General features: G+C 69.7%; 69 protein-coding genes and 9 pseudogenes (1 of these 78 only partly in view). 33 read left to right on the forward strand and 45 right to left on the reverse strand.

From position 1 onward, the window contains the following. A protein-coding gene (locus tag ADL12_RS23565; RefSeq protein ID WP_062704824.1) for a vWA domain-containing protein crosses the window boundary here: on the forward strand, positions 1 to 186 show its 3' portion. Its footprint begins 873 nt before the window's first position; only the last 186 of its 1,059 coding nucleotides appear in the window; its start codon lies beyond the left edge, outside the window; it ends in the stop codon at positions 184 to 186. Between the two features lie 243 nt (positions 187 to 429). On the opposite strand, the gene ADL12_RS23570 is transcribed toward ADL12_RS23565, so the two are convergent. Both ADL12_RS23570 and ADL12_RS23575 read right to left on the reverse strand, forming a co-directional pair. Next, a complete protein-coding gene (locus ADL12_RS23570) occupies positions 430 to 1,278 on the reverse strand; it encodes an ABC transporter permease (protein ID WP_062704826.1) in 849 nt (282 codons plus the stop codon). Between the two features lie 42 nt (positions 1,279 to 1,320). Continuing rightward, positions 1,321 to 2,346, reverse strand: coding sequence for an ABC transporter substrate-binding protein (locus ADL12_RS23575; protein WP_062704832.1), 1,026 nt, complete (start codon positions 2,344 to 2,346; stop codon positions 1,321 to 1,323). 292 nt (positions 2,347 to 2,638) lie between these two features. Between ADL12_RS23575 and ADL12_RS23580 the strand changes: the two genes are divergently transcribed. From ADL12_RS23580 to ADL12_RS23595, 5 genes are all read left to right on the forward strand, one after another. After that, positions 2,639 to 3,424 carry an ABC transporter ATP-binding protein gene (locus ADL12_RS23580; protein ID WP_062704833.1) on the forward strand — a complete coding sequence of 262 codons (786 nt, stop codon included), beginning with the start codon at positions 2,639 to 2,641 and terminating at the stop codon, positions 3,422 to 3,424. Beyond that, positions 3,421 to 4,365, forward strand: a complete 945-nt coding sequence (locus tag ADL12_RS23585; protein WP_208614601.1) for an LLM class F420-dependent oxidoreductase — start codon at positions 3,421 to 3,423, stop codon at positions 4,363 to 4,365. Before ADL12_RS23580 ends, ADL12_RS23585 begins: the two co-directional genes overlap by 4 nt. Before the next feature lie 424 nt (positions 4,366 to 4,789). Then, entirely contained in the window at positions 4,790 to 6,001 is a 1,212-nt protein-coding gene (locus ADL12_RS23590; protein ID WP_062704834.1) for a S8 family peptidase, read from the forward strand. Positions 6,002 to 6,528: 527 nt separating this feature from the next. Continuing rightward, on the forward strand, positions 6,529 to 6,774 hold the full coding sequence (locus ADL12_RS58565; RefSeq protein ID WP_079052228.1) for an outer membrane protein assembly factor BamB family protein: 246 nt from the start codon (positions 6,529 to 6,531) through the stop codon (positions 6,772 to 6,774). Positions 6,775 to 7,276: 502 nt separating this feature from the next. Then, entirely contained in the window at positions 7,277 to 7,825 is a 549-nt protein-coding gene (locus ADL12_RS23595) for a GNAT family N-acetyltransferase (protein WP_062704835.1), read from the forward strand. A gap of 85 nt (positions 7,826 to 7,910) precedes the next feature. Here ADL12_RS23595 and ADL12_RS54190 read toward each other — a convergent pair whose 3' ends face one another. After that, a complete protein-coding gene (locus tag ADL12_RS54190; protein ID WP_159053260.1) occupies positions 7,911 to 8,396 on the reverse strand; it encodes a hypothetical protein in 486 nt (161 codons plus the stop codon). Positions 8,397 to 8,669: 273 nt separating this feature from the next. On the opposite strand from ADL12_RS54190, the gene ADL12_RS54195 reads away from it, so the two are divergent. The 3 genes from ADL12_RS54195 to ADL12_RS23605 all read left to right on the forward strand — a co-directional run bounded on the left by ADL12_RS54195 (position 8,670) and on the right by ADL12_RS23605 (position 11,513). Continuing rightward, a complete protein-coding gene (locus ADL12_RS54195) occupies positions 8,670 to 8,993 on the forward strand; it encodes a hypothetical protein (RefSeq protein WP_159053261.1) in 324 nt (107 codons plus the stop codon). 155 nt (positions 8,994 to 9,148) lie between these two features. Beyond that, entirely contained in the window at positions 9,149 to 9,715 is a 567-nt protein-coding gene (locus ADL12_RS23600) for a PadR family transcriptional regulator (RefSeq protein WP_062704836.1), read from the forward strand. 79 nt (positions 9,716 to 9,794) lie between these two features. Further along, positions 9,795 to 11,513 carry an acyl-CoA dehydrogenase family protein gene (locus tag ADL12_RS23605; protein WP_062704837.1) on the forward strand — a complete coding sequence of 573 codons (1,719 nt, stop codon included), beginning with the start codon at positions 9,795 to 9,797 and terminating at the stop codon, positions 11,511 to 11,513. 269 nt (positions 11,514 to 11,782) lie between these two features. On the opposite strand, the gene ADL12_RS23610 is transcribed toward ADL12_RS23605, so the two are convergent. Both ADL12_RS23610 and ADL12_RS23615 read right to left on the reverse strand, forming a co-directional pair. Continuing rightward, complete coding sequence (locus ADL12_RS23610) at positions 11,783 to 12,445, reverse strand: pyridoxamine 5'-phosphate oxidase family protein (RefSeq protein ID WP_062704841.1); 663 nt, start codon at positions 12,443 to 12,445, stop codon at positions 11,783 to 11,785. Positions 12,446 to 12,554: 109 nt separating this feature from the next. Continuing rightward, positions 12,555 to 12,884 (reverse strand): annotated as a pseudogene (locus ADL12_RS23615) (PucR family transcriptional regulator); the annotation flags it as partial. Between the two features lie 85 nt (positions 12,885 to 12,969). Here ADL12_RS23615 and ADL12_RS54200 point away from each other — a divergent pair. After that, a complete protein-coding gene (locus ADL12_RS54200; protein WP_159053262.1) occupies positions 12,970 to 13,152 on the forward strand; it encodes a hypothetical protein in 183 nt (60 codons plus the stop codon). Positions 13,153 to 13,335: 183 nt separating this feature from the next. Next, positions 13,336 to 13,773 (forward strand): hypothetical protein, encoded by a 438-nt coding sequence (locus tag ADL12_RS23620; RefSeq protein ID WP_208614602.1) that lies wholly within the window; start codon positions 13,336 to 13,338, stop codon positions 13,771 to 13,773. Positions 13,774 to 13,890: 117 nt separating this feature from the next. Here the strand turns inward: ADL12_RS23620 and cysC are convergent, their stop codons facing one another. From cysC to ADL12_RS23665, 9 genes are all read right to left on the reverse strand, one after another. Next, positions 13,891 to 14,451, reverse strand: a complete 561-nt coding sequence (cysC, locus tag ADL12_RS23625) for an adenylyl-sulfate kinase (RefSeq protein ID WP_062704847.1) — start codon at positions 14,449 to 14,451, stop codon at positions 13,891 to 13,893. Next, positions 14,426 to 15,673: a GNAT family N-acetyltransferase gene (locus tag ADL12_RS23630; protein ID WP_062704849.1), complete on the reverse strand. Its 1,248-nt coding sequence runs from the start codon at positions 15,671 to 15,673 to the stop codon at positions 14,426 to 14,428. Before ADL12_RS23630 ends, cysC begins: the two co-directional genes overlap by 26 nt. 3 nt (positions 15,674 to 15,676) lie before the next feature. Next, on the reverse strand, positions 15,677 to 15,973 hold the full coding sequence (locus tag ADL12_RS23635; protein WP_062704852.1) for a hypothetical protein: 297 nt from the start codon (positions 15,971 to 15,973) through the stop codon (positions 15,677 to 15,679). Continuing rightward, positions 15,970 to 17,010 (reverse strand): MFS transporter, encoded by a 1,041-nt coding sequence (locus ADL12_RS23640; RefSeq protein ID WP_062704853.1) that lies wholly within the window; start codon positions 17,008 to 17,010, stop codon positions 15,970 to 15,972. Before ADL12_RS23640 ends, ADL12_RS23635 begins: the two co-directional genes overlap by 4 nt. A gap of 78 nt (positions 17,011 to 17,088) precedes the next feature. Beyond that, the gene (locus ADL12_RS23645) at positions 17,089 to 17,349 is read right to left on the reverse strand and encodes a YciI family protein (protein WP_062704854.1); all 261 of its coding nucleotides are present in this window, start codon (positions 17,347 to 17,349) and stop codon (positions 17,089 to 17,091) included. A gap of 60 nt (positions 17,350 to 17,409) precedes the next feature. Continuing rightward, on the reverse strand, positions 17,410 to 18,765 hold the full coding sequence (locus ADL12_RS23650) for an ATP-grasp domain-containing protein (RefSeq protein WP_062704856.1): 1,356 nt from the start codon (positions 18,763 to 18,765) through the stop codon (positions 17,410 to 17,412). Then, positions 18,765 to 19,214, reverse strand: a complete 450-nt coding sequence (locus tag ADL12_RS23655) for a sulfotransferase family protein (RefSeq protein WP_062704857.1) — start codon at positions 19,212 to 19,214, stop codon at positions 18,765 to 18,767. The genes ADL12_RS23650 and ADL12_RS23655 overlap by 1 nt, the downstream gene beginning before the upstream one ends. Positions 19,215 to 19,619: 405 nt before the next feature. After that, positions 19,620 to 21,335, reverse strand: a complete 1,716-nt coding sequence (locus ADL12_RS23660; RefSeq protein WP_062704858.1) for a carbamoyltransferase N-terminal domain-containing protein — start codon at positions 21,333 to 21,335, stop codon at positions 19,620 to 19,622. Between the two features lie 28 nt (positions 21,336 to 21,363). After that, positions 21,364 to 21,657 carry a hypothetical protein gene (locus tag ADL12_RS23665; RefSeq protein WP_063806719.1) on the reverse strand — a complete coding sequence of 98 codons (294 nt, stop codon included), beginning with the start codon at positions 21,655 to 21,657 and terminating at the stop codon, positions 21,364 to 21,366. A 625-nt stretch (positions 21,658 to 22,282) separates the two neighbouring features. Here ADL12_RS23665 and ADL12_RS58570 point away from each other — a divergent pair. Beyond that, entirely contained in the window at positions 22,283 to 22,627 is a 345-nt protein-coding gene (locus ADL12_RS58570) for a LuxR C-terminal-related transcriptional regulator (RefSeq protein WP_079052230.1), read from the forward strand. 104 nt (positions 22,628 to 22,731) lie between these two features. Here the strand turns inward: ADL12_RS58570 and ADL12_RS23670 are convergent, their stop codons facing one another. From ADL12_RS23670 to ADL12_RS23680, 3 genes are all read right to left on the reverse strand, one after another. Continuing rightward, positions 22,732 to 25,161, reverse strand: coding sequence for a SpoIIE family protein phosphatase (locus tag ADL12_RS23670; RefSeq protein ID WP_062704980.1), 2,430 nt, complete (start codon positions 25,159 to 25,161; stop codon positions 22,732 to 22,734). A gap of 202 nt (positions 25,162 to 25,363) precedes the next feature. Further along, complete coding sequence (locus ADL12_RS50895; protein ID WP_079052232.1) at positions 25,364 to 26,917, reverse strand: RICIN domain-containing protein; 1,554 nt, start codon at positions 26,915 to 26,917, stop codon at positions 25,364 to 25,366. Positions 26,918 to 26,973: 56 nt separating this feature from the next. Continuing rightward, entirely contained in the window at positions 26,974 to 29,205 is a 2,232-nt protein-coding gene (locus ADL12_RS23680; protein ID WP_062704861.1) for an alpha-L-fucosidase, read from the reverse strand. Positions 29,206 to 29,448: 243 nt separating this feature from the next. Here ADL12_RS23680 and ADL12_RS23685 point away from each other — a divergent pair. The 3 pseudogenes from ADL12_RS23685 to ADL12_RS50905 form a co-directional block, all read left to right on the forward strand. Next, a pseudogene (locus ADL12_RS23685) lies at positions 29,449 to 30,272 on the forward strand (enolase C-terminal domain-like protein); the annotation flags it as partial. Positions 30,273 to 30,326: 54 nt separating this feature from the next. Continuing rightward, positions 30,327 to 30,914, forward strand: a pseudogene (locus ADL12_RS50900) (amidohydrolase family protein); the annotation flags it as partial. A 146-nt stretch (positions 30,915 to 31,060) separates the two neighbouring features. Then, positions 31,061 to 31,607, forward strand: a pseudogene (locus tag ADL12_RS50905) (FadR/GntR family transcriptional regulator). Positions 31,608 to 31,712: 105 nt separating this feature from the next. Here ADL12_RS50905 and ADL12_RS23695 read toward each other — a convergent pair. Together ADL12_RS23695 and ADL12_RS23700 are read right to left on the reverse strand one after the other, a co-directional pair. Then, entirely contained in the window at positions 31,713 to 33,200 is a 1,488-nt protein-coding gene (locus ADL12_RS23695; protein WP_079052233.1) for an APC family permease, read from the reverse strand. A gap of 83 nt (positions 33,201 to 33,283) precedes the next feature. After that, positions 33,284 to 34,939: an amidohydrolase gene (locus ADL12_RS23700; protein ID WP_062704869.1), complete on the reverse strand. Its 1,656-nt coding sequence runs from the start codon at positions 34,937 to 34,939 to the stop codon at positions 33,284 to 33,286. A 179-nt stretch (positions 34,940 to 35,118) separates the two neighbouring features. On the opposite strand from ADL12_RS23700, the gene ADL12_RS23705 reads away from it, so the two are divergent. Further along, positions 35,119 to 35,733 carry a TetR/AcrR family transcriptional regulator gene (locus ADL12_RS23705; RefSeq protein WP_062704871.1) on the forward strand — a complete coding sequence of 205 codons (615 nt, stop codon included), beginning with the start codon at positions 35,119 to 35,121 and terminating at the stop codon, positions 35,731 to 35,733. A gap of 44 nt (positions 35,734 to 35,777) precedes the next feature. Further along, positions 35,778 to 36,341: an MBL fold metallo-hydrolase gene (locus ADL12_RS23710; RefSeq protein ID WP_062704872.1), complete on the forward strand. Its 564-nt coding sequence runs from the start codon at positions 35,778 to 35,780 to the stop codon at positions 36,339 to 36,341. 70 nt (positions 36,342 to 36,411) lie between these two features. On the opposite strand, the gene ADL12_RS23715 is transcribed toward ADL12_RS23710, so the two are convergent. After that, on the reverse strand, positions 36,412 to 37,203 hold the full coding sequence (locus ADL12_RS23715; RefSeq protein WP_062704874.1) for an IclR family transcriptional regulator: 792 nt from the start codon (positions 37,201 to 37,203) through the stop codon (positions 36,412 to 36,414). Between the two features lie 137 nt (positions 37,204 to 37,340). Between ADL12_RS23715 and ADL12_RS23720 the strand changes: the two genes are divergently transcribed. Next, positions 37,341 to 38,279, forward strand: coding sequence for a helix-turn-helix transcriptional regulator (locus tag ADL12_RS23720; protein ID WP_062704875.1), 939 nt, complete (start codon positions 37,341 to 37,343; stop codon positions 38,277 to 38,279). 188 nt (positions 38,280 to 38,467) lie between these two features. Here the strand turns inward: ADL12_RS23720 and ADL12_RS23725 are convergent, their stop codons facing one another. The 5 genes from ADL12_RS23725 to ADL12_RS23745 all read right to left on the reverse strand — a co-directional run bounded on the left by ADL12_RS23725 (position 38,468) and on the right by ADL12_RS23745 (position 44,359). Next, positions 38,468 to 39,730: a beta-ketoacyl-[acyl-carrier-protein] synthase family protein gene (locus ADL12_RS23725; protein WP_062704877.1), complete on the reverse strand. Its 1,263-nt coding sequence runs from the start codon at positions 39,728 to 39,730 to the stop codon at positions 38,468 to 38,470. A 19-nt stretch (positions 39,731 to 39,749) separates the two neighbouring features. Beyond that, positions 39,750 to 40,052 carry an acyl carrier protein gene (locus ADL12_RS23730; protein WP_279617161.1) on the reverse strand — a complete coding sequence of 101 codons (303 nt, stop codon included), beginning with the start codon at positions 40,050 to 40,052 and terminating at the stop codon, positions 39,750 to 39,752. 63 nt (positions 40,053 to 40,115) lie between these two features. Continuing rightward, entirely contained in the window at positions 40,116 to 40,925 is an 810-nt protein-coding gene (locus tag ADL12_RS23735) for an IclR family transcriptional regulator (RefSeq protein WP_159053263.1), read from the reverse strand. 156 nt (positions 40,926 to 41,081) lie between these two features. Further along, positions 41,082 to 42,104: a nitroreductase family protein gene (locus tag ADL12_RS23740; RefSeq protein WP_062704881.1), complete on the reverse strand. Its 1,023-nt coding sequence runs from the start codon at positions 42,102 to 42,104 to the stop codon at positions 41,082 to 41,084. Continuing rightward, on the reverse strand, positions 42,101 to 44,359 hold the full coding sequence (locus ADL12_RS23745; protein WP_062704883.1) for an MMPL family transporter: 2,259 nt from the start codon (positions 44,357 to 44,359) through the stop codon (positions 42,101 to 42,103). The genes ADL12_RS23740 and ADL12_RS23745 overlap by 4 nt, the downstream gene beginning before the upstream one ends. 332 nt (positions 44,360 to 44,691) lie before the next feature. Between ADL12_RS23745 and ADL12_RS23750 the strand changes: the two genes are divergently transcribed. From ADL12_RS23750 to ADL12_RS23780, 7 genes are all read left to right on the forward strand, one after another. Further along, positions 44,692 to 45,417: a TetR/AcrR family transcriptional regulator gene (locus tag ADL12_RS23750; RefSeq protein ID WP_062704986.1), complete on the forward strand. Its 726-nt coding sequence runs from the start codon at positions 44,692 to 44,694 to the stop codon at positions 45,415 to 45,417. A gap of 257 nt (positions 45,418 to 45,674) precedes the next feature. After that, positions 45,675 to 50,384, forward strand: coding sequence for a type I polyketide synthase (locus tag ADL12_RS23755; protein ID WP_244188027.1), 4,710 nt, complete (start codon positions 45,675 to 45,677; stop codon positions 50,382 to 50,384). Between the two features lie 104 nt (positions 50,385 to 50,488). After that, on the forward strand, positions 50,489 to 51,607 hold the full coding sequence (locus ADL12_RS23760) for a Gfo/Idh/MocA family protein (RefSeq protein WP_062704888.1): 1,119 nt from the start codon (positions 50,489 to 50,491) through the stop codon (positions 51,605 to 51,607). Position 51,608: 1 nt separating this feature from the next. Continuing rightward, positions 51,609 to 53,312, forward strand: coding sequence for an acyl-CoA dehydrogenase family protein (locus ADL12_RS23765; protein ID WP_062704895.1), 1,704 nt, complete (start codon positions 51,609 to 51,611; stop codon positions 53,310 to 53,312). Between the two features lie 198 nt (positions 53,313 to 53,510). After that, positions 53,511 to 54,545: an AvrD family protein gene (locus tag ADL12_RS23770; RefSeq protein WP_062704987.1), complete on the forward strand. Its 1,035-nt coding sequence runs from the start codon at positions 53,511 to 53,513 to the stop codon at positions 54,543 to 54,545. After that, the gene (locus ADL12_RS23775) at positions 54,542 to 55,285 is read left to right on the forward strand and encodes an AAA family ATPase (protein WP_062704896.1); all 744 of its coding nucleotides are present in this window, start codon (positions 54,542 to 54,544) and stop codon (positions 55,283 to 55,285) included. The genes ADL12_RS23770 and ADL12_RS23775 overlap by 4 nt, the downstream gene beginning before the upstream one ends. Positions 55,286 to 55,532: 247 nt before the next feature. Beyond that, positions 55,533 to 56,663, forward strand: coding sequence for an NADH:flavin oxidoreductase (locus ADL12_RS23780; protein WP_062704897.1), 1,131 nt, complete (start codon positions 55,533 to 55,535; stop codon positions 56,661 to 56,663). A gap of 354 nt (positions 56,664 to 57,017) precedes the next feature. On the opposite strand, the gene ADL12_RS50910 is transcribed toward ADL12_RS23780, so the two are convergent. Continuing rightward, a complete protein-coding gene (locus ADL12_RS50910) occupies positions 57,018 to 57,809 on the reverse strand; it encodes a GNAT family N-acetyltransferase (RefSeq protein WP_079052236.1) in 792 nt (263 codons plus the stop codon). A gap of 206 nt (positions 57,810 to 58,015) precedes the next feature. On the opposite strand from ADL12_RS50910, the pseudogene ADL12_RS23790 reads away from it, so the two are divergent. After that, positions 58,016 to 58,362, forward strand: a pseudogene (locus tag ADL12_RS23790) (substrate-binding domain-containing protein); the annotation flags it as partial. Between the two features lie 62 nt (positions 58,363 to 58,424). Here ADL12_RS23790 and ADL12_RS23795 read toward each other — a convergent pair. The 6 genes and pseudogenes from ADL12_RS23795 to ADL12_RS23820 form a co-directional block, all read right to left on the reverse strand. Next, positions 58,425 to 60,197, reverse strand: coding sequence for a cellulase family glycosylhydrolase (locus ADL12_RS23795; RefSeq protein ID WP_062704900.1), 1,773 nt, complete (start codon positions 60,195 to 60,197; stop codon positions 58,425 to 58,427). 253 nt (positions 60,198 to 60,450) lie between these two features. After that, positions 60,451 to 61,962, reverse strand: coding sequence for a glycoside hydrolase family 43 protein (locus tag ADL12_RS23800; RefSeq protein ID WP_062704906.1), 1,512 nt, complete (start codon positions 61,960 to 61,962; stop codon positions 60,451 to 60,453). Between the two features lie 44 nt (positions 61,963 to 62,006). Continuing rightward, positions 62,007 to 64,142, reverse strand: a complete 2,136-nt coding sequence (locus ADL12_RS23805) for an alpha-galactosidase (RefSeq protein WP_062704908.1) — start codon at positions 64,140 to 64,142, stop codon at positions 62,007 to 62,009. A 303-nt stretch (positions 64,143 to 64,445) separates the two neighbouring features. Then, positions 64,446 to 65,206: pseudogene (locus ADL12_RS23810) on the reverse strand (hypothetical protein). A 218-nt stretch (positions 65,207 to 65,424) separates the two neighbouring features. After that, entirely contained in the window at positions 65,425 to 66,531 is a 1,107-nt protein-coding gene (locus ADL12_RS23815) for an SGNH/GDSL hydrolase family protein (protein WP_062704912.1), read from the reverse strand. Positions 66,532 to 66,974: 443 nt separating this feature from the next. Further along, a complete protein-coding gene (locus tag ADL12_RS23820) occupies positions 66,975 to 68,603 on the reverse strand; it encodes a PucR family transcriptional regulator (RefSeq protein ID WP_062704914.1) in 1,629 nt (542 codons plus the stop codon). A 280-nt stretch (positions 68,604 to 68,883) separates the two neighbouring features. On the opposite strand from ADL12_RS23820, the gene ADL12_RS23825 reads away from it, so the two are divergent. From ADL12_RS23825 to ADL12_RS56730, 3 genes and pseudogenes are all read left to right on the forward strand, one after another. Next, positions 68,884 to 70,152 carry an aspartate aminotransferase family protein gene (locus ADL12_RS23825; protein ID WP_062704988.1) on the forward strand — a complete coding sequence of 423 codons (1,269 nt, stop codon included), beginning with the start codon at positions 68,884 to 68,886 and terminating at the stop codon, positions 70,150 to 70,152. Beyond that, positions 70,149 to 71,205 (forward strand): annotated as a pseudogene (locus tag ADL12_RS56725) (FAD-binding oxidoreductase); the annotation flags it as partial. The gene ADL12_RS23825 and the pseudogene ADL12_RS56725, both read left to right, overlap by 4 nt. A gap of 193 nt (positions 71,206 to 71,398) precedes the next feature. Next, positions 71,399 to 71,852: pseudogene (locus ADL12_RS56730) on the forward strand (Rossmann-fold NAD(P)-binding domain-containing protein); the annotation flags it as partial. A gap of 367 nt (positions 71,853 to 72,219) precedes the next feature. Here ADL12_RS56730 and ADL12_RS23845 read toward each other — a convergent pair. From ADL12_RS23845 to solA, 10 genes are all read right to left on the reverse strand, one after another. Next, positions 72,220 to 73,203: a D-2-hydroxyacid dehydrogenase gene (locus ADL12_RS23845; protein WP_062704923.1), complete on the reverse strand. Its 984-nt coding sequence runs from the start codon at positions 73,201 to 73,203 to the stop codon at positions 72,220 to 72,222. A gap of 1 nt (position 73,204) precedes the next feature. After that, positions 73,205 to 74,695, reverse strand: coding sequence for an NAD-dependent succinate-semialdehyde dehydrogenase (locus tag ADL12_RS23850; protein WP_062704925.1), 1,491 nt, complete (start codon positions 74,693 to 74,695; stop codon positions 73,205 to 73,207). 41 nt (positions 74,696 to 74,736) lie between these two features. Next, on the reverse strand, positions 74,737 to 76,017 hold the full coding sequence (locus ADL12_RS23855) for an NAD(P)/FAD-dependent oxidoreductase (protein WP_062704927.1): 1,281 nt from the start codon (positions 76,015 to 76,017) through the stop codon (positions 74,737 to 74,739). 156 nt (positions 76,018 to 76,173) lie between these two features. Continuing rightward, the gene (locus ADL12_RS23860; RefSeq protein WP_062704929.1) at positions 76,174 to 77,040 is read right to left on the reverse strand and encodes an ABC transporter permease; all 867 of its coding nucleotides are present in this window, start codon (positions 77,038 to 77,040) and stop codon (positions 76,174 to 76,176) included. Continuing rightward, positions 77,037 to 77,930: an ABC transporter permease gene (locus ADL12_RS23865; protein WP_062704931.1), complete on the reverse strand. Its 894-nt coding sequence runs from the start codon at positions 77,928 to 77,930 to the stop codon at positions 77,037 to 77,039. Before ADL12_RS23865 ends, ADL12_RS23860 begins: the two co-directional genes overlap by 4 nt. Positions 77,931 to 77,933: 3 nt before the next feature. Beyond that, complete coding sequence (locus ADL12_RS23870; RefSeq protein WP_062704933.1) at positions 77,934 to 79,073, reverse strand: ABC transporter ATP-binding protein; 1,140 nt, start codon at positions 79,071 to 79,073, stop codon at positions 77,934 to 77,936. Then, positions 79,066 to 80,175 (reverse strand): ABC transporter substrate-binding protein, encoded by a 1,110-nt coding sequence (locus ADL12_RS23875; protein ID WP_062704934.1) that lies wholly within the window; start codon positions 80,173 to 80,175, stop codon positions 79,066 to 79,068. Before ADL12_RS23875 ends, ADL12_RS23870 begins: the two co-directional genes overlap by 8 nt. A gap of 52 nt (positions 80,176 to 80,227) precedes the next feature. Next, positions 80,228 to 80,365, reverse strand: a complete 138-nt coding sequence (locus ADL12_RS55660; protein WP_208614603.1) for a hypothetical protein — start codon at positions 80,363 to 80,365, stop codon at positions 80,228 to 80,230. A gap of 180 nt (positions 80,366 to 80,545) precedes the next feature. Then, positions 80,546 to 81,226: a haloacid dehalogenase type II gene (locus ADL12_RS23880; protein WP_062704936.1), complete on the reverse strand. Its 681-nt coding sequence runs from the start codon at positions 81,224 to 81,226 to the stop codon at positions 80,546 to 80,548. Positions 81,227 to 81,338: 112 nt separating this feature from the next. Next, on the reverse strand, positions 81,339 to 82,475 hold the full coding sequence (solA, locus tag ADL12_RS23885; RefSeq protein WP_062704938.1) for an N-methyl-L-tryptophan oxidase: 1,137 nt from the start codon (positions 82,473 to 82,475) through the stop codon (positions 81,339 to 81,341). Positions 82,476 to 82,801: 326 nt separating this feature from the next. Between solA and ADL12_RS23890 the strand changes: the two genes are divergently transcribed. The 4 genes from ADL12_RS23890 (at position 82,802) to trpC (ending at position 89,236) form a co-directional block, all read left to right on the forward strand. Next, positions 82,802 to 84,376: a PucR family transcriptional regulator gene (locus ADL12_RS23890; protein ID WP_482262351.1), complete on the forward strand. Its 1,575-nt coding sequence runs from the start codon at positions 82,802 to 82,804 to the stop codon at positions 84,374 to 84,376. A 459-nt stretch (positions 84,377 to 84,835) separates the two neighbouring features. Then, positions 84,836 to 86,359 (forward strand): ABC transporter substrate-binding protein, encoded by a 1,524-nt coding sequence (locus tag ADL12_RS23895; protein ID WP_062704942.1) that lies wholly within the window; start codon positions 84,836 to 84,838, stop codon positions 86,357 to 86,359. 6 nt (positions 86,360 to 86,365) lie between these two features. After that, positions 86,366 to 88,207, forward strand: a complete 1,842-nt coding sequence (locus ADL12_RS23900; protein ID WP_079052237.1) for an ABC transporter permease subunit — start codon at positions 86,366 to 86,368, stop codon at positions 88,205 to 88,207. Between the two features lie 243 nt (positions 88,208 to 88,450). Next, the gene (trpC, locus tag ADL12_RS23905; protein ID WP_062704945.1) at positions 88,451 to 89,236 is read left to right on the forward strand and encodes an indole-3-glycerol phosphate synthase TrpC; all 786 of its coding nucleotides are present in this window, start codon (positions 88,451 to 88,453) and stop codon (positions 89,234 to 89,236) included. A gap of 163 nt (positions 89,237 to 89,399) precedes the next feature. On the opposite strand, the gene ADL12_RS23910 is transcribed toward trpC, so the two are convergent. The 3 genes and pseudogenes from ADL12_RS23910 to ADL12_RS23920 all read right to left on the reverse strand — a co-directional run bounded on the left by ADL12_RS23910 (position 89,400) and on the right by ADL12_RS23920 (position 94,714). Beyond that, complete coding sequence (locus tag ADL12_RS23910) at positions 89,400 to 90,131, reverse strand: FadR/GntR family transcriptional regulator (protein ID WP_062704947.1); 732 nt, start codon at positions 90,129 to 90,131, stop codon at positions 89,400 to 89,402. A 585-nt stretch (positions 90,132 to 90,716) separates the two neighbouring features. Continuing rightward, positions 90,717 to 92,858: a beta-galactosidase gene (locus ADL12_RS23915; protein WP_062704949.1), complete on the reverse strand. Its 2,142-nt coding sequence runs from the start codon at positions 92,856 to 92,858 to the stop codon at positions 90,717 to 90,719. 100 nt (positions 92,859 to 92,958) lie between these two features. Continuing rightward, a pseudogene (locus ADL12_RS23920) lies at positions 92,959 to 94,714 on the reverse strand (cellulase family glycosylhydrolase). Positions 94,715 to 94,806: the final 92 nt, after the last annotated feature.

Consider the following 94,806-nt stretch of genomic DNA (forward strand, 5'->3'; position numbering starts at 1 on the left):
GTGGTCGAAAAGGACACCGACCGAGCCTATACGGGCGACGCGGCACGCAGCCTTCTTTTCGGTACGGACATCCAGGGGACCGTCTCCGTGAAAGCGGGGAACAACCCCAAGCTGGAGGTATACGTACAGAGTCGTTCGGTGAACAGGAAGCTCAAGCCGAATACACGTCTGCTCATCATGCTCTGAAACCAATCTCTGAAATCAATCTCTGAAATCATTGAGTGAAGAGCAGGGTGGACCGGGAGCAGCTCACTCCCGTTGCTGGAACCCGCCGTGAGCAACAGAGGTTCGCCCCGTGCGGTCACCGACCGCACGGGGCGGCACGAAAGCATGGTGTCCGCCTCTTTCGGGCGTCGATGTCCGCGAGTGGACTCCGATGGCCGGCGTGCCATCTCTCCCGAGATGGACCCAGCCACGAGCCCAGCCGGTTCAGCCGCGCGAGGTGGTGTCCCTGACCCAGGGCAGCGCGAACCGTTCCAACAACACCAAAGCGAAGTAGAGCAGGATGCTCATCAATCCGATCAGGATGATCGCGGCCCAGGCGGTGGCGGTGTCGCCGACCCCACCCGCCTGCACGATCAGATAGCCCAGCCCGGACTCACCTGCCTGGAACTCGCCGATGACAGCGCCGATCGCAGCGAGAGGCATGGCCACCTTCAGACCGACGAAGATCTGCGGCAGTGCGGCGGGCAACCGTACCTTCCGGAACGCCTGCCAGCGCGAGGCGTCCAGCGAGCGCGCCAACTCCGCCAGGTCGGCCGGGGTCGACGTGAGGCCGGTCGCGGTGGACAGCACGATCGGGAAGAAGCAGAGCAGGAAGACCATGGTCAGGACCGGCTTCGGCCCCCAGCCGAGCGCTCCCACCAACAGCGGCCCGAGCGCGATCTTCGGAACCGCGTTGACGGCGACCAGCAGCGGCGTGAACATTCGCTCCAGTACCCGCGAGCCCGCCAGTGACAGTCCGATCAGAACACCGCAGGCGCTGGAGAGGACGAACCCGACAACCGTCTCCACCGTGGTGTCGCCGGCATGGTCCAGGAACCGGACCGGGGCTGCGGCGAACGCCGAGAGCACGGCACCTGGCGGAGGCAGCACAGCCGGGTGGATCACCTCCAGCACGGAGGTGAGAAGCCACCACACGCCGAGCGCGATCAGCAGCCCGGCCAAGGGCGGCAGCGCGACACCGAGGCCCGTCCTGCGCCGTGGACCGACTCGCGGCCCGGGCACCGGCTCCGGGCCCGCCGCCGAGCCCTGCTGCGGCTTCGACAGTTCGGTCATCCCGTCCTTCTCCCAGCGCGGTCCTTCTCCAGCGCGGCGCGATCAGGCTTTCGGCACCAGGTCGAAGTCGATGATCTGCTCAGGGGTCATTCCTGGCCGCAGCGCGCCCGCTCGCTCCAGGATCGCGATGCTCCTCGCGACACGCGCGGAGTCCAGCGTCCCGATCGCCGTGCCGGAACCGCCCGGCGTGACGTACTCGGCCATCAACTCCAACTCGGCGGCCGCGGCGGTCGGGTTCGTGGCGTCCACGTTCCGCTCAAGGATCTCGGCGGCTTCCTTCGAGTTGGCGAGGCTGTACTCCAAGCCCTTGAGCAGCGCATTGGTGAACCGCTTCACCATCTCCGGATCCTGTTCGGCGATCTTCTTCGACGTGATCAGCACGTTTCCGTAGAGGTCGGGTATCACGTCGCTGTACGGCAGCAGGACGGCCTTCTTCTTGGTCACGGCCTCGATGGTCGGCTTACCCACCACGAACTGGCCGATGCCGTCCACCGAGCCGCCGGCGAGCGTGCCCATCAGGGTCTGTGCCTCGCCGTTGACCCAGGTCACCTTGTCGGCGTCCACTCCGGCCAGTCGGGCGTACGTCGGGAAAAGGTTGCGTACGACCGAGCCGGGCGTGTCGGCGAGTCGTTTGCCCTCGAGGTCCTTCGGAGTGGCGATGCCGTTGCCCTCGGTGGTGGCGATCGCGGCCATGGTGCGCTGCTGGATGGCAGCCACCGCGACGAAGTCCTTCGCCTGACCGCTGCCCATGTGCAGCAGACCTCCCGTCAGGTCGATCGGGCCGAACTGCGCCTGGCCACTCACGACGGCCGGAATCACGCCGCCGGTGCCCTGGCCCGGCTTGATCTCTACGTCGAAGCCGGCCTCTTCGAAGAACCCCTTGTCCTTCGCGACCCAGGCGTACGCGTCCCGCCCGAAGTTGCCGAACGAGGTCAGGTAAGTCACCTTCTTCAGTGCCTTGCCGTCTTCACCGGCCCCTGCGTCGGAATCCGAGCCGCCACATCCCGCCACCAGCGCCAGCGCTGTGGTCAGGGCTACCGCGGCGACCGTACGGGCGAACCTGATCATGCGCACAGTGTTGTCCTTTCCGACCGCCGACTGTGCCGGCGGAGGGGCGTCGAGACAGACGAGACAGACGAGACCGAACGGCGTGACTGAACCGCCGCGAGCATGACACTTAGTGCGGGGCAACAGCGTACGAGGGGAGGGTAGTTGTGGGCCAGGCGTGGGCCAGATGTGGGGCATCGGAGCATGCGCCGACAGAACGACAGGTACCGCCGAGCGCCCTGCTGCGGGTAGCCTGACTGGGCGTTACGAACCGGCCGACATGGCGATCACCAGTGGATGGGGAGACCGCCGGATGATCAGACTCACCGGCGTGTCCCGGAGTTTCACCAGCCGGTCCGGTTCCACGGTGGCGCTCCAGGACATCGGCCTTCACATCGCCGAGGGCGAGTTCGTGGCGGTGGTGGGCCGGTCCGGTTGCGGCAAGTCCACACTGCTCCGGCTGATCGCCGGGCTACTGCCGGTCACCGAGGGCGAGATCGCCATCGGCGGCGAGCGAGTGACCGGAGCCCGGCGGGATGTCGCCATGCTGTTCCAGCGGCCGGCGCTGCTGCCTTGGCGGTCCGTCCTCGACAACGTCCTGCTTCCCGTGGAGATCTTCGGCTGGAACAAGGCCGAGTACCGCGACCGGGCGAAGCGGTTGCTGGAGACGGCCGGCCTGGGCGGCTTCGAGAAGCACCCACCGCACGAGCTCTCCGGCGGTATGCAGCAACGTGTCGCACTGTGCCGGTCCCTGATAGGCGAGCCACGGGTACTGCTCATGGACGAACCGTTCTCCGCACTCGACGCGCTGACCCGCGCGGACCTCGCGGTGGAGCTGCAGCGTATCCACATCGAAAACTCGTCAACAGTCGTCTTCGTCACCCACTCGATAGACGAGGCCGTGGTGCTCGCCGACCGGGTGGTGGTGCTCAGCCCGCGCCCGGGCCGGATCCGCAAGATCGTCGACGTCGCCATTCCCCGGCCGAGGACGCTGGGCCGAACCGCGTACCTGGGCGAAGTTGCCCGGTGCAGCGCCGATCTGCACGAGCTGCTGATGGAACGGGACACATCCACGTCGGCTGAAACGGAGGGGCGATGAGCCTGCGGATCTGCGTCTTCACCGAGCCGCACCGCGGCGCCGAGTACGAGGATCAGCTGCGCTTCGCGCGACTCGTCGAAGCCGGCGGGTTCGAGGGCTTCTTCCGGGCCGACCACTTCCGGACGATGGGCGCCGATCCCGGGCTGCCAGGCCCTACCGACGCGTGGCTCACGTTGGGCGCGCTCGCCCGGGAGACCTCCCGGATCCGGCTGGGCACCCTGGTCACCTCGGCCACCTTCAGGTTGCCGGGCCCGCTTGCCGTGATGGTGGCTCAGGTCGACCGGATGAGCGGAGGGCGGGTCGAGCTGGGCCTCGGCGCGGGCTGGTACGAACGGGAACACACCTCGTACGGCATCCCGTTCCCACCCGCCCCGGAGCGGTTCGACCGGCTGGAGGAGCAGTTGGCGGTGATCACCGGCCTGTGGCGGACACCGGTCGGTGAGAGCTTCAGCTATCGCGGTGACCACTACCAGCTGGTCGACGCGCCTGCCCTGCCGAAGCCCGTGCAGGTGCCGGCGCCGCCGATCATCGTCGGGGGCCGCGGCCCCAAGCGCACCCCGGAGCTGGCCGCTCGGTATGCGGACGAATTCAACATGCCCTTCAAGTCGGTGGCGGAGACTGCCCGGGCGTACCAGCGGGTTGCAGAGGCGTGCGACCGGACCGGACGGGCCGGCGCCGGTCAGCCACCGCTGCTGCTCTCGGCCGGGGTCGTGGTCGCCATCGGCCGTACCGAGGCGGAGGCGCAACGGCGGGCCGCCCCGCTGCATGTCAAGAGCGCGCTGCCGCCGGAGGATCCGGTGGTCGGATCCCCGGCCCAGCTCGTGGAGCGGCTCGGCGAGTTCGCCGCGATCGGCGCAAGCCGTATCCATCTGCGACTGATCGACTTTCACGACCTCGACCACCTGGAACTCATCGCCGGTGAGGTGCTTCCGCAGCTGTAGGGCGTGCTGTTGTGGATCCGCGTACACGGGGCTGGTGAATGCCTGCAGGTCAGGCGCACGTGTTGGGGGGCAACATAGTTCGGCGATCGTCTGTGGGTACGACAACCATGCCGCCTCTGCTCTTACCCGCGACACTGCGCGCACTGTGCAAGGTGACGCTCAGCCCCACCGAACGTGAGCAGACGGTGGAGCAATCGGCACAGATAATCCTGGACCGTTCCTTGGTGATTCAACCAGCGTTCAGCGCTGCACATTTGCGCTCGGGTTGCTTCGAATGTGCGTGAATCCCGTGGAGGTCGACCATTCGCCGGACGTCGGGGTCGCATCGAGAGATTGATCTGCTCGCGACAAGTCGGCACTCTCCTGAGCACGCGCAGCGCTGCCGTTCGAACGCAAATCCCCCCACTTCACGAGGAGACCCCTCTTGACGGCGCATCACAAACGCTCAGGCAAGGCCAAGATCGTCACCGCGATCGCGGCCGTCGCAACCGTCGTCGGCACCGGACTTTACGTGTCCCCCATTGCTCAGGCGGGACAGCCCGCGGAGGGCACGGTCTACGGTCTGAACGCCGAAGGAGCCGTGGCCGGCAGCTACATCGTCCTTCTGGACCAGAAGGCGTCCACGGCCGAGAAGCGGGATCTGGCCGCCGAGTACGGTGGCAAGATCAGCCGGACCTACGGCTCGGCGGTCAACGGCTTCTCCGCCGGCAGTCTGACCGAGACGGAGGCCAAGCGCCTCGCGGCCGACCCCGCGGTGTCCAAGGTGGTCCAGAACAAGAAGTTCCACATCAGTGCCACCCAGGACAACCCACCGTCCTGGGGCCTGGACCGCATAGACCAGCAGGACACGGCCGCCGATGGCAAGTACACCTACCCGGACAAGGCCGGGGAAGGAGTGACCGCGTACGTCATCGACACCGGCGTACGCATCAGCCACAAGGACTTCGAGGGCCGCGCCGCCTCCGGCTTCGACGCAGTCGACAACGACGACACGGCCGACGACGGCAACGGCCACGGCACCCATGTGGCGGGAACCATCGCCGGCGCCTCCCATGGTGTGGCCAAGAAGGCCAAGATCGTCGCGGTTCGCGTGCTCGACGACAACGGCTCGGGCACCACCGAACAGGTCGTCGCCGGCATCGACTGGGTGACCCAGAACCACCAGGGCCCCTCGGTGGCCAACATGAGCCTCGGCGGCGGCGCGGACCCCGCTCTCGACGAGGCGGTCAAGAAGGCCATCGCCTCCGGCGTCACTTTCACGGTCGCCGCCGGCAACGAGTCGGCGGACGCGGGGCAGAGTTCACCGGCCCGAGTCTCCGAGGCCATAACGGTGGCGTCCAGCACCAAGGAGGACGCCCAGTCGGACTTCTCCAACTTCGGCTCGATCGTGGACCTGTACGCGCCGGGCTCGGACATCACCTCCGACTGGAACGACAGTGACCAGGGGACCAAGACGATCTCCGGCACCTCCATGGCCGCCCCCCACGTCACGGGAGCCGCCGCCGTCTACCTGGCCGGTCACCCGGACGCCACTCCCGCCGAGGTCGCCACCGCGCTCACCGGCGCGGCAACCGGCGACAAGATCACCGACCCGAGCAGCGGAACGCCCAACAAGCTGCTGAAGGTGACCGAGTAGATCCACAGTAGATCTGCACAGGACACCGGGCCCGGCGGTGCCGCCAGCGCGTGCGCAGAGGCATCGCCGGGCCGTGTCGTGGCAAGGGGCGGTGCCCTGCCCGACAACTGGCGGCGCCGCGTTCCACCTGGCGTGACGGAGTTTCGCCTTGGGAGCGGGGTCAACACCGGGGCGTAAACCGTGCCCGCTGGCTGGCCGGGGACCGGGTCTCGGTGTCGCGATGGCGGACAGTGCGCACCGGTGATGCAGGGGCACGCCGAGGCATCCGCGTTGTGGCCATCCACCATCACGGTGGTCGCGGTCACGGTTCATCGCCCCGCTCGCGGACGGCCTGCCCGCGTAGGCTCAACATCGTTGAACCGCGAGGGGCTTGGAAGGCGGGATCATGTGGCGTGAGGAGCTGATCCGGCCGCCGCCGGAGCTGCTGAAGGAGCACGCCTGGCTGGCGGCGCAGCGGGTCGCCTAGGCCACATTCAGCGGTGTTCCGCGTACGACGAAGTCGTTTACCGCGCCACCGGCAACGGCGCATGCCGGCCCTCCTCGGGACACAGCTGGTCTACCCCACCCGCTTCGGAGAGGTGTTCGCCGTGGACACTCGTACCGGCGATCAACTCTGGCGGACCCACCCGCGTGCCGCCTCTCTCAAACGCCCAGGGAGTTCGCTGAGCCCTGTCATGGCCGTCAACGGCAGGCTGTATGCCGTCTCCGCCCGCAATAGCGTCTTCGCAGTCGACGCGAGCCCTGCCCCGCCCACCCCTGATTCGCAAATGTGATCCCCGCGCCTGCCGGGTCTGTGACAAGTGGCCCCGCTCCTGACACGAAGGAAGGAGAAGGTCGAGGTTCCCTCCGAACGGGAACATGAGCCGGCACTGCGACTCAACGAACCGCGCCTGCCCTCAAGTTCGCCCGCGACAGCCCTTCGGAAATGCTAAGGACGGGCATTCCTGCCGGTTCGGCTATCTCCCTTTCGAGGCGGTCGAGGTGGGCGTAGACCGCGGCCGGTTCCCAACCGGTGTCGGAGATTCCGTCGCAAGTTCGCGATTTCTGAAGGCGCAGGGCAGTGAACTTGCGGGTGTGCGGGCGGGATATCGGGGGTCGGGGACGTGGGTTCGAGCGCATGAGCGCAGGGTGGGGCAAGGAGGGGAAACCAATCGGTGAGGATGGATGTTTGGCTTGTCGGGCCCGGCTCCGTTGGTGAGGGTGAGGCCCGGGCCGGCGGGTTGATCGGTCGGCGAATCTTGATCGCTTCTGAGCCTGCTGGCTAGGTTGGCTGGCATGACCGACCCCAGAGCCCTCGCCTGGCCACCTGCCCCGATCAAGACCGAGCGGCTCGTACTCCGCGAGTCCGAGGCCCGGGACCGTGCGGCGGTCATCGAGCTGAACGCCTCGCCGGAGGTGGGCACCTACCTCGGTGGCCCTCGACCGCGCGCCGAGCTCGAACGCACGGTGCCCGAGGTGCCCGGGCAGCGCCCTGGCTTCTTCGTGGTCGAGCTCGACGGAGCGACGATCGGCACAATCCAGCTCGACCCGCACGACCCCTCGCCTTCGGGTAACCGCCGTCTGGAGGCCGGGGAGACCGAACTCGGCTACTTGTTCCTGCCGGAGGCATGGGGATACGGGTACGCCACCGAGGCGTGCTCAGCTGCACTCGACTGGTTCGCCGGCGCGCTGCACGATGAGCCGGTGGTGCTTTACACCCAGACCGCCAACGCCCGCTCGATGCGCCTCGCGGCGAAGCTCGGGTTCACCGAGCTGGAGCGATTCGAGGCGTACGACGCCGAGCAGTGGTTCGGCGTGTGGTCTTCGGTCACGCCGCCCGCTTGAGCTCGTGCTCGACAGCGAGGATCCACTGACCATCGAGCGGTGGTCGGCCTCGGCGTGGACAACAATCGTGTGCGCCTTACTTGGGCTACTGCTCAAGCGGTGTTGCGAGGAAGGCTCTGGCGGCGTCGGTGGCGGCGTAGCGCATCGCAGCGCGTTCGCTGATGCCGAAGACGGCGGCCAGGTGGAGGGCGTCGGGCCCGTGAGTGAGGGCCTCTTCGAGCTGCCGGTCCATCCGGATCTGGTTGAGCGTGACGCCGGTTTCGCGGAACTGATCACCGAGCCGGTGAGGACTGACGGGCTTCTCGTTCTGGGCGGTGTGCTCGTTGACGATGAGGTGGGGGTTGATGGTGTGCGGCCATCGCCGGTGGCGGTAGAAGAGGTACTGCGTGATGGTCCGTGCGGTGAGCGCGAGGATGAGCCGGCGCAGGGTGTGATGGCGTGGTCGACGAGGGCTTCGAGTTGTTCGGGTCGGAGCGGGGTCGGCAGGTTGGGGGTGGTGCTGCCGGTGCTGATGCGGGTGGTGGGGTCCCGGAAGAGGCGTCCCGTTCCTTTGGGGAGCTGGAAGATCCACCGGAGTCCGACGAGTGCCCGCTTGCGTTTGAGTCCGGTCAGGCCGGCGGTGGCGTCCTTGATGTCTTGGCGGGTGACCTCGCGCAGGTGCTGGCGCGGGTGGACCAGTCGATCAGGGCTGGGAGGGCGGCGTCGAGGTGGTTGTGGATGGTGTCGGTGGATCGCTGCTGGGTGCGCGGGCCGCCGTCGCGCAAGGCGGTAGCCCATAGCAGCGTGAGCAGGCCCGAGGAGATCTCCTACTACATTGAGGAATGCTTCCAGATCGCTAAGCAGGATGAGCCTCAACCAGCAGATCGTCGAGTTCGACAAGGGCATCCGGATGGACGGCGAGACACTCATCGGTATCGCACCCGACACCCACCCCGGTAGGGGCGGTGATAGGAACTCTGGCCACTGCGAGGTGTGTTGCGGGCGCTACCCAGGTCGCCCCACCGGCCGTCCCGTCACCCTGTCAACCGGAGCCCACCACGCTTCCGCCAAACCCAGCACACCGCCACCTGCGTGGGGCAGTGGTGCACTGGTGCACTGGTGCGAGGAGGACCACCTGTCGCTGAAGGCCATCGCGGACCGGGAAGGAACGCGTGCGCCGTGGGTGTGATGGCGGGCGGTCGGACCTGGCGGTGAGGTGGTCGCGGGGAAGGCTGATCCAGGCGAGCGCGGTGAGCGAGCCGTCCACCGCCGCCCCGCGTGAGCCCTGTCTCACCTGGGCAGCGCCACTTGGCTATGCAACGAGTTGCATAGAAGGATCGGGGTATGGCGCTTGAGCACGCGATCCTCGTCTCTCTGCTGGAGAAGCCGGGCTCCGGCTATGAGCTGGCCCGGCGGTTCGATCGGTCCATCGGATACTTCTGGACCGCCACGCACCAGCAGATCTACCGCGTTCTCAAGCGCATGGAGAGCGATGGCCTGCTTGCCGTCCGTGAGATGCCGCAGCAGAGCCGACCGGACAAGAAGGAGTACTGCGTCGTAGGCCCCGGCCGCGCCGCCCTCTCTCAGTGGCTGCACGAATCGATCCAACCCGAGAGCATCCGGCACGAACTCGCCGTGAAGATCCGCGGCGCAGCCTTCGACGACCCGTCCGTGCTGATCCGTGAGGTCGAACGGCACCGCCAGGTGCACAGCGACCGGCTCGCGCACTATCTGGCGGGGGAGCTGCGCGACTTCACCGGCCCGGCGGCCCCGACCCTGCTCGACGCCGGTCAGGAGCTGCAGTATGTCGTGCTGCGCGGCGGCATCGCGTACGAACGGATGACCATCGCCTGGCTCGACGACGTACTCGCCACCCTCCGTCGGCTCGGCACGTCACACCCGCAAGCCTGAACGGCCGGCCACCGCCGCCTGCGCTCCGCGACCTTCAGCACTGCACCCTCAACCCTCAACCCTCGGAAGGTGGACCTCCATGGCCGACCCCCTCCTCTTCAACCCCCGCACGTACGACCCGGCGCAGTTTGACCCCGAGACCCGCAGGTTGCTGCGTGCCACCGTCGACTGGTTCGAGGACCGCGGCAAGCGCAGGCTCATCGAGGACTACCGTTCCCGTGCATGGCTGGCTGACTTCCTCGCGTTCGCAGCCAAGGAAGGACTGTTCGCCACCTTCCTCACCCCGTCGAGCGCCGCCGGACACAAGGACCAGCGCTGGGACACGGGCCGGATCGCCGCCCTCAACGAGATCTTCGGGTTCTACGGTCTCGACTACTGGTACGCATGGCAGGTGACCATCCTCGGTCTCGGCCCGGTCTGGCAGAGCGACAACACCGCGGCTCGCACCCGCGCGGCGGAACTCCTCACGCAGGGTGAGGTGTTCGCCTTCGGCCTTTCCGAGAAGACCCATGGCGCCGACATCTACTCAACCGACATGCTGCTGACGCCGGACGGCAATGGCGGCTTCAGGGCGGAGGGCTCCAAGTACTATATCGGCAACGGCAACGCCGCCGGGCTCGTCTCCGTCTTCGGCCGGCGCACCGACATCGAGGGCCCCGACGGCTACGTCTTCTTCGCCGCCGACAGCCGCCACCCGGCCTATCACCTCGTGAAGAACGTCGTCGACTCCTCTAAGTACGTCAGCGAGTTCCGCCTCGAGGACTACCCGGTGAGCCCGGACGACGTCCTGCACACGGGCCGTGCCGCCTTTGACGCCGCCCTCAACACCGTCAACGTCGGCAAGTTCAATCTCTGCACCGCCTCGATCGGCATCTGCGAGCACGCGATGTACGAGGCAGTGACCCACGCGCACCATCGGATCCTGTACGGGCGCCCCGTCACGGCCTTCCCGCACGTGCGCCGCGAGTTGGCCGACGCGTACGTCCGCCTTGTCGGCATGAAGCTGTTCAGCGACCGCGCCGTCGACTACTTCCGCTCCGCCTCTTCGGACGACCGCCGCTATCTGCTGTTCAATCCGATGACGAAGATGAAGGTGACCACGGAGGGCGAGAAGGTCATCGACCTGATGTGGGACGTGATCGCCGCCAAGGGCTTTGAGAAGGACACCTACTTCGCACAAGCCGCCGTCGAGATCCGAGGACTGCCGAAGCTCGAAGGCACGGTGCACGTCAACCTCGCGTTGATCCTCAAGTTCATGCGCAACCATCTCCTGCACCCGGCCGAGTTCGCGGCCGTGCCGACCCGCCTCGACGCGGCGGACGACACGTTCCTCTTCGAGCAGGGACCGGCCCGTGGCCTTGGCTCCGTGCGCTTCCACGACTGGCGCCCCGCCTACGACGCATACGCCGGGGTGCCGAACGTCGCCCGCTTCCGTGAGCAGGCCGACGCCCTGTGCGAGTTCGTCGCCACCGCGGCTCCCGACGAGGAGCAGAGCCGCGACCTCGATCTTCTTCTCGCCGTCGGCCAGCTGTTCGCGCTGGTGGTGCACGGCCAGCTGATCCTGGAGCAGGCCCGCCTGACGGACCTTGACGAGGACGTGCTCGACGAGCTGTTCTCCGTCCTCGTCCGCGACTTCTCCGCCTTCGCCGTCGAGTTGCACGGCAAGGACTCCGCGACTGCGGATCAGCAGCGCTGGGCGGTCGGTGCTGTTCGTCGTCCCGTCGTCGACGCAGCGCGTTCGGGGCGCGTCTGGGAGCGTGTGGAGGCACTGTCCGGGGCCTACGAGATGGCGCCGTGACAGCGCACCCAGGGGGCTCGTCGACACAAGACAGCCCGGGTTCCCGGGAGCAGTGACGCTCGTACCCTGGCCTTTCCGGGGCGACCTGCCGCGCGAAGGGCCGAGGTACGTTGTGCCGCCGCGTACTTGCCGTAGCAGTAGCCACGGCGGGTACCGTCGGGCGGCACGTCTGTCGGCTCGGCAAGGCACGCCAGACCGGCCCCCGTTCATGGTCCACGTGTCCCGCAGCAGCCCCGGTATTTCTGACGGGCGCCCAGGTCAACGCCGGGTCATCCCCTGCCCGGCAGCGGTCCGGTGCGTGTTTCCGAAGTCTGCATGCCCTCGTAAGGCGGGGACTGGTGCTCGGGGCGGGGGGCGAAGTAATCGGCATCCTTTGGCCGAGAGGCCTCCGGGCGCGGACGCGGGGCCGGCTCGAGATGGGGGATGTGCTTTGAGCAGTGCACATACGCCTCCTCGACCGTGATGTGCACCCAGAATTCGGGCCTGCGTCCAGGAGCGGCGTCCACGGGAAGGCAGGGGTAGGCCCGCCGCTGCTCCTCGTCCCGGCGGAGCCGAGCTGCGCCATTGACGTGCAAGCCGATGTGGTCATGCGTGAAGTCGACGAAAAGCAGGCCGATATGCGGGTTCTCGGTGATGTTTCCCGCGCTGGCGAGGACCCCGTTCCCACGGTACTCGGGGTAGGTGAGGGTGCCGTCATCCAGCACAGTGACGAAACCCGGGGGACCGGCACGGAGTGTGACGTCGCAGGCTCCATCGGCGTCCGATGTGGACAGGAACGTCATGGTTTGCCGACCTATGAAGTCCGCCATCTGCGGCGTGAGACAGGTCTGCACCTGGCGGTCGTAGAAGGTGGCGGCCTGTTCGGCCGTGCCGAGAAGGTGTTGCAGGCGGCGCTCGCCGACGGAGCCAGTGGATTCGTGGGGAGGGTTCACGGAACGCGCCGCCTTCCTGTGGCCTTCAGCTGGGCGTGGGGAGCGACGGCACTCTAACGCTGCCTGGAGCACGCTGTCGCGGTTCGAACGAACAAGCGACTTGCGATCTCTCGATGAACTCGCGGCGGGAGGCCTCCTCTTGGCGTACGGCGAGGCGCTGGGCGTGTTCGTAGCCCTCGGCGAAGGTGTCGATTACCTGCTGTACGGCGGCGAGTGTGCTGTCGGCCGAGTCGGGTGTGTGGGGCCAGGCCGCCCGGGCGGCGGAAAGGTGCGCGTTGACGAGGGCGCGCAGTCCGAAGCCTGCCTCCGCGGCCTGTTCTCCCGGGGCGCGCCGGGATGCGATCTCGTCCCGGGTGAGGCGCCGGCCCGTGGCCGAGACCTCGGCCAGGATGTGGGCGTAGCCGTCGAGATACTGCTCGGGTATCTCCCGGTCCGTCACGGGGGCCAGGTGCCCTCGTGCAGCATGACGTCCGGGGGAGCCGTGCGCCATTGACGCGTGTCCTGTATGGGAGAGGGGCTGGGACGTGCGGGCGTTTGTGGAGGCCGACACAGGCCTGCCCACGATCCTGTTCACCACTGCCCTCACCGTGGCGACGGTGCTGCTGGGCGCATTCGCTCCCGCGGGGATCGCGGTCGGGGCGCTGGTCGCCGCTTCGCTGCTGACCCGTTCATTGGTACGGCCGCTGCACCGCCTCCATCCCCCATGAACCCGAGCTGCCTAGGCGCGCCGAGATCATCGGCGGCGACCTGACCGGTCCGGCAAGCATCCTCCGCGACGAGGCCGACAAGGCCGACGAGGCCGACGAGCCGTTCCGTCGCGTGCCGCGCACCGTGCCCGAGGGCTTGTTCCAGACGCGCGACCGCGCTGCCTGACCAGTCAGGGGGGACTTGTGGACTGGAATGAAGATGAGCTTCTTGCCGACGAACTTGCAGCACTGGCGGGAATGGTAGGGGCCAACGAACGCGTCATGCGGCTGGTGGCCAAAGCGATGAGGAAGAACTCCCACGAGGTCGACATGGTCGTCCCGCTACCCGCCGAGGAAGCCCTCGATCATGTCGTACGGGTCCTGGGGCGAGCGGGGAGGCACGTCGAATCCGCCCTCGCGGAAGACCTTGCCGATTGGTCGACGGTCCGGGTGGTGGCGAGTTCGGGGACCGGTGGGCTGAACTCTGTCGTGGTCACAGCCTTGGTGGCGAAGAGCGGAGAGACAGAGACGGAAGTCAGGTTGCGGGCAGCGACTCTGGAGGGCTTGATCAAGCAGCGTGCGGGTGAGCGGACCGCGGTGCACCTGGCCGCCGTGCACCTGGCCGCCGCGCTGGGCAAGTAGCCGTGGTGTTGACGGCGAGCTGGTGCACTATCGCCGCGCAGATTACGGATCGGTGTTCCAGCCATCCCGTGCCAGGCGGCCGAGTTCGTCGTGTAATCCGCCGCGGTTCCGTGGCGGTCATGCAACGAACCGCTTCTCTATGAACAGGCCCATGAGAGCCGAGGCCGACTCGACGGCCGACTGCCGGTCCGCCGGGATGACGAGGTCTGGTTCCCCGGGTGTCTCGTAGGGGTCGTCGACCCCGGTGAGCCCCTTGAGCTCGCCGGCCCGACGCTTGGCGTAAAGGCCCTTCACGTCCCGTTGTGCGCAGACCTCGACAGGGGTGGCCACGTGGACTTCGAGGAAGTGCGTACCGCTCTTGACGTGCCGTTGGCGCACGGCGTCGCGGCTGTCGGCGTACGGTGCGACGACCGGCACGAGGACGATCACCCCGTTGCGGGCGAGGACTTTGGCCATCAAGCCGATCCGCTGTACGTTCTCGTACCGGTCTTCGCGGCTGAAACCGAGACCTGCCGAGAGGGTTTTCCTCATCGCGTCACCGTCCAGCACTTCGACGCGGTATCCGTCATCGCGCAGCCGCTCAGCGACGAGGTCTGCAATCGTCGACTTGCCCGCGCTGGGAAGACCGGTCAGCAGGACGGTCACACCGCAGTCACATGGGCCGGGGCGCACCACCATGGTCGGGTTCAACCTCTTTCTCGGTCAGTGCTGCTGACCGGTGAGACGTTCCAGGTGTGTTGACGTACGGGCGGCGAGGAACTCCATCACCTGGTGCAGCGCGGAAAGTCGGCCGGTATCGGAGCCTGGCGCCACGCCGCAGTTTGGCGCTGTACGCCTCGAAGCCGAGGCGTACGGTGCGCAGTCCATGCCGCGCCGCGTGGCGCAGCGGTTCGTAGAAGGTCAGGCACGGGTAGACGGGCACTCCCTCCGAGACGGACGCGTCCGCGCCGTACATGAGGATGCAGTAGTTCTGGCCGTCGGTCATGTGGATGCCGCACGCCGCCGGTTCACCCGTTTCGTCGAGTGCCACGGGGACACGGATCCGGTCGCCGAGCAGGGCGGCCATGGTGGTGCGCGCCGCGACCAGCGCTTGTGGGTTGGGCTGTCCGCCGTGCTTGGCGATGTTGCGGGCCTCCAGCGCCGCGATCCGGTTCACGTGGCCGGCCAGCGACCAGGAGTCCAGCCGCAGCCCCGAGTCGGTCAGGGCCTGTTCCTCCTTGCGGTGCAGGCGGCGGCGCCGGCTGGGGAGGCCGGCCAGGTATTCCTCGTACGAGGAGACGCCCCGCAGGTCGAACGCGGTGACGGCGGTCAGGACCGCGCCTCGGAAGCCGCAGCGGGCCAGGGCGGTACGCAGGGTCTCGTCGTCGGCGCGTACGAAAGGCACACAGATGGCACCGGCCGCCCCGTCCCGAACGGCTTGCTGGGCGTGTTTGAGCAGAGCGCGCAGGGCATGCTGCCGCTCTTGGCCGTCGAGGTCGGCCCGCAGCCCGGCTTCGCTGGAGTCGAAACTCCGGAACACCATGGCCTCACCGAGCACGGCGGTCAGCGCGGCCGCGTCCGGTACGGATCCGTCGGTTCCGCCCGTTACCGCGCGCAGCGCATCGGCGTGGTCCTCGCCGACCCGCTCGGCGTCGCCCTCCTCGGGGCGGCGCAACTGTTCGGAGGTGAGCAGCTTCCACGGGTGGCTGAACAGCCCGGACGCCGGCGTGGTGAGCGCACCGTGCAGTGCCAGGCAGACGCCGCTGTCGTCCGCCGCGGTCAGCAGAAGCGGATCGCCGGGCTTCATGTGTTCCCGGAGCCGCGCGTAACCAAGACTCAGGTCGGCGCGGTCGGCGCCGTACAGCTCTTGCCACTGCCCGCCTGTGAGGGCCTGGGCGCCGGAGTGCAGGCAAGTGTCCACCGCTCAGCCCTCGCGTTCTTCGAGCGGTGCCGGAAGCCGCCCGACGGCAATGAAGGCGCGCAGATCGTCGTCCGCGTTCTCGACGCGGCGTACCCGCTTGATCGGCGAGGCGAGCAGCGGCAGGGCCGAGGCCGTCAGGGATGCACCGATGAGCAGCAGCGCGTCCTTGGCGCCGAGCGCGTCGGCGAGTGCCCCGCCGATCAGCGCGCCCAGCGGACTGGGGCCCAGAGCGACCAACCGGTAGCTGGCAGTCACCGAGCCGAGGAACTCGCGCGGCGGAATGGTCTGCCGCAGGCTCATGACGTAGACGTTGTACGCCCCCAGGGACAGACCGTTGCATAGGAACGCCAGTCCGAACGCCACGAGTGGTTCACCAGCAGGGCAAACAGCGGGCCGAGGAGCAGGGAGCCCGAGGCGAGCAGGAGGCCGGCCGTCAGGACAGGGCCGGCGGGCAGCCGGGCGGCGAGCCGCCCCACACCCACCGAGCCGACCAGCGCGCCGACACTCGCCACGCCGATGAGCAGGCCGACGGTGCCGGACGACAAACCGGCCTGCCGGACCCCGTAGATCATGAACGCGGTGAGAAAGGCCTGTTCGTGCAGGTTGAAGAGACCTGACTGGACGCACAGGTCCCGTATCGGCCGGCAGGTCCAGGTGAACTTCAGGCCCTCGAGCAGTGCGGGGCCCCCGGGGCGGCCCGGGGCGAGGGCCGCGTCCTCGGGGATCTTCAGCGACCAAAACGCGATACCCGCCCCCGCGAACAGCGCGAAAGTCATGGTCACGGCGAACGGCAGCCCGGCCAGCTGGACGAAGAGACCCGCCAGCGCGGGCCCGGCCATCTGTGTCGCCGAGTTGCTCGCTTGCAGGATCCCGTTGCACTGGGCCAGTTCCTCGGGCCGCAGCACTTTGGGGACGGCCGACTGGTAGCCGATGTCGTAGAAGACCGTCGCCGACCCGACCACGAAGGCGATCACGAGCAGCATCCACAGGCTCAGGCCGAGGAGCGCATACCCCACGCCGAGCAAGGCGAGGGCCGCGCCGCGTATGACCGTGCAGACCACGATGACCGTGCGAGTGGGGGAGCGGTCGGCGAAGATTCCGGCGACGAGGGACAGGGCAACCACGGGGAGGAACTGTGTGGCCGACACCAGTCCTGTCTGCGCCCCGCTGCTGTCCAGTTCGACCACGGCCAGCAGCGGAAACAGGAAAAGGGCGACTTGGTAGCCCAGCCGAGAGACCGCGTCGCCGACCCACAGGCGGCGGAAGACGCCCAGCCGCATCAGCGCACGTGACGTCTCGGCGCCGGGCCTCGCAGCGTCCCGCGGACGCCGGCTCATGGTGCCCTCCTTTGCTTACGGATCGTCCGAGTTCGTCGTCAGCGTTTTCCTCAGTCCTCAGTCCTCAGTCCTCAGTCCTCAGCGGATGAACGGCTGCCACTCGCGCAGCCGCTCGACCCGCACGCCCTTGGTGCTGAAGTACGGGTCCTCGGCCAGCAGTTGGTCGAGGGCGGCCCGATCCGGTACGTCGAAGACGAGTACCGCGCCCGAGTCGTCGGCGAGCGGCCCGGCCATCCGGACAACTCCCTTCTCGTGCAGGTCCGTCAGTTTCTCCCGGTGCGCGGGGCGCGCGGCGAGCCTCTCGGGGGCGTCGGTGAAGGAGAGTTCGACGATCCACATGGGTGGCTGTTCCTTTCGTAGAGCAGAGTGAGCAACTGGTCCGACGATCGAATCCGGCGTCTAGTCTGCCGTGATCGATACCTCGATGGCCGCGGTCATCTCTGCTTCCAGCCGGTCGAGTTCGGCCGGCGACGGTGCGTCGATCAGGAACGTGACCGCCCTGTCCCCGGATTCGGTGAGCGGGCCGATCCGGGCGCCGTGCGGCTTGAGCACGAGGACCGCACGCACCGCCGCCGGCTCGTTCGGAGTGCCGGGTCCGATCTCCGGCCACGGTTCGCCGTTCGCCGTCCAGACGACGGCTGGTGCCTGCGGATGGCGCACCGTGACATCGCGCAGAACGCCGTGCTCTGTCTGGACGTACACCTGCCGGGCATGACGCACCGGCTCGGGCGGGGTTACCGGCTCGCCCAGAGCGATACGCAGGATGTCCGGTTCCATGGGGCGGCCGGTGGTGAGGTGGTAGAGCGGAAGCAGCCCGTCGCCCGGCGTGCGCACGGCCAGCTCCTTCAGCACCGGGCTGCCGCCGGTGGGCAGGCGTAGTTCGGTGTGGACGATGGCGTTTTCCACCGCCAGCCGCTCGATGATGTCCCGGTTGGCGGCCAGGAGCCGGTCGTTGTCCGGGGACGGAGGGGCCGGGACGGTGTGCGCCAGTTCCACGAAGTAGGCGCCCGACTCCTCGTTGGTGCGTTTGTGCGTCACCGACTCGAAGACGATCTTTCCGTCCTGTACCAGGGCCTCGACGGAGTACTCCTGGCCGCGTACCTGCTCCTCGACGAGCAAGGTCTCATCCGGCAGGTACGCGTCCGAGGAGACCAGTTCCGCGAGTTGCGCGCGGTCCTCGACCACGCGGACGCCCGAGCTCTCCCGGCGCCCCGAGGGTTTGAGCACTGCGGGGAATGTGACGTCGTCGTACGGCAGGGTGTCACGCTCGCCAGGAGGGACGATCACGGCGCGCGGGCTCCATTCGGCGAGGTAGGCGCGCTGGAGGTACTTGTTGCGGCAGACCCGTGTGGCGCGCAGTCCGGGCGCCGGCAGGCCGAGCATGTCCGCCACGATTCCCGTCTGCTCGACCAGCATCTCCCCTGCGGCGAAGACGCCGACGATGTCATAGCGCTCCCGCCACTCCATGACCGCGGCGACGACACCGGCCGTGAAGCCCCCTTCCGTTCCCACGATGCCGGAGACGAACCGGGCTTCTGCGATGAGTGATCCGGGGCGCGTGGCGGACGCCATCTGCCGCAGACATTCCGCACGCCACTGCTGAGAAGTGACGACGAGAGGGACGACGCCGCGCTCCTCCAGCTCGTGCAGGTACCGCCAGTTGCGCAGGATGACCTTGAGGCCGCCGAGCAGTACGAAGGCGCGGGGCGCGTCGGATCCGCGCGGCCCGTGAGGGCCGCGAAGGGGGGCTGTCATCACTCGTATCCGTACTGCTCGAGGATGTCGCCGAACTGCTCATCGAAGCGGGCGATGTTCTTGTCGGTGAAGTGTTCGCGCCAGGAGCCCGACCGCCCCTTGAAGAAGCTCCACGAGTTCTCGTTGTAGATCCGGTCCGCGACGTCCTCAGGATCCTCCGGCGAGCCGATCTGGGCGAACAGCCGGGCCAGGCTCTCCACCTGCCTCTCCCGGGAGCCGCCACCCTTCGGCCCGATCAGGTCCTCGAAACGCACCTTGCAGACGTCAGGGTGCCGCAACGGCCACATCGACCGCTCGAACTGGTCGCGGCCCAGGAACGAGGGGTCCCGCAGGGCGTAGTCGATCTTCTCCTCCCACGTCGGCAGGGACTTGAGGATCTTGTGGAAGATATCGAACTCGTAGAAGTTCCCGTATCCGGCGGAGGTGCGCCCCTCCAGGAAGCCCAGCACAGTCCGCGCGGCGTGTCGGCGAACTTCGAGTACGAGATGTGCTCGTTGCTGATGACGCCCTCGGCGAAGTCGAAACGGGTCTGGCCGTAGCGGTTGACGACCCGCTGCCCCAGCCTGCGCTGCCAGTGCCAGCCGAGGGCCGCCCAGTCGTCCCGGGTCGCCTTGCGCAGCTGCTGCGGGGACAGCGCGAGCAGCTCCTCGTACTCGGCGAGGGACCGGGTGATCGCGGCGATGTCGAGCAACTGGGCATCATCGAACTCGGGGATGTTGTCGGGGTCGGGACGGGGCACGCCTGCCATCTTGTAGCCGAGCTTGACCATCAGTCCCTGCATGAGATGAGTGCCGGCCTTCTGCAGGGATACCACCATGGTGCGGGGTGCCTGGGGCATGCCATTCCTCCTCTTCCTACTGCTCGTTGCCAAGCGCCCGGCGATACAGGACGCCCTCGGACCACACCATGTCGACCTGACCCCACTCGACCGCGGAGGCGACGTCGGGGAAGAAGCTGCGGCCGTTGTAGTTGGCGCTGGTGTTGCAGAGCACGGGGACGCCGCTCCACTTCTGGTACTCGCGAAGGATCTGGTACAGCGTCGAGTCGTCCTCGGCGCTGACCGTCTGCAGCCGCGCGGTGCCATCAAGGTGCATGATCGCGGGGACCCGGTCGACCCACTCGGGGCGCAGTCGGTGCTCGAAGAGCATGTACGGGTCGGGGGTGCCCGGGTCGAAGATCTCCGGGGCATGCTCGACCAGACAGATCGGCGCGACCGGGCGGAAGTGCTCGCGTTTCTTGGCGTCGTTGAGCCGGTCCTTCATTTTCGGGTCGGTGGCCGGCGCGATGATGCTGCGTCCGCCGAGGGCCCGGGGCCCGAGTTCGGCCGGGCCGTTGAGCACGACGACCGGCTCGCCGGTCCGGTGGATGATGCGGGCCAGTTCCTCCGGGCGGCACGGCACCACCGTCCAGCCCTGCGGCACATGCGGGGTCCGTACGAGGCCCGGCCCCTGGCGCACGCCCCACTCCAGAGGCCGAAGTCCCTTGCCGTCGGCGGCGCGTAGGCACGCCGTGCCGATCGCCGAGCCCGAGTCGTCGGGGAACGGTGGTACCCACATCGCCTTGATGATCGGTTGGGCGCGCAGCGCGCTGTTCCACTTGATGTTCAGGGCACAACCGCCCGCGAAGCACAGGTTCCAGGGCTCATCGCCCTTCCAGGCCCGGATTTTGGCCGCGACCCGCTCCAGAAGCAGGCCCTCGATGAAGGTGTGCACACTCGCGAGTACGTCCTCGTCACTGACCCCGAACTCCTTCACGCGCGCGGCGGCGTCGTCGAGGAAGGCATGGACGTATCCATGCGAGGGCTCGCCCGTGGACCCGCAGCCGATGATCTTCTCGCGGTACTCCCGCCCCCTCGGTGTGTCCGCCTCGAAGTGCTCGTGGAACAACTCCCTGAAGACGGCCTCGATTTCGGGCCTGGGGGTCCCGAGGGCGATGTAGGCCATCATCTTTCCGGCCACCGCGAGGTCGTCCACGTTGGTGGACTTGTTCCTGCGCGCGTACGGGCCCCAGTGCTGCGAGGCCATGGGGTAGGTGTGCCCGATCAAGGCGAAGACCTCGCCGCCGGGCTCCACCCGGCCCTGCGCGTCCACGCAGTACAGCCTCGGGAAGCAGCCGCCGTCCCAGACCATCACCATGGCAGGCTCGCCCCGGCGGGCGAACGGACTCGTGCAGTACGCGGCAGCCATATGGCTGGCCACGTGCACATAGCTCTGGTACTCCAGGTTGCGCCCACCGATGGTCAGTCGCCCGGCGTGACCGGGCAGGGCCGGGTCGGGCACCTTGTCGGTCTCCCGGTAGGGCGCGACCAGGAGGTCCAACGGTGTGCCGGCGGACAGTGTCGAGACGTGGCCGTTGAGGGCACCGTCCCAGCCGTCGATCACCAACTGGCCGATGTTCCGCACGCCGTAGCCGTAGGTGTCGAGGATCTTGACGATGTCGTCGAGTTCGTCGACGTTGCTGTACCGACGGCCGCTGTCCAGTTTCTGCATCTCGACGTTGAACACCAGCTTGTCGCCCTCGAGCAGAGCGATACCGCCACTCTGAGTGAGCTTCAGTCCCGCCGTTATCATCTCTGACCCTTCACATCTCAAGTCGAGTTCACGCCGACGTGGCCTTCCCGCGATCATGGGTGTGGCGTACCGCGCAGGTCGCGGCAACCACTGCGGACCGGGCCGATCCCAGCGCTTCGCGTGCGGTTTCCAGGCCCTCGTTTTCGGCCGACAAATGCGAGACGTCGACGGCGCAGTCGATCAGATGCAGCGCGACGCGCGTGATGTGGCCGACCTGAGGACTTTCCTTGCCCAGGATCTCGCGAGCCTGAGTCAACAATCCGAGCACTTCCTGCAGCGATGGCGGCGGACCGGCTCTCGTGTCACTCAATGCCGCACTCATAACCTTCCATCGCGAACGAATGAATTTCGTGTCATGAGTCGCTGCTCTACGCAGCCGATGATGTTGGCAAATTTGGACTCACTGCTGCGAATTGATACTGTCCCACCCCCTATCGCGCATCAAGGTTTGAATGCATCATGATCTTGCACTGCCGAAACAAGAAACGGGGATGGATGAGTATCAGCAACACAGAAGCGGACATAAGCGGCTGTAGCGCGGTTTGTGGACGTGGACTGGATCACTGTCGGGCGGCGCTGCGCACCGGGGAGGTCACGGGGAAGGTTCCTCAGTGCCTCATCAACCTCAGGCTCTTACACAGGCTGGAAGTCGATGCCCTGGAAGCGGCTGACACCGTGGACCGATACGTGCCCGTGCCACCGGCCGTAGCCGCGAGGAACCTGTCGCGCCCGATCGTGGAAGTTATCGAGGCGTAGCGGTCACGGCTCACTGCACTGACGGAATCGCTGTTCCCCCTGGAGGCCGTCTACCAGCATGAGCGGCGCGAACGCGAGACCCATGTCCAGCAACGCACTGCAGTAAAGACACCGATGCCCTGAACGGCGCGCTGCCGACCGTATTTGATCTACAACAGGGTGTACGGCACCGTGGCCTGTTCAGTCACACCATGCGCTCGAAGCAGGAGGAGCTTCAACCACGCGCCCTCGCGATACGAGAACCCGGCCTGATCGCATACTTGGTAAACACGTTCGAGGCGCTGTGGGAGCGAGCAGAACCACTTGCCGTCGACGCTCACCCCCATCGGACCGACAAACTTACGGACGCCGTCCAGCGGACCATCCTGGAGCTCATGGTGAGAGGGCAGACGGATTCGGCCATACCGAAGCGGGTCGGACTCAGCGTTCGGACGGTCAGCACTTACATCAAACGGGCGTCTGAGTTCTTCGATTGCCGCAGTCGGGCCGAACTCGGCTATCGTTTGGCAAAGTCCGGCACACTTGACCTTGACTAAATCCCGTACCGCCCGCCGCTCGAACGATGGTCCGTCGTCGGAAGTTTTCGGTAGCGTGGACAATTCGTAATTCTGGGTTCCTTATCGTGGTAGGCGCTCGGGTCTCATCGCGGCTCGGGCTCGGTGAGGGTCTGCGCGCACCAGATCGTCTTGCCCTCGGTGGTGTGCCGGGTGCCCCAGCCCTGGGTGAGCTGGGCGACGAGCAGCAGGCCCCGGCCGCCCTCGTCGTAGGCGCGCGCCCGGCGCAGGTGCGGGGCGGTGCTGCTGGCGTCGGAGACCTCGCAGATCAGGGAGGTGTCGCGAATCAGCCGCAGCCTGATCGGGGGCTCCCCGTATCTGATGGCGTTGGTGACCAGCTCGCTGACGACCAGTTCGGTGACGAACGAGGCCTCCTCCAGGCGCCAGGCGTCCAGCTGGTCGAGGGTGAACTTCCTGGCACGCGGCACCTGCTCGAAGTCGGGTTCTACGTCCCAGTCGGCGACGTGCTGGGGATCCAGCGCGTGGGTGCGAGCGAGCAGCAGCGCGGCGTCGTCGGTGCGGTGTTCGGGAAGCATGGCGTCCATCACCGTGTCGGAGAGGGCCTCCAGTGAGGTGGCCGAATGGTTCAGGACCCGCAGCAGTTCGGCGACCCCGTGGTCGACGTCGCGCTCGCGGTCTTCGATCAGTCCGTCGGTGTAGAGGGCGAGCAGGCTGCCCTCGGACAGGTCGAGCTCCGCCGCCTCGAAGGGCAGCCCACCGATGCCGAGCGGCGGTCCCGGCTGCACGGATACCGGGGTCCTGGTTCCGTCCGGGGAGATGATCAGCGGCAGCGGATGGCCGGCGCTCGCCAGCGTGAAGCGGCGGGAGACCGGGTCGTAGACGGTGTACAGGCAGGTGGCCCCGAACTCGCCGGTGGGCTGGAAGCGGCTGGCCGGCTGGAGGTCGCTGGAAAGGTGGATGACCAGGTCGTCCAGGTGAGTCAGCAACTCGTCGGGCGGCAGGTCCACGTCGGCCAGGGTGCGGACCGCCGTGCGCAGCCGGCCCATGCTGGCCGAGGCGTGCAGGCCGTGGCCGACGACATCGCCGACGACCAGGGCGACCCGGGCGCCGGAGAGCGGGATGACGTCGAACCAGTCGCCACCCACTTCCGCGCCGGTCCCGGCGGGCAGGTAGCGGGAGGCCACCTCGAGCGCCTCAGGGCTGGTCAGCCGCTGCGGCAGGAGGCTGCGCTGCAGGGTCAGCGCCGTTGTGCGCTCGCGCGAGTACCGGCGGGCGTTGTCGATGGCGATGGCTGCCTTGGCGGTCAGCTCTTCGGCGAGGATCAGGTCGTCGGCGGTGAAGACCTCGGGCCGGTCGCAGCGGGAGAACGCGACGACGCCGAGCAGCGCGCCGCGTGCCCGGAGCGGCACGGTGATCCGGCAGGTCAGCCCCTCCTCGGCGATGGACTCGTCGATCAACGGGTTGCCCGGTGGCCAGTGGGCCGGGTCGGCGGCGAGCCCGGGTCCGAAGGCCCATTCGCCGCCGTGACCGGGTTCGGCGGCGAGCTGAACCGTGGACCGGCCGGTGGTCATGCAGCGGGCGGCGACCGAACCGGGAGCATGGCTGACCGGCATCGGGTGCCCGCGAGCCCGGTCGGTGTCATCCTGCGCGCTGTGCTGGGCGGCCCGGCTGAGCGCGATGGTCTCGACCGGAGCGAACGCGGGTGGCAAGGGCGGTTCCTCTCCGCGCAGCACCTCGTCGAAGAGATCTACGGTGACGAGGTCGGCGAATCCCGGTACCGGGGTCCTGGCCAGTTCCCTGGCGGTGCCGATCACGTCGAGGGTCCGGCCGATGCCGCCGCCGGCCTCGTTCAGGATGAGCAGGCGCTGCCGGGCCCAGTACTCGGCGCTCATGTCGAATCCCCAGTTGGCGACCGCACGGACCCTGCCCTCGGCATCCCGGACGGGCCACATGCTGGTGGCCCAGGCGTTGGCGTAGTCGCTGCCGAGCGGGCGGAAGACGGTGATGAGACGCGCGGGCTCGCCCGTCCTGGCGACCTCGGAGAGCTGGTTGGTGTACGCCATGTCGTCCAGTTCGGGGAACAGCTCGCGGTACTTCTCACCGAGCACCTGCTCCTCCGAGTGCGCCATCACCCGGCACGCGGCGGCGTTGACCCACAGGAACCGCAGCTCAGGGTCGTAGACGCCCAGAGCGAAGGGGCACTGCTCGAAGGCCCGGTCGGCGATCACCGGGCGGCGTCCCCAACGCTGGACGGTCACCACGTGGCCCAGCGCCCGGCCGTCGGCGCCGGACAGTGGTTGAGCCGTCACCATGGCGTCCACCGTGGAACCGTTCCGATGGCGCAGGGGGATGGGCCCGGTGTGGTCCGGGGCGCTGCCGTAGCTCTCGGGGAAGCCTGGTGGTGGGGGACCGGCCAGCAGATCGGTCACGGGGCGCCCGACCGTGTCCTCCGCCGTCCAGCCCAGCAGCAGCCGTCCCCCTTCGCTCCAGCCGCTCACTACGCCGTCCGGGTCCACCACGACAGCGGCGGTGGGGGCATCGCGCTTACCGGCCATGTCCACGCGCGACACCTCCGTCCGGATGGATGTGCTCGTCAAGGCTGGTTCCCAGCAGCAGCTTCCAGGCTAGATCCGCTGCTGCTCCACGGCGCCCCGGCTGCAAAACGGCCCCGGACGAGGAGTCCGAGGCCGAGTAGAGCGCATCCCTGGGGGAGAACCCCAGGTCAGCGGCGTAAGTGTTCCTGGGCGTTCGGTGTCGTCACCAGCCCATCGGCAGACCGGCGATGAACGAGGTGAGCCGGTCGGAGATGACTCGGTCGTCGTGGGCCGAGTAGTGCCAGGCGCAGCCGAGGAAGTCCAGCCCCGAGTCGTCGAGGAGCCAGTAGCGGACCCCGCTGTCGCCGGCGTCGTTGCGTGCCTTGACCACCTGCTGGACATGGCCGGCGTACTGGCCGGCGCCGACGGCCACGATGGTGGTTCCGGCCCCGTACCGCGTCCGCAGCTTCTGGACGAAGTCGCCGTAGGCGCTGCGGTAGGCGGCAGCGAGGCCGTCGGGCGTCCATGGCTCACCGGGGTTGACGGCGGTCGAGAAGTCGTTGGTGCCGAGGTTGACCACCACGAGCTGGGGGCGCCAGGTGCCCGGGTTCTGCCAGACGTCGCCGGGGACGTTCTGCAGGGCACGGTCGTAGTAGGTCCGGTAGGTGACGTCCGGGGAGCTTCCGTTGTAGTTGCGCACCATGCCGAGGCCCGAGTAGCCGTTGATCTGGTAGTCGGCGTTCAGTTGCCGGGCGGTGAGGGCGCCGTAGCTCACGTCGGTGTTGGTGGTCCGCTTGACCTGGTCCTGGGTGCAGTCGCGGGAGGTCGACAGGTTGCCGTAGCCGACCGTGAGGGAGTCCCCGATGAACTCGATCTGGCGGTTGCGGGCCGTCGGTTTGCTCAGTACGGCACCGCCGGGCGCGGCCACGAAGCCTCCGAACGTGCTGGTGTCCCCCGGGGTGTCGTTGCGCTTGACGAGCCGGACGGTGTGCTCGCGGTTCTGCAGGCCGTTGATCCAGTGCGTGGTGTTGCCGGGCGTGACGAGTGTGGCGACGGTGGTTCCGTCGACCTGGACGTCGTAGTCGGCGGCCGAGTCGCCCAGCACGATGCCGACGCCGGTGCCGCTGACGCGGCCCTCGAAGTACACGCCGGGCCAGCTGTACTGCACGGTGTTTCCGGCGTCCTTGACCCGCCCCGCGGTGTGCACCTGTGCCAGTACTCCCGTCGCGCGGACCAGTTGCCACTGCTGGTTGGCCCCGCCCCAGTCGGTGAACTGCACGACCTTGGCGCCGTCCGCGGTGGAGGCGTTCTGGACCTCGACGGCCTTGCCGCTGTTGCGGTTGATCAGCCGGACGTAACCGTCCGACGAATCGGCCAGCCGGAACTGCTGGTTGGTGCCGTTGGCATCGCCCCACTGCACGATGTCCGCATGGTCGGCGGTGGAGTAGTTCAAGACGTCCAGCACCTTGCCCGAGTACTGGGCCTTGAGCCGGTAGTGGCCGCCGCCCGAGTCGACGAACTGGAAGCGCTGGTTGGCGCCGTCGTTGCGGGTCCACTGCGACAGCGCCGCCCCGTCGGCGGTGCTCGCACCGGACACGTCGAGCGCCTTGCCGCTGCCCCGGTTGACCAGCGTGTACCACGCGTTCGTATCGACGCCGGCCGCCTGCGCCGTCCCGGCAGTACCAAAAGCGGCCAGGAGCGCAGCCAGTAAGGCGGTCACCGCGGTCAACGCCGCCGTTCGCCTCCCGTGCCGCCACCACGACCCTCTCAGTGTCATATGCATGCCATCTCTTTTCATTCGTGTCCCTTTCAGCGGCAGCGGGATCCGCCCGGCTACAGCGCGGTGAAGGTCCACAGCAGGTTGGTGCTGCTGCCGTAGGCCCACTGCTTGGTGAGGGAGCCCGAGTCGACGTTGCCGCCGCCGTCGAGGACCAGGCCGGTGGTGCGGTTGGCGATCGAATAGCGGTCGCCGCCCCGGTGGGTGATGGTCCACTGCTGATTGGTGCCGCCGTTCCAGGGAGCCTGCCTGGCGGCGGAGCCGTTGGCGGTGGCTCCCCAGCCGTCGGCGACCATGCCGTTCGTGCGGTTGACCAGCCTGTAGTAGCCGCCTCCGACAGCCTCCGCATGCCACTGAAGGTTCGAACTGCCGTCCCAGGTCCACTGCTTGAGGTTGGATCCGGAGGCGACGTTGCCGCCGCTGTCCAGGGCGAGGCTGTGGGTGGCGTTGGTGATCCGGAAGTAGGTCGCCGGGTTGAACTGGACCCTCAGCGAGGTGATCTGGTCGTTGTTGCCGGTGACCCTGAGGTCGGGGTTGTCGGCGGTGAAGGTCCAGGAGCTGCCGGTGAAGTTGTCGCCGGAGTAGCCGATCACCTGGTAGCCGGGGGCAGGCCGGAGGGAGGAGAGGGTGCGTGGGCCTGGTCCGGCCGCGGTCAGGTCGGCCGCCGTGTAGTCGCCGACGGTGAGCACGGCGGCGTTGCCGGTGTAGTTGACGTCCGTGAAGGCGATGGCGCCGGCGAGCGGCCGCAGGCCAGGGATCGTGCCGGAGAAGTCGAGCCTCAGCACGTAGGCGTTGGCGCTGTACGGCGCCGAGGACGGCAGGGTGACCGTGAGGCCGGAGGCGTTCTGGGTCGGCGTGGGCAGGTCGATGTAGGTGCCGGCGGTGTTGCCGAGGAGCTTCACCGAGGTCAGCGAGGAGAGGTTGATCCGGTCCGAGCCGAGGGTCTTGATCGTCAGGGAGCTGCCGGGCCAGCCCAGGACGGTGGCGTACAGGACGTTGTCGGCCTTGTTGCGGGTGAAGCGGATGTCCTGCGCGGTGCCGGCATGCGGAGTGGTGAACGAGCCGCCGCCCATCTTCGTCGGGCCCTCGCCGTACGCCGTCCAGGCGCGGGTCGCGTACACCGACTCGCCGAAGCGCTTCAGGTGGTCCCCGATGCCGAGCAGGATGTCCTTCTGCGCCTGGGGGATGGTGCCGTCGGCCATCGGCGCGATGTTCAGCAGCACGTTGCCGTTCTTGCTGACCCGGTCGATGAACGAGTGCAGCATCTGCTGGATGCTGTAGTAGCCGATGCCCTGGGTGTAGCACCAGCTGCTGCTGGAGATGCTGTCGTCGGTCAGCCAGTACGGGGTGGTGAGGTCGGCCGGGCCGCCGCGCTCGTAGTCGAAGACCTCGCCCTTGCCGTGCATGCCGTCCTTGTAGGTGGCGACGACCTCACGGCCCCAGCTGTTGGCCTGGTTGTAGTAGTACGCCAGGAAGTTCAGGCGCTGTGTCTCGTCGACGGCGTCCAGATTGAAGTCCTGCCACAGGATGTCGGGCTGAGTGCGGTCGACGACCTCCTTGAGCTTGTCGAACCAGAGCTGGTTCTCCGCGGTCGAACCCAGCTGCCCGTAGAGCTTCTTGAGACTGGCGTCCGTCTGGGCGGGGACGTGTTCGTAGAAGCCGGTGAAGTTGTATGCGTGGTGCATGGCCACCAGCAGCTTCAGTCCCCTGGCGCGGATGGCCGTGGAGAACAACCGCAGCAGGTCAAGACCCGGGCCCTTCTTCACCGAGTTCCACTCGTTGACCTGGCTGTCCCACATGGAGAAGCCGTCATGGTGCTCGGCGACCGGGCCGGCGAACCTGGCACCGGCGTCGACGAACAACTGCACCCATTCGTCGGGGTCGAACTTCCCGCCGGCCGACTTCAGCTTCGGCGCGAACTTCACGGTGTTGCCCGCCAAGTCCCGTGCCCCGTCGATGAAGTTGTTGTACGGCCATGCCGACGGCTGGCCGTAGGTCGCGATGTGGTGCTGGTTCGCCTTGCTGCCCGCCTGGTACATGCTGCGCGGGTACCACTCGTTGTCGAAGGCGGGGACGCTGAAGACACCCCAGTGGAAGTAGATCCCGAACTTCGCGTCCTGGAACCACTGCGGAGCCGGCGGGTGCTGGTCGACCGAGTTCCAGTCGGGCGTGTACGTGCTGGGCGCCGCCTCGGCGACACCGGCACCGACCACACCTCCGGCAACGGCCGCCGTGGCCACGGCGGTTGCGGAAGCCAGGAACTGGCGTCTGTTGATCGAGCTCGACATGGACACATCCCTGATGCGGAAGGGGACAGGGGGAATGCAGGGCCACGCATGAAGGTCGGCCATGTCACCCTGGGATGTCAACCAGTGTGCAGGGATGAAAGCGACTACTGCTGCGGATGATTAGAGCGATTTGCTCCTCTCTGTCACGTGACCCGATCGCGTAAACATGGCATGTCTTGCAGCGCCTCATGGCCAACTCGACTCCCCGAGGGGCCACGATTGATGGGATGAATCTTGCCTCCCATGGACACGATGAACCCCGAACCCGACTACTCCGCTGCCTACGTCGTCCTGCGCACCGACGCCGGCGACGGACTCGAGGGCCACGCGCTGGCCTTCACCACCGGCCGCGGCACGTGGTGGGCCTCCCGGTCGAGGAGGTCTGCGGCGACCTCGGCGTGTTCTCCCGCCGCCTGGTCCACGACCCCCGACTGCGTTGGCTGGCCCCGGAGAAGGGCGCCGTCCACATGGCCACCGGCGCGATCGTCAACGCCGCCTGGGACCTGGCCGCCAAGCGGGCCGGCAAGCCCGTGTGGCGCTCCTCGGTGAGATGTCGCCCGAGGACCTGGTCGCCCAGGTCGACTTCCGCTGGCTCAGCGACGCCCTCACCCCGGAGGAGGCCCTGGAGATCCTGCGCCGCGCCGAACCCGGCCGCGCACAGCGCATCGGCAGCCTGCTCGACCAGGGCTACCCCGCCTACACCACCACCCCCGGCTGGCTCGGCTACTCCGACGAGAAGCTGGCCCGCCTCGCCCGCGAGGCCGTCGCCCACGGCTTCACCCAGATCAAGCTCAAGGTCGGCGCGGACCTGGAGGACGACGTACGGCGCAGACGACATCCTCGGCCACGCCGCCGTCCGCAAGGCCGTCGGCCCCATCAAGGTCGCCACCGGCGAGCACATCGCCAACCGGGTCGTCTTCAAGCAACTCCTGCAGGCCGGCGCGGTCGACATCGTGCAGATCGACTCCGCGCGGTTCGGCGGCGTCAACGAGAACCTCGCGATCCTGCTGCTCGCCGCGAAGTTCGGCGTCCCGGTCTGCCCGCACGCCGGCGGCGTCGGCCTGTGCACCCCGAGTTCCTCAAGGAGTACACCTACCCCGACGGCCCCGTCTGGAGCGCCCGTGTCTGACGACCAGCCCCTCGTCGACGCCCACCACCACGTGTGGGACCTGAACGTCCAGCCGCAGCCCTGGCTGGACGAGCCCGGGCACGAGCCGATCCGCCGCAGCTTCGGCTCGCACGCTGATCGGCGGCGGCGGCGTCGTCGTCGGCTGGGCGGACCTGACGTCCCCCCGCGATCGGCGACGTACTCGACGACCTGCGGGTCGTACGCCACCTCGTGCAGGGCGAGTCCGACCGGCACTGGCTCCAACGACCGGACGTCGAGCGAGGGTTGAGAGCGGTCGGGGTGCGCGGGCTCGGATACGACGTGCTGACCCGCAGCCACCAGCTCCCGCAGGCGCTCCGCCGCGCGGAACGGCTCCCCGAGCTGCCGCTCGTCCTGGACCCCGACGGAAAGCCGGGCATCCCCAGGTCCACTGCGAGGTGTCGGGTCTCGTCACGGAGGCCGACCTCGAAAGTGGACCGTCGACGACATCCGCCCGGTGTGGGACGTCCTGCTCTCCGCCTTCGGGCCGGACCGGCTGATGTTCGGCTCCGACTGGCCCGTCTGCGTCCTCGCCGGCGGATGGAACCGCTGGGCCGCGACGCGGCATGCGGAATCCGGAACAGGTCGTACGAAACACGTGGAACTCCATGGTCAGCACATCCCCGACGGGCTCTGGGCCGACCTGCGCGCTCAGGGGCTGATCAGATGGGAGGTGCCCGCGGAGCACGGCCGGGGGAGAGGGCCGCGTTGTCTCTGACGGACAAGGCCATCGAGCAGATCCGTGAGCTGATCCGGACGGGCGCCCTGCCCCCGGGCTCGAAGCTCCCACCGGAGCCGGACCTGGCCGCCCAGCTGAGCCTGTCCCGCAACCTCGCCCGCTGCAGGGCGACTCGGTCCCCCTGCAGGACCTCATGGAGGTACGGCGGCCCCTCGAACCGGTCGCCACGGCCCTTGCCGCCACCCGGATCTCCGACGCCCAACTGGCCGAGGTGAAGCGGCACTTGGACGCCATGCGCGAGGCCCGCGACGACGTCGAACGGCTCAACGCCCACGACGCGGCCTTCCACCGCGCAGTGTTCTCGCCACGGGCAACGAGACCCTCCTCACCCTCCTGGAAGGCATCTCCGGCCGCACCCTCGCCGAGCACGAGGCGATCTTCAACGCGCTGTCCACCCGTGACGCCGCCCTCAGTCAGGCCGCCGCACTGCTGCACGTGAGCAACACCGAGCAGGGACTGAGGGCACACCTGCGCTCCGGCGAACCTCTCCCCTTCGGGACGACAGCGCGGACGTGACGGGCGGGCAGTTCGGTGGTGCTCCGCTCGTCGACCGGGCCTCGGCTCTGCCCGGCCTCCGGCAGACGCCGACGGAGGCCGGGCTCGGCGACATGGCCCATCCGGTCATACGGAGTCGACGTCAGTGGTGGCGATCCTGGCGTAGACGTCGGGCCGGTAGCGGCGGATCCGCAGGGCGAGTAGCGCGCCGGTCAGGAAGACCGCCGGAGTGAGCGCGACCAGCGTCCAGTTGACGGCCGGCCCGGCACCGGTGAAGAGCGTCAGGCGTGTGCAGATCAGCCCTGTGATCACGGCCAGGAGGAGCGCCGCGGCCACCGGTGCGGCGATCGTGCGCAGGCGTCCCGCCGTGTGGGCGCCGGGGTTGCGGCGGAAGAAGACCGCCACGGCGCAGGCCGCGAGCGTCTGCAGCGCGAGGATGCCGACCACTCCGAGAGTGTTCACCCACAGCAGGAACTGGTTGTACGGGTGTGCGCCGATCGCGGCGAAGACGGCGGTGACGACGACCGCCAGCGCGGTCTGCGCGACACCGGAGACCCAGGGAGAGCCGTGCCGGGGGTGGATGCGGCCCAGGCGGGCGGGGACGGCGCCTTCGGCGGAGAGTGCGTATCCGTAGCGGGTGATGGCGTTGTGGAAGGCGAGCAGGGAGGCCAGGAGGCTGCTGACGATCAGGACGCGCTGCAGGTCGGTGGCCCAGCCGCCGACGTAGCGAGTCATGGCGGTGAAGAACATCTCTGCGGGGTTCTGTGCCGCGGTCCCGACGGCGTTGTCGTCGCCGAAGGCCTGGACGACGACCCAGACGACGAACGTGTAGAAGAGGCCGAGGAAGCCGACGGCCAGGTACGTGGCGCGGGGCACGGTGCGGTCGGGATCGCGGGCCTCCTCACGGTAGAGGGCGGTGGCCTCGAACCCGATGAAGGCGGCGATGGCGAGGCCCAGCGGTGCGCTCATCTGCGAGGTGAAGACGTTGGAGGGGGCGAAGGAGGCCAGGCTCAGACCGTCCGCACCGCCCTTGATGAGGATCGCGCCGGCGAGCAGCGCCAGGACGGCGGTCTCCGCGATCAGCAGGGTGGCGAGGACCTTGGCGCCCACGTGGATGGACCGGAAGCCGAGGAACCACACCACGGCGATCCCGGCGAAGGCGTAGACCGGCCACGGCAGGTCGACGCCCAGGAGGTCGTTCGCGGTGCCGGCGGCGAAGAAGCCGAAGGCCCCGTAGGTGCCGATCTGCAGGGCGTTGTAGGAGAACACCGCCAGCAGCGCCGCTCCCAGTCCGGCAGGGCGGCCCAGGCCCCGGGAGACGTACGAGTAGAAGGCGCCCGCGTTGCGGATGTGAGGCGTCATGGCGGTGAAACCGACCGCGAACAGGCACAGGACGACGCCGACCGTCAGGTAGGCGACCGGGGCGCCGATACCGCCGAAGAGGATGGCGAGCGGGGCGATACCGGCCATCACGGTGAGCGGGGCGGCGGCCGCCACGACGAAGAACACGATGTCGCTGACGCCGAGCGTGGCCCGCTGCAGACGGCCGGCCGGGTCCGCCCCGGTGGCGGACGGGGGCTGTTGGGGAGCGGTGGAGGTGTGCGGTTCGGTCATGGAGGTCTCCGCGTGATGCGTGAGGTCGACGGGGGAGGGGACTGTCCCCGGCACGCGGGCCCGGCCGTGACGACGCCGAGAGGCTATAGCCCTCCGGCCGACAGGGGGACGGGGGTGCCGGAGCCGTGTGTGCGCCGGCCGGCGAGCCAGGTGCCCAGGACGGGCAGGTGCGCGAGGTCGCGGGGTGCGGTCTCGACCGGGTCGGCGGCGAGATGCACCAGGTCGGCGCGCATGCCGGGGCGCAGGACGCCCCATGACTTCTCCTCGAACGCCTGGTAGGCGCATCCGGTGGAGTAGGCGGCCAGTGCGGTCGCGGTGTCGATCCGCTCCTGGGGAAGCCAGCCGCCCTCGGGGATTCCGTCGGGTGTCTGGCGGGTCACGGCGGTGGCGATGCCCCGCAGCGGTTCGTGATCGGTGACCGGCCAGTCGCTGCCGAACGCGATGTGGGCGCCGGAGGCGAGCAGGGCGGCGATCTGGTACTGCCGCGTGCCGCGTTCCGGGCCGATCCTCGGCAGGATGAGGTCGGTCATCAGCCGGTCGGGCTGGGCCCACAGCGGCTGAAGATTGGCGATCACCCCGAGTGCGGCGAATCGGGGCAGGTCGGCGGGGTCGATCAGCTGGGCGTGGGCGATGACCGGGCGGCGGTCACGGGGGCCGTTGGCGCGGGCCACGGCCTCGATCGCGTCGAGGGCGGTCCGGACCCCGCCGTCGCCGAGCGCGTGGATGTGCGGCTGGAAGCCGAGGGCGTCGACCGCGGTGACGGCTTGGGCCAGTTCCGCCGGAGTCCAGTTGGCGATGCCGTGGGAGTGCGGGCAGTCGGTGTACGGCTCCAGGAGGGCGGCCGTGCCGGATTCGATGACTCCGTCGGCGAAGAACTTCACGGTGTGTGCGGTGAGCAGCCCCGGGGCGGCACCCTCCACCCGTTCACGCTCGGCGGCGAGCCGGGGGAGCTGCTCGCGCCAGTGCTCCGGCCCCAGGAAGAAGCCCAGGTCGGCACGGACCGGCAGCCCCGGGCCACTGGTCGCCGCGGTGATCCAGACGTCGGCGTGATGCGGTTCCACCCAGGCGTCCTGCACCCAGGTCACCCCGGCGGCGGCGAACCGGGCGGCGGTCTCGCGCAGGGCGTCCACATGCGCCTGGTGGGACGGCTGGGGTACGAGGCCGAGGACGGGCAGCACGGCGCCGAACTCGCGCAGGGTGCCCAGCGGTTCGGTGGAGCCTTCCCGGCGCACGATCTCACCGCCGTCCGGGTCGGCAGTGGCGGCGGTGAACCCGGCCCGGCGCAGGGCCTCGGTGTTCACCCACGCGGTGTGGTGGTCCATCGTGCGCAGCACCACGGGCCGGTCGGGGACGGCCGCGTCCAGCAGGCGCGCGTCGAACCGGCCGCCGGGGGCGAGCCAGGCGTCGAAACCGTCGCCGGTGATCCACTCGGCCTCGGGGTGCTCTTCGGCCCAGCGCCGTACGGCCTCGACGATCCCCTCCACCGAGGTGCACTCACGCACGGGGACTCCGAGCAGGCCCAGGCCGCCCATCACCGGGTGCACGTGCCCGTCGCCGAACGCGGGCAGGAGGGCACCTCCTTGCAGGTCGACCACGGCGGTGCCGCTACCGCGGGCGGCGAGTGCCTGAGCCCCGAGCGCACTGATCCTGCCGCCCGTGACGGCGAGGGCGTCGAGCACCGGGCCTTCGGCGGCCCCGGTCCTGACGGTCCCTCCGGTGAACACGATGTCGGCCTGCATGGCAGCGGCACCTTCCGTCGTACGACAACCGAACTGAAACTGATTCGGTTTCGGTAATGTAGGCGGCACCCGGGCGGCCGGGAAGAGTTTTACTGAAAGTCGTTCGGTAAAGTTCCGGTGACCACCCGTGGGCGGCCTTGCCGTCGCCCGTCGGAGGAGACATACGAAGAGGAGCCCTTGTGCCAAGGCCGCGCACCCCTCTGCTGGACCGCCGACGCATCGGCGCCGCAGCGCTGAGACTCGCTGACGAGCAGGGCGTCCTCACCATTCCCGCCCTGGCCAGAGCGCTCGGTGTCGCTCCCTCCGCGCTCTATCACCATGTGTCCGGCCGCGACGAGATCATCTCGCTGATGAGGGAAGAGCTGGCCCTGGAGGCCGGCCCCGACGACTGGGACTCGTCGCAGCCCTGGGAGCAGGCCCTGGAGACATGGGCCCGCACCTACCGCACAGCCTTCGCCGCGCACCCCGGGGCGGTACCCCTGCTCGCCACGGCGCCGCTGGCCGAACCCTTCATGCACGCGATGTACGAGAAGGTCGCCGAGCTCCTGCTGACCGCCGGATTCACCACCGGTCAGGTCATGCCCCTGATCAACGCGCTGGAGAGCTTCATCCTCGGCTCCGCCCTCGACCTCGTCGCGCCGCCCGTGATGGTCTCCGACGTGACCCGGGAGACCGCCCCCCACCTCAGCGCCGTACTCGACGACACCCCCACCGACCACCGCCGGGCCGAGCTCGCGTTCGACACCGGCCTGCGCGCCCTGCTCATCGGCTTCCGGGGGTTCCTTTCCCGGTGACCGGTGCGAACCGACACACCCACCACCGACATCAGGAGCCCGTCTTGACCGCATCGTTCCATGTCCTGACCACCGGCTATGCCGACGAGCGGGTGGCCGGCACCGTCACCCTGCTCGTCGACGGCGCGACCGTCGCGATAGTCGACCCCGGCATGGTCGCGGACCGCCGACTCATCCTGGAGCCGCTCGCGCACCGCGGACTCGCTCCCGAGGACGTCACCGACGTAATCTTCAGCCACCACCACCCGGACCACACGCTGAACGCGGCGCTGTTCCCCGAAGCCCGCTTCCACGACCACATGGCCATCTACCAGGACGACGTCTGGGAGGACCGCGACGCCGACGGATACCGGCTCTCCCCGTCGATCACGCTCATGACGACCCCCGGCCACACGGCGGAGGACGTCAGCACCCTGGTCACGGCCGACGAAGGCCTGGTGGTCCTGACCCATTTGTGGTGGACCGCCGAGGGGCCGGCCGACGACCCCTTCGCCCCCGACCGCGAGCAGTTGCGGGCGGCCAGGGCGAAGGTCCTGGCCCTCGGCCCGGCCCTGATCGTGCCGGGACACGGGGCGCCCTTCGCGCCGTCGTCGTCCACGCCCGTCTGACGAGGTGCCTGGGGCGTCCGGGCAACGCCAGGAGTGCGCACCCGGGTCCAGGTGGGCGGCGGGACGCCTGTCACGCGGTGGCGCCGGCCGCACGCCGGCCGGCGAACCGTATGTGCTGGGACACGGCGTCGGCCGTTGCGGACACCAGGGGCAGCAGCTTCGCCGGTCGGAACGTGTCCGCCTGTGCCACCACGCCGACCGCCGCGACCACGGTTCCGTCGGCGGTGCGCACGGGAAACGCGACGGCGCTGCACTCCGGGTCCGGCGTGCGGTGCGTCACCGCGTAGCCCTCGCGCCTGACCTTGGCCAGGGCCTGCCGCAGTGCCGGTCCATGGGTCAGCGTCGTCGGCGTGTACGCGCGCAGCGGCCCCGCGCAGACCTCGTTCTGGACGGCCTCGGCGGCGTGGGCGAGCAGGACCAGCCCCGTGGCGCTGGCGTGCAGCGGCACGCGGTCGCCTGACTCGGCGCAGGACATGAGGGCGTGGGGCCCGTTCACGGCGAACGAGAGGCAGAGTCCCTCGACGCGGTCGCGGATCACGAGCAACGCCCCGGCCGAGGTGCGGGCGTGGAGTTCCATCAGGTGCGGCTGAGCCACCTCGGCGAGCGGTGAGCAGCGCGGCGCCAGGGTCCCCGTCTCCCAGAGTCGCAAGCCGATGCTGTAGCCGCCCTCGTCGCTTCTCTCCAGGGCTCCCCAGCCGTGCAGCTTGTTCACGATGCGGTGTGCCGTCGCGAGCGGGAGCCCCGAACGTCGGCTGATATCGCTGAGTGTCAGGGTGCGGTTCTGCCGGTCGAATGCGCCCAGAACGCTCAGGGCGCGGTCGACGACCGAGCGTTCCGGCGTGCCGGCATGGGGCATGGTCATCCCGTCTGGTTCCTTTCATCTGCACGTGAGGCGAGCATGTCGACTCGTGCATGCGCCGGAGGTGGATCCGGCAACGGGCGGCCACCGCTATACTTCAATCTTCAAGAGGTGTGAGAAAGGTTGTTTCCGGAAGTCCTATGGTCGATTTCGCCTCATTGTCGATCCCCGTCGTTCCCTACACGCCGGTCTGCCGACCGGGAATCGGCATCGCAGTGACGTCTTACCGGGAACTGCTGACGTGGTCTTCGAAGGAGTTCCTCGCCGCCCCGCATCGGGTCGAATTCCACCAGATCCTGCTGGTCGATGAGGGTTCGGGAACTTTCTCACTCGACTCGACGCGCTTCGAGTACGGCCCTGGAAGCCTGTTGTGGATCCGGCCGAACCAGGTGATCCAGTCCGCACCGCAACCCGACCTGAAAGCCGACCTCGTCATGTTCACCGAGGCGTTCCCCCTGCGCATGAACCCCTTCATGGCGATGCTCGACGATGTGCTGCGGCCCTCGCACTGGAGGCTGAGGGAGGCCGAGCGGGCCGACCTCGGGCGCGTCCTCGACCTGATGCGGGACGAATTCCGGCGTGTCGACCAAGGGTTGGGGGAGGACATCCTCAAACACCTGCTGGCCGTCTTCCTGCTGGCCATCGATCGGATATGCAGGTTACGGCGCGAGAGTGACGCCCCGTTTGACGGCCATGCACGGGTCGACCTCGACAACGGCTGGGGCGAACTCTTCCTGAGATTCCGGCAGGAGGTGGACCGCTCTTACCGCACGACCCGCCGGGTGGAGGACTACGCCGCCGCGGTCAACTGCACGACCCGGGCCCTGGCCCGCGCGTGCCGGGCCGTGGCCGGCACCACCGCCAAGGATCTGATCGACGCCCGGGTGGCTCTGGAAGCGCGCCGCCTGCTCGCGCACACGCGCCTGCCCATCGCCGCCGTGGCCCGGCAGCTCGGATTCACTGAGGTAACCAACTTCACCAAGTTCTTCATACGCCGGGTCGATATGACGCCCGGGGCTTTTCGGCGCAGTCACAACGCACCTATTCAGCCACAGAGAAACGCCGCCCAATGGCTTTGAGACGACGTTACCGGCCGGTTGTTCACCGGCCGGTAACTAATTTCGCGCAGATCTACGCCCGTAAATTCACTGGTCTTTCCACTCTCCGGAAGGGCCGTTGATTACGATTCGGAGCTCTGGGGAGACTGTGATCTGCATGCTTCGGGCGGCCAATCCCGAAAGCAGCATCAGGCGGCAGCCACCGAAGTTCAGACCGTGCGGAAGGCGAGCACCACGTTGTGGCCGCCGAAACCGAACGAGTTGTTGAGGGCCGCGATCGGCCCGTCGGGGAGGGCCCGGGGCTCGTCACGGACGATGTCCGCCTCGACCTCCGGGTCGAGGACATCGATGTTGATGGTCGGCGGGGCGAGCCGGTGGTGCAGGGCGAGGACCGTCGCCACGGTCTCGACGCCACCGGCCCCACCGAGGAGATGCCCGGTCATGGATTTCGTGGCCGACACCGCCACATGCTCCATGGCGTCACCGAGCACCTTGCGCAGCGCCTTCACCTCGGCCACGTCGCCCTTGGGGGTCGACGTCGCGTGGGCGTTGACGTGCACGATCTCCGTCGGCTTCAGATCGCAGGAGTCCAGCAACCCGGTGAGCGCGGCGGCGATGCCCCGGCCGGTCGGCTCCGGTTGTGTGACGTGGTGGCTGTCGGCGGAGAGCCCTTGCCCGACGGCCTCCGCGTAGACGCGGGCACCGCGCCGCGCGGCATGCTCCGCCGCTTCGAGTACGACGATGCCGGAGCCCTCACCGATGACGAAGCCGTCCCGTGCCGCGTCGTACGGGCGCGAGGCCGCGGCCGGGTCCTCGTTGCGCTTGGACATCGCCATCATGTTGCCGAAGCCGGCCATGTTGAGCGGGTGGATCGCCGCCTCCGTGCCGCCGGCGACCACGATGTCGGCCCGGCCCGTGCGGATCATGTCGATGGCGTATCCGACCGACTCGGAGCCCGAGGCGCACGCGCTGACGGGTGAGTGCACCCCGGCCCGGGCATTGAGGTCCAGTCCGACGTTGGCACCCTGCGTGTTGGGCAGCATCATCGGGATGGTGTGGGGGGAGACCTTGCGAACACCCTGGTCCCGGAGGATGTCGTACTGCTGGAGCAACGACGTCACCCCTCCGATGGCGGAGGAGATGACCACGCCGAGCCGGTCGGGGTCGACGGAGCCGTCTGTGCCTGCCGGGGCGGTGAAGCCCGCGTCGGCCCACGCCTCGCGCGCCGCGATCAGGGCGAACTGGGTGGAACGGTCGAGCTTGCGGGCTTCGGTCCTGGACAGGTGCTCGGTGGGCTCCACCGCGATCTCCGCGCCTATCCGCACCGGGGTCTCGGCGGCCCATGCGTGCGTCAGCAGCCGCACTGCGGAGCGGCCGGCCAGCAGCCCCTGCCACGTGGTCGGACTGTCACCGCCCAGCGGTGTGGTCGCTCCGACTCCGGTCACGACCACCTTGCGATCTGTCGAGTGCATGAGAATCACTCCAAAGTCGTCAGCGGTTGGCGAGGATGTAGTCGATGGCGTCGCTCACGGTCTTCATCCGGCCGGCGGCCTCGTCCGGGATGGTGACCCCGAACCTCTCCTCCGCGGCGACCACGACCTCGACCATGGACAGGGAGTCGACGTCGAGATCGTCGGCGAAGGACCTGTCGGGCAGAACCTCGTCGGGTGCGACTCCGGCGATCTCGTTGACGATGGTGGCCAGGCCGCTGAGGACTTCTTCCTGTACGGCGTTCATGTGCGTCTCCTCTACTCGTGATGGCGTTGCTCTCGGTAAGCCGGCTTCTGTGGGCAGGGCGGCATGGGTCCCTGGGGGGGGGCTTCAGCTCGCGGGGCGGGGCGTCGGGACGTGCGGGCTCTACGCGCCGGCGTCCTGGGTCCGTGCGGCGCGGGGCCGGGCTGCTCGCGCGGGCGTCGGTGGTGCTCCGCTCCGGGGCGCCCGGAGGGGAGCGAGGTTCCGGGAGATCTGCCGGGCGGCCGCCATCAGGGGGCCGACGGTGCGCCGGACGTGCTCGACGGTCTCACTGCCGGTGATCAGACCGACGGCACCCACGACGACCCCATTGCCGTCACGGATCAGCGTGGCGATCTCCACGACCCCCTGCAGCAACTCGCCGTGGGACACGGCGAACCCCTGCCGCCCGGCCTTCTCCACGAGGCCGCGCAGGGCGGAGGGGTCGGTGACGGTGCGCTCCGTGTACCGGCGCAGGCCGCCGACGTAGATCTCTTCCTGGACGGTGGAGCCGGCGTCGGAGAGGAGGACTCTTCCGCAGGCCGTGGCATGGAGGGGGAAGCGGTGCCCTCTGGACCACGACCGGTGCAGCGGCCTGACGCCGCCCGAGACGCTCTCCAGGCAGATTCCTTCGTTTCCGTCCCGCACGGAGAGCAGGACGGCGCAGCGTGTCACGGAACGCAGCTCGAACATGGACGGGATGGCTGCTCCGCGTAATGCGGAATGTCTGGGGGCCAGCAGGGAGATTTCCCAGAGTCGGACACCGATGGTGTATTTATTGCCCTCCGCGCGTTCCAGAGCTCCCCAGGAAACGAGTTTCGATACAATACGGTAGGCGGTGGCCACCGGTATTCCTGACCGCCTGCTGATCTCGCTCACGGTCAGCGTCGCCTTGCCGACGTCAAAGGCGCCCAGGACGCTCAGAGTGCGCTCCACGACCGAACGATCCGCCGGGGTGTCTGAGGTGGACATTCGACGGCACCCCCCTTCTTCATGTTTTCTTGTCTGTCGAACAGCAGAAACACTGCCACCGGGAATCAGGGTCCTGTCCGCCCGGTCCGGTGGATGCCGAAGCGGGCGGACAGGAGGAATTCACGAGGGCATGTCCTCCGTCCGCTCGCGGCGAGGATGGCGGGGGCGTCCCGAGGGATCGGTCGCGGGATAGCCCACCCGGAAGAAGACCAGCGGACGCTCCCCGTCCCGGGCTCCGCACAGCCGGGTCAGGTCGTCGACCGTGTCGGGACAGTCGATGACGTGGCTCTGCGGATGGACGTAGATCCCCTCCCGGAAGAGGTCCAGCCAGAGCCGGGTCACCAGCCGGCCGGCCTCGACCTCGCTCGCCGGATCGTCCTCCTTGCCGAGGACGACCATGACGACACCGTCGCCACTGGTCGCGCTGGAGGACAGGACGGTGAGCAGCCGGACGAGTCCCAGCGGGCGCAGCGCCCGGTACACGACAGGGGCGAAGAACATCCGCATGGCCGCGGCTTCGGCCTTGCTCAGGACCAGCATCACGTCGTTGAGCCCGTCCCGCCGGTAGTCGGGGTGGCGCGGGCTGAGCCTGGCCCAGGCCAGCAGCTCGGCGGCGATCCCGGCATCGCCGAAGAACCAGTGGTAGGCCCGGACGAGGAGCGGCCGGGCGGCATCCGTGGGCACGACGGCCACCCGGAAACCGGCCGTCTCGGCGGTCTCCAGGGACCGGTCGATGGTGGGCCGAGGCACCTGCTCGGGTGTCCAGGACCCTCGCCATACGCGCCGCGCCTCGACGTCGGCCACCGAGCGGGTGCTCGGTTCGAGCCATGCGTCGGGCACGATCCGCCCCACCCGGGCGGCGGTGGTGTCGTGGTCGGGCTCGAAACGCAGGGCGATTCCGGCCTCGGCAGCGCAGATCAGCAGGGTCTCGATATAGGTCCCCAGCGACAGCCTGAGGTCCCGGTGCGACGGGTCACTGGGGCCCAGCGCGTACTCCGTGCGCCAGCCGACCTCGATGTGGTCGGGGCGGTACCGCAGGTCCCAGGGCTGGGTGTTGTGGGCGTTCGCGGCCCGGGCCGCGGTGACGGCGACCTCGCGAAGACGGGCGAGGGGGTATGTGGATGCGCTCTCGGTCTCGGTCACGGCCGCGATCCCGTCGTCTGAGGCTCGGTTGCGGAGGTGGGGTGCGGGGTGGGGGCCGGTGCCGGTTCCTCCTCGGCGGACTCCCTGATGCCGAACCGGCGGTGGAGCGCCTTGAGCGGGGCCGGAGCCCACCAGTTGTAGGGGCCGACGGCGCGCATGAAGGCCGGCACCAGCACCCCGCGCACCAGGACGGCGTCGAGGACGATGGCGAGCCCGGTGGCCAGGCCGTACATCTTGATCAAGGAGACACCGGAGCTGAGCATGGCGAAGAAGGACACCGCGAGGATTGCCGCGGCGGCGGTGATGACGGGGCCACTCGCGCCGAGTCCCTCGCGTACGGAGCTCTCCAGCCGGCCGGTCCGGTCGTGGCGTTCCTTGATCCGGGCGACGAGGAAGACCTCGTAGTCCATGGACAGGCCGAAGGCGATGCAGAACATCAGCACCGGCATGGACACCGCCAGCGGCGACGGGGTGAAGCCGAGCAGGCCGGACAGGTGGCCGTCGACGAAGATCCAGACCGCGACGCCGAGGATGCCGAGGAGGCTGAACGTGTTGAACACCAGCGCCTTGACGGGCATCAGCACGCTGCCGGTCAGCAGGAAGAGGAACAACAGGCTCAGCACGCTGATCAGGATGATGGCCAGGGGCAGTTTGGCCGCGATGGAGTGGGTGATGTCCACCAGCTGGGCCGCCTGACCCCCGACCAGAACCTCGCTGCCGCCGGGCGGTTCGACCGCGCGGACGTCCCGGGCCAGGTCGCCGCCCTTCTCGGAGTACGGGACCACGTCCGTCTGGACCTGGAGCCGGACCGCGCCCCTGTCCCGGAAGGCAGCGGCCGTCCGCGGGTCGAGCGCGGTGATCTGGGAGCCGTCCTGGAACACGCCGGCGGCGCTGACGACCCGGGTGACGCCGGCGGTCCCGGAGAGGTCCGCGGAGTACCTCTCCAACTCGGCCTCCGTTCCCTTCCACTTCTCGGAGACCACGTTCAGCGCGCGGTCGTCGCCGACGCCGAAGTCGTCGCGCACGGCCTCGGTGACCAGACGGCTCTCGGAGCCGGTGGGCAGCACCCGCTCGTCCGGTACGCCGAACTGCGCGCCGGCGAACGGCACCGCCATGATCAGCAGCAGGGCGATCACCGGGGTGGCGAACAGGGCCGGGCGCCGGAAAGCGAGGCCCGCCATGCGGCCCCAGAAGGTCTCCGCGGCAGGGATCGACCGGGTGCGCCGACGACGGCCGAGAGCGTCGATCCTGTCGCCGAGCAGGACCAGGGACGCGGGCAGCAGGAACAGGGAGCCGAGGACGGCCCACAGCACCACCGCGATGCCCGCCAGTGCGAAGGAGCGCAGGAAGTACTGGTCGAAGACGAGCAGCGTGGCGAGGGCGGCGCCGACCACGCCACCGCTCACGGCCACCGTACGGCCGGCGGTCGCGCGGGTGATGCGCAGCGCTTCGGCGTTGCTGCGACCGGCCGCGCGTTCCTCCCGGTAGCGCGTGACGATCAGCAGGCTGTAGTCGACCGAGAGGCCGAGGCCGAGCGCGGTGATCAGGTTGACGGCGAAGACCGACACGTCGGTGAAGTGCGCGGCGACGTTGACGGCGGCCAGCGCCCCGACGATGGTGAGCACGGCCAGGAGCATCGGCAGCAAGGCGGCGATCAGCCCCCGGAAGACGATCACGAGCAGCAGCAGGGTGATCGGGATCGCGATGGTCTCAGCCGCGATGATGTCCTTCTCGACCTGCTTGTTCATGTCGTTGTTGATCGCGGTGATGCCGCCGAAGGACACCCGGACCGCACCGTCGGGGTCCGACAGTTCCTCGTGCAGATCGTCGGCGGTCCGCATGCTCTCGTTCTCGTCGCCGTCGACCCGGACGAGGATCAGTCCCGCGTCACCGGAGCGCAGGCTCTTGTCGCGCGTGTCGAAGTAGGAGGCGACCACCCGGGTGCCGGATGTGCCGGAGATCGTCTTGTCGATGACGTCGGCCTCGGCACGGGCCGCGGCGCCGTCTGCTCCGTCCTCGGGGTCCTCGACCAGGATGACGAGATTGGGCTGGCTGCCGGGAAAGGAGCGTTCCAGAGCCTCGGCGGCGGCCACCGAGTCGGAGTGCGGGTCGTCGAACCCGCCGGACTTCAGATTGGCCAGCACACCGGCGCTCGCGGCGCCGGCGACCAGCAGGAACAGTAATCCGGCGAGAAGCGTGAACCAGGGGCCGCGGCGGTTCTTCCTGTCGCTCCCGGACGGCACCGAAGTGACCATCACACGGGGTTCCTTTCTTCAGCTGTGCCCATGAGCCGGTCAGAAGTCGGCCCGGGGCTGAGGTCGGTCGAACGGGGAGTGGCTGCAACGGGACCGACGGCCGGATGCGGGTGAGAAGCACGGCGATGTGCTGTGGACGCGGGCCGAGCGGCCGCCTGTCAGCCGCTGAACACGGCAAACGGGGGCGTGATGAGCACCCTTTCGGAGAGCAGTGCTCTATCCGGAGAGCAGTGTTACAGCGAACACTGCTTCAGTGCAAGAGCACTGTTCTCTGAATGAGAGCAGTGCTCTCCTACTTGGGCAGTGCTCTCGTCAGTGGCAGACTGCTCTCCATGGGAGTCATCCAAGGAGCCAAGGAGCGGGCCCGCGCCGAGGTCGCCGGCGCCATCAAGGACCAGGCGCGCATGCAGCTCGCTGCCGAGGGTGCGGCGCGACTCTCGCTGCGTGCGGTCGCACGCGAGCTGGGGATGGTCTCGTCGGCGCTCTACCGCTACTTCCCGAGCCGGGACGATCTGCTCACGGCGCTCATCGTCGACGCGTATGACGCCATCGGCGAGGCTGCGGAGTCCGCCTTCGTCAAGGCCGGGGCCGCGGATCCGCTGCACGCCTGGGGTGGGGTCTGCCGCGCCGTGCGCGGCTGGGCGCTGGCTCATCCGCACGAGTACGCGCTGATCTACGGTTCGCCCGTGCCCGGCTACGCCGCCCCGCAGGACACCGTGGCCCCGGCCTCCCGGGTTGCCCTGGTCCTGCTCGCGGTGGCGGAGGCCGCCCATGAGGCCGGCGCCCTCACCGAGCCGGACCTTCCGGCGGCGGACTGCGACTCGGTCGTCGCCGAGGAGATCCGCCAACTGCTCGAACAGCCCGACCGCACCCTTCCGGCAGCGGTCGCGCCGCGGCTGGCCGCCGCCTGGGCGCAGCTCTTCGGCCTGATCAGCTTCGAGGTGTTCGGGCAGTTCAACCAGGTGATCGACGACCGCGACACCCTCTTCGAGAAGACGGTCGTCGCGCTTGCCCACCAGGTCGGTCTGCGCTCCACGGGGTCGGGCGCCGGGACCTGACCTGCGCGCAGGGAAGGCGAGTTCCTCTTTCCTTGCACCGCCCCGGATCGCTTTCTCACCTGCCGGCAATCTTCCGGTCGACTGGAATCTGATCTTCACCCGTTCCACAGGTATCGAACAGGTTTCCTTTTCACTGGTTGAGAAGGCGACTTGCGCACGCTCCGCAACCGAGGTCAAGCTCTCTGCTGTCGGCGCCATTGGCGGGCACTTGCACTTCGCCGCCCGCATTGCTGGGCGTCGAGCCATTTTCGCAATCGATGCGGATCGAGGTAGCGTTCGTGGCTGGTATGGCTATTGTCGGCATGTCGTGCCGATTTCCCGGAGCCGCCAATGTCGGCGAGTTCTGGAAACTCCTGGTGAATGCCGAGCCACAGTTCTCGGCGGTCCCCGCGAATCGCTGGGACCACTCCGCCTACTATCGGCCGGGCGATTTCAGGGAACCGCACGGTGTCTACACCGACCAGGTCGCGTTCCTGCCGGAGGTCGACCGGTTCGCGCCCGCCCATTACGGCATTCCGCCCCGCAGGGCCCGCACGATGGACCCGCAGGCGAAACTGTTCGTGGACCTGGCGCGGGAGGCGCTCCAGGACGCCGGCTGGGAACGCAGCGGGTTCGACCGGGCCCGGACGGGTGTCTTCGCCGGGGTGACCTCGCTCGACCACCGGGACATCAGCGTGTCCCGCATCACCGCGAACCTGCTGGCGGACGGCTCGTTCCACGACGGTGAGAGCGACCCGGAGCTGCTGGCCCGGCTGCACGAGGCGACCGATTCCTCCCTGATGCCCATGAACTCCTTCACCATTCCCGGTGCTCTGGCCAACATGGTCCCCTGCACGGTGAGCGAGGTCCTCGACCTGGGCGGCCCCTCCGTCTCCCTGGACGCGGCCTGCTCCTCGGCACTCGTGGCGCTGGACGCGGCGGTGCGGAGCCTGCGCTCGGGCGCCTGTTCCATCGCTCTCGTGGGCGGCGTGTACATCAGTCTGTCGCCGACGCCCCTGGTCGGTTTCGCCCGGTCCGGCGCGCTGTCCCGCCAGGGTGTGTGCCGGCCGTTCGACGAGCGTGCCGACGGATTCGTGCTCGGCGAGGGCGGGGCGACACTTGTGCTTCGCCCGGTGGAGGACGCCCTCGCGGCAGGCGACCGCATCTACGCCGTCATCACCGGCGTCGGGTCCGCCAACGACGGCCGGGGCGGCGGTCCGATGACCCCGCAGGCCCAGGGGCAGCTCGCCGCCCTGCGCGCCGCCTACCGGGACGCCGGGATCGCCCCGGGGCAGATCGACCTGCTGGAGGCGCACGGCACGGGCACGCCCGTCGGCGACCGGACCGAGATCGAGGCGATCGGGCTGCTGCGCTCCGAGTCGGGCTCCTGTGAGCCGTGCTATGTCTCCTCCTCCAAGGCGCTGATCGGGCACACTCTGTCCGCGGCCGGGGCGGCGGGACTGGTGAAGGCGGCGCTCGCCGTCCACCACGGCGTCGTACCGCCGCAGCCCGCGGAGATCCGGGTCAACGGCACGCTGGACCTCGGCGCGTCGGACCTGCGGCTCACCACGACCGCACAGGAGTGGCCGCATGACGGCCTGCGCCGGGCGGGGGTCAGCTCGTTCGGCTTCGGTGGGACGAATGTGCATGCCGTCCTGGAAGGCGCTCCGGCGGCTGTGCCCGCCCGCGGAGGAGAGGACCGACTGCCGGACGAGCCCTGGCTGTTCCTGTTCTCCGCCGGGTCCGTCCCGGACCTCGCCCGGCACGCCGACGATGTCCGCAGGTCGGTTGCCGCGGACCTGGAGGCCACGCCCGCCGAGGTGGCCCACACCCTCGCCCGTCGTGAACTGCTCACCGCCCGCCTCGCGTTCGTCGCCGCGACCCGAGAGGAACTGCTCGACCGGCTCCAGGTCGCCGCAGGGCGGTTGGCGGACGGGGCGCTCGGGGAGCTGGCGCCCGGCATCCACGCGGCGGCGCGGCCACTGCCCGCCGAGGAGCGCCGCATCGCCTTCGCCTTCCCGGGCCAGGGCTCGCAGCGTCCCGGCATGCTCGCGGACCTGGTCCGTCGGTTCCCCTCGCTGGCGGGGCGCGCGGCCGAACTGGCCGCCGTGACCGCCGATGAGTCCGAGACGGTGCCGCAGGCGCTGCCCCGGCTGCTCTGGGAATCGCACGACGCCGACGACAGCGATGCGCAGGCCGCCCTGACGGTGACCGACATGTGCCAGCCGGCGCTGGGCATCACGGGTGCCGGCACCGTCGAACTGCTCGCCGCCTGCGGCATCCAGCCCGATGTCGCGGTCGGCCACAGCGTCGGTGAGTTCCCCGCCGCGGTCGCGGCCGGGGCGTTCGCCGCCCCTGATGCTGTCAGGTTCATGACTCGTAGGGGTGCGGCGCTGGCTACGGCCGTACCGTCCGGAACCGGCGCCATGCTCGCCGTACAGGCACCCCTCGCCGAGGCCGAGCGGCTGGCCCAGTCCGTGGAAGGGGTCTGGCCCGCCTGCTACAACCACGAGGGCCAGCTCGTGTTCAGCGGCAGCGCCGAGACCGTGGAGGCGTTGCGTGCCCACTGCGCGGAACAGGGCGTCGCCGCGGTCCGGCTGCGGGTCTCGCACGCCTTCCACTCGCCCCTGGTCGCTGCGGCCGACGAGGCGATGGCCGAGACCATCGCGGGCCTTGCGCTGACTGAACCCACCCGCACCTTCATCTCCGGCGTCAGCGGCCAGGAGTGCCGGGAACCGCAGGAGATCAAGCACCTGTGGTCCCGCCACAACACCGCCCCCGTACGGTTCACCGACGCCGTGCGATCGGTGGCCGCGACAGGCGCCCGCTTCCTCGTACAGGTCTACGGCGGCGACACCCTTCTGCGCATGGCCGGACGCAGCGAGGCAGGCGCGGAGCTGGAACTGGTTCCGCTGACGACGGGCCGGTCGGACCACGGCCGCGCCTTCCTCACCGCGCTCGGCCGGCTCGCCGTGGCCGGGGCGCCGCTGGACCCGGCCGTGCTCCTCCCCGCAGAGGGCGGACGGCTGCTGTCCCTTCCGCCGTCCCCCCTTCAGACGTCGGTGTACACCGTCCGTACCGGCACGGGCCGTACCAAGCGGCGCGTGGTGATCCCGAGCCCCGCCGCGACGACCGCGACCGAACCGTCCGGCACCCGCGTCCCCGAGCCGAGCCTTCGCACGGTCATTCCCTCCCCCCTTGCCACCTCCCCGATCGGAGAGCCGAGGATGAGCGGTCTCATCGAGTTCCTGCACGCCCAGGTGTCCCTGCTCCAGTCCTTCGACCCGGCCGGCCGGAACCTGCCGTCGGCTGCCGTCCCGACGATGGCCGTGCCCGTCGGGGAACGGATCGAGGAGAGGCTGCCCGAGGCCGCGCATGCGGGACGGGCACTTCAGACGGCGTCCGTCGAGCCCCCCGCGGCACCGGTCGTGGCCGGCTCCGACGAGGTGCGGGCGGCGGTGTATGCCGGGATAGCCAAGGTCAGCGCCTACCCCGAGGAGTTCCTGCGCCCCGAGCAGGTCTTCGCCACCGACCTCGGGTTCGACTCCATCATGCTGGCGGAGCTGGCCACCCGGCTGCGCAGCAAGTGGCCGGACCTTCAGGTGAAGGCCGCGGAGATGATGGACATCGCCACGATCGGCGATCTGGTCAGGACCATCGAGGACCGCCTCGGCGTGCAGCCCATGGCGGAGATTCCCGCGCCGCGGACACCGGTCGCACAGCAGGGGCCCGAGATCGGCCCCGCCGTACCCGCCGGGCGATCCGATACGGGCGTAGACCGTCGCGAGGCCGCCGACGTCCGGGTGTTCCCGGAGGTCCTCGCCTCACTGGAGCGCAAGCGCACAATCGAGGCGTCCGGCGTCGTCAACCCGTACTTCCTGCCGCACGAGGGCACCATCCGGGACACCACCCGGGTCGGTGAGCGCGAGCTGATCTCGTTCTCCAGCTACAACTACCTGGGCCTGTCGGGGCATCCGGCGGTCGCTGCGGCGATCCAGGACGCCGTCGAACGCTACGGCTCCTCGGTGTCCGCCGCCCGCATCCTCTCCGGCAACCGCCCGCTGCACGAGGAACTCGACCGGGGCCTTGCCGAACTCGTCGGCGCTCAGGACGCCGTGAGTCTGGTCAGCGGGCACGCCACCAACGTCACGGTCATCGGGCACCTGATGGGACCCGAGGATCTGATCCTGCACGACTCCCTCGCGCACGACAGCATCATCCAGGGCTGCCGCCAGTCGGGCGCCGCCCGGCAGCCCTTCCCGCACAACGACCTCGTGGCCCTCGACCGCATCCTCAGCCATGTACGGGAGAACTACCGGCGGGTGCTGGTCGTGGTGGAGGGCGTGTACAGCATGGACGGCGACACCGCCGACCTGCCCGCACTCATCGCCGTCAAGCAGAAGCACGATGCCCTGCTCATGGTGGACGAGGCCCACAGCATCGGCGTCATGGGCAAGACCGGCGGCGGCATGGCCCAGTTCTCCGGGGTCAACCCGGACGACGTGGACGTGTGGATGGGCACCCTGTCCAAGTCGCTGGCCAGCTGCGGCGGTTACGTGGCCGGGCGACAGGAGCTGATCGAGCACTTCCGGTACACCCTGCCGGGCTTCGTGTTCAGCGCGGGTCTGCCTCCCGCGTCCACCGCGGCCGCGCTCACCGCGCTGCGGCTGATCCGCGAGGAGCCCGAGCGGGTCACCCGACTGCACGACAACGCGGCGCTTTTCCTGCGGCTCGCGGCCGAGGCAGGCGTCGACGTGGGCACCAGCGAGGGCACCCCGGTCGTGCCCGCGATCACCGGCGACTCCGACAAGGCGCTCCGCCTCGCCGACCGCCTCTACACCCGCGGTGTCAGCGCCAACCCGATCCTGCACCCGGCGGTGGAGGAGCGCCTCGCCCGGCTGCGGTTCTTCATCACCTCCGAGCACACGGAGGAGCAGATCACCACCGCGGTCCGCATCCTCGGCGAGGAACTGGCCGCGCTCTCCTGACCCACCCCGAACGGCACCGGGGCGGGCCGGCCGATTCCCCCGCCGTCGGCTCCGCCCCGGTGCACCCCGCACTCCGTCCCGTCCCCCAGACGAGGGAAGAAGCCATGACCGAACCGATCCGCGTAGGTGTCATCGGCGCCGGCACCGAGCGGGGCTGGGCCAGGATGTCGCACCTGCCGGCCCTGACCGCCCTGCCGGACTACGAGATCACGGCGGTCGCCACCACCCGCTCCGGCAGCGCCCGCCGTGCCGCCGAACACTACGGAGCCGCCCACGCCTTCACCGACCCGGCCCGGCTGAGCGGCCACCCCGACGTGGACCTGGTCGTCGTCGCGGTGAAGACGCCGGACCACGCCGAGCTCGTCCTGCCGGCCCTGGATGCGGGCAAGCACGTCTACTGCGAGTGGCCGCTCGCGCGCACCACCAAAGAGGCCGAGGTGATGGCCGCGGCCGCCGGGAAGGCCGGCGTCCACCACGCGGTCGGCCTCCAGGCCCGGCACGCGCCCGCGGTCCGCCACGCCCGCCGGCTGCTCACCTCCGGCGCCATCGGCCGGGTCACCGGGGTGAACGTGTATGCCGCGCGGGCCAAGGGAGCGGGCGGCACCGTCACCTCCGACTCCGTGTACACGCTCGACCGGCGCAACGGCGCCGGGACCCTGGAGGTCGCCGGCGGGCACACGCTGGATCTGGTGGAGTTCCTGTGCGGGGCCATCGGCCGGCTCTCGGCCTCCCTGTCCGTCCAGCAGCCCAGGCTGACCGTCTCCGACACCGCCGAGAGCATCGGCGCCACCACCGCCGACCACATCGTCATCGGCGGGTTCCTGGTCACCGGCGTCCCCGTGTCGGTGCACATCCACGACGGCAAAGCCGGCCACGCCCGCACCCGCTTCGAGTTCTCCGGCACCCGCGGCAGCCTCGCCCTCGTCTCCGAGGGGCCCGCCGCGGGACACGGCATCCAGGTCGGCGACATCCGCCTGTACGGGGCGGACGGCGCCGCGGACGGCCGGCGGGAAGTGCCCGTGCCACCGACGTGCCGTACGGCGGTGGACGTACCCGACACCGCCGTACGCAACGTGGCGGAGCTGTACACCGCGCTGGCCCGGGACATCCGGACCGGCACGCGCACCGTGCCCGACTTCGAGGCCGCTTTGGGACTGCACCTGCTCCTCGACACGGTCCGGTCCGCCGACCAGGCCGCCGCGAGCCAGGTCCGGGAGGCATGAGATGACCGTCCAGGCTTCCGCGGAGCGCCCTGCGACGGGTGCCGCGCCGACCTTCCTGACCGCCCTGACCAGCGGCCGCCCGGCGTTCGACGCCTGGCGCGGCGCATCCCCGCCGCACAGCGCCGAACAGCCGGCGGAGGTGGCACGGCTCCTGGCCTTCCTCGACACCGAGGCCGACCCGGACGCCGTCGACCGAGAGGGAGAGATCGCCCCGTCCCTGATCGCGCGCCTGAAGGACCTCGGCGCCTTCCGGCTGGCGGCGGGCAAGGACCTCGGCGGGCTCGCGCTGTCGCCGTACGAGGTCTTCCGGGTCGTCGAGGCGGTCGCGTCCCGGTCCACCGCGATCGGCTTCATGCTCGCCGTCCACAACGGCATCGGGGTGGGTACGTCGCTGCTGCCGACGCTGCCGCACGGCTCACTGCGCGACCTGATCCGGCGCCGTACCACCGAAGGCATGATCTCCGGCTTCGCGGACGCGGAGCCCGCCGGACAGGGCAACCAGTGGCCGACGACCACCGCGGACCCGACCCCCGACGGCTCGGCGTATGTACTCAGGGGCGACAAGCAGTTCATCAGCAACGGACCCGTCGCCGACCTGCTGGGCGTCAGCGTGACCGTACGGGAGGAGGACGGCCCCAGAGTCGGCCTGGCCGTGGTGGACACGCGGGCCCCCGGCTTCGAGGTACGGGCCGGACTGGAGTACCTGGGTGTACGGGGGCTGCCCAACGGCTGGCTGCGCCTGAACGGGGTGACCATACCCAGGGACCATGTGGTGACGGTTCCGCAGGGCGACCCCCGGCACACTCCCCGGCTGGCGTCGGCCGTCCTGACCGCCCGGATGCTCATCCAGGCGGCCCCGGCACTCGCCATCGCCCGCAATTGCCTGCGCTGGTCACGGGAGTTCGTGGCACGTCGGCGCATCGACGGCATCGGCCTGGGGGAGTACGACCTCACCCAGCGCACGCTCGCGGCCAACGCGGCAGAGGTACGCGCCATGGACGCGGTGGTCCGCTGGAGTCTGGGCGCCCCGGCACCCGACGACCGCTGGCTCGAACGCATGGCCGCCCGCAACTTCTGCACCGAGGCGTGCACCCGGGTCGTGGACCGCACGGTCTCGCTCCTGGGCGGCGAAGGGCTGGAGACCGTCCGCTCGAAACGCCGGCGCGGAGCACTGCCCGTACCGCTGGAGCGGGCGTTCCGGGATGCCCGGATGCTGCGGACGGCCGGCGGTGTCGACGACCGGGTCGACATGCAGGCGGGCCAGGCCCTCCTCGCGCGCATCGCGGACGCGCCCCCGCCTGCCGCCGCACACGACGCCTCCCCGGGTCCGCTCGCGGCCACCGAGAACTTCTCTGCGCGCAACGCCCGTCACCTGCAGGCCCTGCACGAGGACCTGGCCCGCTTCCCGGTCGCCTGCCGTGAGGTCGCCGCCCTCGTGGCGGGGGAGCGGGAGCAGTCCGCCCAGCAGTTTCCGCTGCTGCTGCTCGGCCGGATCGCCCGCGAACTGTTCGGCACGGCGGCGGTCCTCGCCGCGGCCGAGGGCGACGGGCACCAGCGGCTCACGGACGTTCACTGCACGGCCGCACGGTTCCGGCTGCGCGACCTGTGGGCGCGCCTCGACGCCCCGGACCACCCGGACCACGCCGGCATCGCCGGTGCGGTGCTCTCCCGGGACCGGCACGTGGACGACCTGCTCGGCCTGTGATCCCGCCCGTCGACCCGACAGGGGGCCCGACATGCACGCCGCCACTCCTCCACCCCCGTCCCTTCCACGCCCGCCCGCGGCTCCTGCCCCGACAGCCCCGGCCACGCCCCTGCTCTCCTCCTACGAGATGTTCCACAAGCTGATGGCTGCTCCTTGGGCGAGCCGTCGGCCCGCGCGGATCGCCCCTACGAGTCGCTCGTGACGGGCCCGAGGGCGACCCGGCTGGTCGTCCCCGCAATCGACGACTATCTCGGCCCCGGTGAGCGCCGCTACTTCGGCGGCGGCTTCCGGCGCGTGCGGCAGCGGCTGGCGGCCATCAGTGTCGTCGGCCGGGCCGAGTCCACCGAGGCGACCGCCCGTGCGTCCGTGAGCTACCCGTCCGACTGGTCCGCGAAGGGCACCGGCACCGAACTCGTCCCCCACCTCAGCAGCGTCGACGCCCTGGTGCTGGGAGCGCAGCTGGCCGAGATCCTGCTCGGCCACGCCTACCGTCTCGACGCCGGTGCCCGCTCGCGGATGTGGCTGCGGAGCGTCCGGATGCGGGCCGGTGCCCATCCGCAGGAGGACCTCGACCGCCTCGCCGTGCACGGCGTCGCCCGTCCCGCCGAGTCGGTGCACGTCACGGACGGCCTGCGCGTCTCCCCGATCCGGTTCCGCATCGGCTCGATGGAGGTCTGGTGCGAGGTCCAGCACGAGGTGTCGGGCGGATACCGGCCCGACGGCGCGCAGACACGCCACGCGAGTGTCGAGGAGGCCCTGGGGGAGCCGCACCGGCGGTACTTCGCCGAGCTGTTCCGACACCGCGGCCAGCACGTCACGGGCCTCACCGTCGACCGGGAGTCCGGACGGGTCGACGCCACCGCCCACATCACGCCCGCACCCGGCGAAAGCCCCCTGCGCTCCACCGGCCTTGAGGCGGCCTACGCGCCCAGCGCGTCCATGATCGATGCGATCACCGTCATGGGCCAGCTCGCGCAGGTCCTGCTGTACGAGATCGACGGCCTCGACCGCAGCGACAGCAACACCCTCTGGCTGCGCCAGGCAGCCCTGTCCACGCGCCTGCCGCTGCGCCCGCTGGATCACGCGTTCCCCGTGCACGCGCGGATCGAGGACACCCGCGTGCTGTCCATCGCCGACGACACCTGGCGGGTCTGCGATCTCGGCTACGCGTTCCACGGCATCACCGGAGGCTTCTCCGTGGCACACCGACTACCGAACCGAGGGCTGCGATGACGACGACAGGGTTCACCCCCACGACAGCCGTGCCGAGCAGGACGGGCACGAAGCGACTGGCCGTCTCCGGCACGTACAGCACGGGCAAGACCACGACGACCATCGCGCTCTCCCACCTCACGGGAATACCGCGCACCCACGCCCGGACCATGCGCGAGATCCTCGCCGACGTGCTGCCGGACAAGCGCCTGGAGGAGTGCACGGCGTCCGAGCTGATCCAGCTCGGCATCCGCCGGTTCACCGAGCGCGCCGTGCACGAGTCCCACCTCGCCGGCGGCTTCCTCTCCGACGGCTCGTCGCTGCACGAGTGGGTGTACGGCAAGGTCCGCGTCCGCGCCGGGATCCATCCCACCGACGGCTACGAGGCGGGTGAGGCGGCCCCGGACTTCTACGAGGAGGTGATCGACGGCATGGGTGCGGTGCTGAAGGATCACGCGCGGCGGGCCTACGACGTCTTCATCCATCTGCCGGTGGAGTTCGACCTGGTCGCCGATGGGCACCGGCCGGTCTCCGAGCGGTTCCGGGAGATGTCCGACGAGCTGCTGCGCGGCACGCTCGACGAGCTCCGGATCCCGTACCACGTCGTCGGCGGCACCATCGAACAGCGGCTCGCCACCATCGTCGACATCTTCGGACTGCCCGCGTTGATGAGCCTGGAGCGCGCCGTGGAACTGGCTCGCAGCGAGACGGCCGACGGCTATCGGCAGGTCTCCGCTGCTGCCGCGCGCCGCTCCGCGTGACAGTGCGATGAGCTGCCGAGCCCTGCCGGTGGCCGCCGGCGTACGGAAACTGCCTGCGGTGATCCTCCCGGCCCGAGTGCACCGGCTTCTGGAGCCGCGCCCCACGTGAGCACCGGCTCCTGACGCCATGGCCCGTGAGAGCAACCGCCCCCTGAGCCCATCGCCCCGCATGCATGACCGCGCAGCTGACGACGGGGCTTGCACACAGCCAGAACCCCCCTGCCCCGACAACTCCGAGGGAGTCCCCATGTCCGGCACTACCAGCCCCGCTGCCCGAACCGCCGTGCCCGCGCCCGCCGCTTCCGTACCCGCGGTGTCGCCGCTGTTCCGCCCTTTCACGGTGGGTGGGTTGAGCCTGCCCAACCGGATCGCCATGGCGCCGATGACCCGGAACTTCTCGCCGAACGGCGTGCCCGGTCCTGAGGTCGCCGAGTACTACGCGCGACGGGCCCGGGGCGGCGTCGGCCTCATCGTCACCGAAGGGACGGTCGTGGGCCACGCCGCCTCCGCCCCGGCCACCACCGTGCCGCGCTTCCACGGCGAGGACGCCCTCGCGGGCTGGGCCGGGGTCGTGGCTGCCGTGCACGCGGAGGGTGGCCGGATCATCCCGCAGCTGTGGCACGCCGGCCTGGAACGCAAGGGCGACGGCGTACCCGATCCGCAGGTGCCCGCCGCAGGGCCCGCCACGCTCTCCGAGTCCGACATCGCCGAGGTGGTCGCCGCCTTCGGCCGGGCCGCCGCGGACGCCAAGCGGCTGGGCTTCGACGGTCTTGAACTGCACGGCGGACACGGTTACCTGATCGACCAGTTTCTCCGTCCCGAGTCCAACACCCGCACCGACGGATACGGCGGTGACCTCGGAGGCCGCACCCGGTTCGCCGCCGAGGTGGTGGCAGCGTGCCGGGCGGCGGTGGGGTACGACTTCCCGATCTTCCTGCGGATCTCCCAGTGGACCGTCGGCGACTTCGGCGCTCGGCTGGCGGCCACGCCCGACGAGCTTGAACTGCTGCTGGGCCCGCTGATCGAAGCGGGTGCCGATGTCATCGACTGCTCGACCAGGCGCTTCTGGCTGCCGGAGTTCGCCGGTTCCGACCTCTCCCTCGCGGGCTGGGTGAAGAAGCTGACCGGCCTGCCGACGGTCGCCGTCGGTTCGGTCGGGCTCGACGACAGCGAGTTCCAGAGCGCTCTCATCGAGGGCAAGGGCGCGGCGAACGGTTCCCTGGACCGCCTGGTGGAGCTGATGGAACGGGACGAGTTCGACCTCGTGGCCGTCGGGCGCCTGCTGCTCTCGGACCCGGAATGGGTGGCCAAGATCCGCGAGGGCCGCCACGCCGAGCTGCGCCCATTCTCCGCCGAGGCCCTGCTGAGCCTGGTCTGAGGCGGTTCCGGTCATGCGGGAAGGATCTCCTCATGCGGGAAAGGTCTCCACAGCCATTCAGCTGTGGAGACCCTGTGCACCGCAGGGTTCCTGGCCCGGCCGGAACCCGGGAGTCCCCCGGTGTCCGGCCGGCGCCCGGTACGCCCACGCGCTGCGCCGTGTCGGCTCGGGCGCGTCCCGCCTGGGATCGCGCGTCGTGGACCACCCGTCCACCGGCGCGGCGCCGCCAACTCGTTCGGCTCGTACAGGGGACGAGGTGCGCGGTTCGCCTTGATCCGGATAGGCAGGGCCGCCCGCTCCAACCTCCGCTTCCAAGACCGGCGCGTCGCCGACCTCGAAGCGCAGATCGCCGACTCAACGGTGCACTGAATCACCTCGGCCGAGCTCAGGCGGCGGTCTCACCGGCCAAGGCCGGGTGAGACCGCCGTCGCCGAGGCGGAGGCTGAGCTGGGAACCCAGCTCCTGGAAGCCCAGCGCAAGTGCCACACGTCTTGACGGATGCGGCCGTGCTCTCCATTGCGGAAGCAGCCCAGCGTCCAGTGCATGCGCCACCGCCGCAGACGCCACGGCCCGCGCCAGCCCCCGGCCTCGATGACCCGGCGCAACCAGCACGCTCAGGTGAGCAACCGACTGCGGCCAAGCTTGATAGCCGGCCGCGGCAACCACGTCTTTACTGTCACGGAGGACGAATGCGGGAGAGGTGATGTCCTCCAAGCCGCTTTCGCCGGCGTCCTCTTCACCAGCACGGGCCAGGAGAGCGGCCAGCTCATCGTCGCCGCACATCACCTCCTCGACAGCGGCGCCTCCTTGCGCAGGCAGGAAGTCGGCGCGGTCGAGATAGAAGAGGGACGCAGGACCAAGTACGTCGAGGACGGGCAACACCTCACGCAAGCGGTCCTCGTCGACGAACTCCTCATCGGACAGCGTGCTTGAAACGCCCGCCATCAGCTTGGCGATCTGTACGCTCGGCACGGTGACGATCCTGGCTCCGCCGAGGACCACGATCCCTGTCCACAACGGCGGACACAACCGCGAGCCAGGGGAGACCACAATGTTCGCCCCGCTCGAGGAAGAGAACTCCACTGGCTTCACCGCCAGTTCTGTCCAAAGCTCCCGGGCCCGGTCAAGCAAGAGATCGCTAGTCATGGTCGTATCGTGTCCGGCCCCACGCCCCAGGACGACTGATTTGCAACGGGGCAGGGGCCCGAGGCGCCCTCCCTCTGCGATGCCTCGCGCACCACGCTTCCGCTCGCGTCACGACGACCACACGAACGAGCGACAACAACGATCCCAACTCGCCGACACGGACATGTAGTCGACGACCGTGGCCAGGTGTACACGAACGACTGCCGGCGGCTCTCGCGGAAGCCGGGCTGCCGTTGGAACCCCACCTGGTGGTGAAGACCCAGCTCACGCGCGAGCACGGGTACGCCGCAGCGCGGGAGCTGCTGTCCCGCCCCGATCGTCCCACCGCCGTGTTCACCGCGAACGACATGCAGGCGCTCGGTGTCTACCAGGCCGCACGCGAGCTGGGCCTGCGCATCCCGCACGAACTCAGCGTCGTGGGCTTCGACGACGTACCGGCCGTGGCGAGCTGGCTCTGGCACTCGGTCGGGGTAAGGAAGTGCCGCAGGTGGGACTGGAGATCGCGACCACGCTCACCGTCCGGGAGAGCACGGCGCCGCCGAAGGAGGAGTGAGCGCACGGGGGGGGTGCCCCGGCCGCCCGGGGGAGCGGGCGGCCAGGGCAAGGGCTGGTACGTCAGGAGACCGTGCCGGTGACCGTGCTTCCGGACTTGGTGACGTGGTAGGTGACGGTGGCGCCGCTGTAGAAGTGGAAGATCAGCGTCGCGGTCTCACTCTCGCGGAGCGAGTTCAGGAACTCGAGGGTCAGGATGATCCCGCCGTTCGTGTAGTCCGGCGAGAAGGCCTTGTTGAACTCCTGGTAGGGGTTCCAGTTGAGCGGGCCGGCGTTGGTGCCGTCGGCGTAGGTGGAGTGCATGGTCGCCAGGTCGTCACCCCGGTACTGGGTGGGGACGGTGAACGAGTCGGTGGTGCCGGTGGCGTTCGACAGCACCGGCACGTCGTTGGTGACGATGTCGATGTTCCAGGGCAGCCCACAGGAGAACCGGGCCTGGAGCGTCGAGTTGACGCCGTAGGCGCGGTTGCCGACCAGGCGGGTAAGCGCCTTGGCGGTGAACGTCAGCTGGTTGCCGGAGACGGTGTAGTCCCGTCCCGCGGCCAGCTTGGTGCCGCCCTGCCACACCCCTCGGAAGCTGGTGCCGTTGAGGTTCAGGGTGAGCGACTTGGCGGTGATCGTGCTGGACTTCGGCACGTAGATCTTGTCGAAGGAGGCGGTGCCCGAGCGGGTGGTCCAGCTCGACTTGATCCAGTTGAACAGGGCCTGGTCGCGCCACTGGAGGGTCTCGCGGTTCAGGTAGCCGAACGGGTCCCACAGCGCGGTGGTGACACCGACGGAGCGCGCCGTGTAGTTGAGGTGCTCGTAGTACTTCAGCGCCTCGCCCCGCTCGACGCGGGAGGGATGGAAGTGATTGGGCCACTCGAGCAGGCCGTACTCACCGATGTAGACCGGGATGCCCCGGGCGACGAAGGTGGTGCGGATGTTGGCGAAGGTGTCGTCCAGGTGCTTCTGCGCGGCGGCGTCGTAGTGGGTGCCGCCCGCCGCGTTCACGCTGAACGGATACCAGCTGTAGAAGTGCACCTGCGCCACGAGCTGACTGTCGTTCAGCGCGGTGATGGTGGTGTACAGGTCGTCCATGTAAGCCTGGTCGGCGCTGCCGCCGGTCCCACTGCCCGGGCCGCCTGTGGTCAGCGACAGCAGGCGGCTCGCGTTGGCGCCGCCCGAGGCGCGGACCACGGAGTGGAACGAGGTCTGCAGCTCGCGCAGGTATTGGGTCTTCTGCGCTTCCGTGGCGTTGCCGAAGCTCGGCTCGTTGATGCCCTCGAAGACCAGGGTGCGCGGCGCGTCACGGAAGGTCGTGGAGATCTGGGACCAGGTGGAGTTGAACCGGGCCATCACGTTGTCGTGGTCGCTCGTGATGTCATCGATCCACATCCACGAGTCGTGGTGGACGTTGAGCACCACGTACAGACCGTCGGCCAGCGCCCAGTCGACCAGCTGCTTGACCCGGGCCATGTACGTCGCGTCGATGGTGTACGGCGCGGTGGCGGACTGGTGGTCGGTCCAGGTCACCGGGATGCGGACACTGCGGAAGCCCGCCGCGGCGATGGTGTCGAAAGTGGCCTTGGTGGTCTGCCCGTTGCCCCAGGAATCCTCGTTCGGGAAGGCGTCCAGGGTGTTGCCCAGGTTCCAGCTGGGCTGCATCGCCGCTACGGCGTCCATGGCGGAAGCCGGAACAGTGACCGCCGACGGTGACGCCTTCTTCGTGCCGTCGGGCGCGGCCAGCGCGGTGCCGCCGGTCAGCCCCACCATGACGACCAGCGCCAGCAGCAGGGCGGCCAGACGGCCTGGGCCGCGGCCGCGGTGGTGCGCGGGTTGCCGTATGTCCTTCATGCGTCAGGCCTTTCGGTCGGTCGTACGGGTGATCCGGTCCGTGGCCGGACAGCGACGGGGCGCCACCGCCGGCCACGCCTGCAGCTGCAGGCTCATCGGGTGATGCGTGTCGTGCCGTTCTCGGGGTTCAGGGCCGGACCGCTCAGCCGGTCGGTGAGGACGTGCCGGCCCCGCCCTCGCCGCCACGTGGCGGAGGGTCCTGCGTCCTTGTCAGCAGTCCTGCGTCCTTGTCAGCAGAGGGAGGGGGCCTGGTTCAGCCGTCGAGGGGCTCGTAGTCGAACCAGTCGAAGTGGACGGTGCCTGCCGCGGCGTACATGCCGATGACCCGGCCTGTGAAGCCGCCGGCGACCTCGGTCGACAGGTAGCGGCCGTCGAGGGTCGCGAGCTCGGTGAACGTGCCGTCGGGCTGCTCGACGCCGAGGGAGAGGACGTCGGGTCCGGTACACGGACCGTGCGGAGACGGCGGTTCCGTGATCGTGACGGTGAGGACCACCGGCCCGGCGGGCACGGACTGTTCGGCCACGACCGTGCGCAGGTAGCCGACACGCGCGATCACCCGCACCCGCGTGTCGGACACCTCGATCGCGTAGTGGTGCCGCTCGTCGAGCCGGACGGCGAGGCCGCCGCTTCCCTCCGCGGCATCGACCAAAGTGCGTGCCCGGCATGACAGATGCTGCTGGCGCCGGCCGGTGAACACCGCGTCGGGCTCGTCCAGGGAGTCGCCCCGCGCGCGGAGCGTCAGCCACCCGGGGCGCTCCTTGGTGGTGCAGTGCTCGGCCAGCCGGTCGCGCAGGGAAATCCAGGACGGTCGCAGTTCGGCGAGCTCGAAGTCGTCCCGACGCTCCTCGACGGGGCCGGAGGAGAGCGGCCACGGCAACTCGGGTAGTTCCAGGGCGACTTCGCCGACGACCGGCCAGTCGTCTTCCCACGTGACCGGGGCGAGGAAGGTCTCGCGGCCGAGGACGTGCCAGCCGGGAGTGCCGCCGCCCGGTCGGACGCCGAGCAGCACCATCCACCAGGAGCCGTCGGGGCCTTGGACCAGGTCGGCGTGCCCGGTGTTCTGGACGGGGTGGTCGGTGCCGCGATGGGTGAGGATCGGGTTGGCCGGGCACGGCTCGAACGGGCCGCTGGGCGTACGGCCGCGGGCGATCGAGACGCCGTGGCCGCGCTCGGTGCCGCCCTCGGCGATGAGCAGGTACCAGTAGTCGCCGATCCGGTACAGGTGCGGCGCCTCCGGGGCCTTCGCGCCGGGCCCGCCCGACCAGAGCCGGTGCGGAGTCCCGTACGTCTGCCCGGTGGACGGGTCGATACGGACCTGCGACACCCCGGCGACCGTGCACCAGCAGGTGCCGTCCTCGTCCCAGACCAGGTCGGGATCGATGCCGGGGACATCCGGCGCCCAGATGGGATCCGACCACGGTCCGGCGGGGTCGGTCGCCGTGACGATCAGATTGCCGCCGCCCTCGCTGCAGTTGGTGACGATCAGCCAGAAGCGCCCGTCGTGGTGGCGCAGGGTGGGGGCGTAGATCCCGCCGGAGGACCATGCGTCCGACAGGCGCAGTTGCTCCGGCCGGTCCAGGGCGTTGCCGATCTGCCTCCAGTGCACCAGGTCGCGGCTGTGGAACAGGGGTACGCCGGGGAAGTACTCGAAGCTGGAGCAGGCGAGGTAGTAGTCGTCGCCGACGCGGCAGATGCTGGGGTCGGGGTGGAAGCCGGGGAGCACGGGGTTGGTGAAGCGTCCGTCCGGCTGGTGCAAAGGGGGCACCCGAGAGGTCCTCTCGTTGGTTCGTGATGCAGGTGTGGGGTGGTTCAGGGAGCGCCGGGGTCGGTGGAGGTGATGCGGAGCAGGACGGCCGACGGCGCGGTGGGCAGGGTCAGGCTCAGCTCGGCCGTGTCGGGCGTCCAGGCGGAAACGGCCCGACTGGCCCAGGGGTAGAGCAGGTCGGCACGGGCGGCGGTGTTCCGCAGGTGGGGCAGGTGAAGCGTCGCCGTGGCGTCGGTTCCGGGGCGCCGCCAGGCGGTGAGGTAGGTGGCGGCGGGAGTGCGCAGGGCCAGGGCGATCCAGGGGTCGTCCCAGGCGGGAAGGCCCAGTGGCCAGGACGGCACGGCTTGCGGCAGGTCGGCGCGGATGGTCTTGTAGGCCGCTACCGCCTCGTGGACCAGGGCGCGGGCCTCCGGCCCGAGTTCGGGAATGCGGCCGGAGAGATGGATCCGGCCGAGGAGCGCGTTGGTCATGGTGAAGGCCACCTCGTCGAGGGAATCCTCCGGCTGGGGGTACGCCCAGACGGCACCCTGTTCGGGGGTGACGGCGGTGGGCGCGGAAGCCGCGATGGGCGCGTAGAGGTGGAGGTTCTGCTGGTCGCTGGTGGACTGCAGCTGCATCCGGGACAGCAGGGCGTGGTCCCAGCGCATGCCGCCGGAGGAGCAGTTCTCCACGACCAGGTGCGGGTGCCGGTCGAGGACGCCGTCGAGCCAGTCGAGGTGCGCCCGGTTGTGGCCGAGCAGGCCGGCGCCCGGGGTCTCGCCGGGGTGGGCGCTGGTGCCGGAGCCGGGGTCGATGTTGTGGTCGAGTTTGAGGTAGCCGACGCCCCACTCGCCGACCAGGCGGTCCACGACCTGGTCCAGGTGGGCACGGGCGGCCGGGTGGCGCAGGTCCAGGTGGTGCCGGCCGGTCTCCGTGACGCGGACGCCGTCGCGGCGGAAGAACGCCTCGTCGGGCAGGGACTTGGCCATGGGGCTGCGGACGCCGATCACCTCCGGCTCCAGCCACAGGCCGGGCACCATGTCGCGCTCCCGGATGCGGTCCAGCACCTCGTGGATCCCGCGTTCCCCGGGGAACCGGGAGGCGGCCGGCTCCCAGGCGCCGACGCTGTCCCACCAGCCGCCGTCGTCGCCGTCGTACCAGCCGGCGTCGATCACGAAGTATTCCGCGCCCGCGTCGGCCGCCGCGTCGATGAGCGGCATCAGCTTCTCGGTCGTGGGGTCGCCCATCAGGCAGTTCATGTAGTCGTTGAAGATGACGGGCAGGCGCTGGTGGTCGGTGTGCGGGCGGCGTTGGGCGCGGCGGTAGCGGGTCAGCGCGGCGAACGCGGCGTCGGGGCCGCCGTCGGCGCTGAAGGACAGGGCGGCGGGTACGGTGCGAAAGACGGCGCCGGGTTCAAGGGAGTGCCGCCAGCCGTGGTGGGTGTCGGTGGGTCCGAACAGCGCCGCGTAGGCCGCCTTGTCGTGCTCGCCGCACTCCCAACGCCAGCCGCCGCCGTTGTGCTCGATCTGCCACACCCAGGCGCGGCCGGTGCGCCGGTCCGTCAGGCCGCCCATGGGGAGGCGTCCGCAACTGGACCAGGTGCCCTGTCCGTTCACGGCGAAGCCGGATTTGCCGTGCGCGTTGCTCACGCGTCCGTCGTGGGCCGGTGTGGTCAGGCGCATCGGCTGTCGCTGCCAGCGGCATTCCGTGAGCCAGTCGTTCTCCGCCCACAGCAGGTCCGCGGCGTCGATGGCCGCCGGGGCCTGCGAGGTGAGGCAGCCCACCGCGAACGAGCTGACCGACTCCAGGTGCAGCGTGGTCTGCCCTTCGTTGCGCAGGGTCACCTCGCTGCGGAGCACCGGGATGCCGGTCGGTGATCGGTAGGTCACCTCCGCAGCCAACCCGGTTTCCGGGTCGTGGAGTTGGACGGTCAGTGTGTGCCAGTCGCCGTCGCGGGTCGCGTGGTGGGTCCGGTGGCGCAGACGCCCGCCGAGACCGGTGCCGACGAGGCGGTTGCCCGACCAGCTGCGGCCGTGCCCCGCGGCTGTCACCTCCACCAGGGGCAGGGACGCACCGGGGAATGTCCGCGCCTCGCCGGGCAGTCCGAGGTGCGTCAGGCGCGGGCTGCCGTCGTCATCGAGGACGATCTCGAGCTGGAGGGTCTCGTGCCCCCAGTGGAAGGTCCCTTGCTCCTTGGTCATGGCGGCCCTTTCAAGATCAGTGCCCGCGCAGAACCGCGCAGCCACCGGGCGGGACTTCGTGCGTCACTGCACCGGGTGAGCCCGGGTGACAGACCTGGCAGACCCGGTCGATGCCCGGCCTCCTTCAGCAGCTGTCGAAGCGCTTCGCTTGGCAGGCGAAAGTTAACGGACAAGTTTCGTGTGAAACAAGGGCCCTTACGGCGAGAAAGTTTCTCCTGCTGGGTCTATTGACAGCCCATCAGGGAGAATGGCACTGTCGAAGCGCTTCGACAATCATGCTCGCCTCGGCCGAAGTCGAGGTGTTCAGTCCAGGACTGCGAAGTGCTCGGCGGCACCGCCGCGCCACTCGATCATGAAGAGGGTGGCGTCGTCGCTGGTGCGCCCGCCGCGTTCCTTCTTCAGCGTGTGGGAGAGCCGGCGCAGGTGATGTCGTCGGTGTAGCAGAGCACCCGGTCGCCCCGCTGGAGTGGGTGCTCTTTGAAGGCGCGCCTGGCATGGCGGCAAGCGCCGATAGCGATGGTCGCCATCGCGGCGGCGTCCATGTCGTGGCCCATCGCGTCGATTACGGCCACGTGCAGGATGTTGTCGTTGAGGACGTAGTCGAAGCTGTCGCCGGCTGCGCGGTGAGCGGGCTCCAGGATGCCCGCCACCTGAACCTGGGGCACGGCCATCGTCAGCGGTGGCAGCAGGCCCCACTGGACGGTGTCCGGCGGCAGGGCCATGACGCCCACCTGGTCGCTGCCGTCCAGCAGAGCCAGATGGATCCGCACGCCGCCGCGGGCCTGTGGTACCTCGACGACATCCCCACGCAGGAAGGCCCGGCCGGCAGGGGAGTCGGTCATCGGCTCGGGCTGGCCGACGTGCAGCTTCCTGCCCGGAAGCACCAGCAGCTCCCGGGCGTAGTCCTGGAGCAGGATGGACACGTCACGGCCGCCGATCCTGGCCACTTCCTCCGCGATCAGCGGGGCGATCAGCTGCGGCGGCAACAGCCGCGCCCGATCCAGCAGCACCCCGAGCAGCCGTTCGCCGAAACCCTCCGACCGGTCCACGATCTCCTCGCCCATGGCCCGATTCGCCACCGCCTTCCTGTCGCGCGCGCCGGTCACTGCCTGCGCACAACGTGACCGGCGTCCTGCCCTGCTGACCCACGGGCTCGGAACGCGTCAGGCGACACGACGTCCGCCGTACGACCGCCACGGCGGGTGCCGCGCCCGGCGGTGCCCGCCACCGATGGTCTCCCGGGGCCGGTGCCCGGAATGGGCTCAGGACCCGGGAGTGGGGGTCATCCGGCGGTCAGAGTGGTCCATTTCTGGTTGGAGCCGCCGTTGCAGTCCCACAGCTGAAGCTGCGTGCCGTCGGCCGTGGAGAAGCCCGGAACGTCGAGGCAGCGGCCGGAGGCGGCGTTGCGGTAGCCGCCGTTGTAGGGCTGCCAGACCTGGTTGGCGCCTCCATGGCAGGACCAGATCTGCACCTTGGTGCCGTTGGCGGTGCCCCCGCCGGCGGCGTCGAGGCACTTCCCCATGGAGCGCAGGGTGCCGTCGGTGTAGGCGGACCAGAGCTGGTTGGCACTGTCGCCGCAGCCCCAGATCTGGGCGGCGGTCCCGTCGGCGGTGTTGGCGCCGTTGACATCCAGGCACTTTCCGGTGATGCCGGACTGCACGCGTGCGGCGGCGGGTGCCGGGTTCTTCAGCCATCCGGCGCTGTCCGCGGCCTGGATACCGCGGTGGAAGGCGGCGGCCATCTTCTGGTAGCCCGAGTCGTTGGGATGCAGGGTGTCGGCCAGGTCGGCCGTGGTCAGGCTGCTCATGTCCACGTATGCGACCTGCTTGCCCGCGGCCTGTGCGTCGCTGACGATCCGGGGGATGGCCTGGTTGTACGCGGCCCGGTACTGCTCCTCCGAGCCGCTGGTGGACACGACCAGGGAGGCCACGAGGACGGTTGCGTCGGGGGCGGCGGCGGTGATCTGGTTGACCAGCGACTTCAGCCGGTCGGTGGCCGTGGAGACCTGGTAGCTCTCGTTGAGGTCGTTGGTGCCGATCTTCAGCGTCACGACGTTGGGCCGGTAGCGGGTCAGCGAAGCGTCGGCGAGTGCGGCGATCTGGTGGATCTTGTATCCGGAGTGGCCTTCGTTGTCGGGGTCGGACATCGACCCGCCCCGCAACGTGCCGACGAAGTCCAGCGGATGGCCGTCCGCGGCAAGCTTGTCCCACAACGGGCCCCGGTAGCCGTTGCCCGTACTGCTTCCCACACCCCAGGTTATGGAGTCGCCCAACGGCATGACCCGCAAAGGTGTGTTGGGGGCGGCGGAGGCAGAGGTCACCCCTGCCGCCGTCACCCCGAGCGCGGCGGTGACAAGCGTGACCAGGGGGAGAATCCAGGACTTTCTCAAGGCAGGCGTCCTCTTCGGTGAGTGCGTGCTGAATCGACGGGACTGATCGCCGTCCGTGTCAGCAACTCGGCCGCCGTGCCGTCCCGTCGGCGTCGGTGGCCGCCTGACGTACTGGCAGAACGGCGTGGTGGGGAGACTCTTGCGCTGTGAGCGTTGCCGAGCGGGCGGGTTCGGCCCTGACCGGCCCTTGAGCGCCCTCGTACAGATATCACGCGGATCTCCGCCGGGACATCCCATGGATGCGTGAATTTTGGGATCGGTGGCACCGGGATGACGTCTGCGTCGTTTCGTCCTACCGTCGCTGTTCCAGCGGCCTGTTCGCCACCCTTTCCCTCTCCGGTGCCGACCCGCTAACATCCCATGTCTGGTCGCTGGTGTTCGAATCGTGCCTGGCCCAGGATCGGCTCCCAGTCGTGCTGGATCAGGCCGTAGGTCGTTGCATGTCACTGGGCTCGAAACACATCGCGTGCCGTCAGAGCCGCGTGGAGTTCGGTGCGTTGTTCGCCGGACTCCAGGTCGCGGTCGAGGAGACGCTCGATGGTGCGCAGGCGTTGGTACATGGTTTCGCGGGACAGGCCGCCCCGGCGAGCGGCGTTGGTCTTGTTGCCGGCCGCTTCGAGGTAGTGGCGCAGGGTCGCCAGCAGGTCGGTGCCGTGCTGGGTGTCGTAATCGATGAGTCGCCCGAGCTGCTGTTCGGCGTACTCCTGGATCCGGGTGTCCTCGCGGAGGGCGTACAGCAGGCGGCGCAGGCCGATGTCGGACAGCTCGTGGAAGGACCGGTCCGGGGGGAGGGGTTGGCCCGGCGGGGTGGCCTCGGCGACGCGGGCCGCCTCGCGGAAGGAACGGGCGGTGTCGGAGAGATCCGTGACCTCGGAGCCGACTGTCACGACTGCTTGGGGCGCCAGGCTCAGTGCGGTGCCGCACAGTCGCTCGACGATGGGGCGCCAGGGTTGGGAGGGACGCGGAGCCAGCAGGATGCCGAGGCGGTCGGGGGCCAGCTCGCCGACGAGGGCCGAGACGCCTGCCGTCCGGAGCTCCTGGAAGAGTCGGGTCTCGGGCCCGGGTCCCCCGTTCCCTGCGCGGAGGTCCACGAGGATCGCGACGAAGCGGTCTCGATCGGTCGGCAGGCCCAGTGCGGCGCAGCGGGCGCGGGCGTCCTCCGGAGAGTGGTGGCGCTGTTCGACCAGGTCGCGCAGGGCGTTTCGGTATGCGGTGCGCTCCCATGGGGTGGGGTGGATGAGGCGGGCCACGGTCAGGGCCATCGCGGTCCTCTCCAGCACGGTGATGTCCTCCGGGCCGAAGGCCGGCCCGTCGTCGGTGCGGGTGGGGAGCATGGCCACACGGCCCCAGCGTTCGCCCTGGTACTCGACGGGTGTCGTGAGCCAGCCCTCCGGGCCGCAGATCGCCGTATGGTCGCCGGGCCCGGTGGCTCTGGAGCGCTGTTCCCAATCGGTGAGCGCCTCCTCCACCGCGCTTCTGGACGGTTCGCAGATCAGTGCCTGGTGTACCAGGTTCTCCAGGACGACCGTGTGGCCGCTCATCTCCGCCGCCGCGCGCACCACGTCCTCCGGCCCGGCTCCGCGCAGGGTGAGAGCGGTGAACGCCTCGTGGATGCGCTGTGTGCGGCGCATGGCGTCCGTCTGGTTGCCCAGCAGGAGCGCGTGCACGACCTGGGTGACCTCAAGGAAGTTGACGTCCTTGGCCAGGGTGACGAGAGGCAGGCCGCGGAGGCGGCAGGCGTCGACGAGCGCGTCCGGCGGGCGGTGATAGCGGCGTACGAGTTCGATGACCAGGGCCGCCGCCCCGACGTCGGCGAGTTCGTCGACGTACCGGCGCACGCCGGCCGCGTCCTGCGGCAGCGGCATACCGGTGGTGAGGACGAGTTCGCCGCCCTTCAGGAAGGAAGCGGGGTCGGTGAGTTCGGTGATGTGGACCCACCTGACCGGCCGATCCAGGTGGGGCACGCCGGTGACGACCTGGGGCCGCCCGGCGGCCAGGACGGGAAGGGCCAGGACGTCGGCCACGGTGACCGGACGGGTGGCTCCCTGACCGGCCGGGTTGCTGTCGTTCACGGCGTCTCCATGGCGGTGGCCCTGCTCAGGGCTCCTCTGGAGCGGAGCCGAGAGTGGGCACGGAGCCCCGAGCCCGGGGAGTGTCCGGCAACTGTGGCAAGCGTCGCTGACCTGCGCAAGAGCGGTCCGGCGCGAAGCGACACCCGGTACGCCCCGAGCCGGTTGACACAACGTCCGGATGGCGCCTCCCGGCCGGACAGATCGCGCGTTGGCGCAGCCCTGGGCCGCGGGGATGCTCGGAAGACCGCAGCAGACCGAGGACCGAGGCCGGGAGACGAACATGACCGCACTGTCGCCGCACCTTCGCCAGGCCACGCCCGTGGTGGCGGCCCGGGGCGAGGGCGTCCACCTCTTCGACCAGGACGGCCGCCGCTACCTCGACTTCACCGCCGGCATCGGCGTCACCAGCACCGGGCACTGCCACCCCAAGGTCGTGGCGGCGGCGCAGGAGCAGGTGGGCGCGCTGATCCACGGCCAGTACACGACGGTCATGCACCAGCCGCTGCGCCGCCTCGTCGACAAGCTCGGTGAGGTCCTGCCGACCGGCCTGGACAGTCTGTTCTTCACCAACTCCGGCAGCGAGGCCGTCGAGGCCGCGCTGCGGCTGGCCCGCCAGGCCACCGGCCGGCCGAACGTCATCGTGTGTCACGGCGGCTTCCACGGCCGTACGGTCGCCGCCGCCTCCATGACCACCTCCGGCACCCGTTTCCGGTCCGGTTTCTCACCGCTGATGAGCGGGGTGGTCGTCACGCCGTTCCCGTCCGCCTACCGTTACGGCTGGGACGAGGAGACCGCCACCGGCTTCGCCCTGAAGGAACTCGACTACACGCTCCAGACGATCTCCTCGCCCGCCGACACGGCCGCGATCATCGTCGAGCCGGTCCTCGGCGAGGGTGGCTATGTGCCCGCCAACCGCGCCTTCATGGAGGGCCTTCGGGAGCGCGCGGACCGCCATGGCTTCGTCCTCGTCCTCGACGAGGTGCAGACGGGCGTCGGCCGCACGGGCCGCTTCTGGGGTCACGACCACTTCGGCGTCCGGCCCGACATCCTCGTCACCGCCAAGGGCTTGGCCAGCGGGTTCCCGCTGTCCGGCATCGCCGCCTCCGAGGAGCTGATGGCCAAGGCATGGCCCGGTTCGCAGGGCGGCACCTACGGCGCCAACGCCGTCGCCTGCGCCGCGGCCTGCGCCACCCTCGACGTCGTACGCGACGAGAAACTCGTCGAGAACGCCGAGGCGATGGGCAAGCGACTGCGCCAGGGACTGGAGGCGGTGGCCGACCGGACCCCGGGCATCGGTGACGTCCGCGGCCTCGGGCTGATGCTGGCCACCGAGTTCGTCACCGAGGACGGCAGTCCCGACCCCGAGACCGCCGCCCGGGTGCAGCGCGCCGCCGTCGACGAGGGGCTGCTCCTGCTGCTGTGCGGCGCCTGGAACCAGGTCGTCCGCATGATCCCGGCACTCGTCATCGACGAGACGGCGGTGGACGAGGGCCTCCGGGCGTGGGCGACCGCGGTCGAGGTCGGCACATCGGGAGCGGCAGGGCGATGACGGTCACCACCACGGCCCTGGAGCCGCTGGTCGCGCGGCTCGCGGAGACCGCTGTCGGCCTGCGGGTGGAGACCGGCCCGGGTTCCACCGGCCGCTACGCCTACGACGCCTCCAACTACCGGGTCCCGCCGCGCCGACGACGCCGTCGCGGTGCTGCGGGCCTGCCGTGAGGCACACGTTCCGGTCACCGCGCGCGGCGGCGGCACCAGCATGGCGGGCAACGCGGTCGGGCCCGGCGTCGTCCTGGACCTCTCCCGGTACATGAACCGGATCCTGGACATCGACCCGGTCGCACGGACCGCGCGCGTCGAGGCCGGGGTGATCCTGGACGGGCTGCGCAGCGCGACGGCCCTGCACGGGCTCACCTTCGGCCCCGATCCCTCCTCGCACAGCCGTTGACCCTCGGCGGGATGATCGGCAACGACGCCTGCGGCAACCGGTCGGTGCGGCACGGGCGGACCAGTGGCCACATCGAGGCTCTGGAGATCGTGACGGCCGACGGCGTGCGGGCCGTCGCCGACCGCACCGGCCTGCGCGCGGCCGACCCGCACGACACGGACGCGGTCGAGCGAGTCGCCCGCCTCGAAGCGGACGTACGCCGCCTGATCGAGGCCGACTTGGCGCCGATCCGCACCGAGCTGGGTCGCATCCCCCGCCAGGTCTCCGGTTATCAGCTGCACCACCTGCTGCCGGAGCACGGCTTCGACATGGCCCGCGCCCTGGTGGGCACCGAAGGCTCCTGCGCGGTCGTCACCGCAGCGACGGTCCGCCTGGTGGCGACCGCACAGGCCTCCACGCTCCTGACCCTCGGCTACGACGACGTGGTCGACGCCGCCGAGGACGTCCCCGAGATCCTGCGCTGGAACCCCACCGCCGTGGAGGGCATGGACGAGGCGATCGTTGCCACCATGCGTGCCCGGCGCGGCCCGCAATCCGTCACCGGCCTGCCCCACGGGCGTGCCTGGTGTACGCGTCGAGCTCGACGGCGACGACCAGGCGGACGTCGATGCCCGTGCCGCCGAACTGCTGGACGTGCTCAAGGCACAGGGCCGTTGCATCTCGCCGTACAGGCGGGCGGCAGCCGAAGTCCCGGATCATGGAGGTCAGGGGTTCCACGGGTGAGGGCATCACGGGGACGCCGATTGCCGCTTACCCGCATCTGATCGACGCTCTGGCCGCCGTGAAGGAGGCCGCCGCTCTGGTGAACGAGGGACTCGGCCTGCTGGAGCCGAGGAAGGCCGCCGACACCCGCCGGGGCTTCGTCGACGGACACGTCGCCTACCTGATGACCGTCTCCGTGCGGCCGGGCAAGCCGAACGCGGCCGCTTCCGGTTTTTCCTGTCCGGCATCATCCGCGAGCCGCTCGCGGGCCTCCCGGCCATCTGCCCGGTGCATCCCGACCTGGGGGTGGCCCTGGCCTCCCCCCGGCGAACGGTCGGGGGAATCCTGCGCGTCGCGGAGGGCGAGCGAGGCGCCGGGCCGGGCCGGCTCGACGGCGGCGTGCCGGTCAACCTTCCAGCGCTCACGGCGGCGCCGTCGCCGATCTGATGACGATCGCGCCAGACCTTGATGTCGAGGCCGTCGTGGGCTCATGGCCCGCTGTCTTCGACAACGCACGGGCCGCCGCGATCGCTGAGCTTGAGCAGGTAGTCCTCGTTGACCGGGTAGAGCTGTCCGCGGCGTACTTGACCTGTATGTAGGTGTGCGGCGGCACCTGGCGGTACAAGACGATGTCGTCCAGTTCCCCGCGTCGTCGACTTCGACGCCGACCGCCATCACCGGGTTGGGCGCACGCAGCGCAGCATCGCCGCACTTGTGGTCGGCGTGCTCAGCGGATCATCGCTGCGAGCCGGGCCGAGCCGGAAGCCCTCACACCTACCGGTCGTCAGGCGTGGCACAGTCTCTCGCCTCCCCGCCGGCGTAGCAGAGGTCAAGGCTCTCAAGTAGCCGACGCAGGCCTCACTCATTGCTGGTCGTGACAACGGGCAGCGGGCCGGGACGAGGGAACCCGAGTAGCACGCGCTCAGGCCGGTAGGAGTTACCGGCCGGAGCGCGTGCTACTCGCCCTCAGGCGGGGTGCGTCTCGTCGACCACGTATCCGCGCCGCTTGTCCACCACGTTGCGCAGCGGCCGGCCCTCGATGTGCCGGGTGAGGTTGTCGAGGAACACCTCGACGAGCGCCTCCCGCTCGCTGGTGGTCTCGCCCGCCGTGTGCGGGGAGATCATCACGCCGGGCATGTCCCACAGGGGTGATTCGGCAGGCAGCGGTTCCTGGACGAACACGTCCAGGGCTGCGCCGGCGAGCCGTCCGGCGGCGAGGTGGTCGATCAGCGCCTCCTCGTCGACGAGTCCGCCCCGGCCTACGTTGACCAGTCGCGCCCCCGGCTTCATGGCGGCGAGTACGGGGGCGTCGACCATGCCCCGGGTGTCCTGGGTGAGGGGTGCGGCCAGGACGACATAGTCCGCTTCCGTCAGGGCGGAGCGCAGGGTCGTCGCACCGTGGACCGTGCCGAAGTCGGGGTCGTCCGTGCGGGCCTTGCGGCCCGCGCCGCACACGCGCATCCCGACGGCGCGCAGCAGCCGGGCGATGGCCCGGCCGATCGGCCCCGTCCCCCAGACCAGCACGGCGCGTCCGGTGATGCCGTCGCTGGGGCGCGGACGCCACTCGCGGCGCTGCTGGTGCTCCCAGGTGCCGGGGAAGTCCTTGGCGAGGGCAAGGATCAGGCCGAGGACGTACTCGGCGGTCGGCTGGTCGTAGACCCCCCGGGCGTTGGTCAGGACAACGCCGGGATCGTCCACCAGGGCGGGGAAGAGGAAGGAGTCCACGCCCGCGGAGGCCGCGTGAACCCAGCGGGGTGCCTTCTCCGGGTTGTCGGGCCAGGCCTCACGGATGGCCGGGGTGATGGTCACCCAGGCCAGGAGGGCGTCGGCGCCGGGGAGGAGGTAGGGCAGTTCTTCCTCGGTGGCGTAGACGGTGTCCGTGAGGCCTTCTATGAGGGCGGTGGCGGGGGGCCGGTTGCCGCGGTAGAGGACGACGAGTCGGTCGGGCATGTCAGGCCCCGACGGGGACGGCTATGTACTTGTACTCCAGGAACTCGTCGATGCCGACACGGCCGCCTTCGCGGCCCAGGCCGGACTGCTTGACGCCGCCGAAGGGCGCGGCGGGGTTGGAGACCAGTCCGGTGTTGAGGCCGATCATGCCGCTTTCGAGGCGTTCGCTGACGCGCAGGGCACGGTCGAGGTTCTGGGTGAACAGGTAGGTGGCCAGACCGAATTCGGTGTCGTTGGCGGCCGCGACGGCCTCGTCCTCGGTCTCGAAGGTACGGATCGCGGCGACGGGGCCGAAGATTTCGGTGTCGATGATCGCCGACTCGGGGGCGATGCCGGTGAGGACGGTGGGCGGGTAGAAGCAGCCCGGCCCTTCGGGGAGTTCACCGCCGGTCAGGACGGTGGCGCCGCGCTTGACGGCGTCCCGCACCAGGTCGTGGGCCTTGCTGCGACCGGCGATGTCGATGAGGGGGCCGACGTCGGTGCCGGGTTCGGTGCCGGGCCCGACCTTCAGAGCGGCCATGCGGGCGGCGAGGCGGGAGGCGAACTCCTCGGCGACCGAGGTGTGGACGAAGATGCGGTTGGCGGCGCAGCAGGATTCGCCCATGTTGCGCATCTTGGCGACCATGGTGCCTTCGATGGCCACGTCGAGGTCGGCGTCGTCGAAGACGATGAGGGGAGCGTTGCCGCCCAGTTCCATGGAGGTGCGGATGACGGTGTCGGCGCACTGGGCCAGCAGGATCCGGCCGACCTGGGTGGAGCCGGTGAAGGAGAGCTTGCGGATCTTCCCCCAGCCTCCGGCCGGGGGGACCCCCATTTCGCTTCGCTCCCCGCGCAGGAGGGGTTCGACGACGCCGGCGGCGTCGGTGGTGGTGACGATGTTGAGCACTCCGGCCGGCAGACCCGCTTCGGTGAGGATCTCCGCCAGGGCGAGGCTGGCCAGGGGGGTCTGGGGGGCGGGTTTGAGGACGATGGTGCAGCCGGCGGCGATGGCGGGGCCGATCTTGCGGGTGCCCATCGCCAGGGGGAAGTTCCAGGGGGTGATCAGCAGGCAGGGGCCGACGGGCTGACGGGTGACCAGCAGACGGTTCTTGCCGTCGGGGGCGGTCATCATGCCGCCGTCGATACGGACGGCTTCCTCGGAGAACCAGCGGAAGAACTCCGCGGCGTAGGCGACTTCGGCACGCGCCTCGGCCAGGGGCTTGCCCATCTCCAGGGTCATCAGCAGCGCGAGGTCCTCGGTGCGCGCGATGATGATGTCGTAGGCGCGGCGCAGGATCTCGCTGCGCACCCGGGGTGCGGTGGCGGCCCAGGCGGCCTGCGCGGCGACCGCCGCCTCGACGGCACGCCGGCCGTCGGCGGGTGAGGCGTCGGCGACCTGGCACAGTTCCTCGCCGGTGGCCGGGTTGTCGACGGGCAGGGTCCGGCCGGACTCGGCGTCCAGCCAGCGACCGCCGATGAACAGCTGCTTGGGAACATCACGGACGACAGTCATCGTGGGTATCTCCTTGTATGGGTAGAGGGGCTGCCGACCGGTCAGCGGAGGCGGTCCAGCGTCTTGTAGTAGGCGCCCGCGAAGGGCAGGAACCAGGCGGTGCCGTTGTAGAGGGGGATGCGGGACGGGGCCAGGTCGCGGACGGGGCTGACCTCGGGGTGGCCGTCCATCACCTCGGCCATGACCTGCCCCATGTGCGTGGCCATCTGCACGCCGTGGCCCGCGTATCCCATGGAGTAGTAGACGCCGTCCTCGGTCTGCCCGGCGTGCACGATGCGGTCCATCGCGAAGCCGACGGAGCCGCCCCACACGTACTCGACCTTCGTCCGGGCGAGTTGGGGGAAGACCTCGCACATCTCACGGAACAGGACGGCCCCGCTCTTCTTGTCCGAGGTGGGGTCGGACGGTGCGAAGCGGGCGCGGCCGCCGAACAGCAGCCGGTTGTCCGGGGTGAGCCGGAAGTAGTGGCAGACCTGGTTGGAGTCGACGATGAGGCGGGCCTTCGGGATGATGTCCCGGGCGAGCTCCTCGCCGAGCGGCTCGGTCACGATGATGAAGCTGCCCACGCAGACCTGCCGGCGGCGCAGCCACGGGAAGTTCTTGTCGGTGTAGGCGTCGGTGGCCATCATGACCTGCCCGGCACGGATCACACCGCGCTCGGTGCTGACCTCGAACCGGCCGGCGGCGGTGCGCCGCACGCCGATGGCCGCGTTGCGCTCGTGGATCTCGACACCGGTGCGCTCGCACGCCTCGGCCATGCCGCGCACGAAGCGGCCGACGTGCAGGGCGGCGCTGAACGGGTCGAGCAGGCCGCCGTGGTAGGCGTCGGATCCGATCTCGGAACGCAGCTCGGACTTACCGACCAGAGTGGTCTCGTGTCCGAAGTACTGGGCCAGGTCGCGCTGTTGGGCCTTCTTGCTCTCGAAGTGGGCGGGGCGGGACGCGACGCCCAGGCGTCCGACGCGGCGGAACTGGCAGTCGATGGACTCCTCGTTCACCAGCCGCTCGACGGTGTCCACGGCCTCGCCGTAGGAGTTGTAGATCTCGCGGGCCCGATCGAGTCCGTACCGGCGGATGGCCTGGCGCACGCCGATGGTGAAGCCCAGGTTGGCCATGCCGCCGTTGCGCGCGGAGGCACCGGAGCCGATCTGGCCCTTCTCGACGAGGGTGACGCGGGCGCCCTTGCGGGCGGAGTGGAGGGCGGTGGACAGACCCGTCAGGCCGGCGCCGATGACCACCAGGTCGGTGTCCTCGGTCAGTGGCTTGCCGGACCGGTCGGGAAACACCCCGGCGGTTTCTATCCAGTAGGGAATCGTCTTCATTGCGGGTCCTCTGGGGGAGTTTCGAAGTGGGGCACGGCCGGTGCCGGCGCAAGGCTCAGGTGAGGGGTTCGGCGGGACCGAGCGAGCCGTTGGCGGTCATGTTCAGCAGCAGGTGCCGCTGAGCGGTGGCCGCGGTCAGCTGAGCGGCGGCAGTGGTCATACGGCCTCACCTCCGGGGTTGGCGACCCCGACCGTGTTCTCGACCGACAGCAGGGATTCCTGCCGTCCGGAGCCGAGCCAGCGCACCAGTGCCACCAGGCCGAGGGCGAGGATCGCGAAGGCGATGAGGATCGCGCTGACTGCGGTCACGCTGGGGTCGATCTCGAAGGTGAGGGAGTTGTAGACCTGCACCGGCAGGGTGACGGTGTCGACGGAGGAGAGGAACTGGGAGATGTAGAACTCGTCGAAGCTGGTGATGAAGGAGAAGATCGCCGCCGCGATCATTCCCGGCGCGGCGAGCGGGAAGGTGATCCGCCGGGCGATGGTCATACGGCCGGCGCCCATGCTGGCGGCTGCGTCCTCCAGGCGTTCGTCGATCCCGCGCAGGGTCGCGATCAGGATGAGCACCGCGATCGGCGAGGCGAGCACGGTGTGGCCCAGGGCGATGGCGAGCGGGCTGCCCAGCATCGCGGCGGGCTCGAAGAGCAGGAACAGCCCGAGTGCGGTGACGATCTGGGGAATGACCAGCGGTCCCAGGACCAGGGCGAAGACCGCCGAGCGCAGCGGCAGTTCGCTGCGGGTCAGCGCGGTCGCCGCGGTCACACCGATGATGAGGGAGAACACGGTGCTCAGGGCGGCGACCAGGGCGCTCAGGGACAGCGCGGCGGGCCACTTGCTGCCGTCGGCGAACAGCGCCTTGTACCAGTTCAGCGTCCACGCCTCCGGCGGGAACGCGGCGAAGGCGTTGCTGCTGAAGGAGGTGACGACGATGACGACGATCGGCAGCGCCAGGAACAGCAGGATCAGGGTGGCGATGGCGGTCAGAGCGATCCGCCCGGCGAGGGTCTTGCGCAGCTCCATCATGACCCACTCCTCTTCTTACGGCTGGCGCCGAGGGAGCTGACGAGCTTGACCAGCAGCAGTCCGGTGAGGGTGAGCACCAGCAGGATGACGCCCTGGGCGGCCGCCCCGTTCCACTGGTTCTCCTTCGTCACCTGCTGGTTGATGAGGGTGGCGATCATCGTCTGGTTGGGTCCGCCCATCAGGGCCGGGGTGATGTAGTAGCCCAGCGACAGGATGAAGCTGAGCAGTCCGGCACTGGCCAGGCCAGGGGCGACCAGCGGCAGGTAGACCCGGCGGAAGATCGTCACGCGTCCCGCGCCCATGCTGGACGCGGCCGCCAGCAGCCGCAGGTCCACACCGCGCATCACCCCGTACAGCAGCAGCACGGTGTAGGGCAGCATCATGGAGGTGGTGCCGATGACCACACCCAGCTCGTTGTAGAGCAGCTGGAACGGCGTCCCCGGTATGGACATGGCGGCCAGGGTCTCGTTCACCAGGCCCTTGTCACCGAGCATGATGATCCAGCCGTACGTGCGTACCAGGGCGCTGACGAAGTGCGGGACGACGACGACCAGCATGGCGAGGCCGGCCCACAGGGGCTTGAGCCGGGAGATCGCCTGGGCCAGGACGAACCCGAAGACGAGGCTGAGCAGCGCCGTCTCCGCGGAGATCCGCAGCGTGGTGAACAGCACCGACAGGTTGACGCCGGTCAGCGCGTCGGCGTACCAGTGCAGCGTGAACGATCCGTCGGCATTCTTCAGGCTGAGGAGCAGCGTGCTGAAGATCGGGTAGACGAACAGCACCAGCAGATAGACGACGACCGGCAGCGCGTAGAGGACCCCGACCCGGGTCTTGCGCGAGGCCAGCAGCTTGCGCGGACGGGCAGGAGCTCCCGCGAGGGTGGCGGCCATGGCTCACCCTCCCTGTTCGTCGGTGAAGAGGTTGACGTCGTCCGCCTCGGCGCTGATCCCGACCCGCTCGCCCGCGACGGGGCCGCGGCCTGCCGGTACCTCCAGGCGCAGCAGCGGCGCGTCACCGCCGTCGATGCGTACGCCGGCACGGACCAGGGTGCCCACGTAGGTGGCGGTCTCCACCGTGCCGGTACAGAAGCCGTCGTCGGTGGCGCAGGCCCGCAGCCGGCCCGGCTGCACGGCGACCTTGACCCGGGTGCCGGAGGCGAGGTCGTGGCGGCGTGCCTTGAGCAGGCCGCCACTCTTGTCGAGGCGGACCAGGGTGTGCTCGTCGGTGTGCTTCTCCACGCGGCCGGGCAGGAAGTTGGCCGCGCCGAGGAAGTCCGCGACGAAGGGGGTCCTGGGCCGCTCGAACAGCTCCCTCGGCGTGTCGAACTGCTCGATCAGGCCGTTGCGCATCACCGCGATCCGGTCCGACATGACCAGCGCTTCTTCCTGATCGTGCGTCACATAGATGACCGTCAGGCCGAGTTCCTGCTGGATGGTCTTGATCTCGACCTGGAGCTGGTCGCGGAGCTTCTTGTCCAGCGCGCCCAGCGGCTCGTCCATGAGGATGACCGGCGGGCGGTAGACCAAGGCCCGGCACAGGGCGACACGCTGCTGCTGACCGCCGGACAGCTCGCGCGGCTTGCGGCCGCCGAAGCCGGACAGGCCGGCGATCTCCAGCGTTTCCGCGACGCGCCTGCGGATCTCGTCCTTCGGTACTCCGCGCAGCGTGAGCGGGAAGGCGACGTTCTCCTGCACGGTCATGTGCGGGAAGAGCAGGTACTGCTGGAAGACGAAACCCAGGCCCCGCTTCTGCGGGGCGAGCCGGGTGACGTCGCGGCCCCCCACGGTGATGGTGCCGGAGTCGGGTTCGCAGAACCCGGCGATCATCATCAGGGTCGTGGTCTTGCCCGACCCGGAGGAGCCGAGGAAGGTGACGAACTCGCCGGCCGCGATCTCCATAGACGCCTCGTCGACGGCGACGACGTCCCCGTACGTCTTGCGCAGGGCCACCACCGACAGCGCTTTGCCGGTCGCGGTGGCCGGCGTGCAGCCGGCCACCGCGACGGACGGTGTGACCACACCGAATTCAGCCACGAGCCCACTCCAACCAGCGCTTGGTGACGGCGGCTTCGTTCTTCAGCCACCACTCGACGTCCGTGTCGAAGCCCTTGTCGTAGTACTGCGGCGCACCGGCGAGTGCGTTGCGCTCGTCCTCGGTGAGCTTCTCGTAGGCCACCGGGGAGGACGGGTTCGACGGGAAGGCCTTGGCCAGGTTGGCCTGGATCTCGGGCCGCAGCGCGAAGTCCATGAGCTGGTAGGCGTTGTCCACGTTGGCCGCGCCCTTGGCGATGGCGTAGCCCTGGAACTGGCGGCGCATGCCGTTGAGCTGCCGTGCGACCGGGACGCCCTGCTTCTGCAGATCGGCGATACGGCCGTCCCAGACGGTGGACATCGTCACCTCCTGGCGGCTGAGGAGCACACCGGGCAGCGGGCCGCTGTCCCAGAACTTCTTGATGTCGGCCCGCAGCCGAGTCAGCACCTTGAAGGCGCGGTCCACATCGAGCGGGTACAGCTTGTCCATGGGCACGCCGTCGGCCAACAGCGCGAACTCCAGCTCCGGCAGGTCACCGTCCGGGCTGACCATCGCGCGGCTGCCCTTGAACGCCCTGGTGTCCCAGAAGTCCGCCCAAGACTCGGGCTTGCGGCCGCCGAAGGCGTCGGTGCGGTACGCCATGCACTGGCCGTAGAAGCTGTGGCCGATGGCATGCTCGGTGATCTGGTTCTCGGGGATCTTCGCGCTCTTCAGGCTCTTGATCCGGTCCGGGTCCAGCGTCTCCAGGGCATCCTGGGCCACATACCTGGTGTGGGACGTCATCGTGATGTTGATGAGGTCGCACTGCGGACGGCCCTGCTTGATCTGGGCGAGCAGCGGGGCGTCGTCGAGGTTGAGCACCTTGACGGCGATCCCGGTCTCCTGCGTGAACGGCGTGTAGATCGCCTTCTGCAGCGCCGCGCCGTAGGAACCGCCGCTGTCGCGGACGACCACCGTCTTGCCGCCCTTCCCACCGGTGCCGGTGGAAGCGCTGCGGCTGGTGCCGGTACCGCAGGCGCTGAGGGCGGTTGCGGCGGCGAGACCCGCCGTGGCTCCGCCGACGCCGCGCAGGAAGAGCCTGCGGTCTATACGGGCGTCTCTCATCGTGTGCCTCCTGGGGGTGGTGCTACGGGGAAAGAAGGACGGCTGGGGGGGGTTAAGGGCGGGGATCCGACTCGCCGGATCCGAGGCCCGCGCCGGAGGTCGGGAGGGTGTCGGGCTGCGTGGCCGTGTCGGGATCCCACGGGACGGCCAGGGCGGCCAGTTCCCCGGGGACGATGGTGAGGCCGTGCATGCCGTAGAAGATCCGACCGTCGGCCGGGGCGTGAACCGCGTGCTCGATCCCGTCGGCCGGGTCGACGATGCGACCGAGGACGTCGCTCTCGGCCCAGCACTTCGAGTTCTACGCGGGCGTCACCGACAAGCTCGGCGGGGTCCTTCGGGGCTGTCCGTGCGGGACGATGTGCGTCGCGCGTCAGATGCCGAGCATCTGGTTGAGCTCGGCCAGGGACTTCACCGGCACGTAGTCGTAGCCGTGGGTGACCGGGTCGTTGCCACGGTCCAGGAGGATGAGGTTGCGGAAGCCCATGTCGTGCATCGGCATCAGGTCGTAGCGGGTGTGCGAGGAGACGTGCACGAAGTCCTCGGGGGACGCGTCGAGCTGGTCGAGCATGTACTCGAACGCGGCGTACCGGGGCTTGTAGTAGCCGGCCTGCTCCGCGGTGTAGACCGCGTGGAAGTCCGCCCCGAGCCGGGGCACGCTCTCCTGAAGGAAGGAGTCGTCGGCGTTGGAGAAGATCACCAGCTTGTAGTTCTCGCCCATCTTCTTCAGCGGCGCCGGCACGTCCGCGTGCGGGCCCCAGCTGCGCACGCCGTCGGCGAACCGCTTGCCCGCGTCCGGGGCCGCCTTGATGCCCCACTTGCGGCAGACCCGCTCGAAGGAGTCCTGCAGCACCTGCTCGTAGGCGTAGTACTCGCCGCGGACCTGGTCGTAGCGGTAGCCGCGGAACTCCCGGATGAACTGGTCCCACTGCTCGGCCGGGATCTGGTCGCCGACGAGCTCACGCGTGATGGGGTTCATCGGCCACTCGATCAACGTGCCGTAGCAGTCGAACGAGACGTACTTCGGGCGGAACTGGAACGAGGGAATGGGCATGGAAGTGCTCCGTTTTCTTGCTTCGGGGAACTGGTTACGGCCGGCGATGGCCACGGGCATGCTCATGACAGAGGTGTCGAGGTGAGGGTGATGCCGTCGACATCGCCGGGGATCAGGCGGCGCCGACTCCTGCCGGAGCGAGGAAGTCGATGGGGTGATCGGTGGTGCCGTCGAGGGCCAGGTCGGCTGCGATCTCACCCATCGCGGGCGAGAACTTGAAGCCGCTGCCGGAGAATCCGGCCATGACGATGATGTCGTCCTCGCCGGGGAGATGACCGACGAGCGGGTTTCCGGAGTCGGTGTAGCCCTCCATGTAGGCCGACATCCTGATGGGGTCGGGGTTCAGGTCGGGCATGAGTTCACCGATGAGCTCGCGGAAGGTGCCGAGTTCTTCGGGGCGGACCGTACGGTCGAGCCGTTCGGGCTCGGGCACCGGCGCATGGTATTTGAAGGAGAGACCGAGCTTGACGGAGATGCCGTCGGGCGACGGGATTCCGAAGCAGTCGTGGGGTGTGCTGCGCACGAACGCGGGGGCCCCGCCCGCGAACCAGTCGTGGCGGGTGGGCAGGTGCCAGGAGCAGACCACCCGGCGGACGTCGACGGTCCGGGGGAGGTCCGGGAGCAGGGTGTTGATCCAGGGGCCCACGGTCACCACGGCGGCGTCCACATGGTCCGTGCCCTGGTCGGTGACGATCTGCACCCCGCCACCCGCCGCGGGGACGACCTCGCGCACCGTGGTGTAGCGGTGCAGCCGGGCACCCAGCTGCTCGGCACGGGCGGCGGCGGCCTGGATCGACGCCTCCGGCCTGATGACGGCGCCCAACCGGTCGAGGACGGCGGTGTGTCCGTCCGGGAGCCGGTGCTGCGGGTAGCGGCGGGCGAGTTCCTCCCGGTCCAGTACCTCGTGATCCAGCCCATGGGCGGCGCTGGTGGAGAGGAGGAGGCGCATGGACGGTGAGGCGGTCTCTCCCATCACGAGGCAGCCGCTGCGCCGTCGCAGCGACCGGCTCGTCTCCGCCTGGAGCTCCTCCCACAGCCCGTCCGCGAGTCGCAGCAGCGGAACGTACCCGGGTTCGCCGAGGTGGGCGGCTCGGAAGATGCGGCTCTCGCCCCCGGCCGCGCCGCGATCGTGACCCGGCGCGTACCGGTCGTAGCCAATGACCTCGGCTCCGCGGGCGGCCAGTCGCCACATGGTCTGGCTGCCCATGCTGCCGGCACCGATCACGGCGACGCGCTTCGGGATGCGCATGAGGTCGCTCCTTTCGATGGTGTGGTCCGTGGCAGTCGGCCCCCAGCATGGTGCGGACACCGTGCGGACCCTTCGAGTTCGGGTCCCGCTGGGGATGGCGTTCACTTTCCGCCCGGGGGAACCTGCAGGTCAACCCACACTGTGTTCCGCCTTGGGGCCTTCTCGAGACGGTCTGTCACTGCGGACGGCCGGGCTCCGCAAAATGCCGGCCCCCCTCTTGTCACGCTGCGTGGCCGGTGCGAGGGTGAGCCCGATCACCTCGGATGAAAGCACCTCCTATGCCGCCCAGACGTCCCGCAAGCGGGCACTTCCCGACCATCACGGAGGTGCTGCGTCTGCCCGTGCTCGCCGAAGGAATGCCACGCGTGCTGGCCGGTGAGTCACAGCTGGACAGCGCGGTGCGCTGGGTGCATGTCACCGAGCTGCTCAATCCCGCCGATTTCCTGGAGGGCGGCGAGCTGGTGCTGACGACCGGCATGCCGTATCCCGAGGACGCCTCCGAGCTGCGCGGCTACGTCGACCAGCTCGCCGACGTCGGCGCGGCCGGCTTGATCGTGGAGCTCGGTTACCGGTACGGCAAGGTACCCGACGAGCTGGTGGCGGCCTGCCGTGCCCGTGAAGTGCCGCTGGTCGAGCTGGCCCGTGGCGTCCGGTTCATCGACGTCACGCAGACGGTGCACGCGCTCATCCTCGACGCGCAGGGCGCACTGCTGCGCCGCGGGAGGGAGATCCAGGACATCTTCACGGCGCTGACACTGCGGGGCGCGACGCCCGAGGAACTGGTGCACACCACGGCGGAGCTCACCGGAGCCCCCGTGGTGCTGGAGGATCTCACCCACCGGGTCCTGATGTGCGAGCTGCTCGGCCGGCCGTACGAGCCGGTGGTGTCGGCCTGGTCGCGGCGTTCGCGGGCCGCCCCGACGCCGGAGAGGATCACGCCGAGCGGCCCGGAGGGGTGGCTGATCGCGCCGGTGCAGGACCACCACGGGCTGTGGGGGCGGCTGGTCCTGCTGGAGGGCCGGCTGAACGCCGAGCCCGACCCGGAACACGTCCTGGTGCTGGAGCGTGCGGCGGTCGCGCTGACCATGGCGCGCCTGGCCGGGCCGGCCTGGTGGGAGCGCCGAGCCCACCGCTCCGTACTGCGGGACCTGTACGAACGGCGTTTCCGCTCCCCCGCGGACGCGCGCGCCCGCGCCGAGGCACTGGGGCTCCCGACCCTCGGGCACCGGCTCTTCGCCTTGGTCATCCGCCACACGTACACCGGCACCGAGGGTGAGCACCTCGACGAACGGATCGCGAAGGCGCTGGCGCAGACCGGCGTCCGCGCCCTGGTCGGCGAGACGGCCCCGGGCCGGATCGGCGTACTTCTGGCACTGGCACAGGCGAGCGCCTGGCAGCCGGTCGCCGAGCGGATCGGCCGTCTGACCCGGGAGGAGCTCGGACCGGAGGCCGTCGTCGCCGTCGGCCCCGGGGTGACCGACCTTGCCGGGATCGCCCGGTCGTGGCAGGAGGCGGAGCAGACGGCCGAGGCCATCACACCGGCCTCCCCGGAGCGGTGGTTCTACGTCCCCGGCGACGTCCGGCTGCCGGAGTTGCTGGGCGTCCTGCGGGAGGACACCCGTCTGCAGCGGTACGCAGAACGGCAACTGACCCGCCTCATCGAGCACGACGACCGCAACAGCGGCGATCTGCTCCCGGCACTGCGCGCCTATCTGGCGGCGGCCGGGAACAAGTCGGTCGCGGCGAAACGCGCCGGCATGTCCCGGCAGGCGTACTACCAGCGCCTCCACACCATCGAACGGCTCCTCGGCTGCGACCTGGAATCAGGTCTGCAGCGCACGTCCCTGCACGTCGCGGTGCTGGTCCTGGACGCGCGAGAAGCATCTGTTCCCGGCGCATGACGAGCACGCCGGCCGTCACGCGGACCAGCCTTGCGGCGACCGGCGCCAGAGGGAGACGCCTTGCCTACGTTCGTCGTGTTCGACCTTGGGTTCACGTCATGGCAGGGGGCGCTCGAGCAGGACTGGGCGCACCGGCGGTGCGGATCCACGCTATAAGCCATGCCTATCAGCGTCCAGGACGCGGGCGCCGGAGCATCGCGGCTCCTCGGCGAAGGCCAGGGCCTCCCGACGCTGTGAACCGCCGTGCGGCGCATCTCGGGGCGGGGTCCGACCGGCTCGTACGACGACCGGTTCGGTCGCAGCAGGTGCCGAACAGCATTGCGAGTCGATCTCATTGGTTGAGAATTAATCTATCGAGGTAGATCAAGTAAGGCTTGCCTTATATGCTGACCCGGCCCCCTTCGCCCCCCTCTGGCGTGCAAGGGATCAGACCATCCTCCCTCGCATGACAGGACCCCCATGCGCACGACCTCCCGCGCTCTCTTCTCGACGCTTGCCCTCACCCCGCTGCTGGCCGGATGCTTCGTGGCCGGCGAACAGGGCTCCGGTTCGGATGCGGAAGGCGGGTCGGCCGGGCGGCTGAGGGTCGCGCTCGCGGTGCCGCCGGTACAGGCGCTGTCGCCCTACAGCAACGACGCCACCGTGCTGAGCAAGCTTTCCGTGGCCGAAGGGCTCACCGCTCTGGACAAGAACGGCGCCGCCGCGCCCGCGCTGGCGAAGTCCTGGACGCAGACCGGCCCCACCACCTGGACCTTCGAGCTGCGCAAGGCCACCTTCCAGGACGGTACGTCGGTCACCGCCGCCTCCGTCGTCAACGCGCTCGACCACGCGGATGCCGCCGAGCCCAAGCCCCGCGTCCTCAGCGACGTCACCCTCACCGCGAAGGTCGAGGACACCGACACGGTCACGATCAGCACCAAGGCCGCCGACCCGGTGCTCCCGCTGCGGCTGGCCAGCCCGGCGCTGGCCATCCTCTCCGGCAAGGCATACGGCAAGGACGGCACGGTCAGCCCCGTCGGCACCGGGACGGGCCCCTTCGAGGTCACGAAGCTGACCGGCAAGTCCAAGGCAGCGCTCGACCGTTACGACGGCTACTGGGGCGGCAAGGCCAAGGCGTCCGGCATCGACGTCACGTGGATAGCCGACGGCACCGCCCGCGCCAACGCGCTGCGCGGCGGCGACGTCGACATCGCCGAGTGGATCCCCACCGCACAGGCCAAGCTGCTGGACGACAAGACCCGTCACGAAGTGCCGTCCGTACGGACCGACAGCCTCGTCCTCAACACCGGCAGCGGCCTCCTCACTGACCCGGCACTGCGCGCGGCCGCCCGGGAGGCCGTGGACGGCTCGGCGCTCGTCGACTCGGTCTTCGGTGGCTACGCCGACCCCGCGCAGGGCCTGTTCGGGCCGGCCGTGCCCTGGGCGGCCGACAAGCGCGTCGACGTCACGGGCCGCGCTGAGGCCGCGACCACCGCCCAGGTCAAGGCCGGAACGAAGGGCAAGACCCTGCGCCTGGCCGCCTACACCAACCGTGCGGAACTGCCGGAGACCGCCACCGTCCTGCAGCAGCAGCTGGAGAAGGCCGGGTTCACCGTGAAGCAGGACGTGCGCGAGTACACGCAGATGGAGGCCGACCTCCTCGCCGGCAAGTACGACGCCCTCGTCTTCTCCCGGGTGACCCTCCTCGACACCGGCGACGCGGTCGCGTACCTGGCGAGCGACTACACGAGCAACGGCGTGTACAACATCGCCGGTCTGAAGGACTCCAAGGTGGACCGGGCCGTCAAGTCCGCAGCCGAGGAGGCCGACATGACGAAGCGACAGCAGAAGACCATGGCGGCCGAGGCGGAGATCCTGCGCACCGACGCCGTCGTGCCGCTGGTCCACGAGAAGGTCGTCCAGGGCATCGCCACCGACGTCGAGGGCGTGCTCCTCGATCCTCGCGAGCGCTCCCTGATCGACATCGACACCCACCTGAAGTAGCAGCCGATGAGCTTCACGCCGGTCGGTACAGAGGCCCGCCCGTCCCGGTGGCGCGCGGGCCTCGGCCGCATCACTGCCGGGGCCGCGCTGCTGACGGCCGTGGCCCTGCTGCCCTGGCTGTCCGGCAACGACCCCGCGCTGACCGTCCTGCGGGCCCGTTCCGCCGACCAGGATCCGGCTCCGGAGCAGCTGGCCGCTGTTCGGGAGCAACTGGGCCTGGACAAGGGGCCGTTCGTGCATCTCGCGCACTGGCTGGGCGGGTTGCCGCGCGGCGACGCGGGCACATCCTGGGTGTCCGGTGAGGAGGTGCTGCCCCAGGTGACGGGTGCCTTCGCGGTCTCCTTCACGCTGATGCTCGGGGCACTCGTGGTCACCATCGCGGTCTCCGCGCTGGTCAGTGCCCGCACCCTGTATCTCGGCTCCCGGCGACGGCTGCACCGGGGGAGAGGGACCATCGGGGTCGCCGTCTTGGCCGCGCTGCCCAAGTTCCTGCTCGCCTCGCTCCTCGCCACCGTATGCGGGGTGTGGCTGGGCTGGTTGCCGTCCAGTGGATGGGAGGGGCCGGCGTCGATGGTGCTGCCTGCGCTCGCCCTCGGAGTCCCGTCCGGGGCGATGATCGGCGGTCTGCTCGACCAGTCGCTGCCCGCCGCCTTCAACGAGCCGTGGGCTCGGACCTGGCACGCCTACGGGTTCGCGCCCGGCCGCGTCGCCCGGCACGCGCTGCGCCGCACCCTGGCCGGTGTGCTCCCGCAGCTCCTGCCGACCGTCGTGGGCCTGGTCGGTGGCGCCGTCGCGGTGGAGAAGATCTTCAACATCCCCGGGCTCGGCCGCCTCGCCCTGGACTCCGCCATCGCCCAGGACCTCCCGCCCCTGCAGACCACGACACTCGCCCTCATCCTGCTCGGCGTCGTCGCCGGCCTCCTCATCCAGGCCCTGCGCCGCGCACTGCTCGGCCCGGCCCTGCGGGACGGGGCCCTGCCCGCCCTGCACGCACCCGCCCTTTCCCGGGGGCGCCTCACCCGCTGGGCCGCCGCTGCTTGTGCCCTCGCCCTGCTCACCCTGGTCACCGCCGGATTGCTACGCGATCCCCTCCACGTCGACACGGCGGCCCGACTGCTCCCGCCCTCAGCCGTACACCCCTTGGGCACGGACGCGCTCGGCCGCGATCTGCTGGCCCGGTTGGGCCACGGAGCGCTGCGCACGGTAGGAGTGGCCCTCGTGGTGACCGCGGTGTGCACGCTCACCGGGCTGATGCTCGGCACGGCGGCGCAGGTCGGCGCAGGGCTCACGGAAGTGGTGTCGACGATGCCGGCGGTCCTCGCCGGGCTGTTGACCTCCGCGGTGACCGGCCCGTCCGCCTGGGGTGCCGCCCTCGCGGTCTGCCTGGTCGGCTGGACCCCCTACGCCGCCCAGGCCGCGGCCTTGCTGGAACAGGAGCGGGCCAGTGGCCACATGCTCGCTTCCGTCTCCTTCGGCGCCGGCCCCGGTTATCTCCTCCGCTACCACCTGCTGCCCGCAGTACTGCCGTCCGTACTGCGCAACGCACTCCTGCGCCTGCCCACCACGGTCCTCGTGCTGGCCTCTCTCGGCTTCCTCGGTCTTGGTGAGCAGCCACCCACGGCGGAGTGGGGCCGTCTTCTGTCGGAGAACCAGCCGTACGTGGAACTGGCGCCCTGGACCGTACTCGGGCCGGCCTGCGCACTCGTCCTGCTCTCCGTTCTCGCCCTCTCCGGCACGGGCGCCGTGGCTGCGCGCCGGCCGGCGTCCGCCCTGACTTCTGGTGGAAGAGGCGCATACAAGGAGGGCAGGATCAGGGCCGGGCGAACTGAAGCCGAGTCGGTTGCGTGACGTTCGGCCGCAGCGCCGTCCCGGTGATGTCGTGAGGCCTGATGAGCCAGGCGCCACGATTCCCGGTTCGCGCTCACGCTTCCTCATGGATGGCCGCCGGCAGGCGGGGGATGGTCGCCGCTACGCACGCCATGATCGATCCGAACAGCCTGCGTGCGAGCATGACTTGGACATGGGTGACGGACGGGCTCACACAAGCCGGGGGACGTCCGCAGTGGCAGACGATTCGACAAGGAGAGGACGATGAGCGTTCTCGACGGGATCCTCGCGGGAGTTCGCGAGGACCTGGAACAGCGCAAGCGTGCGACGCCGTTGGCGGAGCTGCGCTCCCGGGCAGCGGACGCGGCACCCGCGCTCGACCCCCTGCCCGCCTTCCGCGCGCCTGGGGTGTCCATCATCGCCGAGGTGAAGCGAAGGAGCCCCAGCAAGGGCGAGCTGGCAGACATCCCCGACCCTGCGTCCCTCGCGGCCCAGTACGCGGCCGGGGGCGCCGCTGCGATCAGCGTGCTGACCGAGAGCCGGCGTTTCGGCGGCTCCCTCGCCGATCTGGACGCCGTACGTGCCCGGGTCGACGTGCCCGTCCTGCGCAAGGATTTCATCGTCGACCCCTATCAGCTGTGGGAAGCTCGCGCGCACGGCGCCGATCTTGCGCTTCTCATGGTCGTGTCGCTTGACGACGGCCGGCTCGCCGACTTGATGGGACTGTGCAAGGAGTTGGGGCTCACGCCGCTCGTGGAGGCGCACACGGCCGACGAAGTGCGGCGCGCTGCCGCCGCAGGAGCTGAGCTTCTCGGAATCAACGCGCGGGACCTGACAACCCTGGACGTGGATCGCACAGTGTTCGCCGACCTCGTGACGGGCATCCCCGACGGCACGGTCAGGGTCGCGGAGTCAGGAGTGACGGGCCCGAAGGATGTCGCGGAGTACCGCGGTTGGGGAGCCGACGTGGTACTGGTCGGCGAGGCACTGGTCCGCTCGGGGGACCCGCGCAGCGCCGTGCGCGAGTTCATCGGGGCTGCCGGGGCGTGAGGGTATACGGCTCGGCCAATGGCACGCCTGGAAATGCCGAGCCGAGCCACGCTCCGTGGCCGGTCCTCGGCCTCGGCGGGCCGCTGGCCGATCATCACCTCGGTGTGACGTACCCGCTCGCATCCCGGTCGGCGATCACCGGGCGGCGTCTCCAGCGCTCATGTCAACGGTGTGCACCGGTTGCCGGAGGAGCAACCTGCCGCAGGTCGGTGGTCCTCAGATGCTCTCGCAGCCACTGCTCGGTGTGGTTCACGTGCATCAGTGCGGCGGCATGGCTCAGGACAGCGTCACGGGCGGACAGGGCGTCGTAGATCGCCTCGTGTTCCGCGAGGGTCCTCCCCGCGGCCTGGTCGTCGACGAGGCCGCGCCAGATGCGGGCGCGCAGGGTACGGCCCGAAATGCCTTCCAGCAGGGTGAGCAGCGTTTCGTTGCCCGTGGCCGAGACGACGGCGTGGTGGAACGCCGCGTCGTGCGCGTTGAGCCGTTCGACGTCGTCGCGCGCCGCTCGCATGGCGTCCAGGTGCTGCTTCACCTCTGCCAGCTGGTCGTCGGAGATCCGGGTGGCGGCGAGTGCGGTGGCGGCCGGTTCCAGGAGCCGGCGCACCTCCATCAGGTCCAGCAGCGCCGCCGAGTCGCTCTGCAGCAGTTCCACCGCGCCGCCGAGGCCTTCCAGCAGCAGGCTCGGCTGGAGGCTGGTCACGTATGTGCCGTCGCCCCGTCGCACTTCGAGAACGCGGGCGACGGCAAGTGCTTTCACAGCCTCGCGGGCCAGGTTCCGGGACAGGCCCAGCTGGACCGCCAGCTCCGGCTCCGGCGGCAACTTCGAACCCGGTGCCAGCGCCCCGGTGCGGATCAGCTCACGGATCTGCTCGATCGCCTTGTCCGTCAGAGACAACGCCCACCCCTTCCGTCTCCGGAGTGTTCTCCGCGCTGTTCGGCGTGGGTACGTCCGGCCTGATCAAATCCTGGGTGCGAAGGTCGTCCCGGACACCTTCCGCTGCTGATCCCTCATCCCCAAAGTGACACTGATGATACTGGGATGGCTGAAAGGGAAGGCGATCGCGGCGGCGGGCGGGGTGACGTGGTCTGGGGGGCGTTCTGGGGAGGCCGGCCGAGCCGGCGTTCGCCGCCGAGCTGATCGTCAGCGAGCTGGTCACCTGCACAGGACCCCCGTCTTCGACGAGGGCGGACACGGCCTGCTGCTCGTCGCCCAGGTCACCGAGCGTTGGGGCAGTCGGCAGGGGGCGAGGAGATGAGGTGACTCCGCATGCATGCGCCCACCCGATCGACACCACTCGTGAGCCGCCATTCCGGCACCCGAGCCATGGGTGCCGGAATGGCGGCGGAAGATCGCCGCCGGCTCACTCCACTGCGGCTGCGCTCCTACGGAGACGGCGGCACGCCACTCACAGGTGCCGGCGACGGTGATCCGCTCTGGAGTCGCCGGCACGCGAGGCTTCCCGGGCCGCGGTGGCCGGCGTCACCGGTCTGCCGTGGGAGTCCCCGGTGCGGCGGCGAGGACGCGGACGTCCCAGGCGCCGAGCCGCACGGGTGTACCGGCCGGGATCACGCTGCCGTCCAGGGCGTCGGTCAGGTCCACCGGGGCCTGGGCGGTGGCCGGCTGCCAGTTCCAGTTGTGGACGACGTGGACGCGCCGGCCGTCGGGGGCGGTGCCGGTGGCGACGGTGACCGAGTCCGGCAGGCCCTGCCAGCCGCAGCACGGGGAGGGGGCGAGCCAGGCGGCGAGCGCACGGGCCAGATCGCGGCCGGGCACGGTGCCGACACAGGTGATGCGCCCCGCGCCGTGGCGGCGGGTGGTGACGGCGGGCCAGCGCCCGAAGTGCGGGTGGTCGTACTCGGCGAGGACGTCGGCGTCCTCGACGGCCAGGCCCTCCACCCAGCGGGTGGCCACCGCGCCGTCCGGGAGCCGCAGCGGGCTGTCCGGCGCGGTGCGCAGCGGCAGGTCGGCGTGGAGGTTGCTGAACTCGTCGTACCGGACGCCCGCGGCCTGAACCAGCCGCGCCGGTGCCACCTCGTGGCGCGCCCGCGCCTCGTGGTCGCCGTAGCCGGTCCGGGGGCCGAGGACGAGGTGGCCGCCCGCCTCCGCGTAGGCGCCGAGCCAGTCGAGCGTCCCGTCGTCCGCCACGTACAGCGCGGGGGCGATGAGTATGGGGTGCAGCTCGGCCGCCGACTCCGGTGACAGCCCCGGGCGTTCGCCGCGCGGATCGTGCAACTGGCGGGCGTGCAGGATCCGTACCTGGCGCCCCGCCTCGAACGCGCCCCGGTAGAACGGGTCGAAGATGCCCTCGTACGCACCCGCGTCAGGACCGCCGTCGGGACCGGCGAGCGGCGGGTGCTTGCGCATCAGCCACTTGCTCGGCGCCGAGTACACCATCGCGATGTCGGCGTCCGGTGTGATCCCGGCGACCAGGTCCCCGGCCCGTTCGAACTCGGCGCCCAGCCGGGCGAGTTCACCGTAGGCGCGTCCCGGTCGTCCGCTGTGCGGAAGGATCCCTCCCCAGTACGTCTCGGTGCCGAAGTGCAGCGTGTGCCAGTGCCAGTACTCGATCATGCGGGCTCCACGCGCGACCAGCGCCCACGCGGCCTGCCGCCACTGCCCGTCGAAGGCGGGCCGGTTGTCCGAAGGACCGCCGATGGCCTGGGCGTTGGTCTCCGTGATCAGGAATGGCTCCTGGCGCGAGGAGTAGATCCGGTCGGCGCTGTGGTGCAGGGCCCACGCGCCGTAATCCATCCACTGCCCCGGCAGCTTCTCGTGCGGCGGCTCGGGCATGGTGAGGCTGTCCTGCATGTCGTAGTACGGGTTGCCCGCGGTGACGTCCAGGCCGTCGGTGAGCGCGTCGTCCTCCAGGCCGGGAGACCAGTAGGCCAGGCACGTGGTGACGAACTGGCCGGGCCTGGCGTACTCGCGCACGATGCCGGCCTGCCAGGCGATGAACTCGGTGGTCTGGCGTGCCTGGAACGCCTGCCAGGCCAGGTCGTACTGCGGCTGCGCGTTGCCCTCCGGCTTCCACAGGTCGGCCCAGGTGGACAGCCGGTGCGACCAGTACACGAGCCCCCACTCGCGGTTGAGGGTCTCGACGTCGCCGTACTGCTGCCGCAGGTCGTCGACGAACCGCTGGAAGACACCGTGGTTGTGCGGCAGTCGCGGGCCGGGCTCGTTGTCGACCTGGAAGCCGATGACCGCGGGGTGGGCGGCGTAACGGGCCGCGATCGCGCGGATCACCCGCTCCCCGTGGAAACGGAAGGCCGGGTGCGTGATGTCGACCTCCTGCCGGCCGCCCCACGCGGCGCGGTGCCCGGTGGCGTCCTCGGCGGCGATCTCCGGGTACTGCCGGGCCAGCCACGGCGGCACCGCGTAGGTGGGAGTGCCGAGGACGACCGAGATGCCGTGCTCGTGGGCGCCGTCGAGCACGGGTTGCAGCCAGTCGAGCTCGAAGCGCCCGTTCTCCGGCTCCCAGGTGGACCAGACCGACTCGCCGACGCGGATGACGGTGAACTTCGCCTCCGCCATGAGATCGAGGTCGGTCTTGAGCCGCTCGTACGGCTGGTACTCGTGGTAGTAGGCGGCGCCGAACAGGACGCGCGCGGGCAGATGGGTCATGCGGGGTCCTTGAGGAGAGGGAGAGGAGACGGATGGGTCCCGGCCGCAGGGATCCGGTCGTGGATCCCTGCGGCCGGGACGGGGATGTGGTGGTGGGTGTTCAGGAGGTCGAGCCGGTCACGGACGTACCGGACTTGGTCACGTGGTAGGTGATCTTGGCGCCGCTGTAGAAGTGGAAGGTCAGCGTCACCGGTGCGCCGTCACGCAGTGAGCCGAGGAACTTGTCGGTGAGGGTGATGGTGTTGTTCGCGTAGCCGGGGGTGAAGGAGACGTTGAACTCCTGGTACGACGTCCAGTCGGAGGGGCCGGCGTTGCTGCCGTCGGCGTACTTGGCCGCCATCGTGGCGAGCTGGTCGCCACGGAACTGGGTCGGTATGGGCAGCGAGTTGCTGGTTCCCGTCGCGTTCGCCTGTTGTGGGGTGTCGTACGTCGTCACATGGATCTTCCAGGGCAGGCCCTTGGAGAACCGGGCCTGGATCGTGGCGTTGACCCCGTAGTTGCGATCGCCGGTCAGTCGGGTCAGTGCGTCGGCCGTGAGGGTGAGCTGATTGCCGGAGACGGTGTAGTCCCGTCCCCGGACCAGCTCTGTGTTGCCGTGCCACAGGCCCTGGAAGCTGGTGCCGTTGGCGTTGAGCGTGAGCGTCTGGGCCGTGATCGGGCTCGACTTCGGCACGAAGACGTTGTCGAAGGAGGTCGTTCCCGAGCGGGTGGTCCAGCTGGACTTGATCCAGGCGAACAGCTCGGGGTCCGTCCACTTCAGGGTGTCCCGGTTCAGGTAGGCCCAAGTACCGGGGTCCCACAGGGCGGTGGTGACGCCGGCCTGCCGCGCCGCGTAGCCGAGGTGCTCGTAGTACTTCAGCGCTTCACCCCGCTCGATGCGGTCGGGGTGGTTGTGGTCGGGGAAGCCGAGCAGACCGTACTCACCGACGTAGACGGGGATGCCCCTGGCGACGAAGGTGTCACGCATACGGGCGAAGGCGTCGGTCAGGTCCTTCTGAGCGGCGTCGTCGTAGCGGGTGCCGCCCGCGATGTTCACGCTGAAGGGGTACCAGCTGTAGTAGTGCACGGTGGCGACCAGATTGCTGTCGCGCAGTGCGCCGATCGTGGTGGACAGGTCGTCCATGAGGGGCTGGGAGGGGGTGCCGGCCTGTGTGGGCAGGACCAGCAGGCGGTCGGTGTTCCCGCCGCCCGAAGAGCGGACGATCTTGTGGAAGGAGGTGTTCAGCTCGTTCAGGAGCTGGGTCTTCTGCGCGTCCGTGGCGTTGTCGAAGACCGGCTCGTTGACGCTCTCGAAGAGGAGCATGCGCGGCTCGTCCCGGAACGTCGAGGAGATCTGGGTCCAGGTGGCGTTGAAGCGAGCGAGCACGTTGTCGTGGTCGGTGGGCATCTTCGATATCCACTGCCACGAGTCGTGGTGGACGTTGAGCACGACGTACAGGCCGTCGGCCAGCGCCCAGTCGACCACCTGCTTGACGCGGCTCATGTACGTGGCGTCGATGGTGTAGGGGGCGGTGGCGGACTTTGGTGGTCGGTCCAGGTCACCGGGATGCGGACGCTGCGGTAGCCCTGCGCCCGGAGGGTGTCGAACAGGTCTTTGGCGACCTTCGGGTTGCCCCAGGACGTCTCGTCGGGAATGGCGTCCAGGGTGTTGCCCAGGTTCCAGCTGGGCTCCATCGCGGCGACGGCGTCCGTGGCCGACGCCGGAACGAGCACCTTCTTCGGGCGGCCTCGGCGGCAGGAGTGGTGAGCGCGGTGCCGAGGGTCAACCCGATGGCGGCGACCAGTGCGAGCAGCAGGGTCGTCAGGCGCCTTGCTGCGCCGCCAGGACGGCGCGGGGCTTTGTGCGGCTCTCTCATGTCCCTTGTGCCTTTCTGAATGGTTGGGGGCGCTCCGCCTGCGGGACGTGCGTACAGGCGGAAAACAAGGGGAGTGGGGGATGGGGGAGCGG

It is taken from the genome of Streptomyces regalis (assembly GCF_001509475.1).
In the GTDB taxonomy this organism is placed as follows: Bacteria; Actinomycetota; Actinomycetes; order Streptomycetales; family Streptomycetaceae; genus Streptomyces; species Streptomyces regalis.

Bases quoted from the DNA above. Each gene is read 5' to 3' on its own strand.
- ADL12_RS23570 (WP_062704826.1), bottom strand. From the start codon at position 1,278: ATGACCGAACTGTCGAAGCCGCAGCAGGGCTCGGCGGCGGGCCCGGAG.
- ADL12_RS23575 (WP_062704832.1), bottom strand. From the start codon at position 2,346: ATGATCAGGTTCGCCCGTACGGTCGCCGCGGTAGCCCTGACCACAGCG.
- ADL12_RS23580 (WP_062704833.1), top strand. From the start codon at position 2,639: ATGATCAGACTCACCGGCGTGTCCCGGAGTTTCACCAGCCGGTCCGGT.
- ADL12_RS23585 (WP_208614601.1), top strand. From the start codon at position 3,421: ATGAGCCTGCGGATCTGCGTCTTCACCGAGCCGCACCGCGGCGCCGAG.
- ADL12_RS58565 (WP_079052228.1), top strand. From the start codon at position 6,529: ATGCCGGCCCTCCTCGGGACACAGCTGGTCTACCCCACCCGCTTCGGA.
- ADL12_RS23595 (WP_062704835.1), top strand. From the start codon at position 7,277: ATGACCGACCCCAGAGCCCTCGCCTGGCCACCTGCCCCGATCAAGACC.
- ADL12_RS54195 (WP_159053261.1), top strand. From the start codon at position 8,670: ATGAGCCTCAACCAGCAGATCGTCGAGTTCGACAAGGGCATCCGGATG.
- ADL12_RS23600 (WP_062704836.1), top strand. From the start codon at position 9,149: ATGGCGCTTGAGCACGCGATCCTCGTCTCTCTGCTGGAGAAGCCGGGC.
- ADL12_RS23605 (WP_062704837.1), top strand. From the start codon at position 9,795: ATGGCCGACCCCCTCCTCTTCAACCCCCGCACGTACGACCCGGCGCAG.
- cysC (WP_062704847.1), bottom strand. From the start codon at position 14,451: ATGGTGGTGCGCCCCGGCCCATGTGACTGCGGTGTGACCGTCCTGCTG.
- ADL12_RS23635 (WP_062704852.1), bottom strand. From the start codon at position 15,973: ATGAGCCTGCGGCAGACCATTCCGCCGCGCGAGTTCCTCGGCTCGGTG.
- ADL12_RS23640 (WP_062704853.1), bottom strand. From the start codon at position 17,010: ATGAGCCGGCGTCCGCGGGACGCTGCGAGGCCCGGCGCCGAGACGTCA.
- ADL12_RS23645 (WP_062704854.1), bottom strand. From the start codon at position 17,349: ATGTGGATCGTCGAACTCTCCTTCACCGACGCCCCCGAGAGGCTCGCC.
- ADL12_RS23650 (WP_062704856.1), bottom strand. From the start codon at position 18,765: ATGACAGCCCCCCTTCGCGGCCCTCACGGGCCGCGCGGATCCGACGCG.
- ADL12_RS23660 (WP_062704858.1), bottom strand. From the start codon at position 21,335: ATGATAACGGCGGGACTGAAGCTCACTCAGAGTGGCGGTATCGCTCTG.
- ADL12_RS23665 (WP_063806719.1), bottom strand. From the start codon at position 21,657: ATGAGTGCGGCATTGAGTGACACGAGAGCCGGTCCGCCGCCATCGCTG.
- ADL12_RS58570 (WP_079052230.1), top strand. From the start codon at position 22,283: ATGCGCTCGAAGCAGGAGGAGCTTCAACCACGCGCCCTCGCGATACGA.
- ADL12_RS23670 (WP_062704980.1), bottom strand. From the start codon at position 25,161: ATGGCCGGTAAGCGCGATGCCCCCACCGCCGCTGTCGTGGTGGACCCG.
- ADL12_RS50895 (WP_079052232.1), bottom strand. From the start codon at position 26,917: ATGACACTGAGAGGGTCGTGGTGGCGGCACGGGAGGCGAACGGCGGCG.
- ADL12_RS23680 (WP_062704861.1), bottom strand. From the start codon at position 29,205: ATGTCGAGCTCGATCAACAGACGCCAGTTCCTGGCTTCCGCAACCGCC.
- ADL12_RS23695 (WP_079052233.1), bottom strand. From the start codon at position 33,200: ATGACCGAACCGCACACCTCCACCGCTCCCCAACAGCCCCCGTCCGCC.
- ADL12_RS23700 (WP_062704869.1), bottom strand. From the start codon at position 34,939: ATGCAGGCCGACATCGTGTTCACCGGAGGGACCGTCAGGACCGGGGCC.
- ADL12_RS23715 (WP_062704874.1), bottom strand. From the start codon at position 37,203: ATGACCATGCCCCATGCCGGCACGCCGGAACGCTCGGTCGTCGACCGC.
- ADL12_RS23720 (WP_062704875.1), top strand. From the start codon at position 37,341: ATGGTCGATTTCGCCTCATTGTCGATCCCCGTCGTTCCCTACACGCCG.
- ADL12_RS23725 (WP_062704877.1), bottom strand. From the start codon at position 39,730: ATGCACTCGACAGATCGCAAGGTGGTCGTGACCGGAGTCGGAGCGACC.
- ADL12_RS23745 (WP_062704883.1), bottom strand. From the start codon at position 44,359: ATGGTCACTTCGGTGCCGTCCGGGAGCGACAGGAAGAACCGCCGCGGC.
- ADL12_RS23750 (WP_062704986.1), top strand. From the start codon at position 44,692: ATGGGAGTCATCCAAGGAGCCAAGGAGCGGGCCCGCGCCGAGGTCGCC.
- ADL12_RS23755 (WP_244188027.1), top strand. From the start codon at position 45,675: ATGCGGATCGAGGTAGCGTTCGTGGCTGGTATGGCTATTGTCGGCATG.
- ADL12_RS23760 (WP_062704888.1), top strand. From the start codon at position 50,489: ATGACCGAACCGATCCGCGTAGGTGTCATCGGCGCCGGCACCGAGCGG.
- ADL12_RS23765 (WP_062704895.1), top strand. From the start codon at position 51,609: ATGACCGTCCAGGCTTCCGCGGAGCGCCCTGCGACGGGTGCCGCGCCG.
- ADL12_RS23775 (WP_062704896.1), top strand. From the start codon at position 54,542: ATGACGACGACAGGGTTCACCCCCACGACAGCCGTGCCGAGCAGGACG.
- ADL12_RS23780 (WP_062704897.1), top strand. From the start codon at position 55,533: ATGTCCGGCACTACCAGCCCCGCTGCCCGAACCGCCGTGCCCGCGCCC.
- ADL12_RS50910 (WP_079052236.1), bottom strand. From the start codon at position 57,809: ATGACTAGCGATCTCTTGCTTGACCGGGCCCGGGAGCTTTGGACAGAA.
- ADL12_RS23795 (WP_062704900.1), bottom strand. From the start codon at position 60,197: ATGAAGGACATACGGCAACCCGCGCACCACCGCGGCCGCGGCCCAGGC.
- ADL12_RS23805 (WP_062704908.1), bottom strand. From the start codon at position 64,142: ATGACCAAGGAGCAAGGGACCTTCCACTGGGGGCACGAGACCCTCCAG.
- ADL12_RS23825 (WP_062704988.1), top strand. From the start codon at position 68,884: ATGACCGCACTGTCGCCGCACCTTCGCCAGGCCACGCCCGTGGTGGCG.
- ADL12_RS23845 (WP_062704923.1), bottom strand. From the start codon at position 73,203: ATGCCCGACCGACTCGTCGTCCTCTACCGCGGCAACCGGCCCCCCGCC.
- ADL12_RS23850 (WP_062704925.1), bottom strand. From the start codon at position 74,695: ATGACTGTCGTCCGTGATGTTCCCAAGCAGCTGTTCATCGGCGGTCGC.
- ADL12_RS23855 (WP_062704927.1), bottom strand. From the start codon at position 76,017: ATGAAGACGATTCCCTACTGGATAGAAACCGCCGGGGTGTTTCCCGAC.
- ADL12_RS23860 (WP_062704929.1), bottom strand. From the start codon at position 77,040: ATGATGGAGCTGCGCAAGACCCTCGCCGGGCGGATCGCTCTGACCGCC.
- ADL12_RS23865 (WP_062704931.1), bottom strand. From the start codon at position 77,930: ATGGCCGCCACCCTCGCGGGAGCTCCTGCCCGTCCGCGCAAGCTGCTG.
- ADL12_RS23875 (WP_062704934.1), bottom strand. From the start codon at position 80,175: ATGAGAGACGCCCGTATAGACCGCAGGCTCTTCCTGCGCGGCGTCGGC.
- ADL12_RS55660 (WP_208614603.1), bottom strand. From the start codon at position 80,365: ATGCACGGCCTCACCATCGTCCCCGGGGAACTGGCCGCCCTGGCCGTC.
- ADL12_RS23880 (WP_062704936.1), bottom strand. From the start codon at position 81,226: ATGCCCATTCCCTCGTTCCAGTTCCGCCCGAAGTACGTCTCGTTCGAC.
- solA (WP_062704938.1), bottom strand. From the start codon at position 82,475: ATGCGCATCCCGAAGCGCGTCGCCGTGATCGGTGCCGGCAGCATGGGC.
- ADL12_RS23895 (WP_062704942.1), top strand. From the start codon at position 84,836: ATGCGCACGACCTCCCGCGCTCTCTTCTCGACGCTTGCCCTCACCCCG.
- ADL12_RS23900 (WP_079052237.1), top strand. From the start codon at position 86,366: ATGAGCTTCACGCCGGTCGGTACAGAGGCCCGCCCGTCCCGGTGGCGC.
- trpC (WP_062704945.1), top strand. From the start codon at position 88,451: ATGAGCGTTCTCGACGGGATCCTCGCGGGAGTTCGCGAGGACCTGGAA.
- ADL12_RS23915 (WP_062704949.1), bottom strand. From the start codon at position 92,858: ATGACCCATCTGCCCGCGCGCGTCCTGTTCGGCGCCGCCTACTACCAC.